The sequence below is a fragment of the Pseudoalteromonas sp. SR41-8 genome (assembly GCF_014163915.1).
GTDB lineage: Bacteria > Pseudomonadota > Gammaproteobacteria > Enterobacterales > Alteromonadaceae > Pseudoalteromonas > Pseudoalteromonas rhizosphaerae.
In genome coordinates this window covers 1-115,343 of record NZ_JACJEE010000002.1, presented here as the reverse complement: position 1 = coordinate 115,343, position 115,343 = coordinate 1, and the positions used below count along the sequence as shown (strand labels likewise).

The 115,343-nt window shown below is 40.6% G+C and carries 96 protein-coding genes and 1 pseudogene (1 of these 97 running past the window's edge); 40 read left to right on the top strand and 57 right to left on the bottom strand.

Annotated elements, in window-relative coordinates; genetic code table 11:
- Together H5162_RS02095 and H5162_RS02090 are read left to right on the top strand one after the other, a co-directional pair.
- A protein-coding gene (locus H5162_RS02095) for an ATP-binding protein (protein WP_182777518.1) crosses the window boundary here: on the top strand, positions 1-961 show its 3' portion. 377 nt of this gene lie to the left of the window's left edge; 961 of the gene's 1,338 nt are visible here — the last part of the coding sequence; the start codon falls outside the window, past its left edge; its stop codon occupies positions 959-961.
- Positions 948-1,358, top strand: coding sequence for a hypothetical protein (locus H5162_RS02090; RefSeq protein ID WP_145233626.1), 411 nt, complete (start codon positions 948-950; stop codon positions 1,356-1,358). The genes H5162_RS02095 and H5162_RS02090 overlap by 14 nt, the downstream gene beginning before the upstream one ends.
- 12 nt (positions 1,359-1,370) lie before the next feature.
- Here the strand turns inward: H5162_RS02090 and H5162_RS02085 are convergent, their stop codons facing one another.
- Positions 1,371-2,411: an AI-2E family transporter gene (locus H5162_RS02085; RefSeq protein WP_182757681.1), complete on the bottom strand. Its 1,041-nt coding sequence runs from the start codon at positions 2,409-2,411 to the stop codon at positions 1,371-1,373.
- Between the two features lie 132 nt (positions 2,412-2,543).
- Here H5162_RS02085 and H5162_RS02080 point away from each other — a divergent pair, with 132 nt between their 5' ends.
- Entirely contained in the window at positions 2,544-3,437 is an 894-nt protein-coding gene (locus H5162_RS02080; protein WP_145233619.1) for a TIGR01777 family oxidoreductase, read from the top strand.
- 219 nt (positions 3,438-3,656) lie between these two features.
- Here H5162_RS02080 and H5162_RS02075 read toward each other — a convergent pair whose 3' ends face one another.
- Together H5162_RS02075 and H5162_RS02070 are read right to left on the bottom strand one after the other, a co-directional pair.
- On the bottom strand, positions 3,657-4,508 hold the full coding sequence (locus tag H5162_RS02075) for a universal stress protein (protein WP_182777516.1): 852 nt from the start codon (positions 4,506-4,508) through the stop codon (positions 3,657-3,659).
- Between the two features lie 10 nt (positions 4,509-4,518).
- The gene (locus tag H5162_RS02070) at positions 4,519-6,006 is read right to left on the bottom strand and encodes a SulP family inorganic anion transporter (protein ID WP_182777514.1); all 1,488 of its coding nucleotides are present in this window, start codon (positions 6,004-6,006) and stop codon (positions 4,519-4,521) included.
- Positions 6,007-6,550: 544 nt separating this feature from the next.
- On the opposite strand from H5162_RS02070, the gene H5162_RS02065 reads away from it, so the two are divergent.
- Positions 6,551-7,387, top strand: a complete 837-nt coding sequence (locus tag H5162_RS02065; RefSeq protein ID WP_259398171.1) for an ABC transporter substrate-binding protein — start codon at positions 6,551-6,553, stop codon at positions 7,385-7,387.
- A gap of 43 nt (positions 7,388-7,430) precedes the next feature.
- Here the strand turns inward: H5162_RS02065 and H5162_RS02060 are convergent, their stop codons facing one another.
- From H5162_RS02060 to H5162_RS02025, 8 genes are all read right to left on the bottom strand, one after another.
- Positions 7,431-9,308 (bottom strand): hypothetical protein, encoded by a 1,878-nt coding sequence (locus H5162_RS02060; RefSeq protein ID WP_182777512.1) that lies wholly within the window; start codon positions 9,306-9,308, stop codon positions 7,431-7,433.
- A gap of 9 nt (positions 9,309-9,317) precedes the next feature.
- Positions 9,318-10,409, bottom strand: coding sequence for a hypothetical protein (locus tag H5162_RS02055; RefSeq protein ID WP_145233608.1), 1,092 nt, complete (start codon positions 10,407-10,409; stop codon positions 9,318-9,320).
- Positions 10,410-10,466: 57 nt separating this feature from the next.
- Entirely contained in the window at positions 10,467-13,532 is a 3,066-nt protein-coding gene (locus H5162_RS02050; protein WP_182777510.1) for a hypothetical protein, read from the bottom strand.
- Positions 13,533-13,965: 433 nt separating this feature from the next.
- Entirely contained in the window at positions 13,966-15,141 is a 1,176-nt protein-coding gene (gene prpF / locus H5162_RS02045) for a 2-methylaconitate cis-trans isomerase PrpF (protein WP_145233606.1), read from the bottom strand.
- Positions 15,142-15,152: 11 nt separating this feature from the next.
- Positions 15,153-17,759: a Fe/S-dependent 2-methylisocitrate dehydratase AcnD gene (gene acnD, locus H5162_RS02040; RefSeq protein WP_182734856.1), complete on the bottom strand. Its 2,607-nt coding sequence runs from the start codon at positions 17,757-17,759 to the stop codon at positions 15,153-15,155.
- A 146-nt stretch (positions 17,760-17,905) separates the two neighbouring features.
- Positions 17,906-19,030, bottom strand: coding sequence for a 2-methylcitrate synthase (prpC, locus tag H5162_RS02035; RefSeq protein ID WP_145233600.1), 1,125 nt, complete (start codon positions 19,028-19,030; stop codon positions 17,906-17,908).
- 25 nt (positions 19,031-19,055) lie between these two features.
- Positions 19,056-19,934, bottom strand: a complete 879-nt coding sequence (gene prpB, locus H5162_RS02030) for a methylisocitrate lyase (RefSeq protein WP_145233598.1) — start codon at positions 19,932-19,934, stop codon at positions 19,056-19,058.
- A gap of 71 nt (positions 19,935-20,005) precedes the next feature.
- Positions 20,006-20,710, bottom strand: a complete 705-nt coding sequence (locus H5162_RS02025; protein ID WP_182734859.1) for a GntR family transcriptional regulator — start codon at positions 20,708-20,710, stop codon at positions 20,006-20,008.
- Between the two features lie 264 nt (positions 20,711-20,974).
- On the opposite strand from H5162_RS02025, the gene rsmF reads away from it, so the two are divergent.
- Together rsmF and H5162_RS02015 are read left to right on the top strand one after the other, a co-directional pair.
- Positions 20,975-22,411, top strand: coding sequence for a 16S rRNA (cytosine(1407)-C(5))-methyltransferase RsmF (rsmF, locus tag H5162_RS02020; protein ID WP_145234083.1), 1,437 nt, complete (start codon positions 20,975-20,977; stop codon positions 22,409-22,411).
- Between the two features lie 369 nt (positions 22,412-22,780).
- Positions 22,781-23,605: a polysaccharide deacetylase family protein gene (locus tag H5162_RS02015; RefSeq protein ID WP_182731435.1), complete on the top strand. Its 825-nt coding sequence runs from the start codon at positions 22,781-22,783 to the stop codon at positions 23,603-23,605.
- Here the strand turns inward: H5162_RS02015 and H5162_RS02010 are convergent.
- The 14 genes from H5162_RS02010 to yceD form a co-directional block, all read right to left on the bottom strand.
- Positions 23,602-25,455: a metallophosphatase gene (locus H5162_RS02010; RefSeq protein ID WP_182777508.1), complete on the bottom strand. Its 1,854-nt coding sequence runs from the start codon at positions 25,453-25,455 to the stop codon at positions 23,602-23,604. The two genes, H5162_RS02015 and H5162_RS02010, sit on opposite strands and share 4 nt — an antisense overlap.
- Before the next feature lie 7 nt (positions 25,456-25,462).
- Complete coding sequence (locus H5162_RS02005; protein WP_182739752.1) at positions 25,463-26,242, bottom strand: TatD family hydrolase; 780 nt, start codon at positions 26,240-26,242, stop codon at positions 25,463-25,465.
- 11 nt (positions 26,243-26,253) lie between these two features.
- Entirely contained in the window at positions 26,254-26,580 is a 327-nt protein-coding gene (locus H5162_RS02000; protein ID WP_145233592.1) for a PilZ domain-containing protein, read from the bottom strand.
- A gap of 7 nt (positions 26,581-26,587) precedes the next feature.
- On the bottom strand, positions 26,588-27,484 hold the full coding sequence (gene holB / locus H5162_RS01995; RefSeq protein ID WP_182777506.1) for a DNA polymerase III subunit delta': 897 nt from the start codon (positions 27,482-27,484) through the stop codon (positions 26,588-26,590).
- 1 nt (position 27,485) lies between these two features.
- A complete protein-coding gene (tmk, locus tag H5162_RS01990; RefSeq protein WP_149982364.1) occupies positions 27,486-28,115 on the bottom strand; it encodes a dTMP kinase in 630 nt (209 codons plus the stop codon).
- 54 nt (positions 28,116-28,169) lie between these two features.
- On the bottom strand, positions 28,170-29,171 hold the full coding sequence (gene mltG / locus H5162_RS01985) for an endolytic transglycosylase MltG (RefSeq protein ID WP_149982365.1): 1,002 nt from the start codon (positions 29,169-29,171) through the stop codon (positions 28,170-28,172).
- Positions 29,165-30,007 carry an aminodeoxychorismate lyase gene (gene pabC / locus H5162_RS01980; RefSeq protein WP_259398170.1) on the bottom strand — a complete coding sequence of 281 codons (843 nt, stop codon included), beginning with the start codon at positions 30,005-30,007 and terminating at the stop codon, positions 29,165-29,167. Before pabC ends, mltG begins: the two co-directional genes overlap by 7 nt.
- 54 nt (positions 30,008-30,061) lie before the next feature.
- Positions 30,062-31,300: a beta-ketoacyl-ACP synthase II gene (gene fabF / locus H5162_RS01975; protein WP_149982366.1), complete on the bottom strand. Its 1,239-nt coding sequence runs from the start codon at positions 31,298-31,300 to the stop codon at positions 30,062-30,064.
- Between the two features lie 118 nt (positions 31,301-31,418).
- Positions 31,419-31,655: an acyl carrier protein gene (gene acpP / locus H5162_RS01970; RefSeq protein ID WP_016707440.1), complete on the bottom strand. Its 237-nt coding sequence runs from the start codon at positions 31,653-31,655 to the stop codon at positions 31,419-31,421.
- Between the two features lie 240 nt (positions 31,656-31,895).
- On the bottom strand, positions 31,896-32,642 hold the full coding sequence (gene fabG / locus H5162_RS01965; RefSeq protein ID WP_145233587.1) for a 3-oxoacyl-ACP reductase FabG: 747 nt from the start codon (positions 32,640-32,642) through the stop codon (positions 31,896-31,898).
- A 12-nt stretch (positions 32,643-32,654) separates the two neighbouring features.
- On the bottom strand, positions 32,655-33,581 hold the full coding sequence (fabD, locus tag H5162_RS01960) for an ACP S-malonyltransferase (protein ID WP_145233586.1): 927 nt from the start codon (positions 33,579-33,581) through the stop codon (positions 32,655-32,657).
- A 59-nt stretch (positions 33,582-33,640) separates the two neighbouring features.
- Positions 33,641-34,684, bottom strand: a complete 1,044-nt coding sequence (gene plsX / locus H5162_RS01955; RefSeq protein ID WP_145233585.1) for a phosphate acyltransferase PlsX — start codon at positions 34,682-34,684, stop codon at positions 33,641-33,643.
- A 12-nt stretch (positions 34,685-34,696) separates the two neighbouring features.
- Positions 34,697-34,867 (bottom strand): 50S ribosomal protein L32, encoded by a 171-nt coding sequence (rpmF, locus tag H5162_RS01950; RefSeq protein ID WP_002962381.1) that lies wholly within the window; start codon positions 34,865-34,867, stop codon positions 34,697-34,699.
- Positions 34,868-34,876: 9 nt separating this feature from the next.
- Positions 34,877-35,401, bottom strand: coding sequence for a 23S rRNA accumulation protein YceD (gene yceD, locus H5162_RS01945; RefSeq protein ID WP_145233584.1), 525 nt, complete (start codon positions 35,399-35,401; stop codon positions 34,877-34,879).
- A gap of 142 nt (positions 35,402-35,543) precedes the next feature.
- Here yceD and H5162_RS01940 point away from each other — a divergent pair, with 142 nt between their 5' ends.
- Complete coding sequence (locus H5162_RS01940; RefSeq protein ID WP_182735232.1) at positions 35,544-36,137, top strand: nucleoside triphosphate pyrophosphatase; 594 nt, start codon at positions 35,544-35,546, stop codon at positions 36,135-36,137.
- A gap of 18 nt (positions 36,138-36,155) precedes the next feature.
- Here H5162_RS01940 and H5162_RS01935 read toward each other — a convergent pair whose 3' ends face one another.
- Complete coding sequence (locus tag H5162_RS01935) at positions 36,156-36,800, bottom strand: HAD-IA family hydrolase (protein WP_182777504.1); 645 nt, start codon at positions 36,798-36,800, stop codon at positions 36,156-36,158.
- Entirely contained in the window at positions 36,797-37,756 is a 960-nt protein-coding gene (gene rluC / locus H5162_RS01930) for a 23S rRNA pseudouridine(955/2504/2580) synthase RluC (protein WP_145233581.1), read from the bottom strand. The genes H5162_RS01935 and rluC overlap by 4 nt, the downstream gene beginning before the upstream one ends.
- Positions 37,757-38,381: 625 nt before the next feature.
- On the opposite strand from rluC, the gene rne reads away from it, so the two are divergent.
- On the top strand, positions 38,382-41,849 hold the full coding sequence (rne, locus tag H5162_RS01925) for a ribonuclease E (protein WP_182777501.1): 3,468 nt from the start codon (positions 38,382-38,384) through the stop codon (positions 41,847-41,849).
- A gap of 216 nt (positions 41,850-42,065) precedes the next feature.
- Here the strand turns inward: rne and H5162_RS01920 are convergent, their stop codons facing one another.
- The 5 genes from H5162_RS01920 to yejK all read right to left on the bottom strand — a co-directional run bounded on the left by H5162_RS01920 (position 42,066) and on the right by yejK (position 45,935).
- On the bottom strand, positions 42,066-42,524 hold the full coding sequence (locus H5162_RS01920; RefSeq protein ID WP_182777499.1) for a GFA family protein: 459 nt from the start codon (positions 42,522-42,524) through the stop codon (positions 42,066-42,068).
- On the bottom strand, positions 42,505-43,221 hold the full coding sequence (locus H5162_RS01915; protein WP_182777498.1) for an alpha/beta hydrolase: 717 nt from the start codon (positions 43,219-43,221) through the stop codon (positions 42,505-42,507). Before H5162_RS01915 ends, H5162_RS01920 begins: the two co-directional genes overlap by 20 nt.
- A 213-nt stretch (positions 43,222-43,434) precedes the next feature.
- Complete coding sequence (locus H5162_RS01910) at positions 43,435-43,635, bottom strand: hypothetical protein (RefSeq protein WP_182757732.1); 201 nt, start codon at positions 43,633-43,635, stop codon at positions 43,435-43,437.
- 196 nt (positions 43,636-43,831) lie between these two features.
- Positions 43,832-44,617, bottom strand: a complete 786-nt coding sequence (locus H5162_RS01905) for an alpha/beta fold hydrolase (protein ID WP_220493482.1) — start codon at positions 44,615-44,617, stop codon at positions 43,832-43,834.
- Between the two features lie 304 nt (positions 44,618-44,921).
- Positions 44,922-45,935 (bottom strand): nucleoid-associated protein YejK, encoded by a 1,014-nt coding sequence (gene yejK / locus H5162_RS01900; protein WP_149982371.1) that lies wholly within the window; start codon positions 45,933-45,935, stop codon positions 44,922-44,924.
- Between the two features lie 62 nt (positions 45,936-45,997).
- Here yejK and H5162_RS01895 point away from each other — a divergent pair, with 62 nt between their 5' ends.
- From H5162_RS01895 to H5162_RS01865, 7 genes are all read left to right on the top strand, one after another.
- On the top strand, positions 45,998-46,210 hold the full coding sequence (locus H5162_RS01895; protein WP_016707302.1) for a DUF1414 domain-containing protein: 213 nt from the start codon (positions 45,998-46,000) through the stop codon (positions 46,208-46,210).
- Positions 46,211-46,215: 5 nt separating this feature from the next.
- Positions 46,216-47,712, top strand: coding sequence for a DUF3413 domain-containing protein (locus tag H5162_RS01890; protein ID WP_182777496.1), 1,497 nt, complete (start codon positions 46,216-46,218; stop codon positions 47,710-47,712).
- Positions 47,713-47,788: 76 nt separating this feature from the next.
- Positions 47,789-48,265, top strand: coding sequence for a DUF4124 domain-containing protein (locus H5162_RS01885; protein WP_145233567.1), 477 nt, complete (start codon positions 47,789-47,791; stop codon positions 48,263-48,265).
- An 82-nt stretch (positions 48,266-48,347) separates the two neighbouring features.
- A complete protein-coding gene (aceK, locus tag H5162_RS01880) occupies positions 48,348-50,066 on the top strand; it encodes a bifunctional isocitrate dehydrogenase kinase/phosphatase (RefSeq protein WP_145233564.1) in 1,719 nt (572 codons plus the stop codon).
- Positions 50,067-50,081: 15 nt separating this feature from the next.
- Complete coding sequence (locus H5162_RS01875; protein ID WP_145233562.1) at positions 50,082-51,020, top strand: LysR family transcriptional regulator; 939 nt, start codon at positions 50,082-50,084, stop codon at positions 51,018-51,020.
- Positions 51,021-51,187: 167 nt separating this feature from the next.
- Positions 51,188-51,631, top strand: a complete 444-nt coding sequence (locus tag H5162_RS01870; RefSeq protein WP_145233559.1) for a PA2169 family four-helix-bundle protein — start codon at positions 51,188-51,190, stop codon at positions 51,629-51,631.
- A gap of 215 nt (positions 51,632-51,846) precedes the next feature.
- Complete coding sequence (locus H5162_RS01865; RefSeq protein WP_145233557.1) at positions 51,847-52,242, top strand: biopolymer transporter ExbD; 396 nt, start codon at positions 51,847-51,849, stop codon at positions 52,240-52,242.
- A 56-nt stretch (positions 52,243-52,298) separates the two neighbouring features.
- On the opposite strand, the gene H5162_RS01860 is transcribed toward H5162_RS01865, so the two are convergent.
- The 3 genes from H5162_RS01860 to H5162_RS01850 are packed head-to-tail and all read right to left on the bottom strand — an operon-like array spanning position 52,299 to position 56,970.
- Positions 52,299-55,298, bottom strand: coding sequence for a TonB-dependent receptor plug domain-containing protein (locus H5162_RS01860; RefSeq protein ID WP_404936216.1), 3,000 nt, complete (start codon positions 55,296-55,298; stop codon positions 52,299-52,301).
- 41 nt (positions 55,299-55,339) lie between these two features.
- Positions 55,340-56,416 (bottom strand): FecR family protein, encoded by a 1,077-nt coding sequence (locus tag H5162_RS01855; protein ID WP_145233555.1) that lies wholly within the window; start codon positions 56,414-56,416, stop codon positions 55,340-55,342.
- Positions 56,413-56,970 carry an RNA polymerase sigma factor gene (locus tag H5162_RS01850; protein WP_145233553.1) on the bottom strand — a complete coding sequence of 186 codons (558 nt, stop codon included), beginning with the start codon at positions 56,968-56,970 and terminating at the stop codon, positions 56,413-56,415. The genes H5162_RS01855 and H5162_RS01850 overlap by 4 nt, the downstream gene beginning before the upstream one ends.
- 384 nt (positions 56,971-57,354) lie before the next feature.
- On the opposite strand from H5162_RS01850, the gene H5162_RS01845 reads away from it, so the two are divergent.
- The 8 genes from H5162_RS01845 to H5162_RS01810 all read left to right on the top strand — a co-directional run bounded on the left by H5162_RS01845 (position 57,355) and on the right by H5162_RS01810 (position 69,152).
- Positions 57,355-58,551, top strand: a complete 1,197-nt coding sequence (locus tag H5162_RS01845) for an efflux RND transporter periplasmic adaptor subunit (RefSeq protein WP_182777494.1) — start codon at positions 57,355-57,357, stop codon at positions 58,549-58,551.
- Positions 58,552-58,565: 14 nt separating this feature from the next.
- Positions 58,566-61,739 (top strand): efflux RND transporter permease subunit, encoded by a 3,174-nt coding sequence (locus tag H5162_RS01840; protein ID WP_182757663.1) that lies wholly within the window; start codon positions 58,566-58,568, stop codon positions 61,737-61,739.
- Positions 61,740-61,862: 123 nt separating this feature from the next.
- Entirely contained in the window at positions 61,863-62,495 is a 633-nt protein-coding gene (locus H5162_RS01835; RefSeq protein ID WP_145234077.1) for a PilZ domain-containing protein, read from the top strand.
- Positions 62,496-62,582: 87 nt separating this feature from the next.
- Positions 62,583-63,638 (top strand): agmatine/peptidylarginine deiminase, encoded by a 1,056-nt coding sequence (locus H5162_RS01830; protein ID WP_182760027.1) that lies wholly within the window; start codon positions 62,583-62,585, stop codon positions 63,636-63,638.
- Entirely contained in the window at positions 63,635-64,528 is an 894-nt protein-coding gene (locus tag H5162_RS01825) for a carbon-nitrogen hydrolase (RefSeq protein ID WP_145233544.1), read from the top strand. Before H5162_RS01830 ends, H5162_RS01825 begins: the two co-directional genes overlap by 4 nt.
- A gap of 44 nt (positions 64,529-64,572) precedes the next feature.
- Entirely contained in the window at positions 64,573-68,046 is a 3,474-nt protein-coding gene (gene mfd, locus H5162_RS01820) for a transcription-repair coupling factor (RefSeq protein ID WP_182777492.1), read from the top strand.
- Positions 68,046-68,882 (top strand): peptidoglycan binding protein CsiV, encoded by an 837-nt coding sequence (locus tag H5162_RS01815; RefSeq protein ID WP_145233539.1) that lies wholly within the window; start codon positions 68,046-68,048, stop codon positions 68,880-68,882. The genes mfd and H5162_RS01815 overlap by 1 nt, the downstream gene beginning before the upstream one ends.
- Before the next feature lie 18 nt (positions 68,883-68,900).
- Positions 68,901-69,152, top strand: a complete 252-nt coding sequence (locus H5162_RS01810; RefSeq protein ID WP_182777490.1) for a DUF3862 domain-containing protein — start codon at positions 68,901-68,903, stop codon at positions 69,150-69,152.
- Positions 69,153-69,197: 45 nt separating this feature from the next.
- On the opposite strand, the gene H5162_RS01805 is transcribed toward H5162_RS01810, so the two are convergent.
- The 4 genes from H5162_RS01805 to H5162_RS01790 form a co-directional block, all read right to left on the bottom strand.
- Entirely contained in the window at positions 69,198-69,746 is a 549-nt protein-coding gene (locus H5162_RS01805) for an HPP family protein (RefSeq protein ID WP_145233523.1), read from the bottom strand.
- A 70-nt stretch (positions 69,747-69,816) separates the two neighbouring features.
- Positions 69,817-71,172 carry a hypothetical protein gene (locus H5162_RS01800; protein ID WP_182735217.1) on the bottom strand — a complete coding sequence of 452 codons (1,356 nt, stop codon included), beginning with the start codon at positions 71,170-71,172 and terminating at the stop codon, positions 69,817-69,819.
- Between the two features lie 113 nt (positions 71,173-71,285).
- Positions 71,286-74,003 carry a TonB-dependent siderophore receptor gene (locus H5162_RS01795; protein ID WP_145233519.1) on the bottom strand — a complete coding sequence of 906 codons (2,718 nt, stop codon included), beginning with the start codon at positions 74,001-74,003 and terminating at the stop codon, positions 71,286-71,288.
- Positions 74,004-74,825: 822 nt separating this feature from the next.
- On the bottom strand, positions 74,826-75,248 hold the full coding sequence (locus H5162_RS01790; RefSeq protein WP_145233516.1) for a hypothetical protein: 423 nt from the start codon (positions 75,246-75,248) through the stop codon (positions 74,826-74,828).
- A 338-nt stretch (positions 75,249-75,586) separates the two neighbouring features.
- Between H5162_RS01790 and ccoN the strand changes: the two genes are divergently transcribed.
- From ccoN to ttcA, 11 genes are all read left to right on the top strand, one after another.
- Positions 75,587-77,020 (top strand): cytochrome-c oxidase, cbb3-type subunit I, encoded by a 1,434-nt coding sequence (ccoN, locus tag H5162_RS01785; RefSeq protein ID WP_145233514.1) that lies wholly within the window; start codon positions 75,587-75,589, stop codon positions 77,018-77,020.
- A gap of 12 nt (positions 77,021-77,032) precedes the next feature.
- Complete coding sequence (gene ccoO, locus H5162_RS01780) at positions 77,033-77,707, top strand: cytochrome-c oxidase, cbb3-type subunit II (RefSeq protein ID WP_145234075.1); 675 nt, start codon at positions 77,033-77,035, stop codon at positions 77,705-77,707.
- Between the two features lie 6 nt (positions 77,708-77,713).
- On the top strand, positions 77,714-77,899 hold the full coding sequence (locus tag H5162_RS01775; protein ID WP_064667100.1) for a cbb3-type cytochrome c oxidase subunit 3: 186 nt from the start codon (positions 77,714-77,716) through the stop codon (positions 77,897-77,899).
- The gene (ccoP, locus tag H5162_RS01770) at positions 77,896-78,861 is read left to right on the top strand and encodes a cytochrome-c oxidase, cbb3-type subunit III (RefSeq protein ID WP_145233511.1); all 966 of its coding nucleotides are present in this window, start codon (positions 77,896-77,898) and stop codon (positions 78,859-78,861) included. Before H5162_RS01775 ends, ccoP begins: the two co-directional genes overlap by 4 nt.
- Before the next feature lie 149 nt (positions 78,862-79,010).
- Entirely contained in the window at positions 79,011-79,502 is a 492-nt protein-coding gene (locus H5162_RS01765; RefSeq protein WP_145233509.1) for a FixH family protein, read from the top strand.
- Positions 79,503-79,512: 10 nt separating this feature from the next.
- Positions 79,513-81,888, top strand: coding sequence for a heavy metal translocating P-type ATPase (locus tag H5162_RS01760; RefSeq protein WP_182731416.1), 2,376 nt, complete (start codon positions 79,513-79,515; stop codon positions 81,886-81,888).
- Positions 81,885-82,052 carry a cbb3-type cytochrome oxidase assembly protein CcoS gene (ccoS, locus tag H5162_RS01755; RefSeq protein WP_145233504.1) on the top strand — a complete coding sequence of 56 codons (168 nt, stop codon included), beginning with the start codon at positions 81,885-81,887 and terminating at the stop codon, positions 82,050-82,052. Before H5162_RS01760 ends, ccoS begins: the two co-directional genes overlap by 4 nt.
- Positions 82,045-82,716, top strand: a complete 672-nt coding sequence (locus H5162_RS01750) for a sulfite exporter TauE/SafE family protein (RefSeq protein ID WP_182777487.1) — start codon at positions 82,045-82,047, stop codon at positions 82,714-82,716. The genes ccoS and H5162_RS01750 overlap by 8 nt, the downstream gene beginning before the upstream one ends.
- Before the next feature lie 41 nt (positions 82,717-82,757).
- A complete protein-coding gene (locus H5162_RS01745; RefSeq protein WP_145233499.1) occupies positions 82,758-83,492 on the top strand; it encodes an FNR family transcription factor in 735 nt (244 codons plus the stop codon).
- A 92-nt stretch (positions 83,493-83,584) separates the two neighbouring features.
- Positions 83,585-84,511 carry a universal stress protein UspE gene (uspE, locus tag H5162_RS01740; RefSeq protein WP_182731414.1) on the top strand — a complete coding sequence of 309 codons (927 nt, stop codon included), beginning with the start codon at positions 83,585-83,587 and terminating at the stop codon, positions 84,509-84,511.
- 74 nt (positions 84,512-84,585) lie between these two features.
- Positions 84,586-85,491 (top strand): tRNA 2-thiocytidine(32) synthetase TtcA, encoded by a 906-nt coding sequence (gene ttcA / locus H5162_RS01735; RefSeq protein WP_145233494.1) that lies wholly within the window; start codon positions 84,586-84,588, stop codon positions 85,489-85,491.
- A gap of 68 nt (positions 85,492-85,559) precedes the next feature.
- On the opposite strand, the gene secF is transcribed toward ttcA, so the two are convergent.
- The 4 genes from secF to H5162_RS01715 all read right to left on the bottom strand — a co-directional run bounded on the left by secF (position 85,560) and on the right by H5162_RS01715 (position 90,118).
- Complete coding sequence (gene secF, locus H5162_RS01730) at positions 85,560-86,486, bottom strand: protein translocase subunit SecF (protein WP_145233492.1); 927 nt, start codon at positions 86,484-86,486, stop codon at positions 85,560-85,562.
- Positions 86,483-88,336, bottom strand: coding sequence for a protein translocase subunit SecD (secD, locus tag H5162_RS01725; RefSeq protein WP_182777486.1), 1,854 nt, complete (start codon positions 88,334-88,336; stop codon positions 86,483-86,485). The genes secF and secD overlap by 4 nt, the downstream gene beginning before the upstream one ends.
- A gap of 107 nt (positions 88,337-88,443) precedes the next feature.
- Positions 88,444-88,941 (bottom strand): hypothetical protein, encoded by a 498-nt coding sequence (locus H5162_RS01720; RefSeq protein ID WP_182777484.1) that lies wholly within the window; start codon positions 88,939-88,941, stop codon positions 88,444-88,446.
- Positions 88,942-89,068: 127 nt separating this feature from the next.
- Positions 89,069-90,118, bottom strand: coding sequence for an NAD(P)-dependent alcohol dehydrogenase (locus H5162_RS01715; protein WP_145233486.1), 1,050 nt, complete (start codon positions 90,116-90,118; stop codon positions 89,069-89,071).
- 222 nt (positions 90,119-90,340) lie between these two features.
- Between H5162_RS01715 and H5162_RS01710 the strand changes: the two genes are divergently transcribed.
- From H5162_RS01710 to H5162_RS01695, 4 genes are all read left to right on the top strand, one after another.
- Positions 90,341-92,083 carry an ABC transporter ATP-binding protein/permease gene (locus H5162_RS01710; RefSeq protein WP_145234073.1) on the top strand — a complete coding sequence of 581 codons (1,743 nt, stop codon included), beginning with the start codon at positions 90,341-90,343 and terminating at the stop codon, positions 92,081-92,083.
- 173 nt (positions 92,084-92,256) lie between these two features.
- The gene (locus H5162_RS01705; RefSeq protein ID WP_182777482.1) at positions 92,257-94,323 is read left to right on the top strand and encodes a M13 family metallopeptidase; all 2,067 of its coding nucleotides are present in this window, start codon (positions 92,257-92,259) and stop codon (positions 94,321-94,323) included.
- A gap of 179 nt (positions 94,324-94,502) precedes the next feature.
- A complete protein-coding gene (locus H5162_RS01700; RefSeq protein WP_145233481.1) occupies positions 94,503-95,216 on the top strand; it encodes a YebC/PmpR family DNA-binding transcriptional regulator in 714 nt (237 codons plus the stop codon).
- Positions 95,217-95,304: 88 nt separating this feature from the next.
- A complete protein-coding gene (locus H5162_RS01695; RefSeq protein WP_182777480.1) occupies positions 95,305-96,579 on the top strand; it encodes a leucine-rich repeat-containing protein kinase family protein in 1,275 nt (424 codons plus the stop codon).
- Between the two features lie 198 nt (positions 96,580-96,777).
- On the opposite strand, the gene H5162_RS01690 is transcribed toward H5162_RS01695, so the two are convergent.
- The 7 genes from H5162_RS01690 to glk all read right to left on the bottom strand — a co-directional run bounded on the left by H5162_RS01690 (position 96,778) and on the right by glk (position 106,178).
- The gene (locus H5162_RS01690) at positions 96,778-98,532 is read right to left on the bottom strand and encodes a hypothetical protein (protein ID WP_182777478.1); all 1,755 of its coding nucleotides are present in this window, start codon (positions 98,530-98,532) and stop codon (positions 96,778-96,780) included.
- A 187-nt stretch (positions 98,533-98,719) separates the two neighbouring features.
- On the bottom strand, positions 98,720-99,844 hold the full coding sequence (locus H5162_RS01685; RefSeq protein ID WP_182760035.1) for a sterol desaturase family protein: 1,125 nt from the start codon (positions 99,842-99,844) through the stop codon (positions 98,720-98,722).
- A gap of 279 nt (positions 99,845-100,123) precedes the next feature.
- A complete protein-coding gene (gap, locus tag H5162_RS01680) occupies positions 100,124-101,128 on the bottom strand; it encodes a type I glyceraldehyde-3-phosphate dehydrogenase (RefSeq protein ID WP_145233472.1) in 1,005 nt (334 codons plus the stop codon).
- Between the two features lie 18 nt (positions 101,129-101,146).
- The gene (gene eda, locus H5162_RS01675; protein ID WP_145233470.1) at positions 101,147-101,767 is read right to left on the bottom strand and encodes a bifunctional 4-hydroxy-2-oxoglutarate aldolase/2-dehydro-3-deoxy-phosphogluconate aldolase; all 621 of its coding nucleotides are present in this window, start codon (positions 101,765-101,767) and stop codon (positions 101,147-101,149) included.
- Between the two features lie 32 nt (positions 101,768-101,799).
- A complete protein-coding gene (edd, locus tag H5162_RS01670; protein ID WP_145233468.1) occupies positions 101,800-103,650 on the bottom strand; it encodes a phosphogluconate dehydratase in 1,851 nt (616 codons plus the stop codon).
- A gap of 480 nt (positions 103,651-104,130) precedes the next feature.
- On the bottom strand, positions 104,131-105,144 hold the full coding sequence (locus tag H5162_RS01665) for a LacI family DNA-binding transcriptional regulator (protein WP_145233466.1): 1,014 nt from the start codon (positions 105,142-105,144) through the stop codon (positions 104,131-104,133).
- Positions 105,145-105,179: 35 nt separating this feature from the next.
- Positions 105,180-106,178, bottom strand: coding sequence for a glucokinase (gene glk, locus H5162_RS01660; RefSeq protein WP_145233464.1), 999 nt, complete (start codon positions 106,176-106,178; stop codon positions 105,180-105,182).
- A gap of 339 nt (positions 106,179-106,517) precedes the next feature.
- On the opposite strand from glk, the gene H5162_RS01655 reads away from it, so the two are divergent.
- Both H5162_RS01655 and H5162_RS01650 read left to right on the top strand, forming a co-directional pair.
- The gene (locus H5162_RS01655) at positions 106,518-107,534 is read left to right on the top strand and encodes a LacI family DNA-binding transcriptional regulator (protein WP_182777475.1); all 1,017 of its coding nucleotides are present in this window, start codon (positions 106,518-106,520) and stop codon (positions 107,532-107,534) included.
- A gap of 224 nt (positions 107,535-107,758) precedes the next feature.
- The gene (locus tag H5162_RS01650; RefSeq protein WP_145233460.1) at positions 107,759-108,391 is read left to right on the top strand and encodes a trimeric intracellular cation channel family protein; all 633 of its coding nucleotides are present in this window, start codon (positions 107,759-107,761) and stop codon (positions 108,389-108,391) included.
- A gap of 100 nt (positions 108,392-108,491) precedes the next feature.
- Here the strand turns inward: H5162_RS01650 and H5162_RS01645 are convergent, their stop codons facing one another.
- The 7 genes and pseudogenes from H5162_RS01645 to H5162_RS01610 form a co-directional block, all read right to left on the bottom strand.
- Positions 108,492-109,142, bottom strand: a complete 651-nt coding sequence (locus tag H5162_RS01645) for a membrane protein insertase YidC (protein ID WP_145233458.1) — start codon at positions 109,140-109,142, stop codon at positions 108,492-108,494.
- Positions 109,143-109,726: 584 nt separating this feature from the next.
- Positions 109,727-110,518 carry a CPBP family intramembrane glutamic endopeptidase gene (locus H5162_RS01640; protein WP_259398169.1) on the bottom strand — a complete coding sequence of 264 codons (792 nt, stop codon included), beginning with the start codon at positions 110,516-110,518 and terminating at the stop codon, positions 109,727-109,729.
- Between the two features lie 318 nt (positions 110,519-110,836).
- Complete coding sequence (locus H5162_RS01635) at positions 110,837-111,157, bottom strand: DUF2834 domain-containing protein (protein WP_145233452.1); 321 nt, start codon at positions 111,155-111,157, stop codon at positions 110,837-110,839.
- Positions 111,158-111,992: 835 nt separating this feature from the next.
- Positions 111,993-112,568, bottom strand: a complete 576-nt coding sequence (locus tag H5162_RS01630; RefSeq protein ID WP_182735207.1) for a hypothetical protein — start codon at positions 112,566-112,568, stop codon at positions 111,993-111,995.
- A gap of 580 nt (positions 112,569-113,148) precedes the next feature.
- Positions 113,149-113,898 (bottom strand): annotated as a pseudogene (locus H5162_RS01620) (hypothetical protein); the annotation flags it as partial.
- Between the two features lie 136 nt (positions 113,899-114,034).
- Positions 114,035-114,760, bottom strand: a complete 726-nt coding sequence (locus H5162_RS01615; RefSeq protein WP_182777469.1) for a hypothetical protein — start codon at positions 114,758-114,760, stop codon at positions 114,035-114,037.
- 114 nt (positions 114,761-114,874) lie between these two features.
- Positions 114,875-115,204, bottom strand: coding sequence for an SMI1/KNR4 family protein (locus H5162_RS01610; RefSeq protein ID WP_182777467.1), 330 nt, complete (start codon positions 115,202-115,204; stop codon positions 114,875-114,877).
- Between the last annotated feature and the right edge of the window lie 139 nt (positions 115,205-115,343).

The window sequence follows — 115,343 nt, the reverse complement described above, 5'->3', positions numbered from 1 at the left end:
TACCGTGTATTGGCAACTTAGCCTAACCGTTATTTTAAATAACATTGACCAGTCAGAGCATGCTCGCTTTATTTTATTAAAACGCAACGATGCTCTACTGCGCTTAATGGATGGTTTTAAGCAAACCCTTGTAAACTGGATGTACGTCATGGGTGTAGCCATTGCAGCATTAATGGCTGTGGGCTTTGTGTGGAGCGCGCGGCCGTTGCAACGACTGGATAAAGAAATAAAAGCCATTGAGTCAGGTGATATTCAAGAAATTAAAGGACTTTATCCTGTTGAGCTGCAAACTATAAAAGCCGATTTAAATTTACTACTCGAAACTCAGCAACGCCAAAAAGAGCGCTATCGTGCGTCTTTAAGCGACTTAGCTCACGCACTTAAAACGCCACTGGCAGTATTAAAATCGAGCCCGCTTGCCAACGATGCCGATGCCCAAGAGCAGCTTGACCGTATAAATGTGATGATCGAACACCAATTAAAACGCGCTGCAACGGGTGCAGCTGATACATGGAAAAAACAAACAGCCATTAAGCCGGTGCTAGATTCAATCCTCAATGCAATGAGTAAAGTTTACCGCGATAAAGATATTATTTTTACCCATGCGGTTAAAGACAAAGATTACTTTTTAGGTGACAAAACTGATTTACTCGAACTACTCGGTAACTTAATTGATAACGCCTGTAAAGCTTGTCGCTCACAAGTCGATATCCAAGTCATTCAAAAACGCAACCTCACTATCGCTATTAGTGATGATGGACCCGGTGTGCCGGTTGATAAACGCGAATCCCTGCTTACTCGTGGTACCCGCTTGGACACCTACGAAAGCGGACACGGTGTCGGTATGGCGATTGTGTCAGATTTAGTAAAGTCGTATCACGGTAACCTGACTATTTTAGATGCTGATACCTTAGGCGGCGCGAAATTTATTTTAGAGTTTAATTATAATGATAAAAAATAACTGGTTAATAGCTGTATCTGGGCTGCTTTTAGCACTAAGTACAACAACGTTTGCAGCAGAAGAGCAATGTACAGTCGTTGAGCAAGCAACACCTGATGAAGCTAAAAAATATATTCAATGTTTAGATAAACAGATAGAGACCTTAACCCGTATTCAACAAACCTGGATAAATAAAATCACTTTAGATTTAAATAAAATCCAAGAAGATACCGGTAACTCTCAGTTGCTACCAATTTTTAAACGTAGCATTATCAATTACCAAAAATACCTGGAAGACAGCTGTAAATGGCGTTATTTACACAAAGTACCCAACGCCACCCAGGCTGCAATTGTATATAAGCGCTGTGAATTGCGTATATTAGAGCAGCACATTACTGTATTAAAACAACCTATCTGACCACCACGGTGGTTATTTAGAAGGTGACTCGATTTCTTCACCATTACCTAACAGAGTCGCTAACCAGCGCCCTTCGTCGCTGGCTTCTAAGGCTATTTTAACAATCATCGTCAATGGCACCGATAACAACATACCTACCGTGCCAATCAGCCAACCCCAAAAGATGAGTGATAAAAATACCACTAAGGTCGACAGTCCTAAACCTTTACCCATGTACTTTGGTTCAACTATATTACCCATCACGGTATTAATAGTTAAATACCCTACTGCTACAATCCCTGCGACCAATGGTCCTTGCGTGATCAAAGCTAATAAAACTGCTGGGATAGCAGCAATAATAGAGCCAATATTAGGAATGTAATTAAACATAAATGCCATTACCCCCCATAACACGAAGTAGTCAACATTTAAGATCCACAGTAGTAGCCCAGCTAATATGCCTGTACCAACGCTTACCACTGTTTTGATCGCTAAATAAGAGTTAATAGAATTTAAAAAACGGTCTATTTGCTGCATTTTCATATCAGGATCGTCTAATGCCATATGAATTTTATGACTAAGCATAGGCCCTTCAAAAAGCATAAATACCACAGTTAAAATAATTAAGAACAAATTTGCCATCACGCCACCTAAGCCAGTCAGCATACCGGTGGCAACATCAATCATTTTTCCCGGGTCGAACATTGATATAACTTGCTCTTTATTGAGCAAAATATTGTACTTGGCAGCAACATCAACCAGCCAAATAAACTCATCCTGTAACTTACTTTTATATTCAGGTAAATGCTGTGAAAAGTCAGTCAATGATTGCCCGACTAAGCTGGCAAGGCTAACCCCTAAGCCAACCACCATCAACATCACTAGCATGATCGCGATGCCTTTAGGTATTTTGTAACGACCAAAAAAACTTAATAAAGGACTACAAATAATGGCAATAAATGCTGCAAGTACAAACGGAATGACAATTATACTTGCCGCTTTAATACCAGCTAAAGCAATCACCAACGCTGCAAAGATAACTAAACTTTTGTTTACCCCAGTTAAACTAGCCAAACTACAATCCTTTAAAATATAAACTGCAGCTAGTGTATGTGAAAAGTCTGTAAAATGAAATATTTGCAAAGTGATCAAAGCAGCCTACTCTACGTATAACGATTACATAATTACTAAAAGAGTTTTATTGCTATGCATATCTTAATAACCGGCGCAACAGGCCTGATCGGTCGTCATTTGTGCCCTGAGCTAAACAAAGAACATCAATTGACAGTGCTCACCCGCAATCCTGCAAATGCGACAAAACTGTTAGGTGAGAACATTAATGCGACTGACTCCCTTGAAGAGGTTGATTTTAACAATCTCGATTGCGTTATCAATTTAGCCGGTGAACCCATAGTAAATAAACGCTGGAGTGAAAAACAAAAACAAATACTGCGAGACAGCCGTATTACGATCACTCAACAAATTAGCGCTGCAATTAACCAATGCGATACACCGCCGCATACTTTTATATCAGGCAGTGCGGTCGGATTTTACGGTCGCCAATCAACCACCGTAATTGACGAAAGCTTTGTTGATGTGACCCCTGAATTTAGTCATCAGCTATGCCATGATTGGGAACAAGCCGCCCTGCAAGCAGAATCAATCAATACTCGAGTATGTTTATTACGTACAGGTATCGTTTTAGCTAACAATGGTGGTGCATTAGCCAAAATGTTACCGCCATTTAAATTAGCACTAGGTGGTCCTATTGCTGATGGCCAGCAAGGCATGTCATGGATACATATCGAGGATATGATTAATTTAATTATACACATTATCAATAATGTGCAACTCAGTGGCGCAATTAATATGACCGCCCCAACACCTGTATCAAATAGCGAATTTAGTCAAAGCTTAGGTAAAGTATTAAATCGACCAGCAAAAATAACTATGCCTGCATGGGTTCTAAAATTAGTAATGGGTGAAATGGCAGATTTGCTGCTTTACGGACAATATGTACAACCAACTAAAGCTCTTGAAAGCAGCTATTGCTTTCGTTATAAGACATTAGATACTGCACTTACGAATTTATTAAAGTGAACGCAGTATTTATGCTAGATTACTATATGGCAATAGAACTAGTCAAAATGGGCTAGTTGGCCGGTATTTCTCATAATGTTTTCATTACTTAATGTTAAGGTCCACATTATGAGATACGATATTAAGCGAATTTACAGCATCTATCTAGAGCTCTATCGGAAGCTTCTAAAACGTTTATTTAGCTATAAGTATCTTTTTACATCTCGATTAGATGGTAGTTTAGCGTAAAATAACTAACGGCAATAGCGTGTTTTCTATCATTTTTAGGGTGTTACTGCCCAAAAAAGCATGTGCTATTTTTGAATGCGAAAAGGCCCCCATTACCAGCATTGCTATTTTATTTTTAGTTTTATATGCCATTAAAGAACTAAAAATATTACCCTCTAAAATACTTGATTTGACTTCAAAACCACTTTCAATAAGCAACGCTTCGGTGCGTTTAAATTTTTCCAACAAATCATGTTTGCCATTTTCTACAGTCACCAAATGACACGTTAAATGATGCAACAAACCACCAGCAATAATCTGTTTAACCATTTTATCTGCTGTTTCTCGTCCATCATAAGCAAGCATAAAGTTGTTCGGCTCACTAAAGTGACGATTGGCAATTAAAATAGGTGTATGAACATGGCGAATAACCTGCTCAATATGCGACCCAATAGCTTTAAAATTCTGTTCGTGAGTTTTACCGCTTCGGCCAATAACAATCAGTCGCGCTGCATCTTCAAGGTCGCAAATTGCCTCAACAATACCGCTATGGCGCTGCTTACTTTCAATTGACTTACACCCTTGTTGGCTAGCAAATACACTCGCGTGATCTAACATTTCTTTGCCTATTTGCAATGCTAATTTACTGCGTTGCTCATCCAGTGTCGCCATCTCTGATAATAATGATGTAGTTGCACCAAAACCAATTATGCCACTTAAGTCGTCAATCACAGCAGCGTTTTGTTTTTCTATGGCATGCAAAAATAGCATCGATTTATTAAGTTTCTTGGCCGCCCAAATCCCCGCCTTACACACATCATCTGTGTAAACTGAGCCATCTATACAAGTAATAATTTTATTCATTGTGCTCTCCTTAATGGCCTGTCATGAGTTTTTCAACTTCTTCAGGGTCATTGTGAACGCCAAATTTGTCAACAATCGTTGCTGTCGCGTCGCTCATACCAATAATCTCGACCTCTGCACCTTCGCGTCTAAATTTAATCACAACTTTATCAAGCGACGACACTGCCGTAATATCCCAAAAATGCGAATGAGTTAAGTCAATCACTACTTTAGCAACGACCTCTTTAAAGTCAAACGACTCAATAAACTGCTCTGAGGATGCAAAAAACACCTGTCCAACAACCTGGTATACTCGTTCATCAGCCGATGATTGCGCTGGCTTTACAACCATAAAACGACCAATTTTATTGGCGAAGAATAGTGTCGCCAATAGCACACCGACCAATACTCCCATGGCCAAATTATGCGTTGCGACAACAACAACGACCGTAGCAACCATTACGATGCTACTTGATAATGGGTTTTTCTTTAAATCTCGCAGTGAATTCCAAGAAAAGGTGCCAATCGACACCATTATCATCACGGCAACCAGTGCCGCCATTGGAATTTGCTTTAGCCATTCATCTAAAAACACTACCATAAGTAGCAGAAAAGTACCCGCGGTAAAACTTGATAAGCGGCCACGTCCCCCTGATTTTACATTAATGATCGACTGGCCAATCATCGCGCAGCCGGCCATTCCTCCCATTAAACCTGAACCTATGTTCGCGATCCCTTGACCTTTACATTCACGATTTTTATCACTAGCGGTATCGGTTAAGTCGTCAACAATTGTCGCTGTCATCATCGACTCCAATAAACCAACGACAGCAAGGCCAAATGAATAAGGAAGAATTATTAGCAGTGTGTCGAGGTTAAAAGGCACATCAGGCCATAAAAATATTGGTAAGGTATCTGGTAACTGGCCCATATCGCCAACAGTTCGAATCTCAAGTCCTACCAACATTGCAACCAAAGTTAAAACCACGATACACACTAGTGGTGATGGAATTGTTCTGCCTATCACCGGTAAGTAAGGGAATAAATAAATGATCCCAAGACCCGCAGCCGTCATCGCATATACATGCCATGTTACATTCGTCAGCTCCGGCAGCTGTGCCATAAAAATAAGAATTGCCAACGCATTTACAAAGCCTGTAACCACGGAGCGAGACACAAAGCGCATTAAACTCCCCAGTTTTAAATAGCCTGCAATAATTTGTATCACACCGGTGAGTAATGTCGCCGCCAAAAGGTATTCTAAACCATGCTCTTTAACTAAGGTAACCATCAGTAAAGCCATAGCGCCAGTAGCGGCAGAAATCATCCCTGGTCGTCCACCCACTATCGAAATAACCACGGCAATACAAAATGAAGCATACAAACCGACTTTAGGATCCACGCCCGCTATAATAGAAAAAGCAATCGCTTCTGGTATGAGCGCAAGCGCCACCACAGTACCTGCTAGTAAGTCCCCTCGGATGTTAAAAAGCCAATCTAGTTTTATTTTTTCTAACATAAAAAACCTTGTCATGTAGTTAACATTAACGCCCATACAGCAGTCAATAAAACACCGACAATGCTTTTACTAAACGATGACAACCGCATTTTCATTAATGTTTTTTTATTTATTAAAACGGCACATAAGCGCCTACCAATGTTTGGTATATAGGTATCACGCAGCGGTGATTTAGAGGAGGAATAACTTAGGGCGGCGTTAAACGCAAAACATTGTTCCTTATGTAGAATGAATAAATTATCGTCTTTATTCTTGCATCTAACGTATTTTTAAGCAAGCCAAGTAACTTTTGTGTAGGCGCTGACAGCTGCTGTCACTCCTTACCTTGCCAATAAAAACACATAAAAAAACATGCCATCATTTACCCGTTCCTTCTCAAACGGCTGCAACGATAAACATTGTAAATACATTTTAGTTATCGTCTTTTTAAGTTGTTAAATACATATATGCGACTAAACTTTAAGAATAATTACAAAAACTTATCAAATAAATGAAAAAGTACTTAGTCTTTCTATTGTTGTTTAGTGGATTCGCGAAAGCGACTATGACCCCTGTTTCTTACCAAGTCGGTGATCAAACAATCGTTGCTCCAGCAGTACGATATGAATATGGCTATGCTTACAATATTGAAGCAAAGAAACTTTTAAAACTAGTCACTTTAAATTGGCCCCCTTATATTGATGAATCACTTTGTAACAACGGTTGGCTATTTCAACTAACCGTTAAACTACTACTACAAAAAGGTTATGGAGTGCATATAGAGTTTCTCCCATGGGCCCGAGCACTAAGAGCGGCCGAATTAGGTCATGCAGATATTTTATTTCCTGAGTATTTTATTGATAATAATGTTATGTCAGAGAATAAGCCAAATAAAACGCGCAATGATTTAATGGCTTTATCCTCGGCTATTCCAGGTGGAAACTTGTCACTAGTCGCACTAAATGGCAGCCACTCAAACTATGACGGCAGTGTAGAGTCTATAAAAGATCAAATTATTGGTGTTGTCCGAGCATATAAAAACACCCCAGAACTCGATAAACTAATTGACTCAAAACAAATTAATACCATTGTTGCCAATAATGAGTTTCAGCAAATTCATTTACTTATGAGCCTACGGGTAGACCTAATTGTAGCTGATTTTGACGTGTTGATTGCCAGCATTGAAAAGTCTGCTGCCTCCGAAAAAGAAAAACAACAAATGAAAACTGCTCTAATGGTATTGTCCCCACCTCTAGGTTACAAACCCCTCTATTACACAGTAAGTAAAGCAAACCCATATTGGCAGGAAATTTTAGCCGATCTCAATAACGAGATAAAAAAAATGAAAGAGCAAGGAGCACTTTCAAGCTATATTGAAGAAAAAAAACAATGTAGCAGCTAAAAATAAGGCGCTTAAATGTTAGCAAATAAGCGCCTATATATTATTAAAACAACGACTCAAATGTCCCATCAGGAAATAATATACCAGGAACCCCTCTTACCGCTGTTACATCTGCGATTTGTGTATCGCCAAAATATAATCCACCACTGTAGTTTCGACCTTTTTGCTTAACATCTAACCAGCGACCTTGAGCACCGTGGATCACGGCATTAATATTATTGCCAACAGTACGTAAGTTAATTTCAAGTGCTCTATCCTTTAGCCGTAAGGCAATCTCTGCATTGCTAATATCAGCTAAACGATTCAAACGACCAACATAAGCAAACTGAAAATCCGGTGCGCCATTTAATGGCGTTATCAATTGCACAGCAAATGCAAGATTCTGTGTAGCTTCATTTATAAATGGCGTTGCTTCTATTGCTTGTAGGTTAAACTGTGTCGTTTGATTTTCACTAACAAGCTGACCTTTAAAGTCAAAGCCAGATACCACTGTCACAAGCTCTTCAAAAGGAGTAACGAAGCGATCAGCGTTTAGCTTTATATCACCGGTTAAGACGCCGCTATTGGCACTTTCTAATGAAACCTTTGTCTCTATATTCAGCTGCCCGGTTGTTTCACTTTGATCATTTGAAAATGGATCGTCAGTTCCATCAAATGACAACACTAAATCACTCACATCGGCGTTTAGTTGAGCATCTTTGCCTATCACTTTCGCACTAATAATACCGGATACTTTATTACCCAGCAGTCCACTTACTTGCCATTGTGGAATATTTAAATCTAGCTGTACGTCATGCTCATCATACTGGCCACTAATAGCCCAAGAATAAGGGGATTGTTGGTAGTTTATTGTCAGTCCCTGTAAATTATAAACTCCTGCGTCGGTATTATTTAATGGCGAAAAGTTATAGAGCACGTCATAAAGCACATTCGCTAAAACGATAATAGTTTGTTGCGAGTCTTCGCCTAATATTGTTTCAAATTCAGTTAGCTTTTGTTTGAGCTCATCACTGTACGTTTGCTCTTGTAAGCGTGCCACACCTATTATATTACGCACATCTTCGAGTAACTCACGAGAGTGTAATTGCTCTTCATCTCGTTCTAGTGGCGAAATATTGCTAGCATTCCCAATCATAACTAGCTTTTGTTTGACCTCTCCAACGACGGATTGCAATAATTGATTACCATCTTCATTAAGTAAATTCTCTGACACATAGCGATCTGCAAAAGTACGATAAAGTGGCAAACTTGCTAACTGGGCCTGTTGTTCTACCACCGTATTATTGGCTGTATTTAAACTCGCCTCGATATCCGCAGCTCTTTTTAAGATCACACCAAAAGTCAGTGCATTAGTAAGCAACTCAGCTTCAAGGCTGTCATTCAACTGACTATGAGTGAGGTGATAAAAAGGTGTCGCACTCAAGCTTTGTGTGGTTATGCTTATGTCTAAGTTATTGTCGCTAATCACTGAGCTGATCGGCGATAAATAAACCTTATTTTCGCCCGGGGCTGCAAAAAAATCAGCACGGTAACTTAATGTCACATCCATCACTTCTTGATAATCAATGCGACGATTAGAATTCTGATCATTCGGGTTGTTTCTCACTGTGCGACCACAACCTGCAAAACTTGGACATGTTAACGTCGTTGCATTTGAGGTAAATTCAACATGATGAAAATTTAAAGTTGTGGTTGGTAAAGTCACATCATTAATATTTGCAACGTCAATATTTTCTATAGAGCCCGTGTTATCATTAATGAGTGTTAACGTACCCGCAGTGGATTGCCAAGGCGCAATATAAAAGCTTACCGAGGAGGACGTCAGCATGACAGGCAAAGTGTTTGTTGTGCCATTATCTGATGAGTCACCACAACCAACTAATGACATAAGTAAACTAACTGATATAAGTTTTTTAAACATCACAAGTCCTTAAAACGCTAACTTCAGGTACCAATTTACATTGGCATAATACGCTTTATCAATATCGAGATTATCGGTCTGTATATTAAAACCAAAATAATCGTTCTCAATACCCAGCAAAAATGCTTCACTTTTTATTTCATAACCACCAATAACTGCCCAATGATCCCAAAAGTGCATGCGTGCTTTTAATTGAGAAAACGTATCTTGATCAAATTGTTTAACCATCAGCTCTGAAGAAAACAAATCATTAATACGATAATCCGCATAAACCTTAACGCGCACCGGCATATCAAATTTATGTGTAACTTCATTACCATACTCTGACGTTGCTAAGCGTATTGTAGGCTCAGTAGCAATATCGCCATCATCGTTTTCAGTAAATGGGAGCTCTGTTGTATAACCATTTGCAAAACCACTTTTTTTATACTCGGTTTCATACAGTAAGTCTTGTGCGAGAAGGCCGATGGTTAAGTCTTGATTTATTTTCCAATTAACTGCTAAATCAACGCTGTACCCTAAGCCGGATGGGTTCTCATCAGGAGTAAATCGCTTAAATAAAATATCTTTCGAAAAATAAGAGTCAACTGTTAATGCGCCTTGGATCTCATCACTATAAACTGTACCTTCTACATTTATATCTTGAAAATGCGTACTAGCAAAAACCGTTAATTTAGGCGTTATTGTTAATGCGTCAGAGTCTAAAAATTTGAAATCATATGAAACAAACAATCCATTGGTGGTTGATTGCTTACCGTCTAGGTAATAAACATAATTTCTATCTTCAAAAGGAAGGTCATTTTTTTCGGTATGAAAGTAAACAGCAGTATCCGGATCAAAACTTAAAACATAATCAAAACGACTTTGATAACCGACTTTAAAATTTCCATAACCAACGCCAAACTCAAACACATTATAAGTAAATGCGCTATCACCTGATGTAAGTGGAGCATCAAAGTCGTCAATAAAGGCAGTGACAGGTTGTGCTTCTGTATACACTTCTGAATCGAATGTGGTAAAGACTTGAAACTGCTCTGCAGCGTAACTAATAGGGGTAATTAAAAAAGCGGAAAATCCTAACGTGAGAATTTTTTTTTTCATACTTATTTCACTTGTTATTATTTAAGAGGGAGAACGACTCTCCCTCTTATTTTTACGTTACTTCGATGAATCTAAAAAACTAATATCAGTGTAATCGATAACTTCACCATCAATATACTCTACAGAAATACCATTTGTGATCTCTGTTACTGTACCAAACTTCATCATCGCACCTGCGAAGTTAGCATTTACGCTACCCATAAAGTCCTCACCCTCTTCTGCCATCAAAGATAGTGTATAGCCAATACTATTATGTAACTCGATATCAACGGCATAATTATCATTTTCATTTGCCCAATCAACAGATAACATCGCAGTGAAATCAATATCACCTGTAACACCTGTTGCGCTGATCATGCCAAGCTCTGTTACATCTGCGCCAGATATGCTTAATGTACCAATAAATCCTGAATCACCGTCAACTATTTCAACACGACTCCAGCCATCTACTGATAACACATTTCCATCAACAGCCGTATCGCTTGAAACTTCCTCTTCAAAGTTAATTACTAAACAAGAATCTGATAGATCTTTAGGAATAGTCCCACTGTTAGCGTCGATACAATTCTGTAAAGCCTCACCCATATCATCAAGTGTTTCAATACTAACTTTTGCACCATCAACTGTTTCAATCATACCGCCAAACGCAAATACAATTGCTTTATTATTGATAGAACCATTAACGTTGATCTTATCGCCATTTTCACTATTAACAAGATTTAGCTCTAATGCATCTTTATCAAAGCTATACGTCCAATTAGGATATCGTGTAGAAACAACACCAGTGGCTTCATCTCCTAAGTCCCAAGCTTCTGTTAGCACATCATAAATAACTTCGGCAGTATCAAATAATGCCCGACCGCCTGTTTTCGTTACCAAAGTTGCATTTCGAATACTCTCAGTGCCTGCTTTAACATCAACTAATACTGTAAATGTTGCAATTGCTGCTTGGGCATCAGATTCAAGTGAGGTTGCACTGCTCAAAGCAGTATCTGCTTCGTTGCTAACGCTTGTGGCTAATGTAGCACTGAGTTTAGCTTCTGCAGATAAATTTGTAGCAATCTCTTTATCACTCGCTTCAGCGGCAATATCCATTAATGCAGCAGCAGCAACCTCAGCTTGTACTGCCGCATTAGCGAGTTCGGCTGCTTTTGCACTAGTCGCTGTAGCCACGGTAATTGCAGCTTGAGCGGATGACAAAGCAAGTTCTGCATTAGCTTTGTTGTCAATCGCTGCAGCGGCAACTGCAATCATAGCTGTTGCTAAATCACTTTGCGCAATCATTGCCGCAGAATCAGCAGCATCTAGGTTATTGCTTGCGATAGTCACATTGCTTTTTGCAACGTCGATATCGATGCCTAATGCAGTCACAGCCTCATTAGAGCGAACCACCTCAGCATCAATCCCCGTAATTAAAGTTGAAACCGCTGCGAGTTGGGTTGCAACAGCGCTACTTAACGAGTTTGCTTTATCAACTAATTGTTGATATTGCTCACCTAAACTTGCGGCGGTTGTTGCAATCCCTTGTGTTGAAGCAAGTGCAGCAGAAAGCTCTACTTGTAACTGGCTATATTCCGCCTTGCTCCCTGATAACGTAAACACATCAGCACTGTAAGCCAAAACCTGCTCGGTTGTTTCTAAACCAGCATCACCCAACGTTTTCACTTTTGTCAATTCAGCAGTACCAACAGCGATTGAGTCGGTAGACGTAGTTAATGCAGCAGTTGTTGCAGTAACTTGTAATTCTAACTCAGCCGCTACTTTAGCTGTTAGATCATCACCAGCATCACAGTTATCTTCACAGCCAATTTTCTCTAATGCTTTTTTAACTTCTTTTGCGGTTTCTTTTAAATCTTTATCAAGCCCTTTATCTTTTGCTTTTGCTTGCACATCTTCAACAGCTTTGGTGGCTTTATTTTTGAGTTTTGCAATTTCATCAGGATCGGTAATACCTAAGTTTTCAGCAACTTTAGCAAATGCTTCATCAATACCTTCACCTGTAACTACTGCGGCAAAAATAAGGCTGGTATTCTCAACTGCTTTTTGTAACTCAGCTGCAATCTTCTGGACAATTTCATTGTCACTGTTGCTTACTTTGCCTTCTTTAACAGCTGCAGATAGACTTGCAATCAGGTCTTTTAATGAGCCATTGGCACCCGCCCCCGCGACAGACTGCAATGAAACGGCAGTTTGAACTAATGCCAAAGTACCTGCATCCAGTGAATCACCTTCGCCAATATCACTGAAATCAACCGCACCACCAAGAGAAATATCACCAAGTAAAGAAGCGGCTTTAATTGCTGTATCAGGCCCTAATACTTGAATTAATGTTTTTAAACTTGCCGCTGCAACTGCTTCATCTGAGACTGCTGAACCATCTTTAGCACCGTCTAACAACATTTTTGCTGCGATACTCGTATATAAAGTCACATTAGCAAAGTACTGCTGCACACCAGTACCATCACCCTCCGCGAAATTAATACCACGAGCACTTGCTGGTGCTGGTGAAGCTTTAATAAACTTAACAACTTGTAATTCAAGATCATCTTTGTACCATTCGCCAAAATCAATCGCGGCATCGCCATTATTGATCATCCCAGCGACTTCAGATGCTGCTGGGGTTTCATCATAGCTGCCACAACCGGTAAATGAATCACACTTGACCATGCTGTCATCTTCTTTCGACGTACTCACCGTAATATAAAGCGGACCCGAAAAGCCGTCTTCTAGATAAATATTATAGGCACCACTGGTTGACGTCATTGTCTCTGTTGGATTAGCTGCCGCAACCAATGCCAATGCTTTGGCATCAGCGTCTGCTTGTGAAGTTGTCGATTCTGCAGTATAGCTTGCATCAGATGCAGCCTCTAAACGATAAGCTACTGGGACAGATTCCCCCGCATCATCAACAGTAGATACTGTCACTTTGGCATTTTTTAACGCGCCTTTTACAGCTTTCCCCGATATTTGGGTATTAAAATTAGTGCTGACTTCGCCTTTGTATACTGTAACTGGTTCAGGCTTGTTATAGTTATTATCATTTTCTGAGCCACAACCGGTCAGGCCGAGAGTCAATGCAACCGAGGCTGCAATTGGGGTAAATTTAATTATTCTTTTCGCCATGAAAATCTCCTAGGGTGCTTGTTAGCAAATAGCATTACTGAAATCGTAGCCTATATTAATATCAACAGTCATTTAAGTTAAAATTATGTATAAAACCGTATCAAATTAACGCAATTAACCACATTATTATTACATGTTATCAACTTACCACCAATATATGACAATTTATAAAAAAATGTAATTTTAATTACACCTGTAAATATGCATCTAACTAGCACTGCCATTTTTAACACAAGTTAAAAGAAATAAAATAAAAAACATTTAAAAACAAAGAATTAAAAAAACACTGTTTTTTTTTGAAACTCATTGAGGGACTAACTTTAGGGGAAATATCAACCAAAGAATACAATTTGACGCAATGCTGTTTACATTTTTTCACATAAATATGGATGTAAAAGTGGCCTGACTGCCACTTTTAGTTTTATTTCACTAATTAATTGACCTCAGGTACTCGGACAACGCCTTCCATTAGCACACGAGCACTGCGACTCATACTGGCCTTGGTAACCTGCCACTTACCGTTTTGAAGTATCGCTTGCGCGCCTACAGTTAATGTACCTGACGGATGACCAAAGTTAACTTCGCTCAACTGACCGCCACCAGCTGCAAGATTAACGAGCGATCCTGCTATCGCAGCTGCGGTGCCGATTGCAACAGCGGCAGTACCCATCATGGCATGATGAAGTTTCCCCATCGACATGGCACGTACCAGTAGGTTGATATTATCACTGTGAATTTCTTTACCGCTTGAAGCTAGATATGTCATCGGTTTATTAATAAATGCCACTTTTGGTGTATGTTGACGCGCTGCCGCCTCACTAATATGAGCGATCAAGCCCATTTTAACTGCCCCATGCGCTCTAATAGACTCAAGCTTAGCTAATGCTTGTTCGTCATTATTTATATCATCTTGAAGTTCAGTGCCGGTATAGCCGATATCTGCTGCATTAACAAAAATAGTAGGGATACCCGCGTTGATCATAGTGGCTCTAAGTACACCAAACTCAGGGACTGCTAGTTCATCTACCACATTGCCTGTTGGAAATAGCGCACCATCGCCATCCGCTGGATCAATGAACTCTAATTTCACCTCAGCGGCGGGAAATGTCACCCCGTCGAGTTCAAAGTCACCCGTTTCTTGTACTTCACCGTTGGTCATTGGCACATGCACTAAAATGCTTTTTTTAATATTAGCTTGCCAAACTCGCACTATAGCCATACCGTTTTCTGGAATACGGCTAGCATCAACAAGACCATTACTAATTGCAAATGCGCCAACTGCAGAGGTTAAATTGCCGCAGTTCCCGCTCCAATCAACAAACGCTTTATCAATAGCAACTTGGCCAAATAAGTAATCAACATCGTGATCAGCTTGCTCACTTTTACTTAAAATAACGGTTTTACTGGTACTAGAAGTAGCCCCCCCCATACCATCGGTTTGTTTGCCATATGGATCTGGGCTACCAATCACTCGCAGCAATAAATTATCTCGCCCAGAACCTGCCACTTGTGCAGCCTCTGGTAAATCGCTGAGATTAAAGAATACCCCTTTACTAGTGCCACCGCGCATGTAGGTGGCAGGTACTTTAATTTGTGGTTTAAATGTCATGACTGTTTTCCTTATACACTTTGCGTGGCTTCTAAAAAGTCTTGAGCAAAGCGTTGTAATACGCCACCTGCAGCATAAATGGATAGTTCTTCTTGAGTATCAATACGGCACTTTGTTGGCACATTTAATACTTCACCATCAGTGCGGGTAATCGTTAAATTAACGCTCGCACCTGGTGTTAATTCACCAGTTACATCGTAACTTTCACTACCATCTAGCTTAAGCGTTTTACGGGTAGTGCCCGCTTTAAATTCCAGCGGTAATACACCCATACCAATTAAGTTAGTACGGTGTATGCGCTCAAAACCTTCTGCAGCAATAACTTCAACGCCTGCTAAACGCACGCCTTTGGCTGCCCAATCACGAGAAGAACCTTGGCCATAGTCAGCTCCTGCAACAATAATTAATGGTTGTTTGCGCTGCATATAGGTTTCGATTGCTTCCCACATCCGAGTAACTGTGCCCTCAGGCTCAATACGGGCATATGAGCCTTGTTTCACTTCGCCATTTTCAATCACCATTTCATTAAGTAATTTAGGATTAGCAAAGGTTGCACGTTGCGCAGTTAAATGGTCGCCGCGGTGCGTTGCGTACGAGTTAAAGTCTTCTTCTGGCACACCCATATGCGTTAAGTACTCACCTGCTGCACTACTGGCCATAATTGCATTTGACGGTGATAAATGATCAGTTGTGATGTTATCGCCAAGTACCGCTAATGCGCGCATACCTTTCATGGTACGCTCACCAGCGAGTGCGCCTTCCCAATATGGCGGGCGGCGAATATAAGTACTTTGTGGGCGCCAATCGTAAAGTGGGTCGTTATCTTCACCGTAATCAACGGTTAAATTAAACATCGGCTCGTAAACCTTCTTATACTGCTCAGGTTTTACGCTTTGTTTAATCACTGCGTCAATCTCTTCATCTGATGGCCAAATATCTTTTAAGGTTACGTCATTGCCCTGCTGGTCTTGTCCGAGTACGTCTTTTTCAATATCAAAACGAATAGTTCCTGCAATGGCATAGGCAACTACTAATGGCGGAGACGCTAAAAATGCTTGCTTAGCGTATGGGTGAATACGGCCATCAAAATTACGATTACCAGAGAGCACAGCCGTGGCGTATAGGTCGCGATCAATCACTTCTTGTTGAATAACGGGATCAAGCGCACCACTCATACCGTTGCACGTAGTGCACGCAAAGCCAACAATACCAAAACCAAGTTGCTCTAATTCTGACAGTAATTTTGCATCTTCAAGATACGATTGCACTGTTTTTGAACCCGGTGCTAATGAGGTTTTAACCCATGGCTTGCGAGTTAAGCCCTTCGCATTTGCATTACGCGCAATAAGACCAGCTGCTATGACGTTACGTGGATTACTGGTATTCGTACAACTAGTGATAGCAGCAATAATACAGGCACCGTCCGGCATTAAACCGTCTTCATTTTCAACAACCCCAGAGATCCCCTGCGCTGCCAAATCACTGGTTGAAACACGGCGATGCGGATTTGACGGTCCAGCAATATTGCGGCCAACGCTTGATAGATCAAATTTTAATACCCGATCGTACTGCGCTGTTTTTAGGCTGTCGCTCCACAGACCGGTAGTTTTTGCGTAATTTTCAACTAAGGCAATTTGCTCTTCTTCACGTCCTGTTAGGCGTAAGTAATCAATGGTCATCTGGTCGATATAAAACATCGCTGCGGTGGCACCAAATTCTGGTGTCATATTTGAGATAGTAGCGCGATCGCCTAATGTCAATGCATCTGCGCCTTCACCATAAAACTCTAAATAGCTTGATACGACACGCTGGCCACGTAAAAACTCAGTGATCGCAAGCACGATATCCGTTGCTGTAATACCCGGTTGACGTTTGCCACTGAGTTCAACACCAATAATATCAGGCAAACGCATATAAGAGGCGCGGCCAAGCATCACGCTTTCGGCTTCAAGGCCGCCAACACCTACTGCAATGACACCTAACGCATCAACATGCGGTGTGTGGCTATCAGTACCGACTAAGGTATCAGGAAAAGCAATCCCATCGCGGCTTTGGATCACCGGCGACATTTTCTCAAGGTTGATTTGATGCATAATGCCGTTACCCGGAGGGATCACATCAATATTTTTAAACGCAGTTTTAGTCCAATTAATAAAGTGGAAACGGTCATCGTTACGTCTATCTTCAATAGCGCGGTTTTTTTCAAAAGCATCAGGATCAAACCCTGCGTATTCAACGGCTAATGAGTGATCAACAATCAGCTGTGTTGGTACTACTGGGTTAACTTTAGCTGGATCGCCGCCTTTGGCTGCAATGGCATCACGCAAGCCAGCTAAATCAACCAGCGCTGTTTGTCCCAAAATATCGTGACAGACTACGCGCGCGGGATACCAAGGGAAATCTAAATCTTGTTTGCGTTCGATAAGCTGCGACAGTGCTGCGGTTAGCATTTGCGGCTCACAGCGGCGTACTAAATTCTCTGCTAAAACACGTGATGTATAGGGTAAGGCTGCGTACGCACCAGCCTTAATTTCATCAATTGCAGCTTGGGTGTCAAAATAATCGACATTAGAGTTAGGTAAGGGTTTTCTGTATTTAGTATTGTTTATGATAGTCATTACAAGACTCGCTAATTTGGTGACGGTGGTCGCACACGTATAGCGTGTTTAAGGGATGTATGAAAAAAGAGGCCTTAAAAACTATGCGCTAGTGGCAATGTGCAAAAAATAAAAGGTGAGCGTATTTTCGCCCACCTTTAATAGTCTTAACGTGATTCGATTGGCGTATAACTACGCGCTTCTGGCCCAGTGTAATCTGCACTTGGGCGAATAATACGGTTATTAGCGCGTTGCTCTTTTACGTGTGCGGTCCAGCCTGTTACACGGCTCATAACAAAAATAGGGGTGAATAACTTAGTTGGAATGCCCATAAAGTGATACGCCGATGCATGGAAAAAGTCTGCGTTACAAAATAACTTCTTCTCACGCCACATAATTTCTTCACAGCGCACTGATACTGGATAAAGTACCTCGTCGCCTAGCTCTGCAGCGAGTTTTTCAGACCACTTTTTAATGATCACATTACGTGGATCTGATTCGCGATAGATTGCGTGACCAAAGCCCATAATTTTATCTTTACGCTCCAGCATGCCCATGATTTCTTGCTCTGCATGGTCTGCATCTTTAAAGCCTTCAATCATATCCATTGCCGCTTCATTCGCGCCGCCATGTAATGGGCCACGTAACGTGCCAATGGCACCTGTTACACAAGAGTGAATGTCAGATAATGTCGATGCACAAACGCGACCAGTAAAGGTTGAGGCATTAAATTCATGCTCTGCATATAAAATCAGCGATACATTCATCACTTGAGCAAATAACTCTGATGGCGCTTTATCATGTAGTAGCGTTAAAAAATGCGCGCCAACTGAGTCATCATCAGTTTGTGTTTCAATACGCACACCGTCGTGAGTAAAACGATACCAGTAACAAATAATGCTTGGGAATACCGCAACCATACGGTCAATGGCATCATTAGCCTGACTAAAGTCATGCTCCATTTCAAGGTTACCTAACATAGAACACCCTGTGCGCATAACATCCATTGGATGCGCGTCTTTTGGAATGTTTTCAAGTACAGTTTTCAGTGCCGGTGGTAAACCACGTAAACTTTTTAGTTTAGCTTTGTATTCGCTAAGCTCTGCAGAGGTCGGTAATTCACCGCGCGAAAGTAGGAAAGATACTTCTTCAAACTGCGCTTTTTCAGCAAGCTCTGCAATGTCGTAACCACAATACGTTAAGCCTGAACCGGTTTGCCCTACTGTACAAAGTGCTGTTTGGCCTGCTACTTGTCCGCGAAGTCCTGCGCCGCCTAATGCTTTATCTACCATGATGTGTCTCCTGTTGAATTTATTATTATTTATCAGATTTTGCTGAAAAAAGGTTATCGAGTGTATTTTCATACGAGTGATAATCTAAAAAGTCATAAAGCTCAGCACGTGTTTGCATATTTTCAATTTGGCTCTGTTGAGAGCCTTCATTTAAAATTGCTGAATAGACGTTAAGTGCCGCTTTATTCATTGCTCTGAACGCGCTGAGTGGGTAAAGCACCATTTCTACGCCTACATCACTTAGTTGCTCTTTAGTATAAATTGGCGTTTGGCCAAACTCAGTAATGTTAGCCAAAATAGGCACATTAATCGCTTTGGTAAAGGCTTGATAGTCGGCAAGATCGTGTACGGCTTCTGCAAAAATCGCATCGGCGCCGGCTTCAACACAGGCTGCTGCACGTTCAATCGCGGCATTTAAGCCTTCTTTTTGAAACGCATCAGTACGCGCCATAATGTAAAAGTCACTGTCAGTTTTAGCATCAACAGCTGCTTTAATACGGTCAACCATCTCGCTTTGCGAGACAATTTCTTTATTCGGGCGATGGCCGCACCGCTTTTGCGCTACTTGGTCTTCAATATGAAACCCCGCCGCGCCGGCTTTGGTCATCTCTTTGACTGTGCGAGCAATATTAAACGCCCCGCCCCAACCTGTATCGGCATCAACTAATAATGGTAAATCGCTAGCACCAGTAATACGGCGAATATCCTCAAGTACGTTATCAAGACTGGTCATCCCCAAATCAGGCATACCAAATGAAGCATTCGCGACACCTGCACCTGAAAGGTAAATTGCTTGATGACCCATTTTTTCAGCCATCATCGCCGTGTAAGCGTTGATTGTGCCGACGACTTGTAATGGATGATTATTGGCAATCGCCTGTTTAAATTTTAATCCTGCTGACATTACATTCTCCTAACTTTGAACGGGGTTGCTTTATGACAACTTATATTTTTTAATGGTTTAATATGACGTTTTTACTGCTCCACGCGCTCATTTTGCGCGGCATGTAAATTAAACTTCGTTTGTATATTGGCTTGCGATGCACTGATATGGCGCTTCATCAATAACTCAGCTAATTCCCCATCATGGTTTTCAATCGCATTAATAATGGCTAAGTGCTCATCAAACGCTTTTGATACGCGAGGCCCAACCATGCCCATTTGCACACGATACATACGAATTAACTGATAAAGTCCGTTACTCAATAAGTGAATAAGGTGGTCGTTTTTACTGCCTTTAATAATGCGATAATGAAAATCCAGATCGCCGGCTTCTTGATAGTAAGACTCACCCTCTTTTACACGTTGTGTTTTCAGATGCTGATTAAGTAATTGCTTTAAACTTTGTACTTCATCCGGTGCCATATTGTCGGCAGCTAAACGACACGCTAAACCTTCAAGCGCACTGCGAACTTGATATACTTCTATTAAACGTTCAGCTGTAAGTGCCACAACACGACAACCCACATTCGCTTTACGCTCAACTAAATAACAACTTTCAAGGCGGTTAAGCGCTTCACGAAGCGTTGCACGGCTTACACCATAACGCTTTGCCAGTTCTGGCTCGGATATCTTGCTACCTTGAACAATACTGCCTTCGACAATTTCTCGACGCATATCCACAAATACCTGATCTGAGGCGGTAGTAATAGGTGTTTCACTAAAAGCATCTTGCGTCATTGTTCACCTTCTAAGATTGTCGACAATTTACGGATACACTATGGTCTTTAGCTGTAAATGTGTCAACCCTAAATCAGTAAAAACTGCGTTTAAAAACGGCTATTGTCGACATAAGTATAATAAATAATGTTTAAAAACACTTAAAACACACATTTATGCACCAAGTGTCGACAGGCTTGTATACTTTAAAAGATTATTTAAGGCACTGCTCTGAGCCACTAATAATGCTAGAATACAACTTTAAAATTCTCTGTGAGCACTGCCTTGGACGCCAATACCTATATTCCCCAGCATTTTATAGATGACGTAAAGACCTATTTACCAGCACACCTAACATTGGATGACTTTCTCAATGCCTGTCGCAGACCGCTTCGTAAATCTGTACGTGTCAATACGCTTAAAATGTCGGTTGAGGATTTTCAGCAGTATGCCCTTGATAGAGGCTGGACATTAAGCCCAATCCCATGGTGTAGCGAAGGTTTTTGGTTAGAGCGCAGTGAACATGAAGAGCAAGCTCTGGCACTGGGTAACACGGATCTACATTTAAGTGGCGCTATGTATGTACAAGAAGCCAGTTCGATGCTGCCACCAATAGCACTTAAAGACGCATTAACTGATGCAACTCATGTGCTCGACATGGCATCCGCTCCTGGCTCTAAAACTTCTCAATTAGCAGCATTAATGAATAATCACGGGGTATTGGTTGCCAATGAACTGTCGTCATCTCGTTTAAAAGTACTCAGCGCAACCTTAAAGCGTATGGGAGTTGGCAATTGTGCATTGTCGCATTTTGATGGGGCTATTTTTGGCGATTATATGTATGAATGCTTTGACAGTATTTTACTCGATGCCCCATGCTCTGGCGAAGGTACGGTTCGAAAAGATGCTGATGCCTTAAAGAATTGGTCAATTGAGTCAAACATTGATATTGCCAAAGTGCAAAAAAACTTAATAAAAAGCGCTTTCTATGCATTAAAACCAGGCGGTACATTAGTCTATTCAACCTGTACTTTAACCCCGCTCGAAAATCAGCAAGTGTGCGAATATCTTCTCACTGAGTTTGCAGAGCATCTTGAAATACAACCATTAGATCATTTGTTTGCAGGTGCAGAGCGAGCCACAACCAGCGAAGGCTATTTGCATGTCTGGCCGCAAACATTCGACAGCGAAGGCTTTTTTATTGCTAAGTTTAAAAAGCTTGCTAGCTGCGATAATCCAAATCAAAAAGTAAAAAAAGGTGCATTCCCTTTTCAGCCGTTTGACAAAAAATCCAGCCAAGCATTTTACACTGAGCTAAAAAAACAATTTGACCTGACATCACTCAGCGGCTCACTAATGCAGCGCGATAAAGAACTGTGGCTATTCCCTGAGCAGTTTGCCGCCATTGAAAACAAAATAAAATACGCGCGACTTGGTATCCACCTCGGCATGATCCACAAAAATGGGGTGCGTCTTAACCACGAATTTGCCACCGTATTTGGTGGCCAATGTAAGGCTAATGTAATTGCGCTAAGTAACGAGCAGGCCAATGACTACTTTCAAGGTAAAGATATTCGTTTAAGCGAACCTAGCAACGCACTTGGCGAAGTGGTTTTAACCCTTTGTGGCTGTCCGATAGGGCTTGGAAAATGGCAAAAAAATAAAATTAAAAACTCCTTACCTCGAGATTTAGTACAAAACACTCAACTGATCAGCTGGTGATAATAATAAGGTGTGGATAAGTTGGCAACAACCAATGTATAAAATTTAAGCTTTGCGCTTCGTTTTAAGACAAACAGTTGTTTTATAAGCAGTATAAAAAATCATCATTTATTGGGTTTTTTTACATATGTTAACTACACTTAATATTACTTTCTACTTCTCCCTTAATGAACTTAGAAGGTGTTTTTAAAGTTAGCGCAGGCTCATTAGAGCCATCCCCTAAGCCCAGAACAATGCGGATTCGTTCTGGGCGTTTTTTTGTCTATAAATAAGCTATCGTCTTGAAATTTATTCAGTCACTTAGGTAATCATTGCTTTATTACACATAACTTGTTTCTATATATAGACTAGGAAAGTGTAAGGACTACCATGTTAAAAATATCTTCATTGATCATGACTATTTCAGTACTGTCATTCTCTGTTATTGCCAATCCTGAGTCGCAAAAATACCTTGGTTTTAATTACCCGCATAAAGCGCAAAATGCTGTGAGTATCACGTTTGATGATGCCCGTCACAGCCAAGTCGATGTTGGCGCTGCGATTTTGAACAGGCACCAAGTCAAAGCAACTTTTTATGTTTCCCCTTTTAACGTCAAGCAGCGCCTAACTCAGTGGCAAGACGCGGTAAAATCGGGCCATGAAATTGCAAATCATACCAGCAGCCACGTATGTACAGGGAATTTTGAATGGTTAAGAGCACAAGACTTATCACTTGAACACACTACACTCAAGTGGCTTGAAAATGATATTTTATCAGCGCAGCAATACCTAAAAGATCATTTAGGAGTGACCCCTCGCGCCTTTGCTTATCCGTGCGGCAATACATTTGTTGGCCGGGGCATTGATACTAAGAGCTACGTGCCTTTAATCGCTAAACATTTTGACAGCGGCCGAACTTGGTTAGATGAGTCAGCTAATAATCCTAATTTTACTGATTTTGCACAGCTAACAGGACTTAGGATCGACGGAATGAGTTTTGATGAAATCATTACCATGCTGGATCAATTACGGGAAAATAATGCTTGGTTGATTTTAGCGGGCCATGAAATTGGTAACGGAGATCAATATACCACTGACGCAAAAGTACTCGAGCAATTGCTTGTTTATCTGAAAGATCCTGCTAACGGTTATTGGTTAGATACAGTAAGTAACGTTAGCGACTATGTAAGACAACAGCGCAAACCATTAAATTAATCATTGCTTAAATCAAACTCTGTGGTGCGATTATCGGGATGGAGTAACTGATAACGCGCCAGCTTTCCTTGTTGTAATTCAATCAAACTAATCGCTGAATCACTCACCAAGTATTTTTGCCCCTCCCCGATGGTTTGATGTTTATCGACTTCCATCTGCCAACGCTTTGTAAAAAAGTTTAACGGGCTTTTCGGCGCGTATAAAATCGAGTCTAACTTATCCAGCACGTTAATTAATTTACGCGGAAACTCATTTTTAATACCACTGGCAGTAAGTTGCCAAATTCTATTGGGGTGCTTACCAAAGCGTTTCTGTACGGAAAAACAGAATGAGTAATGTACATCACCCGATAAAATAAGCGTTTCTTTTGGGGTATCGTCACGGCGAAAGGTATCCAGTAACTTTTTAGCTGAGCCTTCGTGGGCCATCCAGTTTTCAACATCAACTAATAATGGCTGTCCGCAAATATTAAACAATGACTGAATAGCTTCAATTGATTTAACGCCAAACACCGGTGCGGGTGAGACAATGATCACTTGTTCATGAGTCACTAAACTGCCTTCTAGCTCAGTGAGACGCTCCCAATCAAGTAGACCAGAGGGCTCATTAAAGTTTTGCTCATTACGCCAACGATGAGTGCGGGTATCCAGCACGACCACTTTAGGCACAGTATTCAGCTCATAATGCCAATGATTAAACTCGAGAATGGTTTTATCAAACGCTTTAAATTGCCATTGTTTTTGCTCAGAAAAACTCGTCTTAAACGCATCAAGTAAAGCGGCTGTTTTATGACCTGCATCATTGCCAAAGCCTTGCATCAGCCAATAACTGATCAAGCCATTATTAACAATACGGCGGCTAACTGGATGTTGGTAAATAACCTGCTCCCAACCAGCCGTCAAGTTCCAATCATCGGTAACATCATGATCGTCAAACATCATTAACGTTGAAATATTTGCCAGTAGCACCTGAACGTGTACTAAGCCATTTTTAAAATCCGTTAAAGCTGCTTTTTCATTATCAAAAACTTGCTGGCATTTGGGCGAGCTTGCTTGATAGCTAATACTATCAAAGTCAATTAAGTCCCACAGTAACGGGCTAAAATTGAGTAAATAAAGGGCTATAAACTCTTCAAAAAAGATCAAGTGATTTGCAGCTTTTAAGCTTGAAAAATGTGGCTCATCTTTTTTTAGCCAATAGCCAACCCCTATTTTATTGCGTTTTTGCCAAGGGACCGTCGGTAAATATAAGTGGCGCTGATACAGTTGTTCACTTAACTGTGCAGGTAAATCAATTGCCAGTGGTTGCTCTTTGTATATTCCTAATACGCTGATCAGTCGTTCAATTGCTAATAACATCGCACCAGCAACATCATCGGCATACACTTGATCACCAGAGAGCAGTAAAACATCCGCCCCGGTTTTATTTACACTGCGATTTTGCTGTTGAAAATCATTCGCAGCCACTAAGCTATCTTTTGCAGGATGATGTGGGTTACGGCATGAGCCATGTAAAATCTGCTCAAGTTTTTGCGGGATTACAAATTCAGGGGTGGCTTTTCCTTGATAACAAAAATCACTTAAATCAACGTCTAAGTTGCTGTTTAATAGGCGGTAGCTGATCAGCTGATTAACAGGCAATGTTGCGGAAATCGGTTTTACGATCACAAAGTGCAAGTAAAGATGAGTACCTAAAGCAATGCTCTGTTGCTCACTAAAAACGTCTATATCATCAAATTCAATACTAAATTGTGATGCTACAGACGTTGCAAACTGTATGCAAACCTCTGCAGCATCAGCTCGGCGCACCATCGGCCCCATTATTAATAGAGGAAGTGATGCTGTGCTCATATGCTAATTAACCTTTGTTCACTAAGTTGAACAATGAGTAGAAGTTTTCCGTAGTCGCGTTGGCAAGCTCTTTGTAGCTAATACCTTTTAAATCAGCAATGTAATAAGCAACATCTTGCACATAAGCGGGCTGATTAGTTTTCCCACGATACGGTACTGGCGCTAGATAAGGCGAGTCTGTTTCGATTAATAATCTATCAAGAGGGATTTGTTTAACAACATCTTTAAGCTCTACGGCATTTTTAAAGGTCACAATGCCAGAGATAGAAATATAAAAGCCTAAGTCGATGGCTTTTTTAGCCATATCCCAATCTTCAGTAAAGCAATGCAATACACCACCACACTTTTGTGCGTTATGTTCACGCATTAAGTTTATGGTGTCGTCGCGCGCATCGCGAGTATGAATTATAAGTGGTTTTTGTAACTCGTTCGCCACTTCAATATGACCCACAAAACTTGCTTGTTGCACGGCATGGGTGTCTTTCGAATAATAGTAATCAAGCCCTGTTTCGCCAATTGCTACTACTTTATCGTGGCTTGCTAAATCAATTAAGCGTTGTTTATCAAGTGCGTCTTTTTGATCAAGCGGGTGAACACCACACGAGGCAGAGACATCACTATAGCCTTGAATTTTTTCTAGCATACTAGGGAATTGATCAAGTGTGACACTCACACATAAAAAGTGTTCAACTTGTTTAGCCCGTGCACTATCAAGTACTTGGTCTAAGTTTAAATCGAGTTTATCAAAATCGAGTCGGTCTAAATGGCAATGAGAATCTACAATCATGTTACTGCTTACTACATGGTATAAGTTGGATTACCAGAGTTTAACATAGTCCCTAGTAGTTTTTCGATCTTCACATTTAGGTTAGTTTTATCATCGATAAAACTAATACCAATGCCCGGTGGATTAGAACTTTGCGCGCCTTGTGGCGTGATCCATGTAACTTTTCCGGTTATTACATCATCTTCAAGCGCATCCGGTAATGTCACTTTTAATGCCAATGAATGACCCATCTCATAACGCATATTAGTGCGCACAAATAGTCCACCATTTTTTAAATACGGCATATAGCAGCGGTATAATTCATCTAGATCATCTAAATCGACTAATAATTCTTGCACAATAATCCTACTTATAGCTTTTACGTAAACGATACGCTAAACGAGACACTGCCAACGGCAAGTTCAATCCTAATATCTGTGTACTGTTTTGCACAAATTCGGCCAATGCATTTTGCGCACTCTGATATGAATCAAAATCCATTCCAGCAATGAGTTGTTGTTTTAATTGTTCGCTTAAAAATAAACAAAAGACGCGAACACGATCTGTATCTTTACTGATAATATCAACTAACGCACTGAAATTATGGCCTTGTTTTAGCTCAGTTGCAAACTTATACAATTCATCGATTACTTCCAGCTGCTCATCTTGTTGCCAACGGGCAATCAATAATGGCTGCTGGGTAAACATTTTTAACCATGGATATGCAGGAACGTGCAGTTGGGAAATCCAATTCATAGCAACATTGGCGTCATTCACTTTTACTTGTGTAAGCGCGCAGCGACTTAAAATAGTGGCCGGTAATTGCGTTGTCGCACTCGTTGTTAGTAACAAAAATCGCTGCGGGCTGGGCTCTTCTAACGTTTTAAGTAAGGCATTGGCCGCCGCTGTGGTCATTTTATGGCAATCATTGATCACCACCACTTTATTGGCATTTTGCGCCGCTGATTGATGCATGAAATCGCTGACACTGCGAATATCATCCACACCAATGCTTTGTCCATCAGCTTGCACTACATATTTGTCAGGATGAGTAACCGCTTGATTTAAATGGCAGCTCTTACAATGCCCACAAGGGACTAAGTTAGTTGCAGACAAGCACAATAATGCATTAGCCAGCTGCTCCACTAAGGCGCGCTTACCAACACCTTGTTGACCATTAAATAATTGTCCATGGTGAAAACGCCCAGCATTAAAACTGGCTGCTAATTGCTGCTCAACATTGCTAAGCCAAGGATAAATCATGTTAATTGTTACTTTTCATAAATTGTTCAAGCACGGTAATAATATCTTGATGTACTAATTGCATACTTTGACCTGCATTAACTGTTTTAATAGTGTCATCACTATTTGCGAGTTCTAAATAGCGTGCGCGGGTTCGTTCAAAAAAACTCAATGCTTGTTGTTCTATACGATCCAGTTCACCGCGTCCTTTCGCACGGGCAAGGCCCACCGCAGGTTCAATGTCCAAATAAATGGTCAGATCTGGTTTTAAACCTTTTAATACAATATTGGCGAGAGAATCTAACGTAGTAGCGGCAATTTCACGTCCGCCGCCTTGGTAAGCCTGCGATGATAGATCGTGACGATCGCCTAATACCCATTGTCCTTTAGCAAGTGCTGGACGAATAACATTATGTAGCAGTTGCGAACGGGCTGCATACATCAGCAGTAATTCTGTTTCGCTGGCAATCTGTTCGACATGGTTATCTTTTACAATAGTGCGCAGTGCTTCAGCGATGGGTGTCCCGCCGGGCTCGCGTACATTAATAAAATCAACTTTGTGCTGCTCTAAAAACTGTTGGCAAATTGCTATAGCTGTCGATTTACCGGCCCCTTCTAAGCCTTCAATCACAATAAATTTTGCTGCTGTCATGATCTCTCTTTTTAGTTTGAAAAAGCATTAATCGGCTTTCTCGTTTTATATTTTTTACTCTGATTTGCTTAACTGTTTTTGATAACGTAAGTAATCTTGTACTGCTTTGTTATGTTCTTTTAAGGTTTTAGAAAATTGATGGCTACCATCGCCTTTGGCAACAAAATAAAGGTACTCAGACTCAGGTGGATTGACTGCTGCAAGTATTGCCGCTTTTGACGGCATAGCAATCGGCGTAGGCGGTAAGCCATTAATTTTATATGTATTATACGGAGTATGATTAGTTAAATCTTTACGTTTTATATCACCATCAAAGTCAGCACCAATGCCATAAATCACGGTTGGATCAGTTTGCAAGCGCATTTTTGTATTTAGTCTATTAGTAAATACAGAGGCTATTAATGGCCGTTCGCTGGCAAGACCTGTTTCTTTTTCAATAATTGAGGCCATAATCAATGCTTCGTAGGCCGTTTTAAACGGTAAATCAGCAGCCCTGTTTTGCCAAGCCTCATCAAGTACATTTTGCATTATTTTATGCGCTCGTTTGAGCACTGAGCTTGTCGTATCATTAGCATGATAATAATAGGTATCAGGAAATAACCACCCTTCTAAATGCTGCTCAGAGCCGACTATTTGCTGAGATAACTCACCAAGACTTAAATCTTGACGAAGGTACTGGGCTTTACTTATTGCCGCTAACACGTCACGAAGTGACTGACCTTCAATAATTGTAAAACTAAAGCTTACTTGTTTACCTTGATTGATTTGCCGAATGTTATCAAGCACCGTGGCGTTATTAAGTTGATATAAACCAGCTTTTAAATCCGTCAGTGTCGGATCGAGTTTCGCGAGTATCTGATAACGTAAGCACCCATCTAACCATTTTTTTGCTTGCCACTGTTGGCAGAGTTGATTAAACCCCGTGCCTTTTTTAACTTCAAACAACGTATTTGCTGGCGCTTTTAAACTACTGTTAATAGTAGCTTGCAACTGTTGATAACCAACTCCAGTTACCAATAATGCTAGCAACACAATCGATATAATCACTCTTAACACGCAGACTCCTTGGTAAATAAACCATGCAATAATACTAAACTATTTGCTAACTCAAATTGCATACCATCAATCGCTGTAACAGGCACAATTCCCATTAAGCTATTACAACTAAATACTGCCTCCATTTGCAGCAATTGTTCTAGCTTAATATCAGTAAATTCAATGGTTAACTTATCACACAGTGATTGCAGATAAACCCCTTGAATACCACAGTTTTGCAAACTTGGACTAAAAACTCGACCATTTTTAATAGCAAAAATATTTGCCGCAGAGGTTTCAATCACATTATTGTGATAATCACACACCAGTACATCATCACAATCTTGCCCTTGCATGGCGCGTTTGATCATTACTTGCTCTAAACGATTTAACGTTTTCAAACCAGCAAGCAATGGTTGCGATGCAAGTTGCACAGGACTAATAGCGAGTTTAATACCTTGTTGTGCTAATTGAGCGTAGTGTGAAGGAAACGGTAATAGCGACAGTACAATCAATAAATTGCTTTGTTCAGGAAGGCCATAACCACGCCCTCCTTCACCACGTGTAACCACTATTTTTAACACGCCCAGCGAAACCGTCTTAATATACTCAGCGATTGCTTGCTGCAGTGCCGATAAATCCAGCTCACCAAAACTAAGTCGCTGCGCGCATTCAACTAATCGTGCACTGTGAAGTGGCCAATGCTCTACTTGAGCATCAACTATTTTTGCAGTTGTAAAAAAGCCATCGCCATAATTAAAGCCGCGATCATTGCTACTTATGCTAACGCCTTGCTGTGGCGTGACTAATTTTATTGTTTGCGCTATGTGAGTTTTTTGTTTTGGCATATTTTGCATATAAAAAAGCCCAGTAACAACTGGGCTCTTATTTTGTCTCGTTGTTAAAAAAGATTATACCTTTTTAAATACCAACGAGCCATTAGTACCACCAAAACCAAATGAGTTACATAATGCGTAATCAAGTTTCGCATCACGAGCCGTGTGTGGAACGTAGTCCAGATCACAGCCTTCATCAGGGTTATCAAGATTAATTGTTGGTGTTACTTTTTGATCTTGTAACGACAAAATAGTGATAATTGATTCAACAGAGCCTGCTGCACCGAGTAAATGACCCATCATCGATTTTGATGAACTCACCATCACATCTTTGGCAGCATTACCAAAAATTGACTTAACTGCAGAAGTTTCTGCTTTATCGCCAGCGTTAGTCGATGTACCGTGAGCATTAATATAACCCACTTGATCTGCATTGATTTGCGCATCGTTTAAAGCATTTTCCATTGCCAAGGCTGCACCGGCACCATCTTCTGGTGGCGACGTCATGTGATAAGCGTCGCCGCTCATACCAAAACCAACCAACTCAGAGTAGATTTTTGCACCTCGGGCTTTCGCATGCTCGTATTCTTCAAGTACGATAACACCTGCACCATCAGCAAGTACAAAGCCATCACGGTCTTTGTCCCATGGACGTGATGCAGCTTGCGGATCGTCGTTTCGGGTTGATAACGCACGTGCAGCGTTAAAACCACCCATACCAATTGGCGTTGAGGCTTTCTCTGCACCACCGGCAACCATCGCATCAGCATCGCCATAAGCAATCATGCGCGCAGCGTGACCAATGTTGTGTAAACCTGTTGTACAGGCTGTCACGATAGAGATATTTGGACCACGTAGACCGTGCATAATCGATAAATGACCAGAGATCATATTGATAATGGTCGACGGCACGTAAAAAGGAGAAAGCTTACGTGGGCCACTGTTTAATAACTTTATGTGGTTTTCTTCAATAAGTGTTAAACCACCAATGCCCGAACCCACAGCAACACCAACGCGGGCTGCGTTTTGCTCTGTGATCTCAAGGCCAGAATCTTGTAGTGCTTGTACACCTGCTGCAATGCCATACTGGATGAACAAATCCATTTTTTTAGCATCTTTTGCCGGCATATAGGCTGACGCATCAAAATCATTCAGCAAACCAGCGAACTTGGTGCCAAAACTAGATGTATCAAAATGAGTGATAGTTTGGATACCACTTTTGCCATTTAACAAGCCTTGCCAGGTTGATTCAACATCATTACCTAGCGGCGTCAACATTCCTAAGCCAGTTACGACGACTCGACGTTTAGCCACGGTTTGCCTCCAATAAGGGAATTATTATTTTTCTGGTGGGTATTAATACCCAAATGCGTGGAAATACAGGGTATAGATAGATTAAGGGCAGCGAACGCTGCCCTTAATATGCGATTGATTACTCAGCGTGAGCCGTTACGTAATCGATTGCAGCTTGTACTGTAGTGATCTTTTCAGCTTCTTCATCTGGGATCTCAGTATCGAACTCTTCTTCAAGAGCCATTACTAATTCAACAGTATCAAGTGAATCTGCGCCTAAGTCATCAACGAAAGAAGCTTCATGCTTTACTTCTTCTTCTTTAACACCTAGTTGCTCAATGATGATTTTCTTTACGCGTTCTTGGATGTCGCTCATTCTTCTTTCCTTTATTAAAAACGCCAATGCGTTATTTTCAGATTGCGGCGTAGTTTACGGCGCATAATTCTGTGATTCAAGGATTTGCTGATAATTTTTTATCTGGTCAAACCTCTTGACGGTTATTTGTGTCTTTTATCGCTTATTTTCAGCACGAATTCAAGTATGTTTAAAGCAAGTTAACAAAAAATTCAACATTTTTCGACAAGCCGCCTCAAAACAAAATAGGAACAAAGTTCCTTACACCATGTACATCGCACCATTTACGTGCAAAGTTTCGCCTGAAACATACGCTGCTGCATCAGATGCTAAGTAACATACTGCGGCGGCAATTTCATCCGGTTGGCCTAAACGCCCAGCAGGAACATTAGCAAGCGTAGCTGCTTTTTGCTCGTCAGTTAAGCTGTCGGTCATATCTGTTTGAATAAAACCAGGAGCAACTACGTTGACTGTAATACCACGAGAAGCAACTTCACGCGCTAACGACTTAGAAAAACCAATTACACCCGCTTTAGCTGCCGCGTAGTTAGCTTGCCCTGCATTACCCATTGTACCAACAACTGAACCTATATTGATAATTCGACCGTTTTTCTTTTTCATCATCGGGCGTAACACTGCTTTAGATAAACGAAAAACTGAGCTCAAGTTAGTATCAATGATATCGTCCCACTCTGCATCTTTCATACGCATAAGTAAGTTATCGCGAGTAATACCGGCATTATTTACTAATACGTCGATATCGCCTAAATCTGCTTTTATCGCAGCAAGTGTCGCCTCGATCGACGCAGGATCAGTTACGTTTAACGCATAACCTTTACCATTCTCGCCTAAGTATTCGCTGATATTTGCAGCACCGGACTCGCTGGTTGCAGTACCAGCAACTTTAGCACCTTGTGCTACTAATGTAGTGGCGATTGCTTTACCAATACCACGACTAGCGCCTGTGATTAGGACAACTTTGCCCTCTAACGAAAATAAATTTGCCATTTTTTCCTACTCTTATTTTGCTTCGTCAATGGCAGTTTGGCTATTCACCGAACCACATACCATTGCTTTATCAATGCGTTTAGCAAGACCCGTTAACACCTTCCCAGGGCCAAACTCGTAGCTTTGGGTAATGCCCTGCGCTACCAATGCTTGTACTGTTTCTGTCCATCGTACTGGACTGTATAGTTGACGCACTAATGCATCTTTAATAGCGTCCGCTGAACTTGCAGCTGTTACATCAACATTATTAATTACATCACACTTAGGTGTATTAAATGTTAAAGCAGCTAAATCTTTTGCTAATTTTTCTGCCGCTGGTTTCATTAGTTCACAATGTGAAGGTACGCTTACCGATAAAGGCAATGCACGTTTTGCACCGGCTTCTTTACACGCTTCTGATGCTCTGTCTACTGCGGCTTTATGACCTGCAATCACAACTTGACCCGGTGAGTTATAGTTTACTGGTGCAACCACTTCACCTTGTGCTGATGCCAAGCACGCGGCTTTAATTTCGTCATCACCTAAACCAATGATCGCAGCCATTGAACCCACGCCTGCTGGCACAGCTTCTTGCATATATAAACCACGGTTTTCAACCAATTTTACAGCTTCGCCTAAGCTCAACACATCAGCACATACCAGCGCTGAGTATTCACCTAAACTGTGACCTGCCATCGTTACGTCTGCATCTGGATTTGCAGCAAGCCATTGGCGGTAAATTGCCACCGATGCTGTTAATAATGCCGGTTGCGTACGATGGGTTTGATTTAATTCTTGTTCTGGACCATTAAGTACTAATGCAGCCAAATCATAACCAAGTGCCGCTGATGCTTGCGCGAACGTCGCTTTAACAATATCAGATTGCTCTAATAGTTCACTTAACATACCCACAGATTGTGAGCCTTGACCCGGAAAAACAAGTGCAATTTTTTGTGCCATACTTTGCTCTTTTAATTAAACAAATAAATAAATTTTTAAGTACGCACCTGACATAGTAATTAATCGTCAGTTGCGACTTTTTTAGTTGAATGTGTTTGCTCGAAGATAGCTGCAATTTTTTCAGGAAGTTGACGTTCCACCTCTCTAGCAGCTTCGTCGATAGCAGCATGAAATGCTTTAGCTGAAGCATTTCCATGGCTTTTTACGACAATACCGCGCAATCCTACCAGAGAAGCGCCGTTATACTGGTCGGGGTTCACCCGTTTATAGAGTTTTTTTATTACTGGCTGTAACATAAATGCTAAACATTTATAGAAAAAGTGCTTTTGCAGTGCTTTGGTAAGCTTAAACATAATCAGCTTGGCAATCCCTTCACAGGTTTTCAAAGCCACATTGCCCACAAAACCTTCACAGACGATCACATCTGACTTACCAGTAAAAATATCACTACCTTCGCTGTAACCAGTATAATTAAGGTAGCTACATTGTTGCATCAGTTGTGCAGCTTGTTTGATATCTTCATGGCCCTTAATGTCTTCGGAGCCAATATTTAATAAACTCACTTTTGGACTATCACAGCCCAGTGCTTGCCCTGCGACAACCGAACCCATAATGCCAAATTGATATAAGGTTTGTGCATCACAATGCACGTTCGCACCTAAATCAAGTAAGTAAACCGGATTTTTTCGCTCAGTTGGCACAGCCGAGATCAATGCAGGACGTTTTACGCCTGGCAACATTTTCAGCACATAGTGAGCCATAAATAATAATGCACCGGTATTTCCGGCACTAACGCACGCTTGTGCCTCACCTGATTTAACTAAATCAAGGGCAACGCGCATTGAGGAATCTTTTTTAGATCGCACAGCAGAAGACGGTTCACAGCTATTGGTGACTACTTGACTACAATGACGAATTATTAAACGAGGATGAGATAGAGAATCGAGAGACTCGAGTTCTTTAGATATTACTTGTTCGTTGCCACATAAGATCAATCTTAGGTTGGCATTTGCATTTACCGCGTTAACGGCTGCGGGGATAGATGAACGGGGGCCATAATCGCCCCCCATCATATCTAACGCAATTGTTAGATTGGTCAGCATAAAAGCAATCTCTTATTTAGAAATTACTTGAACGCCTTTGTAGTAACCATCTGCAGTCACATGGTGACGACGATGAGTCTCACCAGATGTTTGGTCTACAGTTAAAGTTGGACCACTGATCGCATCGTGTGAACGGCGCATGCCGCGTCTTGCACGAGACTTTTTGCTTTTTTGTACAGCCATAGTCTTCTCCTAAGAATCTTTCTTAAGTTGTTTCAAAATATCAAATGGATTTGGTTTATCATCTTCCGCTTTTAAAACACCAAAGCTGGCAGGCTTTGCTGAATAACTGCATGAAGCTTCGTTGTGGGTAGCAACTAATGGCACGGCTAAAATTAGTTCGTCTTCGATTAAATCAAAAACGTTAACTTCACCATTTTCATCAAGCGCTACTTCATCGTAGTCTTCTGGAAAAATCTCTAACTCTGTATCCTCACCGACTGGTGAATAAACAAAGTCTTGAACCAAATCCAACCCTAAATCACCATTACAACGTTGACAAGTGACAGTAACATGTGTGGACAAATTGCCTCTAATCACAGCGAAACCTTGATCATCGTTTTTGCAATGAATTTTTACCGCTATTTCACCTACTTCTTCCTGCACAACTTCCCGTAAACGGGTAAGTTTTTCAAGCGGTACAATGCCGTCATACTTTAAACGGTGTTGCGCTGCCTTGCCTGGATGAAGAGTGATGGGAATTTTCACCTTTTGCATAGGGGCTGCATCATATAGATAGTTACTTGGTTAGTCAAAGTAAAAAACCAATTTTAGCTGGTTTTTCGCGATTCATTTCTTTGTTTTGCCAACGGATCTGATTTATCCTAACTCAATCTAATTTTCATTAGGAAAACAATCCATGCAGCACCCGCTTATTTTAGCCTCAAGTTCACCCTTTCGTCAGTCTTTATTGCAAAAATTTAATCTGCCGTTCGACAGTTTTTCACCTGATATTGACGAATCAGCACTACCCAATGAAGCCCCTGTTGAACTTGTAAAACGCTTAAGTGAACTCAAAGCACGCGCAGCCACTGCCCTTTTTAAACAAGGCTTAGTAATTGGCTCTGATCAAGTTGCCGTATTTGAGCAACAAATCTTAGGTAAACCACACAACAAAGAAAATGCCATTAAACAACTGAGTTTATTTAGCGGTAATACAGTCACATTTCTAACGGGCTTATGTGTTTATGATATTCAAAGCAATAAAACAAAAACCCTAGTTGAACCCTTTAATGTTACATTTAGAACACTGACACAAGCACAAATATCTGCTTACTGCGACGCAGAGCAACCCTACAATTGTGCAGGCAGCTTTAAAAGCGAAGGCTTAGGTATTTGTTTATTTGAAAAGCTTAGCGGTGATGACCCTAATAGCTTGATTGGTTTACCACTTATCAAACTCAGCCAATTATTGACTGAGTTTGGTATGGATGTGTTAAGTAATCAAGACTAACTATTTATTCACTACGACTTAAACTAAACGCGCAGCTAGTTGCTGATACGAATCAACTGTCGCAATCGATGTAAACTCGTTTAGCTGCTGGGCGTTATGCACCCCCATAGTTACACCTAAACGGTCAATATTGGCCGCTTTTGCCATCGCCATATCTATTTTAGTGTCGCCAATCATCAGCGCATCATCATGGCTAATATTGAGTTCATCCAGCAGTTGCAACAACATATCAGGAGCTGGTTTTGACAATGCATCATCACTGGTGCGGGTCGCTACAAAGTAATCCCGTAACTGTGTTTCATCCAGCAAGCGTTCAAGGCCGACTCGGCTTTTGCCGGTAGCAACAGCTAACAATACGCCACGGTTTTTTAATGCCGCTAAAGTCTGTTCTACATCAGCAAATAAGGGTGTAGGCGTATTATCAAGATGTTTATACTGATGCTTATAACCGGCGATTAAATCAGCGTGTAAATGGCTCTGCTGAGGAAATAACACCGTCACGGCCTGCTCAAGTGATAAACCAATGATATTTTTAACCGCCTCGTCAGTGGGGCAAACTACACCACAGACTCTCGCTGATTGATGCATACAGTTAACTATTTTAGCCACTGAATCCATCACCGTGCCATCCCAATCAAATATAACTAATTTATAGGGTTTCACGGTTTTGCGGCACGTAACGTTTTAATACAATTAGCCAGCGCTTTATCAAGCGGCGCTTCTACTCGCATAGTAGTTTCATTTTTTGGATGATAAAAACTCAAATCGTGCGCATGTAAAAATAATCGCCCTAATCCCACTTTACGCATCGCCGCATCAAATGCTTGGTTGCCATATTTATCATCACAAGCAATTGCATGACCTTTACATTGTGTATGCACACGAATTTGGTGAGTACGACCTGTTACTGGTGATGCCTGCACTAACGAACATTCAGCAAAGCGCTCCAGTACTTTAAAACGAGTATGTGAAGGTTTACCTTCAACGTTATCCACACGTACTACTCGTTCACCTGATTGTAGGGTGTTTTTACGCAGCCCTTCGGTGACATTTTTAGTTTTAGAATCCCATTGCCCATCAACCAATGCCCAGTAATTCTTTTCCATGGTTTTTTCACGTAACTGTTCATGCAAGCTGGTCAACACTGAACGACGTTTCGAGATTAACAAACAGCCTGATGTATCACGGTCTAAACGATGTACAAGCTCTAAACTGCGCTCATCTGGGCGCAATACGCGCAATGCTTCAATTAAACCATAACTGAGCCCACTGCCGCCATGCACAGCCATGCCTGATGGTTTGTTAATGACGATAAGGTATTTATCTTCAAATAAAATAGCCTCTTCAAGTTTGGTCACTACATCAAGATTTTTAGGCACAAACTCTTCACGTTCAGCTATTTGTATTGGTGGAATACGAACGATGTCATCGAGTTGTAATTTATACACAGGTTTGATGCGTTTTTTATTAACCCGCACTTCCCCTTTGCGAAGAATTCGATACACAGCGCTTTTAGGCACCCCTTTTAAATGAGTAATAAGAAAGTTATCAATCCGTTGACCTAAATGGTCTTCGGTAATCGTGACGAAAGATACTTGTAAGCCGGTTTTTTCTGACATTGCCTAATCACTGATTTAAGTAAAATAATTTTAGTTGCTAACACAGTTATAATAATGGGATAATCACCGTCGCAAATATATATTTGCAAATAACAACGGTGCTTTTTAACACATTAAAACATTCGTGATGCACATTCTGGGTAATTGATCATACAGATCCGAGATAAGTTTTCCAAAGCTTTTATACATACCCAGTTTACACGTGCCTTCAATTAACTCCGATGCGTGTAATATATCGCCAGTTAAGTTTGAGCATGAAGTGTTATTTAATGTTGATGAAAAAAGCAATTTGAACAGATAATTTGTCTGATCGTGACGGCGTACAATACGCCGTTCAGCAGATGTGTTGTAACCGTACAAGTTAATTTAATTAATGGTCGACTCTGGACAGAACTCGAATACGTCACTGTAAAAAAACAGCCGATAGTTTTGGCACCATAATAGAATTTAATAACGTGACAACACGTTATTGTCAGCCAGCACCATAAAGATACTTAGAGTACGGATACAGTACCAAGCTCCCCCACAGACCCAGTCGTGAGATTGTACAAAAAGAAGCGATGGGAGCAACTGAACAGGCGAAAAGTTTCGTCATGTCAGAGACATAACACAGTAGAGTAACAATATGAAACGTATGCTAATCAATGCGACGCAGCAAGAAGAAATGCGCGTAGCACTGGTTGATGGCCAGCGCCTGTATGATTTAGATATCGAAAGCCCGGGTCACGAACAAAAAAAAGCCAATATTTATAAAGGCAAAATCACTCGTATAGAACCGTCATTAGAAGCCGCCTTTGTTGATTACGGCGCTGATCGTCACGGATTCCTTCCTTTAAAAGAAATAGCCCGTACTTACTTCCCACAAGGTTATACTTTCCATGGTCGTCCGAATATTCGTGACGTGATCAAAGAAGGTCAAGAAGTTATTGTCCAAGTAGACAAAGAAGAACGCGGCCAAAAAGGCGCAGCCCTCACCACTTTTATTAGTGTTGCAGGTAGCTACTTAGTCTTAATGCCTAATAATCCTCGTGCTGGCGGTATTTCTCGTCGCATCGAAGGTGATGAACGCACTGAACTTAAAGAAGCTTTAAGTCGTTTAGAACTGCCTAAAGGCATGGGTTTAATCGTGCGTACTGCCGGTGTTGGTAAATCGTTTGAAGAACTAAACTACGATTTAAAAGCGCTGCTTGTTCATTGGGATGCGATTCAGCAAGCCTCTGATGGCGGTAAAGCACCGTTCTTAATTCATCAAGAAAGCAACGTAATTTTCCGTGCGATTCGCGATTATTTACGCCGTGACATAGGTGAGATCCTAATTGATAAAGCCCGTGTATTTGAAGAAGCTAAAGCGCACATTGAGCGTTTTCGCCCTGACTTCATGAGCCGTGTAAAACTTTATCAAGGTGAAGTGCCTCTTTTTACTCATTATCAAATCGAAAGCCAAATTGAGTCTGCGTTTCAACGTGAAGTACGCTTACCTTCTGGTGGTTCAATTGTTATTGACCCAACTGAAGCACTTACTTCTATCGATATCAACTCATCTAAAGCCACTAAAGGCGGCGATATCGAAGAAACTGCGCTTAATACCAACTTAGAAGCTGCAGACGAAATTGCTCGCCAATTACGTTTACGCGACTTAGGTGGCTTAATCGTTATCGACTTCATTGATATGACACCACCGCGCCATCAACGTGAAGTAGAAAATCGCTTAAAAGATGCTGTTCGTCCAGATCGTGCCCGTGTACAAATTGGTAAAATTTCGCGTTTTGGCTTACTTGAAATGTCGCGTCAGCGCCTACGCCCTTCATTAGGTGAAGCGAGCCAAGGCCCATGCCCACGTTGTAGTGGTCAAGGTACTATTCGTTCAAACGAGTCGATTGCATTGTCAATCCTACGTTTAATCGAAGAAGAAGCGATTAAAGACAATACCTCACAAGTTAATGCCCAAGTACCTGTAGCGGTTGCCTCATATCTGTTAAATGAGCAACGCCGTAGCGTGCATCGCATCGAAAAACGTCATAACTGTGATGTGGTGATCATTCCAAATCAACATATGGATACACCACATTATGAAGTAATGCGTTTGCGTAAAGATGAAACAATTGAAGCAGCAAGCTACGAGCAAATCACATTACCTGAACAAGAAGTGTATGAAACATCAAAAACACCAACGGTCGCGGTACGTGAAGAGCCGGTGTTAAAAGGCGTAGTTATGCCATCAACACCAGCACCACAAGCTCAGGCTCAAGCAGCCCCAGCAGCGGCACCACAAAGTGTTGCAGCCCAGCCGCAGGTAAGTTTATTTACTACTATCAGCAATTGGTTTAAGGCTTTATTTGCAACGCCTGCTGAGCAAACAGAAAGTAAAGAGCAACAGCAGCAAAAAACAGCGAGTGAATCTCGTAATAATCCACGTCGTAACAATGACGGTGATACACGTCGTCGTAATAACCAACGTCGTCGTAACAATAATTCACGCACTAAACCGCAAAGCGAGCGTACAGAAAGCGTAGCTGAAGAAACGCCAGCAGTTGAAAACACGCAAAACAACGAGCAACAGGAAAGAAACGATAACCGTAACAAACGTCGTCGCAATCCTAACTCACGTAAGCGTAACGATAACCGTAACGATGACAGCAAAGTAGTAGCAGAAAAAACCGAAGCAAAAGCTGACGTAAAAGACGTTGCACCAAGCCAAGATGTCGTTGTTGAAGCAACGGAGCAAAAACCTAAGGTTCGTCGTCAGCGCCGTAACTTACGTAAAAAAGTTCGCCTACAAGATGAAAATGCACAACCGGCTACAACCAATAATGACGCAGAGCTACAAGCTACGCCTGTTGTTGATGACAAGCCAGCTAAGCCAGTTGTAACTCAAACTGAAGAAGTTAAAGCACCGGTTGAGACTACTGCTGTTGAAACAACGGCTGTTGAAGCGCCTGAGCAAAAAGCTGAACAGACGGCACCAAACGAGCAAGAGACAGTAACATCGACTGATGAAGAGCAAGGCCAAACGCGTACGCGTTCACGCCGTTCTCCACGTCATTTACGTGCTGCTGGGCAACGCCGTCGTCGTCCTGAGGGTGAAGAAGCTACGCCAACGCAAGGTACACAACCACCAGCATTTATTCCAGTTGCAGATCAAGCCGCTGCTGAATATGAAGCTGAGTTAAAAGCCAAGCAAAATAAGCAAGCTGCAGAAGTAGTTGAAGAAAAACCTGCCGTTGCTGAATCAGCTCCGGAAGTGGTTGAACAAGCACCTGTTGCTGCTGAACCGACTCCAGAAGCGGTTGAACAAGCACCTGTTGCTGCTGAACCTACTGAAGAAGTGGTTGAACAAGCGCCTGTTGCTGCTGAACCTACTCCAGAAGTAGTTGAACAAGCACCTGTTGCTGCTGAAGCAACTGAAGAAGTGGTTGAACAAGCGCCTGTTGCTGCTGAAGCAACTGAAGAAGTGGTTGAACAAGCGCCAGTTGCTGCTGAAGCAACTGAAGAAGTGGTTGAACAAGCTCCTGTTGCTGCTGAAGCAACTGAAGAAGTGGTTGAACAAGCACCAGTTGCTGCTGAACCTACTGAAGAAGTGGTTGAACAAGCGCCAGTTGCTGCTGAACCTACTGAAGAAGTGGTTGAACAAGCGCCTGTTGCTGTAGAACCTACTGAAGAAGTGGTTGAACAAGTGCCTGTTGCTGTAGAACCAACTCCAGAAGTGGTTGAACAAGCGCCTGTTGCTGTAGAACCTACTCCAGAAGTGGTTGAACAACCGCCTGTTGCTGCTGAACCAACTGAAGAAGTGGTTGAACAAGCGCCAGTTGCTGCGGAACCTGCTTCAGAAGTAGTTGTTGAGGAAGCACCAATGGCAGAGACTAAGCCTACTGCAAAACCTGTAGCACACACTAAAACAGTGATCACTTCAGGTAAAGCAAGTGCGCCAATGGCACAACCTACTGCTGTTGCAGATAGCGAAGTCGCCCATACGCCAAAAGCGATGGCACACGACAAACGTGACGCTATTCCAGATAGCGGCTTACGTGCCGGTTCTATCAAACCAGCTGGTCGCGCGAATGCTGCAATGACTAAAACCATGAGTGTTGACTAACACTTTTGGTTTAGCTTAAAAGCACACTAAAAAGCCGCGTAAATGAAAATTAACGCGGCTTTTTTAATAGCAGTTTTAAGGTTAAAGAGAACGATTTACTAGGCTCTAGCTAAAGCAAACTAGCCTAAGCAGAGATATTAGATAAATAGTGATGGAAAAACAAACAGCACATTGCACTTGTTATTTATAAAAAGCGCATGAAGGGTAATGCTATATTTATCCTTGTTTTAGCATATACTCATGCAGCAATTCAGGAAACTTTTCTTGCGGTGGAAACTTACAAAAACTGTGCTCTGCCCCCGTACTCGCCCACTCAAGTTTTTCATCAGTGTAAGTTTCAATGAATGGTTTGTAGGTGCGAGAGTCATCTAGCATTGTTGAGCGAACATTTACAAAATCATCCAAACCTTCTAGGTGGGTAAATAACCAGCTCATACAATGTCCACAAAAAAAGTGCTGCGTACTACTGTCATGCAGCCCGCCAATAACAGGCGCTCCAGATGTAATAGAAAAGGCAGCTCGTTGAAATAATGAGCTTAAGCTAAATGCGCTAGACGTCATTTTCTGACAACCAGTGCAATGACAAGCCATAGTGATCATTGGCTTTGCGCTAACTTCAAACTTTACCTGTCCACAACGACAATGGCCTTTTGTTTTATGAGATGTACTGTCCATTATAATCTTCCTTTAAGTTCAATTTTATCAACGCCGATGCTACGTTGAATGTATCACAAATAACCTTAGCACATGCTACAGGGTTTGATTGCGCTATAAAATGTCCGCCTTCAATCTCAACTTGGCTGAAGCTGGAACACATTGACGCTAAGTACTTCACCGCACTCGCGCTTACCAGTAAATCTCTACTAGGGCGAATATAAGTCACTAGGCAATCTAACTCGCACTGTTGTTTTGAAAGGCCAGCTATGTTGCCTAATCTTAATTTAAGTTTACGTTTATTCGCTGTTTGCAGCGAAACAAATACGGGATAAACCAACGTTTGGCCACCCGTTAAACTAAAACCAAACAGATAAAGTAGCTTGTTACTTAAATAATTTGCTGACAGTAAGCTAACGGGTAAAAAGCCTGCCAACTTAGATAACAAAGAAGGCGCTGAGATAAAGCTGGCCAAAAATACGATGCCTTTCACACGACTGCCAAGTAGCTTATAAAGCTGATAAGCCACCGGCCCAGAATAAGACTCCGCGACAATATAAATATCAGTATCTTTAAAACGCTTTGCTATTTCTGCCGCTTGTTTCGCATAAGTTACGCCTTCAAGTGATTCATATGAGATCACTTCAGTATTTATATTTTCAGGCAAGTTTTTTGTCAATTTAGCAAACAGACGGCCAGGAAGCAGTATAATTTTCATATTTAAATTCAGCACCCAACGTTAGCATTCAAATACTTGAACTTTGATTTTGGCCAAGTGCTTTTGTGCACAAAAATCATGAGCAAAAAATATGAAAAGTGTAAAAACAATTTAGCTTTGCTCATAAACACCTAGACTCGTTAAATTATACAGTAACTAATTGATTATCTAAAACGATGGCAAGTCGAAGGCTCATATTATTAGGGATGTTTGTTATTTTTTCTTTTCTTGTATTGCGGTGCCAACTGAAAGACCAATGCCAGCGCCAACAGCAATGCCAATAGCTAAACTAAAATGTAATATGTTAAATATTACACCAATAACCACACCGATAGCAGAGCCAACTCCACACCCTATTGCCATATATACACCTAAGGTTTTATTTGCTGATTTACCTTCCTTTTTATTACTCATATCAGTCCTTAAATCATCACAGCTATGTCGGCTTATCTACAAGTCTAAAAAATGACTCGATTTGATTTATTTTCATTTGTAAACTAAACACAGCCTAGTTACTATTTTGGTTAAATTATTTGTAAGCACATAGCTAACTATACCGTCTCATCGCTTACTGCAGCGGCAAATCATGTAAATCAATTCCCTGCATTTATTAGTCTTTAATTCTTTTCAATAATTCAATTACTTCTTGCACCACCCTATCTGGTTCATCATTTTGAGGATAATGATAGCTCTTATCTGTTAATACAGCTTTACCTTGTGGAAAAGACTCAGCCGAAGTTGAATGCAATTCGCCCCACATTTTTCGGCCTTCATCGGTAAAAAAGAGTAATGGCGGATTTTTATACTTTTTCACGGATGCAATAACGGTTACTGGAATATCTGGGATCTGTGGATAATCTGGCAATGGTCTTTTCGCCCAAAAGTCCAGATACTGGTTGGACATACCATTAGCCATATCGTCTAATTTCACTTGTGCTATTTCTTTCTCAGCTTTTGCAAGATCAATTTGGCGCATGATATCAACATCATGCTCCGAAGCAGGCTCAATCAGCATGAGGGCTGAAACCCACTCAGGGTAAGTTGCAGCGAATCGTCTTGCGGTATAAGCACCATATGAATGAGCAATATAGACGATTGGTTTTTCAACGTGTAACGCTTCAAGTAACATGAGAGCTTCGTTTGCATACTCTTCCGAGCTGTAGTTTTTTCTCAATTGCGTAGAACCGCCGTTACCAATTTTTAAATAACGAATGATGCGGGCTTCCTTTGCAAGCTTTTCAAAAACCGGCTCCCAATCAAATAACCCCGCAGAGCCACCAGCCTCTAAAAATACAGTATGCTTGCCACTCCCCGCGATTTCGTACTCAATATCATAGCCATTAACCTTAATAAAATTAGGCTTGGCAAACACACTTGCCGTGACAAAAAACAGCAAAACATTAATCCAAATTTCACTTTTCCTCCTTAACGACTAAACCTGTAGATAAACTCATTTTATAATTCACTTTTATTAATAAACCATAGCCAAGTTACTATTTTGGTTAAATTATTTTTTGTATTAAAAGCTAGAGTAATAATCTTATTCGCGGTGGTTTTTTCATACAACTTAATTAATTTAGTATCGACTGTAACTATGCTTCGGCACACAGCAAAAACAAGAAAGCGCGGTGTAAACACCACGCTTTCAACTAATTCAAATCTGCTTAAAACTTACTGCTTATGGCTTATGGCTTATGGCTCTAATCTTCACTTTCCATAAACCGTTGCAATTGGTCTTTAAGGTTCGGCGGTATGCCTTTAATAACTAACGTATCAGTGGCCTCGTTGTACATTACCCGTTCGCCTAAGTGTTTGCGCTCAAAGCTGATGCTCACGCCGCCGCCAAGGCCAGAGAATTTAACCATACTGGTAACGGTTTTTTTATCGACCGGGAATGACTCTTCTAGGTCATAGCTTTGCTCTTTGCAAAAGCTTTCAAATGGGTTGTCGTCACCTTTGGTGAGCGTTGCTGATAACTCGCTGACGTTAGCATCTTCACCAGTAGTAACGCAGTCATTACAGTAATCAAATACTTGTTTACGCAGATCGTCTTTTTCAGATTTATCAAATTGTTGCTCTGATAAATAATCTTCAACTGCATTGAGCATTACTTGGCTTTGCTGTTTTGGATCGATGCCTTCTTCGCAACCTAAAAAGTCTAAGAAGAAGTCGGCGACTTTGCGCCCTGCTCGGCCTTTAATAAATGAGATATAACGATTGTCTTCTGCTTGGGTGTCCCACGCAGTTAAATCGATGCGTGCAGCTAGTTGCATGCGGGAAATATCTAAATGGCGTGACGAGGCTAAATCAAGCTCAGAGGTAATAGAGTAATGCTCTTTGATGTTGATCATTGCAATCAGCATATAATCGGTTGCTACGTATTGATAATGACAAAATACTAAATAGCCAGTTTCGTTAAACGCGTACTTATCAAGTTCCTCTTTAAGTACAGCTGAAGCTTGCTCTGTCATGTGCCAAAAGCCAAGCTCGCTATTGCGGTAACTTTGCATGGCTGATGCAACTACAGAGTTTTTATCACCACTAAAAGCACAGTACCCTTTACCTGGTTTGCCGTTGTATGCGTGATGAAGTTGCTCGATGAATACAGCGACTTTATCATTCACTGCCATTTCGTCATTGCGCAAATGAATTTGCGTATCGTCGTCTTTTTTGTCTACATAATGAACGACTAACTTTTTAACATCTATTGCCATCTTTGTTTTTCACGCCTCTGGTGTTAAAATGTGAGAATATAACTCTTTTATTGAACCAACTGATGCCAATCTTATCAAAATATTCTAATGATGAAGTAGAACAAATCGTCGATCAGCTCATTGATGTGTTAACTAAGCACAATGCGCCGGTTGATTTAAGTCTTATGTGTTTAGGAAATTCTATCACGCATATCTTAAAAGAGCATGTACCAACAGGGAAAAGACAAGCGGTTGCAGACAATTTTGCCAAAGCACTTGCGCAATCGGTTAAATAGACTTTATGAATTTATCGCAGCACAATCAGTTTTCGTCTAAAGCGAGTCAATTATTAAGTTGGGGGCATTTGTTTACTTTTGCCAATATCGGCTTAGTGTTGCTCATAAGTTTAAGTTACTTATTTGCTGACTCTCCACCTACCAGCTTTATGGGTATTCTTTATATGCTAGTGACATGGCTTAGTCACACTAGTTTTATTACCTTTATTGCCTTTGTACTGACGATATTTCCGCTAAGTTTAATATTTCCTTATCCACGTCATATCCGCGGTATGGCTGCAATACTTGCCACTTGTGGTGCATCACTACTGACGCTTGATGCCTATGTGTATTTTAACTTAGGCTACCATTTAAGTAGCTCTGCGTTACCTGAGATTATTACCTTATTGTGGCATCGTTTAACTAGCTCTCCAGCGCTGACAACCCTGCTCGCTGGGGGAATTGTAATGCTTATTTTTGCATTTCAGTTATTAGCAAGTAACTATACATGGCACCATTTAGCTCGCTTAAAACAATATAAATTTGCTCGCTACGCCGGCTCATTGTTATTGGTATGTTTTGCGATGAGCCACAGTATTCATATTTGGGCTGATGCAAATTTGAAGTTTGACATTACTAAGCAAGATAATGTTTTACCCTTGTCCTACCCAACGACAGCAAAAAGTTTATTGGCAAAAAATGATTTACTTGATATTGAAAGTTACGAGCAAGCACATAACGTAAAGGTTAATACACAAAATGTAGATTACACGGCTCCAACACCAATTGCTCGCTGTGAAGACTTTACTGCTGCGACAGTCGATATTTTAGTGTTTAGCTCTGCACCTGCGTTAACTAATTTTGCTAAACAGTACAAAAATTTAAATAAAACAGAGCAGTTTTTACAACCCGTTCACCATCAAGATGTACTATTTAGCTTGATTTACGGTTTACCTGCATACTACAAGCCAGCCTTAATGACAGAGCAAACATTGCCGGTGTGGCAAAGTAATCGTCGTAGTATTAGTGTCAGTGGCTTTGATGATTTTAACTATATCAATAATACAACAGCGGGTGATGCAGCAATTCGTATCATTAAAGCCGATGAAAACACTGCGCTTCGAGAGGGAGTCAATCAAGTATTTGCATTTAGTTTAGCCGATGTTGATCACGGTATTGTGAGTGCTTCATCTTTATACAGCACGGATAGAAAAGTAACCCGCACTGAAGGCTTGATCCAGCCAAGCGATTTAATTGCCACAAGCGTTGGCCAATATTTAAATTGCGCTGATATCGCAAAGCAAAGCATGCTAGGCGTTAATCTGTATAACAAAAAAGGCGATATGGGCGTTAATTATTCGCAAGGCGTATTTATTGCCTATAAGAAAGACCGTATTACATTAATTGATTCTGATGGTAATTATAAAAATATCTCTGCTGCTCAAGGCTTTTCAATAGAGCAAGGTTTAGATATTCCGTTTTTAGCACAAAGCATTAAAAAGCTAAAAACCTTTACCGAATAACTGCCACTGGCAATTTACCCAAGTTAGGTTATAGTTTTTGTATATGATTATGCCCTAACTAGGGAAGGCTAGCGTAATGAAACTGTGTACTCTTTTCGTTATTTTTATTAGTTTGCTATTTGTTGCTGATCAGGCGGCTTCCGCAGATCAATATTACAAGTGCGTAACCGACAGAGGTACTACTTTTAGCCAATTTCCCTGTGGCGGGCAGGCAACGCAACATAAAATAGCAGTGTCGCCCAACGTCACTCCGGCCAATGTAAATCATGTCAAAGCGCTTAATTCTCTTGAGCGTGAACAAATTATTCGTAATCTCAACGCTGAGATACGCAGCGTTAAATATAAACTCGCCATTTTGAGTCGTGACCGTGATCGCGCTGAATACGAGCAACTGCAACGGCTTAATCGTTTAATGAGTGATGATGATAAAAAAAAGCTTAGTAAAGAGATAAAAAAGCAGCTAAAAGTGATCAATAAAACGTTTGCCAAAAACACCAAAACGACCAACAAACAGCTCTCTGCACTCGAAAAAAAACTGAAACGTTATGAATAAACTATTGGGTTTTACCAATATTTAGCATACTCTTAACATGTGTAGAGCATATACTCTACAGGTCATTTTGGAGTACCCGTTCATGCAACCACAAAACATTGCCGAGCTAATTTTAAATGGCTTTAAAAAGCATTATAAATTATTTCAGCAGATCACCGCACAAGCACCTCTGGCATTTGCAAATAAAAACTGGACAAAAATGCACGACATTAGTCGCTTGCGGATCACTTATTACGATGATCGGGTTAACGAAACCACCCAGCAACTACAAAATCAGCAATTAGCCAATCAACTGGATGAATCACTCTGGCTGCAAACAAAACAAATCTACCAGCACTTTTTAACGTTTCATCCACAAGCAGAATTAGCCGAAACATTTTATAACTCTGTGTTTTGCCGCTTATTTCATCGACGTTATTTTAATAATGATTTTATTTTTGTAAAAGCCACCTTAGCAGATGCCCCTGCGCTTCCTGTAGAAGCAGAATACCGCAGCTACTTTCCTGTTGTAGACGGCTTAAAGCCCACTATCCGTAAAATAATTAATCAATTTGATTTTAAAGCCGATTTTGTTAATTTAGAGCGCGATATACGACTTTTAGTAAAGGCGTTTTATAAACAAGCACCCGACACCCATCACCGTGCGTGGCAAATGCGCTTTGACATATTACAAACGCCGTTTTATCGCAACAAAGCAGCCTATATTGTCGGCCGTGTGGTATCACAAAGTGGTGTGCAGCCATTTATTATTGCGGTGTTACATCATCAAGAGCAAGGTCTGTATCTCGATGCTTTACTGACTAACTCATCGCAAATGCGGGTTATTTTTGGCTTTGCTCGCGCTTATTTTATGGTTGAAACCCACGCTCCTTCCGCATTAGTTCGGTTTTTAAACCAACTAATGCCCAATAAAACCTTAGCAGAGCTTTACAATGCCATTGGCTTTCATAAACAAGGTAAAACCGAGTTCTATCGCGAGTTTTTAACCCATTTACAGCGCTCCAGTGATGATTTTGTGATTGCCCCTGGCACACCGGGTATGGTGATGATGGTATTTACCCTACCTTCATTTGATTATGTATTTAAAATAATTAAAGACAAATTTGGTGAAAGTAAACCATTTGGCCGCGATACCGTTCTCAAACGCTACCAATTAGTTAAAAGCCATGACCGAGTTGGTCGTATGGCAGATACCATAGAGTATTCTAACGTCGTATTCCCTGTTGCGCGTTTTAACGCTACATTGCTTGCACAGCTTAAACAAACTATTGGTTCATCAATGATCATCGAAGGCGACTTACTGATCATCAAACATATGTATATTGAGCGACGCATGACGCCACTGAATTTATATTTAGAAAAAGCTAATACTGAAGATGCCGCTGTTGCCATTGCAGAATATGGCCAAGCACTCAAGGAAATGATCGCCGTTAATATTTTCCCAGGCGATATGTTACTTAAAAACTTTGGTGTCAGTAAACACAAACGCATTATTTTTTATGATTATGATGAAGTGCAATATTTAACAGACATGAACTTTAGGGCATTGCCTAAAGCAAAAAGTTATGATGACTACTTAACCAATGAGCAAAGTTACTCTGTGGCACCACAAGATGTATTTCCAGAGCAGTTATGCACTTTTGTAATGCCAAACCCGCAATACAAAGCAGTTTTCAGCCAAACACATCCAGAACTATTAGACGTCGCATTTTGGCAGCAAGCGCAACGAAATATAAAAGCAGGGGTCGTTAGCCATATCTACCCTTATCCAGCAGCGCAGCGTTTTATCCATCAATGGTAGACGAAAGGACACACAATGAATATCAGTAAAATAGATTTAAACTTACTCGTTTATCTCGACACCTTATTACGCGAATGTAATGTTACTCGCGCCGCGAACCAGCTTAGCATTACACAGCCGGCAATGAGTAATGGTTTAAAACGTTTACGTAACCTGTTTAACGATCCGATCTTAGTACGCACCAGTGATGGTATGGTGCCCACTGAACGAGCTATTGAATTGCAGCCGGTGATCCGTGGCATCTTAATGACATTAGAAGAAACGCTTGCACCAAACCGTGAATTTGAGGCCAGCCAAAGCAAACGGGTATTTAGGATTATGGCCAGTGACTATGCTGCCAGCACCTTAGCACCTAAGCTACTGAGTAAATTACACGATGAAGCGCCGGATACCACACTCGATATTCTCACTCCAAGTGATGTTACTTTTCATGATGTAGAAAACGGTAAAGTTGATATGGCAATAAATCGTTTCGAAAACCTACCGCAGTCGTTTCATCACAAACGTATTTGGAAAGATAGCTTTTGTTGTTTAGTAAAAGCTGACAACCCGATCATTGAAAATTTTAGCCTCGATAGTTATTTAAAAGCTCGGCATATTTGGGTAAGTAAAACAGGTTTTGGTGTCGGGGTTGGTATGGATCCTAAAGACGTACAAAAACTTGGCTGGGTTGATGAAGCTCTCGCCCACTTTGGTAAACACCGAAATATTGCCACATTCACCCGTAATTACCACGTTGCAATACATCTAGCGAAAGAGAAGAACCTGATTGCGACACTCCCTTCAAAAGCCGCTAATATTTATTTAGATGATCCCGGTTTGCAAATTCTGGAGCCTCCCTTCCCTATACCACCATTTGAGTTAGATATGATTTGGAGCCCATTACTTCACAGGGATGCCAGTCATATTTGGTTACGCCAAAAAGTAGCCGAAGTTGCAGATGAATTAAAGTAACGCTCTTACAAAAGCCCTGTAAAATTTGCTTACTGGTATTTTCAAGTAAGCAAACATAAATTTAAAAGTATTAATTATCATGATGTTAAAATAATTTAAAAATGGAATGGCAATTGCTTTAAGTTACTTGAACTTTAATATTCATTTAACTTAAAGAGGTCAATATTATGAATGCCCAGCAAGGAAACGAAGTAAATCATATCACTGACATTATCCAAGTAATGAACAGCGGCATCGACTTTTATGAAAAGGCGCAGGAAAAAGTACAAGATCCAGCCATTGGTGCGCTATTTCAGCGTATGATAGACGCACGTAAAGTCAGCGTTGAAAACCTACAGCCTTACGCTATTAATCAGCAAGGTGAACGAGAAGATGGTTCGTCTTTTGCTGTTGAAGCTCGCCGAGCATATACCGCACTGATCACAAAATTTAGTGCCAACAACGACCAAATTTATGTCAAAGAGCTTGAAGAAGTGGAAGATAAAACACTTGAAGAAATTAAAGCTGCCATGAAAAAACCACAACCGCACGATTGTGAAGCCGCCCTCGCTAAAGTATTACTGACCATGCAAAGCTGTCATACGGAGATGAGCCGTATGCAGAAGCATTAACCACAATGCTTAAATGAAAGCCCAGCCACGCGCTGGGCTTTTTTATGCTCATAATAATAGTTAAATGATTTTTATAACAAAATAATGCAAATAATTAATAAAAATAGCATATTTATTTAACCACAGCATGATTTTAATCGTCTAGGCTTATTAATAGGTACCTACTATCCCGCTGTGGCGCCGCAGCATTTTATAAAAAATAACAAGGTTCCATTATGAGAAATAAACAACATGTAAACCCACAAAACGCTGACGTTGATATGACGCCGATGCTTGATATTGTATTTATACTTTTAATATTTTTTATTGTTACAACTTCATTTGTAAAACCTGTGGCAATAGAGCTGCAACGGCCTGTAGATAAACCCAGTATTGATAAACAAACTAAAAGTGCTCATTTTAGTATTGACCAAAGCAATGCGGTGTATTTTGCGGGGCGATTAATTGACTTAAACCAAGTTGCCACTAACCTTGCGATGTTTGCTGCGAAGTATAATATCGCCACAGTACAAATAGCCGCTGACGAGAACAGTACGCATCAAACTTTAATGACAGTAATGAATAATATCAAAGAGTATGATAACTACCCCATCGCACTCACATCACACTAAAAGCAAAAAAAGGGCCAGACGGCCCTTCAAAACTAAATAACGTAGGAGAAGTTATTTTAGAATCGGTATTCAGCACCTACATAGTAGTAAGCACCGTTAAAACCAAATGGTGCTGAACGTCGTGAGTACTCAAATACACCGGTTGAACTGATAATAGTATTACCAGAAGCATCAACAATTGTGCCTGAGCGAGAATTACCTATGGTATTTTTATCAGGGTAAACGTCAAATAAATTGTTTGCACCAATATTTAGTGACAAGTTATCTGTGACAAAATAATTTACTTTTATATCGGTAAGAATTTCAGCGCCGTAAGTCTGGCGACCGCCATCTTCAACCGTGTATTCGCCATAACGATTGAGCGATAAGTTTACCGTCCAATCTTCAAGGCGATATAATGCACTTAAGTTTACTCTGTCTTGTGGTTGCCATTCTTCGATGATTGAGGTTTCTTGCGAAGAAAATACATCTTCGACAGGGATCGTTTCCAAACCACTGCCCGCAGGAGTAAATAAATCAACCACATCGGTTTCAGTAAAGTTAGCCGCTAATGTAAAATCTAGGGTACCGCCTAAGCCTTCCGTGTTCCATGTCGCAACAAAATCCACACCTTGCGTTTCGGTATCTGCACCATTTAAGAAAAACTGCCCTGCACCTGCGCCAGAACTAACCAATGCAGCATCTAGCGTTGATGACAACCCTTTACCTAAACGGTTACTGATCACAATACGGTCGTCAATATCAATTGAATAATAATCAACGGTAACATTAATATTATCCGTCACGTTATACACAATACCTAAGCTCATGTTTTGTGACTTTTCTTCTTTAAGTTTTGGAATACCAATACTCTGTGCAAGCGTGCTGTCGTTTCTAAAAGTACCAACTTCTTCTGCAATTAGATCGCCATTAGGACCAACTACAAACTGGGTACTGATATTATTGAAATACAATTGCTGCATTGATGGTGCTCTAAAACCAGTACTCACCGCACCGCGCAGTGAAACGTCATCAGTCACCGACCAGTTACCCGCTAACTTAAAGTTAACCGTATCACCAAAGCCTTTGTAGTTATCGTAACGCAGTGCGCCAGAGATAATTACATCATCAATAATGTAAGTTTCAGCATCAAGGTAAAACGAAATCACATCACGTGATTCATCCACAGAAGATTCCGGCGATGAACCACCAAAACCTTGTGTACCACCTGCTGCATTTTCGCTGCCAATACCACCGCTCATACCATCGTAAATATTAACACCATTATTAGTATCATAATCACGGTAAGCGTATTCACTGCCTTCTAAAATACGATATTCATCGGTGCGAAGCTCGGCACCCATTGCCAGTGAAAAATTATCATAGTCTTGTGTAAAATCAAGATTGATTGTTTGCAGTGATAACTCCATGCCATACGCATACGCTTGGCGAGGAATAGTGGCACGAATATCATCAGCACTTAAACCTTGATCATAACGTAACAAATTAGCGTATGAACCATTGATAGTGTCACTAGTGGTATAATCGATGCTGTTTTCACCATAGGTGTATGACAGGTCAAGACTAGAGCTATTATCAAACTCTTTTTTAAAGCCAAAGTTATACGAGATATCATCAATGGTGGTGTTGATCATTGGCAAAAAGCCCATCGGGATCACCGCATCACCATCTTGTAAAACTGGGTTGCCATCAGCATTGGCATTATGACGGAAGAACGCCGCTGATTCATTATCACGAGTTGAGTAAGTAATAAAACCATATAACTCGCCACCTGCTAGTTCATATCCAGAATTCACAGTTAAAGCAAATTGTTGCGAGTCTGCATCGCCAATTCTAAATGTATCACGTGGTGCAGTCAGCTCACGAGGATCGCCCGCTAACAGCGTGCCATCATCAAGCTCTGTGCAACCATAAAACTGGCAAGAGCCATGTAAACCGGCACGATTTGTAGGTGCACGGTCGCGGTAGTTGATAGTGGTATTTAAATAACCATCATCGCCTAAGGCAAAGCCTTTATTAAAATCAACCGTAACGGTTTCGCCATCACCTTCAGAATACTGGCCATAATTAACCGCGGCTTTACCGCCTTCATCAGCATCTTTTAATACGATGTTGATAACACCCGCAATCGCATCTGAACCATATTGCGCAGCCGCACCATCACGTAATACTTCGATACGTTTAATTGCAGCAGCTGGGATCGCATTCATATCTGTACCTGCGGTACCACGACCTACAGATGTATTAATATGGATAATGCTGGCCTGGTGACGACGTTTACCATTGATAAGTACTAATGTTTGATCTGGCCCTAAGCCACGTAAAGTAGCAGGTCGTAGTGCATCAGTACCGTCACTGATCGATGAACTTGAAAAGTTAAAAGACGGTGCGATAGCTTGTAACATACGGCCGACTTCTGTTTGTCCGGTATTTTCTAGCGCTTCAGCACTTAAAATATCAACAGGTACGGGTAAGTCTTCGACCGAACGCCCTGCTACACGGCTACCAACGATGGCGATTTTTTCAATATTTTCTTGAGCGGCTTGTTCTTGTGCATTAGCAACTTGGCTATTGGTTGCCATTAAAAGTGGTATTACAGCAGCACTGACCCCTGAAAGCTTTCTCATGTTGTTATCATTCCTATTGATTTGTTTGAGTTTTATACTCAGTAAACCATTTTGATCAACAACCGCATCGAGTTCAGTATTTTTCAGCATTGTACTAAGCGCTTCTAACTGAGTGTAATAACCATACACTGATTGAGCTTGGTATTGTTTTGCTAAATCAAACGAAAAAACCACGGTTTGTTCTGTTTGTTTTGCAAACTCTATCAATGCTTGATCTGCTCGCTGCGCTTTTATATCAAATTGTACCATCTGTGGATTTGCAGCCTCAGCCTGAACTTTTAGGCTAAATACTAAAGGTGCTAATACAATTAACCCACAAATTGGATACGTTTGGTTACTGCGCAACTTATACAAACAGTTGAGAAAGAATAATCCGCTATGCAATCCTATTTTTTTATTAATTATTTTTTTACTTTTTATATTTACCATTGTAACTTCTGACACTTTAAATCAAAGAGCAAGCATAAAGCTTAGCTGTGATCACCGTGTTTTAGGCTTACGATATGTTCACCTAAACGTTCATGCTCAATGGCTAAATTGATGCGCAGGCTATCAAGTAAACCGATAATATCACCGGCTTTAAACACCCCAGCCACTTTTAAAGAAGCTAATGCAGGATCAGCAAGTTCAAAACGCGTTGCGGTATAGCGACTCACTTCTTGCAGTGCTTCGCTTAACGACTCGCCATTAAAAATTAGCATACCTTGTTGCCATGCTAGATCCCGTTGTACATCATCTTGTGTTAACCGTTTGATTGGCTTGGTAATACTTTCTTTAATTAATGCTTTTTCGCCAGAGATAACAATACTAGCATTAATTTTTTTCACACTGTCTGTATCATTACTAGCACTTTGTAATTGTACAAAATCATCAGCATTTACGGCAACCGAAGGATCCGTGATCATCACTTTACCCTCAGTAACAACCAGCTCAAGATCCGATGCTGCATTACGTTGCACATTAAAAACAGTCCCCAGTGCGGTAAATGACTTATCGCCTGCCATCACCGTAAATGGACGTGCGGCATCTTTAGCAACATTAAAACGTCCTTCGCCTCGACTTAAAATCAGTTGTCGGCGGTTTTTTGTATACGCAACTTCTAATAAGCTATTGGTATTTAATTGCACAATCGTACTATCTGGTAGCACAAACGTTGCTTGCTCACCGACTTTAGTACGGTAAATTTTACTGTACTTGGCTTGTTCTTGTGGTGTTGTTGGCCACTGCTCAATACCAACAAATATAAAGCTGGCAACTAGCAATGCGGCAAAGACACTTGCCGCAATCGAAAAATTAATTTCTCTGCGGGCAGGCTTATTGATGCTGTTTTTATTGGGAAATAAGCTACTCAACTCATTTAATACGCTCAGTTCATCCCATAACTGGGCTAACTCAAATACCGCATCTTGATGGGCTTTATTTTGTTGCACCCAGTGCTGAAATTGCATACGTTCTTGCTTTGATAAGCCCCTATCCATAGCACTTATCCAACGACTGGCATCTGCTTGAATAGCATCTTTAGACGAAAATTGATGGATATTACTCATTTTCCCACCCTCCTGGCAGGTTCAATAGTGGCACTGCTGTGCTCACCTAACTGCTCATGTTGCTGCATGTAGCGCATAGATTGTAACAAACCTTTGGCAATATGTTTTTCAACCGTACTTTCACTTAACTTCATTTGCGCTGCGATTTCTTTTTGGCTCATGCCATATACTTTCTTTAAAATAAAACATTTTCGCACTGGCTGGCTTAGTTGCTCAGTAGCACGGCAAAACAATAAAAAGCGCTCTTTTGAGGTCACTTCATCCTCAAGCTGCATAGATCTCAACGACTGCTGATAATCATCAGAGGTATCTAATGAATCGCAATGCTGATTATCCCATTTAGCAATGTGGTTAAGCGCCAAATGCTTAGCAGTCTTTAGCATATAACTGCGTGTATATTTAATATCTTGTTTTAAATCAGCTTGATAGCTCTTAACAAAGGTTTCTTGTACTATATCTTCCACGTCATCTGGTTGTACAATGCGCGAAACAAAACGTCGCAACTGTGAAGACAGATCAATAAATGTTGTAGATAATGTCGGCTTGCGCGTCATTATTAACTTTACCCTTGCTATTATTATTACGCCTAGGGTACGAGTTTTAGCGCCAATTACAAGGCAATTTGTTAATTTTGTGGTTATTAAAGCTGTTTCGCTAACAAAGCACTTACAGCACTTCATAATTAAGCTATTGTCATACAAAGTAATGACTTCATTACTTTATAAACAGCTTTACAGAATATCTAAATTCTAAGGTATCAAACTACTTTGAGCTTTAAAAAATACTGAAAAATAAACACGAGCCTGTACCTGTAAAAATTTAGGGTATACACTCGTATTTAACTAAGCTATACGGATTAAGCACCACGTAAGCCATGTTTTTAGCTTATAAAACATTATAAATTATTCATACTTAACAATTGGAACTGTGGAGTAACCATGCGTCTGTCTTTCGCACCATCAAAATTTTCTTTATTCTTATTTACTTCGGCTTCGTTGTTTCTACAAGGTTGTAGTGAAGCACCTAAAACTGAGCAAGCAGCAATGCATCCAGCAGCTGTGGCAACAACCATAGCAACCTATGAAGATGCCCCATTCACTATTGAACTACCGGCAACCTTATCAGGTTCTAAAGAAGTTCAAGTACGTGCCAGAGTAACGGGGATCCTAGAATCTCGTAACTTTGATGAAGGCCAGACAGTTAAGCAAGGGCAGTCACTTTTCACTATAGATTTAGCCCCTTACCAATTGGCGGTTGAAAGCGCGCAAGCTGCTCTTAATGGTGCAAAAGCATCTTTAGTGCAAGCCGAACGTGAAGTGAAACGATTAGCCAAACTACGTGCTGAGAAATCAGTCTCACAACGAGATTACGATAACGCCAGCTCCACCCAAGATATTGCTAACACGACGTTAGAGGCCGCGAAAGTTGCATTAAAAGAAGCCCAACTGAATTTAGAATATGCGCAAGTAAAAGCGCCTGTCGCTGGAGTAATGGGCCGTGAATTTGTGTCGGTAGGCACTTTTGTATCAGGTCCCGATCTATTATTAACGCAAATTACCCAGTTTGACCCTATTCGTTTACGATTTGGTATTTCTGAGCGTGAACAATTACAAATGCGTCAAGATGTTGCAAATGGCTCATTAACGCTGCCAGAAAAAGGTCAGTGGCACACGAGCATTAAATTGCAAGACGGTTCACTCTCCAATAAAAGTGGCAAAGTTAACTTCTCCGATGTACGTATTAACCCAAATACCGGCACCAGCGAACTACAAGCAATTATCCCCAACACTGATTTCGAACTTCGCCCAGGTCAATTTGTGCGAGTGATGTTAAGTGGTGCGGTACGCAAAAATGCATTTGTAATACCGCAACGTGCGGTACTTGATAATGGCACTGGTAAATTTGTTTATGTAGTTGCTAAAAATGAACAAGGCAGCACGATTGCGCGCCCAGCTCCCGTTGAAGTAGGTGAGTGGATCCAAAAGCCAGATAATCAAGGTGATAAAAACTTTTGGTTGATTAAATCAGGCATACAGCAAGGCGATGAAGTGATCATCGATGGTATGGCAAAGATTTTCTTCCCGGGCATGCCAGTGGCCGTTAACAATGCAACAAACAACGTAAGCGCAGAATAGGCGCAGGGAGTTTTATGTTTTCTCGTTATTTTATCGACAGACCTATTTTTGCGTTTGTGATCTCAATTGTTATTGTGCTGGCGGGCCTGGCTGCCATGCGCAGCTTGCCGATCGCACAATACCCTGAAATTGCCCCACCCGTTGTGCAAGTGACAGCAGCCTATCCGGGTGCGTCGGCTGAAGTACTCGAACAAACCGTAGCCGCGCCGATTGAAAATGCGATTACCGGTGTTGAAGGCATGATGTATATGTCTTCAACCTCGACAAGCTCTGGTGCAACAACCATTGAAATAACGTTTGAAATTGGCACCGATATTGACCAAGCAGCAGTTAACGTCAATAACCGTGTAAAGCAAGTTGAAGCTCGTTTACCTGAAGAAACACGGCGCCAAGGCGTGGTGGTGCAAAAAGGTTCATCGAGTTTTTTGCAAGTTCATGCGTTTTATTCACCGGACGGCACTCGTGATAGTCTATGGACTTCAAACTATGTCACCCTGAATATTTTAGACCGTATTAAACGTGTTCCTGGTACAACGAGCGTACAAATTTTTGGCGCGAAAGATTACGCCATGCGTATTTGGCTGCGCCCTGATGTAATGAGTCAGCTCGGTGTTACTGTTGAAGAAGTCGCAGGGGCAGTTCGCAGCCAAAACTCTCAATATGCAGCAGGTTCGATTGGTGCAACCCCCACTTCACAATCAGCGCAAGAGCTGGTTTACAGTGTTACCGCTCAAGGGCGTTTATCAGAGCCTGAACAATTTGAAGAAATCATTATTCGTTCAAACCTTGATGGCAGTAGCTTACGTTTAAAAGACATTGCCCGTGTTGAACTTGGTGCAAAAGATTATAACTTCAGAGGCACTATCAACGGCAAAGAAGCAGTACTATTAGGTATTTTCCTACAACCTGGTGCCAATGCACTTGATGTAGCAGCAGAAGTTAATGGCGTATTAGCAGAGTTAACTCAGCAATTTCCCACTGGACTTGCTCACTTAAATTCGTACGATACCACCCGTTTTGTTGAAGTCTCGATCCGCGAAGTAGTGAAAACACTACTTGAAGCAATGGTGCTGGTTTTCTTAGTGGTGTTCTTATTTTTACAAAATTGGCGCGCCACACTGATCCCAACTCTTGCCGTACCGGTGTCATTACTTGGTACGTTTGCTGGCATGTATATGCTTGGTTATTCTATTAACTCATTGACTTTATTTGGTATGGTACTGTCTATTGGTATCGTAGTGGATGACGCCATAGTGGTACTTGAAAACGTAGAGCGTATCATGCACGAAGAGCATGTGAGCGCCCATGAAGCCGCAATAAAAGCAATGAAAGAAGTATCAGGACCTGTTGTTGCTATTGTTCTAGTACTTTGCTCAGTGTTTGTGCCAATTGCATTTCTAGGTGGCTTAACTGGCGAACTATTCCGTCAGTTTGCGATCACCATTTCAATTGCTGTGAGCTTATCTGGCATAGTTGCACTAACAATGACCCCTGCTTTATGTGTGCTTATTTTAAAACAAGAGCATAAACAAACCGCAAGCTTCTTTTTATGGTTCAACCGTGTATTTACTAAAATAACCAGTAAGTATGTGGGTGCTGTTGGTTTTATGGTGCGCCGTGGCGCATTAGGTTTATTGCTGATGATTGGTATGGTGTCAATTACCATTGGCCTTTGGAAAAGCACTCCAGGTTCATTAGTGCCTGATGAGGACCAAGGCTACTATATTTCAGCTATTTTCTTACCTGATGGCTCATCCCTTGAGCGTACAGAAAAAGTAGTGGCTGAAGTTATTAGCGCCGTACAATCTAATCCTGCCAATGAAAATGTGGTGGCATTTACAGGCTTTGATTTTATTGGCGGCGGTTATAAAAACAGTGCAGCCACCTTATTCGTCACCCAAAAACATTGGGATGAACGAGAGATTGATACTAAAAGTTTGGTTAATGAGCTGTTTATGAAAACTGCGCATATCAACGAAGCACTTGTTTTAGCGTTTAACCCCCCTGCTATTTTTGGTTTAGGGAGCACTGGCGGATTTGAATTTTATATTCAAAACAAAGGCGCAGGTGGCCCAGAAAAACTGCAACAAGCCATGGGCTTAATGATGGCTGAAGCACAAAAAAGCCCTATTTTAAGTGGCCTACAAACGTTGTGGCGACCAAATGCACCGCAACTTAAAGTTGATGTAGATCGTGAACAAGCCCGCGCGATGGGCATTGAAATTGACGATGCCTTTACAGCCCTTGCCGGCACACTGGGTACATATTATGTGAACGACTTCAATAAGTTTGGCCGAGCTTGGCAAGTACTTATGTCAGCAGAAGCTGAATTTAGAATGAAGCCTGATGACATTGGACGAATTTATGTAAAAAATAGTCAAGGTACTATGGTTCCTATGTCTGCGTTTACTAATATTGAATATAGTCGCGGACCAGAAAGTCTAAATCGTTATAATAACTTGCCTGCGGTAAAACTGCTCGGTAATGCTGCACCCGGTTACAGCTCTGGCCAAGCAATTGCTGAAGTTGAACGTATTGCAAAAGCAGTATTACCACCTGATATGACCTACGACTGGACCGGCTCTGCGTATCAAGAAAAACGCAGCTCAGGTACCACAGGAATTGCTTTAGGCCTTGCGGTGATCATGGTTTTCTTAATCCTTGCAGCACTGTATGAGCGTTGGTCATTGCCACTCTCGGTGATGCTAGCATTGCCATTTGGAACCTTTGGCGCATTGGTATCAATCTGGTTAGTAGGCATGACTAACGATGTGTACTTCCAAATCGGCTTAGTGACCTTACTTGGTTTAGCCAGTAAAAATGCCATTTTGATTGTTGAATATGCATTGATGAAACATCAACAAGGTTGGAGCGCAAGCGCTGCAGCACTTGAAGCTGCCCGTCTTCGATTTAGACCCATCATCATGACTTCGATGGCCTTTATTTTAGGTGTAGTGCCATTAGTATTGAGCTCAGGCGCCGGTGCAGGTGCACGTCATAGCGTTGGTACTGGCGTTATGGGCGGCATGATGGCAGCAACCTTCCTTGCCGTGTTCTTTGTACCACTGTTCTTTTATTGGTTAACTGAGCGCAAACTTACTGAAAAACGCTCGCGAGCAGATTTATCCGATGAAATTGCAAGCCACCACAAGCGTGAACATGTCGACACCCAAGAGGGTAATTTATGATTTAAGCTCAGCTACAAAAATATAAGGGCAAACAGTGGTTTGCCCTTTTTTATGGTAATTTGATAACTAGCAATTTTATACTGTCGGCGCTACTATTAAACTATTGCGTCGAGGAGCCTTATGATGAATAGTGAAAAATTAACCGAGTTTGAGCAGTACTTTCAGATTGATGAAAGTAATCGAGTAAATTTATTTGCTGTTGACGATAGCAAAGTGCCTACTACCTTAGCGCAACTAGAAGCAGATATCCCACCGTTATTTAAATTGGCCAATGAGGTTAGTGAATTAGAGCAAAGCTCGTTAAGACCATTGCGTAGCCTTGGTGATTTGGCACAAGAGCTTGCCGTATTTTTACAAGCACAATCGCGTAAAATCGACTTGATCATGAGCCATATATTGGCCTCAGAGCAGCCCGAAGATAACGCCATTTATTGTGATAGCTACGGCGGTGGCGGTGTCAAACTAACCGATACAAAAGTCTACTCTATTGGCCAAGCATTTCGCACTAAATTATTTTTACAGCATGAAGCCTCTGCTATTTATTGTTACACCGAGGTAGTTGCAGTTAATAAGATTGACGATGAATACTACCAATACACCCTACTTTTTAAAGCCATCCGCGATACTGATCAAGAACTTGTGGTACGTGCTAGTTTACATGCACAAACCAGACAACTGAAAAAGCGTCAGCTGCTGCAACATGAAAGCGACAACTTTGATACCCAAGACACAACAGAGCCAACAAAACCAGAATAATATAGCTACTAGCAACCCTCATTTTGAAGTGGCTTGGCTATAGTTGAAATGCTAAACTAATAGCACCTTTGTTTGTTTATTAAATTCATGAACTTTAGACTTTTACCCGAATGGGCTGAGCAAGACGCCGTTATGCTCACTTGGCCACACCAAGCCACTGATTGGTGCGACAATTTAACCGCTGTAGAGCCTGTATACGTGCAATTATGTCAGCATATTTGTAATGCAGAGCAATTAGTGATCATCGCTCATGATGAAGCCTTAAAAACACACATTAGCCAATTATTGCGCAACAACGCTGTTGATTTGAGCCGCGTGCATTTTGTTGTTACTCCCTGTAACGATACGTGGGCACGTGATCATGGCCCATTAACCTGCGCCGCAGTTGCTGATAATAGCCAACTAAAAATTGTTGATTTTATCTTTAATGGCTGGGGTAATAAATTTACCAGTGAATTAGATAATAAAATTAATGCGGTACTAGTTAAACAACTTGCCGATACGCGCAATCAATACCAAGCGCTTGATTTGGTTCTTGAAGGTGGCGGTGTAGAGATTGATCAACACGGTGTACTATTGACCACCAGTGAATGTTTGCTTAATCCAAATCGTAATCCAGATCTAACCCAACAAGACATTGAACAGTGCTTGCGTGAACAACTTGGCGCCACCGACTTTTTATGGGTTGATCATGGCTATTTAGCTGGTGACGATACCGACAGTCATATCGACACTTTAGTGCGTTTTGCGCCCAATGATACCTTAGTGTATGTAAAGTGTGATGATAAAAATGACCAACACTTCAGCGCTCTTGATGCCATGGAAAAGCAGTTACAAGGTTTTAAAACAACAACAGGTAAACCTTATACCTTAATTGATTTACCATGGCCAAAAGCCGTATTTAATGATGATGGCGACAGGTTACCTGCCACCTACGCAAATTATTTAATCATTAATGGTGCTATACTTGTGCCTATTTATGCTGATGCCAATGACGAATTAGCCTTAGCACAAATTCAAACGGCCTACCCTGAGCATCAAATAATAGGCGTAAACTGCTTACCAATTATTCATCAATTTGGTAGTTTACACTGCATTACTATGCAATTACCCCGTGGATTTTTAGCTGGAGCATCATTATGAGCAGCCCTGCAAATTTAACCGTTGCCTTAGTGCAGCAAAGTAACAGTGATAATGCCGCACAAAACATGGCAAAATCAATTGCCGGTATTCGCGATGCCGCAAGCCAAGGCGCACAACTGGTGGTGTTACAAGAATTACATCGCAGTCTGTACTTTTGTCAAACCGAAGATGTTGATGTATTTGATTTGGCAGAGACTATTCCTGGCCCAAGTAGCGACACTTTAGCTGAGCTTGCAAAAGAATTAAGCATTGTTATTGTTGCCTCTTTATTTGAAAAACGTGCCACAGGGCTTTATCACAATACTGCGGTAGTGCTTGAAAAAGACGGCACAATTGCGGGTAAATACCGTAAAATGCATATCCCTGACGATCCAGGCTTTTACGAAAAGTTTTATTTCACTCCGGGTGATTTAGGTTTTGAACCAATTCAAACTTCTGTCGGCAAACTTGGTGTCTTAGTGTGTTGGGATCAATGGTTTCCAGAGGCTGCGCGTTTAATGGCAATGGCCGGTGCTGAACTATTAATTTACCCAACCGCAATTGGCTGGGATCCACGTGATGACGAAGGCGAGAAAACACGTCAAAAAGATGCGTGGGTAATATCGCAACGCGCACATGCGGTTGCCAATGGCGTACCCGTGATTAGTTGTAATCGTGTCGGTCATGAAAGTGATCCAAGTGGTCAAAGTGAAGGTATTCAATTTTGGGGTAACTCTTTTATAGCGGGTCCTCAAGGTGAACTGCTAGCAGAAGCCAACAACACTGATGAGCAACTGTTACTTGTTGAACTTGATCAAAAGCGTTCTGAAAATGTAAGACGCATTTGGCCGTACCTACGCGACCGTCGTATAGATCATTACCACGATTTAACCAAAATATATCGCGATTAAGAATAAATTAGCGCCTCAGTAGAGGCGCATTAAAGGAGTAGTAAATGGCGTTTGCGCAATGGGCAGCCTTGCCTTGGGTAAAATCTCAAAAAGATAAAATTCAATGGGGGCAACTCACTGGCAGTGGTTTAAGTATTGCCATTGCACAAGGGGTTAAACAACAAGATGGCTTAGTGCTTATTGTTACCCCTGATACACCCAGTGCACTGCGCCTTGAAACAGAGTTGGAGTGCTTGCTACCCGAGCATCCAGTAATGATATTCCCTGATTGGGAAACGTTGCCTTACGATCATTTCTCACCCCATCAAGATATAATTTCATCGCGCTTAGCCACCTTAAATACTTTAAAGAAAGAACAACAAAGTGTATTAATTGTGCCTGTGTCTACCTTGATGCTACGTACCGCCCCTGCTTCGTTTATTTATGGTTCAACGATTAATTTTAAAGTCGGTGATATTCTCGATACCCACAAACTTCGCAGTAACTTAGAGCAAGCAGGCTATTTGCATGTGCAACAAGTCATGGAGCATGGTGAATACGCCATTCGTGGCTCGATTGTTGATTTATATCCAATGGGCAGTCCGCATCCATTTAGACTCGATTTTCTTGATGACGAACTTGATACCATTCGTTTATTTGATGTTGAAAGCCAACGCTCGGATGAAAAAGTCGATAAAATTGAATTACTACCTGCTCATGAGTTCCCTACCAACGAAGCCGATATTGAACGATTTAGAATAAACTACCGTGAAAAATTTGGTGCCAGCTCATCGCAAGATTCCGTGTATATGCAAGTGACCAAAGGCAATTGGCCTGCTGGTATCGAATATTATATGCCGCTGTTTTTTGAGCAATTAGCCACTATCTTTGATTACCTGCCAGATACTGCAACAGTGATGCAACTAGGAGATTTAGAAGATGCTGCGGAGCATTTTTGGCATGATATTAATGTGCGTTATGAAAACCGTCGAGTCGATCCACTGCGCCCGTTACTTGAGCCAGTTGCACTTTATCAACCCATTAATGAACTGTTTGAAAATTTAGGCAACTTTGCTCGCATTCGGTTATCGCAAGCAAAACTCGCGACAAAAGCAGGCAATAAAAATCTAGTCACCAGCGAGTTACCCGCAATACGCATTGATCATAAACTACATGAACCCTATCAAGCATTTATAAATTATGTAGCAGCGCAAAAGAAACAAAAAGGCCGTATCTTACTGTCAGTAGAATCCGATGGTCGCCGTGAATCTCTGCTCGCTATACTTAAACCCAGCGGCTTAAAGTTTAAAGAGTTTTCATCATTCGATGAATTTGTAAATAGCAGTAGCGATGTTGGCTTAATTGTCAGCCCACTAGAACAAAGTGTAGTACTTGGTACAAAGCCCGCATTATCCATAGTTACTGAACAAGAATTACTTGGCATTAAAGTATCCCAGCGTCGCCGTCGTAAACATAAATACGAAGCTAGCCAAGATGCGCTCATCCGTAACTTAGCTGAACTTAAAGTTGGCCAACCGATTGTACACTTGGACCACGGTGTAGGCCGCTACCAAGGTCTGCAAACGATTGATGCGGCGGGACTGATCACTGAGTTTGTAACCATTACCTATGCCAATGAAGCAAAGTTGTATGTGCCAGTGTCAGCCCTGCATATGCTCAGTCGTTATTCTGGTGGCGAAGAAGCCAGTGCACCGCTGCATAAACTGGGATCTGATGCTTGGGAGAAAGCGAAAAAACGCGCGGCTGAAAAGGTACGTGATGTGGCCGCTGAATTACTCGATATTTACGCCCAGCGTCAAGCTAAAGCTGGTAATGCATTTGCCCTTGATGGTGCTGCTTATCGCGTATTTAGTGATGGGTTTCCATTTGAAGAAACTGACGATCAGCGTAACGCTATCGAAGCTGTGCTAGGTGATATGCAAAGTAAACAAGCAATGGATAGGTTAGTCTGTGGTGATGTAGGTTTTGGCAAAACTGAAGTTGCGATGCGCGCCGCCTTTGTTGCTGTAAACGACAATAAACAAGTAGCGGTTTTAGTACCAACTACCTTGCTTGCACAACAACACTTTGAAAACTTTAAAGATCGATTTGCCGACTTACCCATTGAAGTCGGTGTGCTGTCTCGCTTTAATTCGCCTAAAGAACAAAAAGACACCCTAGAAAAAATGGCTAAAGGTACCTTGGACATCGTCATTGGTACTCACAAATTGATCCAAGCCGATATTATATTTAAAGATCTTGGCTTGCTCATTGTCGATGAAGAACACCGGTTTGGGGTACGTCAAAAAGAGAAGATAAAATCACTGCGTGCCGATGTTGACATTTTAACACTCACTGCAACACCAATCCCACGTACATTAAATATGGCCATGAGTGGTATGCGTGATCTTTCAATCATCGCGACCCCTCCTGCAAAACGCTTAGCGGTTAAAACATTTGTTCGTCAACGCGATACAGATTTGATCAGAGAGGCGGTATTGCGGGAAATAAAGCGCGGTGGCCAAGTATACTTTTTACATAATAACGTTGAAACTATTGACCGCGTGGCAGAAGAAATTAGTGAGTGGGTACCTGAGGCAAGCGTCGCTTCTGCCCATGGCCAAATGCGCGAACGTGATTTAGAACAACTGATGAGCGAATTTTACCACCAGAAATACAACGTACTTGTATGTACTACCATCATTGAAACGGGAATTGATATCCCCACAGCCAATACAATTATTATGGATAGAGCCGATAAACTAGGCTTAGCGCAGTTACATCAGTTACGGGGTCGAGTTGGTCGCAGCCATCATCAAGCTTATGCTTACTTATTAACGGGTAATCCTAAAGGGCTGTCGAAAGATGCTGTAAAACGCCTTGAAGCCATCGAGTCACTGGAAGATTTAGGTGCCGGTTTTGCACTCGCAACCCACGATTTAGAGATCCGTGGTGCTGGTGAGTTGCTTGGTGATGATCAATCAGGACAAATGCAAACCATCGGCTTTAGCTTATATATGGAAATGCTTGAGCAAGCTGTGAAATCTCTTCGTGAAGGCAAAGAGCCTACCCTTGATAACTTGCTACAACAACAAAGTGAAGTGGACTTAAAATTAGCCGCTTTACTCCCTGAAGATTATATTCACGATGTAAATGCGCGACTAGGTATTTACAAACGGGTTGCCAGCTGCGCTAACCTAGATGATATGGACGAATTACAAGTTGAGCTGATTGATCGCTTCGGTCTGCTGCCTGATGCAACTAAAAACCTATTTAGTTTGCAGCAACTGAAACTCAAAGCCAGCGAATTAGGCATCAAAAAAATTGAAGCAAATCCAAAAGGTGGCTATTTTGAGTTTAGTCAACATACTAAGGTTAACCCTAGCTTCATTATAGGTTTGATACAAAGTGCACCTAAGGTGTATAAAATGGATGGTGCAAATAAGTTGCGCTTTGCGATCAATGAAGCGAATGCCCGCGAACGCTTAAAAATGGTCACTGCAATGATTGCGGATTTCGAAAAAAAGGTTAGCCATTAATGTTGCTTAAAAAATCTCTTATCCTACTATGCTGTGTATTTAGTAGCACAGCATTTGCAGAACGTTGGTTTGAAGTAGAAATACTGATATTCAAACAGCGCCCAGCCCCTTATTTGCAAGAAGACTTTAGCTTAGCTAAAGAACCAATTAACGCTAAACGTAGCATTGATTTACTGACACCACTTTATATTGAACAAGCTAAGCAGGAATGTATCAACGGCGACACTCGCTTTAATTCACAGTCGTTAACCGATTCTGTGATTGGTGTAAACCGCTCTAATTTGTGCGATAACAACATCGATTACCTGCGCAGTTATTCAGTGTTACCACTGAGCCCATTAGCGCCTGTTAAAGATGATATGGAGCAAACCTACTTACTTGCTCCCGAACAGCTACAATTTACATCACAGCAACAAGAACTACTGCGTAAAGGCCTCAAACCTATACTTCACACCGGGTGGCGTTTTGAAGGGGCGAGCCAATCTCGTTCTGAAAGTATTAAACTGTTTGGTGGTAAATTATTGCACGCACCTGTGATTGCGCAAACGCCACAGTATACAAATAATGACTTTATTAGTTTAGTCAGTCCTAATCAGTTCATAGCCCCTGCAATTGAGCAAAATGCAGATAAGTGGGAATTAGATGGCACTTTTAATATTTATTTGCGCCATTATTTATTTATTAATGCCAGCTTTGACGTAAATGAAATCCAAGTAACTGGTGAAATCCAACACGCTCGGTTCTCACAATTCAAACGTGTGATAAGTGGCGACATTCATTATTTTGATCATCCAAAAATGGGCATGATTGTACAAATTAGAAAATTTAACCACTAAATAAAGGAAGATGACCGAATGAAAAAAATTTTAATTATTGCTGCAACATTAAGCCTAGCAGCTTGCTCAAAAGTAAACTTAGATAATTACGAGAAAATCGAAATTGGCATGGACAAAACTGCAGTAGAAGCAATTTTAGGAAGCGCTGATAATTGTGTAGAAAAAACCCTACACACAAATTGCACATGGGGCGATGACAGTAAAAACATTGAAATAACCTTGGTATCAAACAAAGTATCTTTGTATAGTAAAACTGGTTTAGAAAAATAAACCATTGCAGTAGGTAGTAACGATGTTGCCACCTACTGACAGTTATTACCACCAATAGACAGGATAATGACGCTTAGGGTTACGTGATAAATTATTAACTAGCAACCCAACTAACAGCATAATTGTCGTACCAAACAATACAGGGCTTACGACATAGTAATAACCTAGCTGTTGTATACCGCTACCACCAATAACCGCAATCAAAGCAGTAGCGCCACCCGGTGGATGCAAAGTACGCGTTAAGTGCATAACCGCAACTGATAGTGAAACAGCCAAAGCACTTGCCAACATTAAATCGGCAGTTAGCAGTTTTGCCACAGTAACACCCACCAACGCACTGAGAACATGACCGCCAATAAGATTACGCGGTTGAGAAAACTCTGCCAATGGCGCACCGTAAACAAGCACAGCAGTTGCACCTAAAGAACCAATTAAAAATAAATTAGTTAACGGATCAAACTGTAAGCTTTTGCCAATTATTGCAACTAAATAAATGCCTAAAAATGACCCAATTAAAGACCAGATGATTTTACTCATCGGTTTACGTGGTGGACATTGACTGGTTGCGGCCATCCTGGAAATCAGAAAGCGCATATCACTCCCCCTCAAGCTGTGTAAAAAGAGGGAGATAATACCTGATAGATAAGAAAATCGACGACAACATTTATTCCATTTCGCTATAAATCAGTTCAATGCTAACTATTTTACTTCTATTTAAGGTGATTTTATAACGCTGGTACTTTATCTCTTCGTCATTTTGATATGAAAGCACTACATTTAGTTGATAGCGCCGCTCCACACTTTGTTTAGATATTTTATTATTATCAAGATGATACAGTTTACCTTCGCCTTTTTTTAAGTTCCGCGCAAACGCCGCTAAACTAAACTGCAAGGTCTGTTGCAAGCTATCATAACCAGGTAAGAACTCTTTTGCATTAACCCGTATTTCACTGGCAAAGTGCAGCCATTGCGCTGCTTGTTTATTTTGTTGACGTCGTTTTGAAAATATTTTTCGTACATCCTCTGGAATATGTTTAAAGCGTGTATATTCAAGCCAGATGTATTGTGTAGCTATTTTATCTTTGGTAACACTATTTCGAAATTGAAATCGCCATTTTGGGCGCCCTTTCACAATAGCTCGCCAAATAACTCGTGTTATGTCTTCTTTAAAAATTTCTCGCATCCCGTAAATAGCGCCCAAAATGATCACTAATGTTGCAGTCACTTCGGTAAATGAGATCCGCGCATTCAGAACCACAACCATAACAAGCGCCATTATAATCGCTGTAACGGTTCCTTTAACCAATCGTTTTAAATAACTATTAAGGTAACGAGTATTACGATTTAACACCACACCATGCTCAATCAAACGCTGTAAAAGACGCATCTTATTGGTGATCCGGTTTGCATCCTGAAGGGTTGATTCCGAGTTATATTGCAGCTCATGTCGATAATCTTGCTCGGCTTTACAAAAATTCATCAGATCATTACGCTCTTTCGCGTAATCACTGCTACGTGGCCCTTCGTCAAGTAATTTTAAAAACGACTGCTCAATATGCCAACTCAGATAGTTATCTGCATTGGTATAAAACGAGATCAGTTTTTCATCATCAGGTGTGTAACGCCTTAGCTTTTTAAGTAAGCTTTGACTTTGTTCACATAATTCAATAGCGCGCTGATAAAACTCATCAACTTCTTCAATCTTTAATGTATCTTTGATATCAGTATCAATCGCTAGGCGGACTTGATAACAATACAAATTGAGGTTTTGCCGATAGTCTTGTTGTTCACCTTTATTTTTACTAACAAAGCGACTGCGCACTAAAGGTAAATGGATATTATTGGCGTTATACGCTAAATACGATTTGAAGTGGTTATTAAAATACGATTCTTCTGTTAACGTTTGCGGATTGATGCCCATTTCATTCGGAATAGAAAAGTACATATCAATGCGCTGTTCAGAGCGCGGGCTCAATTCAGGTTCAATTATAAAGGATAAGTTTTCATCCTGTTTTAGCAATCAGCTCTCCTAATAAGTAAAAAGATGCATCTAGTTTACTGCCACACTTTCATTTGTTCAATAAAAAAGGCCTAGTAAACTAGGCCTTCATAAGAATCCAATATTCTTACTAATTAGAATTTAACATTCACACCAGCGAAGAAACGACGACCCAGTACATCGTATGTGTACGGGTCAGTGTTTGAATCATTATTACCTGTGTAGTAAGGAGGTTGCTTATCAAATAAGTTGTTTACACCTGCAGATAATGCAACAGTTTCATTGATCATGTATGAACCACTGATGTCATGGTAGATAACAGTTGGTGTAGACGGCGCATAACACGTGTCTTTACCGATACATGAGTAACTATCCATACCAGAGATGTAACGAGCTTGATACTGTGCATCCCAGTTATCGCCAGCTGCATTTAGTGTAAAGTTAGACTTAAGATCTGCATAGCCACCAATGTTTGAAGTTATCAAACCAGCGTAATCAACAGTATCATCAAGAACAGTTACAACATACTCGTCTAGGTAAGTAGTGTCTAAACCTGCTTTCCAGTTAAGGCCTGCAGCTTCAAAGCTATATGATAAGTTTAAATCTACGCCAGACGTTTCCTCAGCACCAACATTTTGCAGCTGATTGTTGAAGCTAATTCGACCTGTGCTATCCATGCCGATATTAGCTGACTGACATAATACAGAATCAGCATTTGCAGTTGTTGCTAAACATTGATCGACAATATATTGCTCGTTAACTGATGCAATCGCATTATCAATCTCAATTTTGTAATAATCAATTGTCATGCTGAAGCCGTCAAACCACTCTGGCTCGTATACGATACCTGCTGTGAAAGTATCCGCTTCTTCAGGAGTAAGTAATGAGTTACCACCTACTGTTACTTCAGCTTGATCTTGTGCACCAGGGAAAGTTACACGTTCAAAAGAAGGTGAATTACCTGAATAAAGCTCAGAAACGGTTGGTGCTCGGAATGCTGTAGATACTACACTACGGAACATTAGTTCGTCATTTGCTTTCCATGTTAAACCTAGCTTCCATGTTTCGTCAGAACCAAATGTGCTGTAATCAAACGCACGGATTGCAGCGCTAAGCTCTACGTTTTGAGCAAATGGTGCATCAGCAAGTAATGGGATTGCAAATTCAACATACGCTTCATTTACGTCAAAGCCGCCAGCGGTTGGTTCAACCATAGGGTCATTTGCAAGGCCTTGCGCTGTTAGTGAATCTGGTGTGTACCATGCTTTCTCTTGACGGTGCTCAACGCCCGCAGCAAAAGCAGCATAACCTGCTGGTAATTCAAACATTTCACCTGATACAGATGCTGAAACTATAAATAACTGACTACCACCATTGTTTACTTCAGTGTAAACATTTTTACGGAAATCTTCAGATGTCCATGCAGCTTGATCAAGCGGGTTAAATGTACCTTCAGTGATTTGTTCTTGGATAGCACCCATATTGTGAAGGTTGGCTGTCTTATCAACAGAATCGTTACGACCGAAGTTAGCTGACACATCCCATGAGTAATCACCTACAAAACCTTCTGCACCAATTACCGCACGAACAGTGTCTACTGACTGTTCGAAATAACGAGGGCCAGTGTCTGACATACGACGCCCATAAGAGATATCATCACCATATGCGTAATTTAATGTGTCAGTAATATATTTACCGTCTGCATCACGATCTGCAAGACCATCGCCATTGCGGTCAACTTTACCTACATAAGTTTGACCAAGTAATGAATCGCCCATATTTTCATTGTACTTGAAATCAAACCATACTGGCTGTGCAGCCATTTGCTGTTGCGACCAACGTTTTGTGTAGGTAAATTCCGTAAATACACGTGTATCGTTTGAAATTTCATAACTTGCAAGGCCAGTTAAGTTCAAACGCTCCATTGGCGTGTATAAGTAGCTATCTGGCGCAAAGTTATAAAGGTCTGAATCTGTATACGGATGGAGTCCACCAAGGCCGCCTAAACCATCATCGGTTGGGGCAAGACCTGAAGTAACAGGGTTACCATCAGCATCAACTGTTGAACCATCTTCATTTACATCACCAATTACACCACCTTGCCAAATATGGCCACCTGGGCTGTATGGAGAACCACCGTTACAATTTAGACCGTTAGCACCTTCTGCAATAGGACAACTTGAGAAATCACGATCTGATTGCTTTGCTTTACCACGGTCAGTGTACTGCATACCGATAACAATGTTACCTTTATCGAATGAAGAACCAACTGTAAAATCGAATGAACTTTCAGTTGCATCGCCTTCGCCTGTGATTGCCGAGTTGACGTTCATATCAAGGCCTTCGAAATCATCTTTTAGGATGATATTCACAACACCTGCAACCGCATCCGTACCATATACAGCAGATGCACCATCTTTAAGTACTTCTACAGATTTGATCATTGAAACAGGGATCGTGTTTAGGTCAACAGTTGATGCAGCGCCAGTACCTGAGGCAATCATACGACGACCGTTTACAAGTACTAATGTTCTACTAGAACCTAGTCCACGTAAATCAATACGTGCATTACCACCAGAACCATTGTTAACGCCAGGGTTTGTCATTGCACCGCCTGTGGCGGTCATTTTTTGTAATACGCTATCGATGCTTGTGGCACCCATTGCTTTAATATCATCTGCGCCAATTAATGTAACTGGGCTAGCGTTTTCCATATCTGAACGCTTAATGCGAGAGCCCGTAACTTGGATTTTTTCAATTGATTGGGCGCCATCTTCCGCAGCCACTGCTTGCATTGTTGAAAACATAGGGATAGCTGTAACTACAGCTAAACCGATAATAGATTTTTTCATGTGAAACCCTACTTGTTGGAGAAATACCTTGCTCAGGTAGCGCTCGTTTTATTTGAGAATATCGAGTCAGCGAGGGCAACTTAGGCGGACTTAACTGAATGAAATCTGAATGAGCGGTTAATAATTACCTTCGCAATTATTGATAAACCCGCAATAGGTACATTGGTTAATGAATGTTTCATTGTTAACTAGTTAATACACCTTATATTCAAACACTTAAGTGCGAAGAAAAACATTTTAAACATGTATGAAATCAAACTAATGGACTTTGTAATTATATGTAATTAACGTATAAAAATACCTAAATCAGAAAATTTCACAAGTTAATCACATCATTTTATTAAAACTGCAAAACTGACCAACAACTGCTAACCATAGTTATGCAATAATTTTGCGTATTTAAGCTCTATGCAACTTTTTTGATAGCAATATAGTGGGGTTTAGCTTTGTTCATTGCAGCTTAATGTCAAAATAAGGTGGTTTTATGCGCACTCTATAAATTTAACTGAAAATATAAAAATTCAAGGCGAGACTTAAACTAGAAACCCTGATTTACAAATAGATACTCAACTTAATATTCAGCGTATTATTTCAGTAAATATTGCTTTGAAGTGTTTTGAACCGTTAAAGGATCAATTAAGAAATGGGTCCAGTGCATTGTTAATGCATTAAGTCAGCTAATACTTAGCAAATGAAGGTAACAAAAATAGCGTGTTTGGATAGGCAGAATAAGTGATAACGGACATTTGCAACTCTATGCCCTAAGCTTCGGATAGCAACTTTCTTAACCAACACTCCGATTTAATATGGATTAAACTGATATCAATAAGTCGCATCAAAGTAATAAAATACATGCTTAAGTTGACCCTGTGGATTTTTAACTTCGAGTGTCAATTTCCAGGTCATATTGCGCTCGGAACAAATACCAACCATACTTTGTGCGACTAAAATATCGTCAAGCGGCTCAAACAACACCGGAATATATCCCATATACATAGTGATGCCTTCAAGTTTTGCACTGTGAACTAACAATGAGCTTGGTAACGATAAATTTATCTCAAAAGGCGTTTCTGGCGTTATTTGTTGCTCACTCAACCAAATTTTCACCTGATTATCATACTCGCATAACTGATTTGGCTGACAGCTTGCACCTTGGCGTTGCTCTTCTATACTTAGCGATTGTGGGCCACATGCAATTAACAGGTTCAATACGCTTAAAAACACAACTAAAAGCTTAATTGGCATAATATTCCCTAGATAAAGTAAAGGCTGATACTAATCAGCGCAGTGTTAAAATACAACCACAGAACTAAATTCTTACACAAATGTACAAAAGTGCATCAAAAAATAACCAACTGCATGTGAAAAATTGATTGATGTCATAATTTTATGCAATTGACCTATCTTTTTTAGGCCAAAAATTTTATCATTTCCCCGCAAAAATAAGGGTTTCTCGAGTTTGTTTTCTGAAGCAGTCAAAGCTTTGAGGGTTTTTGATAACATACTTAAGAATAATAGTAGGCCCCACTTTATATAGTGGGTAATTCATTTCTAAACGCATTTATTGCAGCGGAAGCCAGAAAATGAGCCAAACAGTAGCATCACAAACTGAGTACAACTATAAGGTTGTACGCCAATTCGCTATTATGACAGTGATTTGGGGCATCGTTGGCATGAGTATTGGGGTTCTGATTGCTGCCCAATTAGCTTGGCCAGCACTTAACTTTGATACACCATGGTTAACATACTCTCGACTACGTCCGTTACACACGAACGCAGTTATTTTCGCATTTGGTACAAGTGCACTATTCGCGACATCATATTATGTCGTGCAACGTACTTGCCAGACGCGCCTTCTCTCAGACAAATTAGCCGCCTTTACCTTCTGGGGTTGGCAGTTAGTTATCGTACTTGCGGTTATCACTCTACCTCTAGGTATAACAAGTTCAAAAGAATATGCTGAGCTTGAGTGGCCAATCGATATCTTAATTGCTGTAGTGTGGGTTACCTATGCGGTTGTGTTTATGGGCACCATAGCTAAGCGTAAAGTATCGCACATTTATGTCGCTAACTGGTTTTATGCTGGCTTTATCATTACTGTTGCAGTGCTTCACATTGTAAATAGTATGGCTGTGCCTGTATCGTTAACTAAATCATACTCAATCTACGCAGGTGCAGTAGATGCGATGGTTCAGTGGTGGTACGGTCATAACGCTGTAGGTTTCTTATTAACGGCTGGTTTCTTAGGTATGATGTATTACTTTGTACCAAAACAAGCAGGTCGTCCAGTTTATTCTTACCGTTTATCTGTTGTTCACTTTTGGGCTTTAGTATCACTTTATATTTGGGCAGGCCCTCACCACTTACACTACACTGCACTTCCTGATTGGACACAGAGTTTAGGTATGGTTATGTCAATCATCTTATTCGTTCCTTCTTGGGGTGGTATGATCAACGGTATCATGACGCTATCTGGCGCATGGCATAAACTACGTACTGATCCAGTACTACGCTTCTTAGTTGTTTCATTGTCTTTCTATGGTATGTCTACCTTTGAAGGCCCGATGATGGCGATCAAGTCTGTAAATGCCCTTTCTCATTACACTGATTGGACTGTTGGTCATGTTCATTCTGGTGCACTTGGTTGGGTTGCGATGATTTCTATCGGTGCTATTTACCACCTTATCCCAGCATTATTTTCTCAAGGTCGTATGTATAGTATTAAACTGGTTAACACACACTTTTGGTTACATACTGTAGGTGTTGTTTTATACATTGTAGCAATGTGGATTTCAGGGGTTATGCAAGGTCTAATGTGGCGCGCAGTAAATGCTGACGGTACATTAATGTACAGCTTTGTGCAGTCACTTCAAGCATCACATCCATTCTATGTTATGCGCTTCCTAGGCGGTGTGTTCATCGTGGTAGGCATGCTGGTTATGGCTTATAACGTTTACCGTACTATTTCTGCGAAGAATGATTCGTTGAAATTAGATGCGCAAGCACAGTTAGCATAACGGAGTGAGATGATGAGCAATAATAATTCACAAAACAAACATGAAATAGTCGAAAAAAATATCGGCCTTATGGCTATCTTGACTGTTTTTGCTATCAGCTTCGGCGCACTAGTAGAGATAACTCCACTGATGTTCCAAGATGATACAACAAAGCCAGTCGATGGTTTACGCCCACTAAACGCGCTTGAAATGGAAGGCCGTGATATCTATGTACGTGAAGGTTGTTATAACTGTCACTCACAAATGATCCGCCCTTTCCGTGACGAAGTTGAACGTTATGGTCACTACTCGGTTGCTGGTGAGTCGGTTTGGGATCACCCATTTCAATGGGGTTCTAAACGAACTGGTCCAGACCTAGCACGTGTGGGCAAACGTTACTCGGATGACTGGCATTATGCTCACTTAGTGAATCCACGTGCTGTGGTTCCTGAGTCAAACATGCCAGGTTTTCCTTGGTTAGCAGAGGATCGCGTTGATACTAGCCTTACTCTGAAAAAGCTTAAAATTTTCCGTGATACATTTGCTATTAATCCACAAAATCCAGCTCACCCTGGTTTAGGATATGGTAGTGATGAAGAACTAATCGCTGACGTTGCTAAAGTTGATGCTATGAATGACGGTAAGGGTGCAACAGAAATGCAAGCCCTCATTGCTTACTTGCAACAACTTGGCACGCACTTGAAGTAATTAATTATGGATTACGGAACATACAGAGGCATTTTAACTCTGGTAATTTTAGTACTATTTATTGTCATTGTTGTGTGGGCATATAGTAAGCGTAGTAAAACACGTTTTAAAGACGCCGCTAATGTCATCTTTGAAGATGAGAAAAAACATAATGATACAATCTCTAACGAGGAAAAGGGGTCTGAGAAATGACTAGCTTTTGGAGTATATGGGTTATTGTATTAACCCTTGCATGCTTATTTATCATTTTTGGATTACTAGTGTGGAATTTAACAAACTACACTGGTGTTAAAGAAGGTGAAAGCTGCGGGCACGAATTTGATGGTATTGAAGAACTAAATAATCCACTACCTAAGTGGTGGACTTACATGTTCTTTGCAACATTTGTATGGTCAGTTTATTACTTAGCAGCATATCCTGGCCTAGGTAACTGGGAAGGTATTGCTAAGTGGAGCAGTTCTAACCAGGGTATAACCTCTTTAGCTGAATCTAAAAAAGCAGTTGAAGAAGCTAAAGCGAATGGCGAATTTGTAAAGCTTGATGCGGAATATCGCGCTGCAGATGAGCGTTTTGGTCCTATTTTTGCGGCTTATGCTCAGCAAGATATTGAAACACTTGTTACTGATGAAAAAGCACTGGAAATTGGTCAGCGTTTATTTGCTCAAAACTGTTCACAGTGTCATGGTTCTGATGCTCGTGGCGGTCAAGGCTTCCCTAACCTAACTGATAAAGATTGGTTATATGGCGGCACGCCAGATAAAATCAAAGAAACACTTTTATATGGTCGTATTGCTGCAATGCCACCTTGGGGTGCTGCATTGGGTGAGCAAGGCGTTAAAGAAATGACTGCTCATGTACTAAGCTTATCAGGTCGTACCGTTAACCAGAAAGATGCAGCAGCAGGCGCAGCTAAGTTTGCAATGTGTGCCGCGTGTCATGGTGCTGATGGTAAAGGTTCAGTTGCACATAACTTACCGTTTGGTGCACCTAACTTAACTGATAACATCTGGCTGTATGGTGGTTCTCAACGTGCTGTTGAAGAAACACTTAATAACGGCCGTGCCGGTGTTATGCCTGCATGGAAAGATATTTTAGGTGAAGAAAAAATCCACCTATTAACTGCATACGTTTATAGTTTATCGCAAGATAAATAATTAAAATGTTAATGGGTTGTTTATATTTTAATGTTTTAATTCAATAGATTAATTAAGATCAAAAAAGCCTCCATCTGGAGGCTTTTTTTTAGTCTTTTCAATTTAAATCCTATAAAATGCCCTTATCGCAAAACAAATTAAGTGTATTTATGACCTCTACTCCTTGGTATAAAAATTTCTGGCCGTGGTTTTTAATCTTTTTTCCGCTAGTTGCCATCATTGGCTGTATTTCCCTCTTTATAACTGCGATCGGCAATGGCCCTGATATGGTGGTTGATGATTACTATAAAAAAGGCAAAGCAATTAATTTAGAATTGAGCAAATTTGATAAAGCCAAAGCGTTATATTTACATGGGGAATTAAACGTCGAAACAGACAAAGTAAGCTTTAAATTCAATAAAGGGGATACCAGTAATATCCATTCTTTAAAGCTATCGTTTTACCACCGTACAATCCAGGCCCATGATTTTAGTACTCATTTAACCCCTAATGCAAATGGTGAATTTACAGCAATTATTGATCCATATAGTGATGGTACTTATACTGTATTTATTGAGCCAATAGACGGTAGTTGGAAGTTAAAAGAAAACATCACTTTGCCAAGTAAGCAAAGTATTACCATAAGTCCTGAATATAAGTAGTAAAGCTATCATGTCTAATAACTGCTTTCATTGCCTTGAAAGTGTACCATCTGGTTTTAGCGCGACTGTTGTTATAGACGCAAGCGCGCAACCGATGTGTTGCATTGGCTGTCAAACCGTTGCCGAGACAATTGTTGCTCAAGGTATGACAGATTATTATAAATTCAGAACCGTACGCGCTGGTAAAGTAGAACAGCTAGTACCAGAGCAATTAGCATTTATTAGCAGTTACGATAATCCAGATATTCAAGACGAGTTTATTTCTCAAACCAACGACATCAGTGAAGTGTTATTGACCGTTGAAGGGATCACTTGTGCCGCCTGTGCATGGTTGATTGAAAGGCAGCTGTTAAATATACCCGCAATCAAACGCGTTGACGTAAATACATCAACAAACCGTGCGATGATCCAATGGCATAAAGATCAGACACCACTAAGCGACATTATCAAATCGTTATTAGAAATTGGCTACAAGGCCTACCCGTTTCAAGTCGATATTGAAGCAAGTCAAAAGCAGCTAGTTGCCAAATCGTACATTCGCAGGCTCGGCGTAGCAGGCTTAATGACAATGCAAGTGATGATGTTTGCTTTCGCCATGTACTTTGGCATGTTTTCTGGCATGGAAGAAAGCTTTGAACAGTATTTTCGATGGATCAGCTTAATACTCGCTTCACCGGTTATTTTATACAGTGCTATGCCCTTTTTAACCAATGCAATTAATGGCTTAAAAGCCAAGCAGTTAAACATGGATCTTCCTGTATCCCTGGCTATTTTTGGCGCATATGGCGCAAGTAGTTACGCCACAGTGATGGCCGTGGGCGAAGTGTATTTTGAATCAATTTGTATGTTCACCTTCTTATTATTGCTAGGTAAATATTTAGAGTTTAGGGCTCGACTGAAAGCCAGTGAGTTTACTGCTAACTTACAAAAGTTATTACCACTTACAGCCCGTACTTTGGATGAAAACGGCCACGAACATATTATTGCAGCTAAAAAATTAAAACTCGGTGACCGAGTCTTAATTAAAGCCGGAGAAACAATTCCTGCAGATGGTGTTATTTGCTCTGGCAGCACCACCGTTGATGAAGCAATGATGACAGGTGAGCATTTACCAGTTAGTAAGTACATTGATCATCAAGTTTTTGCCGGTACCGTGAATCATGATGGTGTAATTGAAATTCTTATCAATAAAATTGGTCAAAATACTCTTTTAAACCAAATAATTAAATTGCAGCACAGTGCGCTTGCCACCCGTCCTAAACTGGTGGAAATCACCGACAAAGTGGCACAGTGGTTTGTTGCCTGCTTGCTGGTATTTGCCTCACTTACCGCCATCGGCTGGTATCAAGTTGACCCTGAACATGCCTTTTGGATCACCATTGCGGTCCTTGTTGCAACTTGCCCATGTGCGCTAAGTTTAGCAATTCCAACCGCCTTAACCTGCGCGGTGGCTACCTTAACCCGCAAAGGAATACTCATTAAGCAGTCTCATGTGCTAGAAACACTACCACAATTAACGCGCGTTGCTTTTGATAAAACAGGCACGTTAACACAGGGGCGTTTTAGCCTAGATGCTGTGGACTTATTAGCAAATTCTTTATCTAAAAAACAGATTTTGGCTCTTGCAGCACAACTTGAAAGTTACTCCGAACACCCTATTGCGACTGCATTTAATGAGTTCACACCCACACAGCGCGACTTAACGAATATTAAAATTCATCCTGGCTGTGGCATCACCGGTGAAGATGACAATCATAACTATGCAATTGGTAAAAGTGGTTGGTTCAACAGTAAAAAAAGTAATGCTCAAGCAACGTTCTACATTGATCAACAACCGGTTGCTAATTTTTACTTTGTAGATGAAGTAAAAAGTAATGCTGCAAACTTAATTACCTCTTTACAACAGCAAGGCTTAACCTGCCACATGCTAACTGGGGACGCCTCAAATGCAGGGCAACAAATTGCTAAGAAGCTCAAACTTGATAGCTTTAAAGTAGGCTGTCTACCAGAGGATAAACAAAGCGAAGTGAAGCTGTGGTCAAGCCAAGGTGAAATTGTTGCTATGGTAGGAGATGGTGTCAACGACAGTCCAGTGTTTAATAGCGCGCATTTATCTATCGCAATGGAAACCGGCGCTGATATTTCCAAAAACACCGCCGATGTGGTATTACTCAATAGTGATTTAGCCGCTATAGAGCATTTATTGACGGTATCGAAAAAAACACGCCGAATAATAAAGCAAAATTTAGCGCTTTCATTGCTCTATAATGGTTCAATCTTACCGCTTGCGGCATTAGGCCTAGTTGCACCTTGGATGGCTGTGATTGGGATGTCTGCCAGTTCCATCATTGTGATCAGTAACTCACTAAGGTTATTAAAATTATGAGTATAATTTATATTCTAGTTCCAATTGCTATTTTATTTGTACTGATCGCGATTGGAGTGTTTTTTTGGGCCGTTCGCGGTGAACAATTTTCAGATTTAAACAAACAAGGTCATAGCATTTTGTTTGAAGATGATAAAGAGCAGCACAAAAAAAGTAATGATTGACCCCTTATTTGTCAGCGCTTTTATCATGGGCCTTATTGGCAGCGGACATTGCATAGCAATGTGTGGTGGTATTGCCAGCTCCTTACAATTAGCCACAGATAAAACCCGACCATTGCAGTACTCCATTGCGTATAACATCGGTCGTGCCGGCAGTTATATACTCGCAGGGGCGCTCGTTGCTGGGATCAGCAGCCATTTTGCCACCCAAAGTCATTGGTTCGCGTTAATTTTAGCGTTTTTAAGTGGCCTGTTTATGATTTTGGTTGGCTTGTATATCATGCGGTTAGGCGCAAGCTTACAATGGCTGGAATCGCTAGGGAAAACCTTGGTGTGGCAGCACTTGGTAAAACTAAATCGTTTTATAATGCCAATCAACTCATTACCTAAAGCAATGGCTTATGGCGCATTATGGGGTTGGTTACCCTGTGGTTTAGTTTATTCAGCGCTAACCTGGGCGATGACCAGCAACACAGCCCTTGATGGCGCTCTAGTCATGCTATTTTTCGCGCTTGGTACGTTTCCCGCGATGTTAAGTATCGGCATGGGCGCACAAGTATTACATAAAGTATTAAATCACCCATGGGCACGAATAGCACTGGGCAGTGTACTTATTTGGTACGGGATTTATTTACTTATCATTGCAACTGACAAGCTGCTGCATTAATCTTAACAAATTAATGTGACAACATTTAATGGACTGAACTAATGGATTTATATCAAAACAAAGCCAAAAATAATTGCACAATCAGCTGCAATGACTGCAGCATAAGTCAACTGTGCTTACCTTTTACCCTCAATGGGCAAGAAATGGATAAACTTGATGAAATCATTGAGCGTAAAAAACCATTACACAAAGGGGATTTCCTTTTTGAATCAGGAGCGCCACTGAACGCTATTTTTGCTGTTCGTTCTGGTTCATTTAAGTCCTACACCCTTTCAGAGCAAGGTGACGAGCAAATTACTGGCTTTCACCTCGCAGGAGATTTAATCGGCTTTGATGCAATAAATAAAATGGCACACCAAAGCTTTTCTCAAGCGCTCGAAACCTCAATGGTATGCGAAATTCCATTTGAAACACTTGATGATCTAGCGGGTAAATTACCAAAACTACGCCAGCAGATTATGCGCCTGATGAGCAGTGAAATTAACTACGACCAAGAAATGTTTTTGTCACTGAATAAAAAATCAGCCGAAGAGCGCTTAGCTAGTTTTATCTACAACTTGTCAAATCGCTTTGGCGAACGCGGGTTTTCTCGTAAAGAGTTTCGCTTTACCATGACCCGTGGTGAAATTGGTAATTACCTTGGTTTAACCGTTGAAACGATTAGTCGTTTACTGAGTCGTTTTCAAAAAGCTGCTTTAATAAAAGTGGAAGGTAAGTTTATCACTATTCTAGATAGTGATGGGTTATCCGCAGCTGCAGCAATCCACCCAAAATAAACTTGATCTAGCGCAACTAGTTGTTAGCTGTTACTTTAACTACTCACGTTATACGTTACACTCTAGCTATAAAGTAGTTAAAGGAGCAGCTTATGAACACCATCAAACAAATACTCGCCATTATTGATCCAACCGCTGAGTCTCAGCATGGTTTATCTCGCTCTATCGAATTAGCCAAAAAGTCCGGTGCCAGTATCACCGCTTTTATGAGCATTTATGATTTTTCCTATGAGATGACGACCATGCTCTCTGGCGATGAGCGCGAGGCAATGCGCAATGCCGTCGTTAAAGACCGTCAGTTATGGCTGGATGAAATTTTGCAACACTACCCAGACGTCGATATTAACAGCCAAGTGGTTTGGCATAATCGCACTTATGAAGCGATCATCGATACGGTAATAGACCAACAGTTTGATTTGGTTGTAAAAGGAACTCACCAGCACGATACACTTAAGTCAGTAATTTTTACTCCAACCGATTGGCATTTAATTCGTAAATGCCCAGCCCCGGTATTATTGGTAAAAGAGCACGCTTGGCCTTCGCAGGGTAATATTTTAGCTGCTGTTAACGCTGTAAGTGAAAACCAACAGCACCTTGATTTAAACCATCGTATTATTCAAGATGCGCAGTTTTTATGTGAACTGGCTAACGCAAGCCTTAGTATCGTTAACGCCTATCCTGCGACACCGGTAAACATTGCAATTGAAATCCCTGAGTTTAACCCCAGTATTTATAACGAATCGGTAAAAAAACACCATATAGAATCGACCCATGAGTTAGCAGCTAGTCATCAAATCGCCCAGCAAAACTGTGTCATAGAAGAAGGTTTACCAGAGGACGTGATCCCTGATGTAGCAAAGCGCCTTAATAGTGAATTAGTGGTGATTGGTACGGTTGGCCGCACTGGATTAAGTGCAGCCTTAGTAGGTAACACCGCAGAGCATGTCATTGACAGCCTTGATTGTGACGTATTAGCCTTAAAACCCGACGGCTATGTGAGCCCGCTGGCAAAAGATTAAATAAATTTTGTTGATTGAAACTTTAGGCATATAATACGCCCCTTTATTTTACCCATAGTTCTAAAGGGGGCGTAATGTCGCATTCTGTTCAAGCCAAAGCTCAACATAGCTTATCTAAGTTACAAAAACGCTTACGTCGTCAAACCGGTCAAGCGGTGATGGACTTCAACATGATTGAAGAAGGCGACCGTATCATGGTGTGCCTCTCTGGTGGAAAAGACAGTTATACTCTACTTGACATGCTGCAGCATTTACAGCGTGTTGCACCTATTAAATTTGATTTGTTTGTTGTTAATCTTGACCAAAAGCAACCAGGCTTTCCTGAACATGTATTGCCAGCATATTTAGACACTCAGAATATTGAATACAAAATTGTTGAAGAAGACACCTACAGTATAGTGACTGATATTATTCCTGAAGGTAAAACAACCTGTTCGCTATGCTCACGCTTACGTCGCGGCATTTTATATCGTACCGCAAATGAAATGGGGGCCACTAAAATCGCCTTAGGTCATCATCGCGACGATATGATCGAAACCCTATTCTTAAATATGTTTTATGGTGGCAAACTGAAAAGCATGCCAGCTAAATTAATGAGCGATAACGGCGAGCACATGGTAATTCGTCCATTAGCCTACTGTAAAGAAACAGATATTGAACAATATGCTATCAGCCAAGCATACCCTATCATTCCATGTAATCTGTGTGGCTCACAAGAAAATCTGCAACGCAAACATACCAAAGCAATGCTTGCACAGTGGGATATTGAGCACCCTGGTCGTATTGAGAGTATTTTTACTGCAATGCAAAATGTTGTGCCTTCGCATCTAGCAGATAATGAGTTATTTGATTTCACCAACTTAAAAACCGGTGAAGTAATTGATGGCGGCGATATTGCGCTTGATAAACCAGACATACCAAAACAACCTGTACTTAACGATGATGAAACAGCTGATGTTGTGACAATTAATTTAAGTTAACAAATTAACTTAAAGAATAACAATGCCGCGTATATCGCGGCATTTTTGTTTTTCGTTGATAAAGTTAGTTACGGCATATCCATCAACGCTTGGCTTTGCTCATCGACCTTAACTTGATAGTTTTCATGTCTTAAACCAAGTAACTGCGGTAACGTTGCAGCAATACAAATTGACGATAATGTTCCCACAACAATTCCTACAAATAGTGCGATAGAAAACCCCTGTAACGGCGCACCAGCCAATAACCACACACTCGCCACTGTAGCAAGAGTAGTGCCTGAGGTGATCAAAGTACGGGTCAAAGTGCTCTTAATTGATTCATTGATCACCGTATTCACGCTAGCTTGTTGTGTTGTGGAATCTAAGCGCAGTAGCTCGCGTACCCTGTCCCCGACAATAATTGAATCATTTAATGAATAACCAATGATTGCCAGTAAACTCGCTAACACGGTTAAGTTAAAATCAAGCTGTAACCATGCAAATAAACCAACTACCACCACCACGTCATGCATTAAAGCCACAACCGATCCCAACGCTAAACGCCACTCAAAGCGTAGCGCTAAATAAACCATCACGGCAACCATTGCCGCAAATAATGCCAAACAGCCTTGTTCAAATAATTCATCGCCAACTTGAGAGCCTAAGTAAGAAGATGACAACACTTCAGCACCCAATGTCTCATCTTGCGTAAGCGTTGCTAACCAAGGCGATGTACTGGCTTGCTCTGCCTCTCTTAACTGAAAGTGCTGGCTAGATTGAGCGCTTAAGGTAAAGTCATCATGGTGATAATAACTAATTTTTTTCGCCAGCTCAGCCTCACTAATTGGCACTGCAGTGGTAAACTCCGTTAAATAGCCACCAGTAAAATCAAGGCCGAAATTCAATCCTTTTGTAGCAACCCCTATTACAGAGAGCAGCACTAGTAGGATAGATAAAACCAACCCCGATAAACGTAAGCGGGTTGTGGTGCTCATTTTTTCATTTGAATTGCTCATGCGCGAGCTCCTCGCTTATTTGCCAATTTTAAATACAAAGTCTGACTCAATGCCTTAGAAACATACACCCCGGTAAATACGCTAGTTATTAGCCCTAACGCCAGCGTAATTGCAAAGCCTTTGATTGGCCCATAGCCAATACCATATAAAATAATTGCCGTGATCATAGTGGTAATATTAGCATCAAAAATTGTCGCAAATGCTTGTTGGTAGCCCTGCTCTATCGCTTGATATGGTGCTCGGCCTTTACGGCGCTCTTCTTTGATCCGCTCAAAAATAATAACATTAGTATCAACAGCCATACCGATTGTCAGTACCAGCCCGGCTATGCCCGGTAAAGTTAGCACCACGCCAGGCAGCAGTGACATTAATCCTACTAAAGCTGTTAAATTCAATAATAAGGCAATATTTGCCACCAGCCCTAAACGGCGATACCACAGCGCCATAAAGGCTAATGTAATACCCATTCCCAACATTAAGGCCGCGAGCCCATTATGTATGTTATCTGCGCCCAAGCTTGGCCCAATGGTTTGTTCTTGTACGATTGTCACCGGCGCAGTTAATGAACCTGCACGTAATAGCAATGCTAAATCCTGCGCCGCTTGTGGGCTTTGCATATTAGTAATACTAAATTGGCTACTCAAATGTTGAGCTATATTGGCAACATTAATCACTTCACTTTTTTTAACTACTTCACCTTTGGTATTTTTATAATATTCAGAATACACCGTTGCCATTGGTTTACCGATATTACGTTTTGAAAATGCCGACATCGCCTCGCCACCTTGGCTATCAAGGCTAAGTTGCACTAGCGGCTTGCCCCATTCATCGCGTCCTGCATGGGCATTATTGATGTGTTGTCCCGAAAAAATAGCAATTGGGTCTAAATTGATCGAGCCACCATTTTGCAGGTTAAAGGTTTTTCCGCCGATTTCTTTAAGCTGATAAAAATCAAGCGACGCTGTTGCACCTATAATACGTTTTGCTTCACTTGGATCTTGTACACCGGGTAACTCAATACGAATACGTTGTTTACCTTGGCGCTGGGTAACTGCTTCAGTAATGCCTAATTCTTCAATACGGCCTCTTAAAGTGGTTAAGGTTTGACTCATTACTTCTTTATCAAACGCATTACTACCTTGTTCACTAAAACTAAATGCCACCGTTGTTAAATTACCCTGTGAATGCGCAGTTGCCATTAAACGCTCAAAACGCTTTAGTACATTCGCCTGTACTGCGGCTAAGTCACTTTTAGCAGCAGGCAACGCGTGTAATTCAAAACCATGGGCATTTTTTTGTACACGAACACCTCTGGCTTTTTCATCACGAATAATTGTTTTAGTTTGTTCATACGCACTATCAAGTTGCTCTTGTTGCGCTTTCACTAAATCAACATCTAATACAAATAACACACCACCATTAAGATCAAGACCTAATTTTATAGGTGCTAATCCTAAGCTTTGTAACCAATCGGGACTTGTTTGATGCGTGACTATTTTTGCATTCAACTGCGTAAATTCACTTTTTAACGCTTGTTGCGCTGCGGCACTTTTGGTTGGCTCTTGTAGTAACACATTTAATGAAAGGCTGTTTTGCGCCACTTGAATTGATTGCTCAACCAGAAACCCATGTTGATTTAAAAAATCAATAACAGATTTTTGCGAAGGAGTATTCGCTAGTAACTGCTGTGAATGTTGCTGGCTCTGCGTTGTACTCAGATGCAGCCACGATTTTGCTGGATATAAATTTGGTAAGGCACTGATAGCTAATAATACCAGCGCCAAAAACATCGCCATATAGCTTATTTTAAAACGCTGTAGCTGCGGTTTTTTTGATGAATTTTTTAACATATTGCTTCCTTTAAACCAATGCAAGCATCGGTTTCTCGCCTCATAGGCGCAGTAATTTATTTGCTTTAGTTGAATGACTAAAACATCGAAAAAATTAGTAGGAAGAGTTAACTGTAGTAAGTAAGTACTGCACGGTATTGTAAGTTGGCGTCTTTCCAACCACTAATCCGTGATTTTTTACCTTCGTAGGCTACAAACCAAGGTAATGTTATTGGCGGTTCAAGGGGTTGTAAGTAAAGTTGGCGCGCAAGGCTAGGTACAAAAAACTCAAATATTGCCACATAACTTGGCTCAACTTGGCTTTGATACAGAAATAGCGATGAATTACTCGCTGAAAAGCGTGGCTGTAAAGACTCAAACCCCGCGCCTTCTGTTTGTTGATCAGCCGCCGCAATTGGTACCTTCTTGGTAAAAGGGGTGATATCTGATACTGAAGTATCAAATACCTTCACCTCTAAAGCACTCAAATCAGATAACATCGCCGACTGAAAAAAAGCGGTAGGCTGGCTCACATTAGCCTCAGCGTTGCTCACAGCATTAGCCAGCACACTAAAAAGTGCAGTAAACAGCAGTAATACAGTAAGGACTAAGCGGAAACGGATCATTTTATTATCTAAATAGTAAGCTGGTATTATTAATGGGGAGTAATTGCCCTATTTCAATAGCTAATTTGCAATTGAACAAAAAAAACCGCAAGTAAAACTACTTACGGCCAAAAATCACAGTCGATAATTAAGCGACTTCAAGTGAGGACATGTCAATGACATAACGATGAGACAAGTCACCTTCTTTTAAGCGTTCAAAAGCCTGATTAATGTCTGCCATATTGATCATCTCTACTTCCGGTAAAATATTATGCAGCGCACAGAAATTAAGAATTTCTTGAGTTTGTGCAATACCACCAATCAAAGAGCCAGCCACGCGGCGACGCCCCAATAATAATGGCACCGAGTTTGATTCAGCCATCTCACCCACTTGTCCGACTAATACTTGAGTACCATCAATATCTAATAGGGGCATATAAGGGGTAAAGTCATGCTTAACTGGAATAGTATTAATGATCACATCAAACTGATTAGCGTATGCTTTCATGGCTTGTTCGTCTTTAGATACCAGTAAACCTTCAGCGCCATATTCCAACGCTTGCTGTTTTTTATCATCTGATCGACTAATAGCTGTCACATGGGCACCCATTGCCGCAGCGATTTTAATTGCCATATGGCCTAACCCACCTAAGCCAATAACGCCAACTCGGCTACCAGGCCCGACATTAAAAGTACGTAGCGGCGAATAAGTGGTAATACCCGCGCATAAAATTGGCGCACACTTAGCAAGATCAAGTGATTCTGGAACGTTTAAAACAAACTCTTCGCGCACTACAATGTGTTTAGCGTAACCACCTTTGGTTGATTCACCAGTGATACGATCTTTTCCTGAATAAGTTCCGACCATGCCTTCGCGACAAAATTGCTCTTCGCCTTTGTGGCATTGGTCACACTCAAGGCAGCTATCAACCATACAACCAACTGCCACATTATCGCCAACTTTGTATTTAGTCACTTTGCTGCCAACCTCAGTGACACGACCTACAATCTCATGTCCTGGTAAAATTGGGTAACTGGTGCCACCCCAATCATTATTTACGGTATGAAGATCTGAATGGCACACCCCGCAATATAAGATTTCAATCGCAACATCTTCATCGCGCAAATCGCGTCTTTCAAAATGAAATGGCTCTAATGGCGTATTAGCTTGATGTGCTGCGTATCCGATAGTTTTCATCTGCTTTCCCTTCTTTGTTAAAAACTGAGTTTAATTAACCACTCTAAAACATTGTCTTAAGCTGCCTAAACTGTACTATGTGCTGTTAGTAGTATAGCCCTAGATACAAACTGTTAAAGTTTATACCCTAGGCTACTAGAAAAAGTTTAATGCAGACTTAATAGAGTTAGAGAAAATATGCGCGGAATGGGTAAACAAGAAGCAATAAAACATCATGATGCGATGAATTTAAAGCAAAGCATTGTCACCTTGTGGCCTTACTTAGTTGCTTTTAAAGGCCGTGTAACACTTGCAACACTGGCATTGATCGCCGCAAAGGGTGCCACTTTATTGATGCCATGGGCGCTGAAAGAAATAATCGACAGTGTTGATCCAAGTTTACAAAATATAGTCATCGTACCCATAGCTTTACTGTTACTGTATGGCGGACTACGTTTTGCGAGTGTGTTTTTTGGTGAAGTACGTGATGCGTTGTTTGGTCGTGTAACTGAACATGCTATGCGCCATATTGGCCTAAAAGTATTTAATCACCTACACAGCCTTGAGTTGTCGTTTCATCTTGATAGGCAAACTGGCGGCATTAGCCGTGATATAGAGCGTGGCACCAGTGGCTTAAGCTTCTTAATGCGCTTTTTAATGTTCAATATTGTGCCAACTTTATTTGAAATAGCCGTAGTTGCGATTATTTTTGCAACTTTATTTTCGCCGTGGTTTGCCGTAGTTACCCTGCTTGCAGTGGCTTTATATATTACCTTCACGGTTGTTGTAACACAGTGGCGCAACCGCTTTATTCGCGAAGCAAACCAAGCCGACAATAATAGTAACAGCCGTGCTATTGACAGCTTACTTAATTATGAAACCGTTAAATATTTTAATAATGAAAAGCATGAAGCACAAACATATGATGGCTTTTTAGCTAGTTGGGAGCAAGCCCGGCTTAAAAACCGCTTATCGTTGCTTGCCCTTAATTCAGGTCAAGCCTTGATCATAGCAGCAGCGATCACCGCTTTAATGTGGCTTGCTAGTATTGAAGTGGTTAAAGGCACACTCTCTATTGGTGAGTTGGTAATGATCAACGCCTATATGATCCAATTATTTTTACCGCTCAATTTTTTAGGCTTTGTTTATCGAGAAATTCGCCGCGCCTTAACCGACCTTGAAAATATGCTCGGACTATTAACCCGTAAACCACTCATTTCAGATAAAGCAAATGCACAACAGCTCAATATACAACACGCTGATATAGAATTTAAAAACGTTAACTTTGGCTACCATCCATCAAGACCTATCATTAAGCAGCTTAGTTTTTCTATTAAAGCAGGCAGCAAAGTCGCGGTGGTGGGCGCCAGCGGTGCAGGAAAAAGCACCCTAGCCCGTTTACTGTATCGCTTTTATGATATTGACAGCGGTGAAATACATATTGATGGTCAACAACTTACTAGCGTCACACTCAACAGCTTGCGACAAGCGATTGCCATTGTGCCACAAGATACTGTGTTATTTAATACCAGCATTCGCGACAACATTGCTTATGGCCGTCCAGATGCTACAGCACAAGACATTGATAATGCTATTAATATGGCGCATTTACGCAGCTTTATTGATAGTTTAGATAAAGGTGATCAAACCCTCGTTGGTGAACGAGGTTTAAAAGTTTCAGGCGGTGAAAAACAACGCATTGCCATAGCCCGAGCCATTTTAAAACGCTCCCCTATTATCATTTTTGACGAAGCAACCTCAGCGCTAGACTCTCATTCCGAGCAAGCAATATTAAAAGCCATGTCTGCACTAGCCTCTAATCATACCAGTTTAGTTATTGCCCATCGCTTATCAACAATAACAGATGCAGATACGATTATTGTGCTCAAAGAGGGCCAGTTGATCGAGCAAGGCAAACATGATGAGTTACTTAAATTCAATGGTGAATATGCGCGCATGTGGGAACTTCAACAAAAAACAGCATAAACATGGAGACTCATCTTCGGCGCGGGATACACACTGTATGCCGCGTAGTTTGTTGTTTCACCTAACTGAGAAGTAATTCACCTCAAAAGTTTGTCTGTTTTTAGGTTATCAATAACAATCTGAGTTAGAAAACGTGCAATAAAAATAATTAAATTACATTCAGGGGAAGTCCAATGAAAAAAACACTTATTGCAGCAACACTTGCTGCCACATTTCTGACCGGCTGTTCAGAGCCTAAAACAACACAAGCGCAACAGCCTAGTACCGAAACCCAGACAGCAAAAGCTGAATTAGGTAGCTTTGGGGTAGATTTAACAGCCCGCAATGAAGCCATAAAACCAGGTGATGACTTTTTCATGTACGCCAGTGGCACATGGTATGACAACTACGTTATGCCTGCCGATAAAACTCGCTACGGTGCATTTGCAGGATTGGCAGAACGTAGCGAAGAGCGTGTTAAGGCAATTATTGAAGAGATCGCAGCCCGTAAAGATTTAAATACTGAAGAAAAGTTAGTTGCCGATTTCTATAACGCATATATGGATACCGATACCCTTAATAAGCTTGGTGTGTCACCAATTAAACCACTACTAACGGAAATTAGTAACGTTTCATCAATCGATGATCTAACCAAATTATTTGGCCAATCGTGGTTAACGGGCGTTAACTCGCCTATTGGTGGTGGCATGTGGTTTAACCGCTTAGACCCAAATAAATATGAAATGTCATTAGGCGCTGGCGGCTTAGGTTTACCAGATCGTTCTTACTACCTTGAAGATTCTGAACGTTTTGTTAAAACTCGTACTGCTTATGTAGCCCATATCGCCGACATGCTTAAATTTGCAGGTGTTGACAATACAACTGAACGTGCTGAGGCAATTTTAGCCCTTGAAACCAAAATAGCACAAGGCCACTGGCCACGAGAAAAACGTCGTAACCGCGACCTTACCCTAAATCAAATCGAACGCAGCGAGCTGAGCTCTAGCTACCCTGATTTTAATTGGGATCTGTATTTTGAACAAACAGGATACCAAGTACCACAGTTAAATGTATCGCAACCAGAGCCGGTCAAAGCAATGATTGCATTGATCAATCAAGAAGATGTTACTGTATGGAAAGATTACTTAACCTATCACGCACTAAGCTCTAATGCAGAACTACTGTCTGAAGATGTATTCAATACTAACTTCGCATTTTACGGAAAAGAGCTAAATGGCCAGCAAGAGCCACGCCCACGCTGGAAACGCGCTATCAGCCAAATGTCGAGCACTGATTCATTAGGTTTTGCCATTGGTAAAGTGTATGTAGCACGCTACTTCCCTGAATCATCAAAACAACAAATGTCAGCATTGGTAGAAAACCTGCGAACGGCTCTGGGCGAACGTATTGACAACCTAGACTGGATGGGCGCAGAAACGAAAGTAAATGCCCGCGCTAAACTCGCTGCGTTTGTGCCTAAAATTGGCTATCCCGATGTATGGCAATCATTTGATGGTTTAAGCATAAGTAGCAATGATTTGATGGGCAACATCAAAAATACCCGCGAGTTTTTCCGAGCTGAAAGCGCTGCAAAAGAATTGCAAAAAACCGACCGTAACCGCTGGGGCATGACACCACAACGTGTTAACGCTTACTACAACAGTTCGTTTAACGAAATTGTATTCCCTGCAGCAATTCTACAACCACCATTTTTCGATCCTAATGCCGATCCGGCAGTAAACTATGGTGGCATTGGTGCCGTGATTGGTCATGAAATGGGCCATGGTTTTGACGATCAAGGCTCTAAATCAGATGCTAACGGCGTACAACGTAACTGGTGGACGGATGCCGATCGTGCTGCATTTGATGCCAAAGCCGACCAACTTGCTGCACAATACAGTCAATACGAGCCAATCCCTGGTAACTTCGTTAATGGTCGTAATAGCTTAGGTGAAAACATCGGTGACGTGGGTGGGTTAGCAATGGCTTATCACGCTTACAAACTCAGCCTAAACGGTAAAGAAGCGCCTATTATTGACGGCCTTACGGGCGATCAACGGTTCTTCCTAGCCTGGGCACAAGTATGGAAAGAAAAACGCACTGAGCAAAGCATGTTAAACCAGCTTCGTGGTGGCACACATGCACCCGGTCGCTTTAGAGCACAAGCACCACGTAACCACGATGCATGGTACAAAGCATTCAATGTACAACCGGGTGATGCCTTGTATTTACCAGAAAATCAACGCGTACGTATTTGGTAATAACCCGATACATTTCGATTGAAAATATAACCCGCAACTGCGGGTTATATTTTTTGTGCTGCTTGCTCACTCAAAGCAACTTTAATTCCCACTGAATTCTGTATTTCCAAGCGAGTTGGGTATAGAATACGGCACTACAAAATTTATACTTTTAAAAACATATTTAAGGCGAAACGCAGATGGGAAGAGCTTACCAAAACAAAAAAGATTCAATGGCTAAGACTGCGGGTGCTAAAACTAAAGTTTACTCAAAGTACGGTAAAGAAATTTATATTTGCGCAAAAAATGGTGGTATTGATCCCGATGGCAACCTATCGCTACGTCGTTTAATTGAACGCGCTAAAAAAGACCAAGTGCCAGCACACGTAATTGACCGCGCAATTGATAAAGCCAAAGGCGGCGGCGGTGAAGACTACTCAGCAACTCGTTACGAAGGCTATGGCCCTGGTAACTGCATGATCATTGTTGATTGCTTAACTGACAACAACAAACGTACCTTTGCTGATGTACGTGTATGTTTTACTAAAGCAAACGCTAAAATTGGTGCACAAAACTCGGTATCTCACCTATTTGATCATTTGGCTATTTTTGTATTTGATGGCGATGATGACGAAGCCGTGCTTGAAGCACTAATGATGGCTGACGTTGATGTTACTGACGTAGAAGTTGAAGCCGGCAAAGTCACTGTTTTTGCTCCGCATACTGAGTACAACAACACCCGTACCGCACTTGAAGAAATGGGCGTTACTGAGTTTGATGAAGATTTGATCTCTTTTGTGCCGCAAGTTGAAGCACCAATTGCAGGCGAAGACGTAGAAGTAATGGAACGCTTTTTAGCGATGCTTGAAGATTGTGACGACGTACAAAACGTGTATCACAACGCACAATTTTAATTTTATTGACTAAAATTATGACTAAGGCCAACTTGATTGGCCTTTTTATTTTCTTATTGTTAAACCCCTAAATAAATGGATTTGTATTTTGAATACCGTTGAACAGCTTCGTAGTGGTAAATTAGCTGGCACTAAACGTTTACAGCTAGTTGAAGAGCTAACCACATTCCCAGACGAAATTTTTACCCTTGCAGATACCCTCGAAGTACTCGATTTATCAAATAATAACTTATCTGATTTGCCCGACGAATTTGCTAGTTTAACTAAATTAAAGCGGGTGTTTTTATCATTCAATCAGTTCCAGCATATTCCTGCTGTATTGGCAAAATGCCCTTCCCTTATTATGATTGCATTTAAAGGCAATAAAATCAGTGAATTTGCCGAGCATAGTTTGCCGCTTTCGACACAATGGTTAATTTTAACTGACAACCATATTGAACAATTGCCAGACTCTTTTGGTGAACTTACGCAACTGCGTAAACTTGCCCTTGCTGGTAATCGACTAACGACTTTGCCACACAGCATGCAGCAGTGCCAAGCGCTTGAACTCGTGCGTTTATCTGCGAATAACTTAACTGATGTTAATGACTGGCTGTTTGAATTACCAAAACTCAGTTGGCTGGCTTTTGCAGGCAATGACTTTAATAAAGCACAAACTTTACAACAAGTTCAATTAGCAGCCATACAACTAAACGAGTTTTCACTTGTTGAAAAAATTGGTGAAGGTGCGTCTGGGATTATTCACTTAGCACAGTGGCAGCACAATAATGTGGCGTTAAAACTGTTTAAAGGCGCGATCACCAGTGATGGCTATCCACTTGATGAAGTAAACTGTTGCTTGCAAGCGGGCGAACATAAAAACCTAATAAACGTTCTCGCCTATATCGATAACCCAGAGCAACTTGGTCTGGTTATGGAGCTTATCAGCAAGGACTATCAAAACCTCGGCTTACCGCCGTCACTTGATACTTGCACCCGCGATACCTTTTTTGAGCATACACAGTTTACTGCTCACGCCATTAAACACATAGCTAAGCAAATGGTCAGCACCCTTGCCCACTTACATATCAACAACGTAAGTCATGGCGATGTATATGCGCACAACACCATGATAAACGATGAATACACAGTATTGTTTGGTGACTTTGGCGCAGCAACTAACTTAGACTCTCTGACCGACTATCAGCGCCAACAAATGCAGCGTATTGAAGTCAGAGCGATTGGCTGCTTAATTGATGATTTACTGAGCGTGTGTTCTGAAGTTACGAGCGATGCAACACAGCTAAGAAAACTTGCTCAACAATGTATGAATGCAGATATGAGCCAACGACCAACTCTTAAAGCACTAATAGAAAAACTATAACTTTTATGCGCGACTCTACCTCTGAGTCGTGCTTTACCGCCTTGCTTTGCTACATAGCTATAAAATAAAACTGAATATAAATAAGCCTTGGTCTACTTATATGGCTTTCGTGTCTGGTATGCTTTTATAATATCAGTAACTTTACTGAGCTTTGGTCAAACTAATTCACCCAAAGCTCAGTTGGTTAATAAAATAGCGTTAATCAAGCGTTATTGTAATGACTTCGTTGGCAAATTCGCTATACACCACAAGGTGTTTTTCAGAAATAGTCTCAAAATGAAAGTCTTTCATTGAATAACTTTCCCATGACACATCAGCTTTGATCAAATACTCTTTATCCGCTGATAGGGCCCACAGTTGCCCCGTAGATTGATTAGATGACGCATCACCTACATAAACCAATAAATAGCCTTGTTCACTCACAATAGGAGTTATTTTTTTAGTATTACTTCGTGCATAACTCGCAATTGTGCGCCATGTTTCATTATAAACTCTGATCGGTTGAGTGGTATTTAACCGTGATTGCAACTGCAATTCTGACTGCTCTGTACCAGCCTTACGTAAATATTTAAGCACGGCATATTTTATCGATGCTGTCTCAACAAAATCACCCGCTAGTAAAGTATCTAAGTCGCCGCCAATCCAATCAGGAGTTATTTGTCTTAACGCGGTTAAATCGAATGCAGTACTTGTCTCTACTTGTTCTCGTGTGAATTTAAACTGTTCAATGCCACTGTCTTGGTTTGTAAATAAGAACTGGTTATTACCATTTTGCCAAATAGTAGCATTGCGTACATTATTCAATGAAAACACAGCGTCATCGCGCGCACTTGGTATAACGTCCATTACATTTATAAGCAACTGCTCATCAGTACCAAAACCTAGACCAAATGTGATGTCATCATATTCAAAAAATGGTGTATGACTAAATGTACTGATCTGCTTACTCAATACAGTTCTCCCTCGGATCTGAGCATTTATGATCTGTATATACGATTTTGATGAAACCTCATTATTATCTTCAAGCGCTAGATAAAGGTCTTGATTATTTGCAATAAATTCACTTTTCAAAACCCCATCGTTGATTAGGTTAGATACTGCTTTCCATTTACCACTTTGCCAACTATAAACACCATCAGGAAAAGACGTTAACGCAAATAGTTTACCGCCTGAAATAGCTAGACTTGAAGCGTTAATATCATGGATTTTATAATTACCTAATTGGCCATTATCAAAAGAAGCAGAGTGTAATTTGTATTGCGTAGAGGCGCCTTCAGTAATAAACCAAACTTGCTCATCAAACCATAAATATTCAGATTCAATTAACCGCTCTTTGTCGGGGTTATCAAACAATAATTGCTTTTCTTGTTCACTAAACACCAAATACAATTTACGTTTTTCATACACCACAGTATAAGGACGGCAAGCTACTTTAAACTTAAGATTAGAGGAGTCATCAACTTCACAAATCTGTGGCCCGCCAAGCGCTGTAATTTCAGGCTCAATCATTGTAAGTGGTGGAACCGAGACTGGAGAGTCTTTTAACTGAATACTTTGCTCGCCATAACGAATAGTTACAGGGTATGAATAAGGGGTTGTTTGTGCAAAACTCGCCTGAGAAGATACACATTTAACAGCAAGGCTATAATTCAACGTTGTTGTATTGCTCAGCTGTGTGTCGCACGTGATACTTTCTGGTATAGCTAATAAGGTTGGTTGTACAAATGTTTTTGACGTTGCGCTCAGTTCAATAACCTTGTCTGCAGTAAGCTTAGCTTTGTTATCCATCCATGACACTTCAAGTCCTGCGGCAACACCATTGGCTGTTATTTTGAGCGAAAACGTTTGCTCTGAAATAGCAGGTGGCTTTGTGTCTTGACTGTCTCCAGAAGAGCCACCGCATCCACTTGCGGCTAAAATAGATAAGCTCACTAAAAATGATTTAAATTGCAAAATAGAATCCTTGTGTTTAATTAGTTTCAAAAAAGTCGCTAGTAATACATATTCCTTCAGTTATCAATTATTACTACCAGTACCTTTTTTAGCAATATATTTTTTGGTTATTATCTGTCCATACCAATACTCGATAAAATATGACTACTATCGAAAACACTAAATTGAAAGGATTCCCATATCGCGACTATTTTTGCTTTTTAAACGGAAACAGCTGCTGTTTTAACATCCCAGTTGGTACATAGTCCCCGACTACGCCATAAGCTTCTGGCCATTCTTGTTGGCCTTTTACGGCTGTGCCAAAAACATAATCTAACAATGAAAAGTGCGCAGCATAATTACGGTCAATGGCCGCTTTATCTGAAGAGTGATGCCAATGATGAAACTGTGGCGTAACCAATAAATATTTCAACCAACCAAATTTCACCCGTACATTGGCATGGTTAAATACCGCCTGAAAACCCACGATTATCACATATAAGCTAATCACTTGTTGCGAAAAACCCAGCACGAAAATAGGCGTAAGTACTAAACTGCGCGTCACTAAAATCTCTAAAATGTGCTGGCGAGAGCCTGCAAGCCAGTCCATTTCTTTTGCACTGTGATGAATACCATGAAAACGCCATAAATAAGGCACTTCATGATAAGCGCGGTGTACAAAGTACTGCATCAAATCAGCGACTAAAATAATTAACAGCACTTGCAATATAAAAGGTAATTGACTGATGTAGCCCTGCACAGTGCTTGACACTGCCCAACCAAAACCATAGTGCACAAAGTGATTAGTCACTAATAACACAAACCCAATAATCAAATGGTTAACAAAAAAGTGGTTTAGATCACCGCGCCATTCACTACGTAATATCTTTTGTTCTTTGCGGTGCGGTAACAGCTTTTCAATGAGAATAAATATTAAGGTTGAACCCAATAAATCTAATATAAACCAGTCTAGGCCTATATAGGGTGTGTTATCAGCAAAATCATTCACCTCAACATTAGGGCCGCCAAACGCAATGGCCAGCACAATAAAAAACCACGCAGTTGCACCTAAACGTTTATTTTTGTTACGTACAAAGTTAAGTAATCCCAAACTACCGGCCACGATAAGCGCACCAAACATCAGTTGACGTAAAAATTCTACACTGTAGCTCTTTCTCAGTTCCGGTGTGGTTAAATATTCTGGAAAATGAAAGGCGAGCACGCCTAAACAAGACAGCATCGCTAAAAAGCAGCCGATATAACCGCTAATATTACCTTCACCTATTTGTAGGTGGTTAGTACGGAACAGGTGAGTTTTTAGAGTATTTTTCATTAGTAATTCCTTTTATACCAATCGTGTTAAGTTACTGACCATTTATAGCGACAGATAAATACAGTGATAACAAGGCGTAAATTTTGACATGTAGTTGTTCTACATGAAAATCATAACGCAGTTAGCGCTTTATTTAGCTCGCTAGAATGGTTAAATATTTAAGTCGATTGGTATTAAAACAGCTCGCAGAATACCATATCTACAGCCCAGCGCTAGACACAAAAAAGCCGCGATAGTCGCGGCTTGGTTGGATAAAGCTAAATTTTTACGTAGTACTTATTACAAGTACTGACCTAACGCTTTAACTTGGTCTAACATACGGTTTGAGAAACCCCATTCGTTATCGTACCAAGCCATCACTTTAACTAGTTTGCCATCAGCTTTCGTTTGCGTAGAATCAAAAATTGACGACGCAGGGTTGTGATTAAAGTCGATAGAAACAAGCGGTAGCTCGTTGTATTGTAAAATATCTTTCATCGACCCAACAGATGCTGCTTTCATAATTTCATTGATTTCTGTAGCAGTTGTTTCACGCTTAGTAATAAACGTAAAATCAACCAGTGATACATTAATTGTAGGTACACGTACTGACATACCATCAAGTTTACCAGCAAGCTCAGGTAACACTAAACCAACTGCTTTAGCAGCACCGGTTTTAGTTGGGATCATTGACTGTGTTGCACTACGTGCACGATACAGATCAGGATGATAAACATCTGACAAGTTTTGGTCATTAGTGTAAGCATGGATTGTCGTCATGCTACCTTGCTCAATACCGACTGTATCGTTAATTGCTTTGGCAATTGGTGCTAAACAGTTAGTTGTACATGAAGCATTAGAAATAATGTTGCTATCTGCAGTGATCACATCACTGTTTACACCGTGAACAACAGTTGCATCTAAATCAGTACCAGGGGCTGAAACGATTACTTTTTTCGCGCCCGCTGTAATATGTTTTGCAGCATCTTCACGCTTAGTGAAAAAACCCGTACATTCTAAAACGATATCAACGTTTAATGCTTTCCATGGTAGGTTAGCTGGATCGCGTTCTTGGGTAAGAGTAATAACGTCGTCGCCAATCAGCATGGTGTTATCAGCAAGCGTTACTTTATGAGAAAATTGCCCATGCACTGAATCATATTGTGTTAAATGTGCATTAACATTAGCGGGTGCTAAGTCGTTAATTGCGACAATTTTAATTTCATTATTTTGTGCAGACTCATAAAGCGCGCGTAGAACATTGCGACCGATACGGCCATAGCCATTAATTGCTACATTAATCATTTCAAAACTCCACTTAAATTATTTAACTTCACTTGCTTGGCGAGCAAGCGCTTCAATGGCTTGCCAGTCTTTATTTTCAATTAGTTGTTTATCTAGCATCCAGGTACCACCAACACAAATAACATTGCTAAGTGCTAAGTAACTTGGTGCTGTTGCTAGGCTAATGCCACCGGTTGGACAAAATGTTACTTGTGGTAATGGCCCACCAATCGATTTAAGCATTGCTGTTCCACCTGCAGCTTCTGCTGGAAAGAACTTTAAAAACTTAAATCCGTGACTGGCTAATTTCATCACTTCACTTGGCGTTGCGGCGCCCGGTAGAAATGGAATATCAGTGCCTTTTGCCAGTGCTAAAAGTTCATCATTTACGCCTGGGCTCACCATAAAATCAGCACCTGCGGCAACTGATGCATCAAAGCTTGCTTTATCTACCACAGTCCCGGTGCCAACATAGGCTTCTGGTACTTCGGCTTTCATTAGCTTTACAGCTTCTGCAGCAATCGGTGTACGCAGTGTAATTTCAAGTGCTTTTAGACCGCCGTTATATAGCGCTCTTGCTAGTGGCGCTGCATCTTCTAAATTATCAATTACCACCACTGGCACTACCGGTGCCGATGATAATATTTTTTCTATGCTCATAGTGTGTTCCTCATACCCAGTTTGGCGAATTATTATTCTATTCCAAAGGCGCTAGCGCCCATGTCTGCGCTACTTACGATATTTCTAAATCCGGTGAACAACTCTCGGCCCGTACCAAACGTTAAGCTAGGTACGCTAAGTTGTAATTCACGTTGTGCTAATTCTTCATCACTTACATGTACTTTTAAGATACCTGCTGGTGCATCAAGAGTAATTAAATCACCTTCCTGAATCTTAGCAATAATGCCGCCTTCAACAGCCTCTGGTGCTAAGTGGATTGCCGCTGGCACTTTACCTGATGCGCCTGACATACGACCATCAGTTACGATCGCTACTTTGTAACCTTCATCTTGCAAGGTTGCCATTACTGGCGTGAGCTTATGCAGCTCTGGCATGCCTTTGGCTTTTGGACCTTGCTCTTTCAGTACAGCAATAAAGTCTTGGTTTAGCTCACCGCGTGTATAGGCTTCTTGTAATGCACTTTGTGAAGCAAAAACTTTTGCTGGTGCTGTAACAACTTGATGTTCAACTGCAACCGCAGACACTTTGATCACGGCTTTACCTAAGTTACCAGTTAGTAACTGTAAGCCACCTTGTTTACTGAATGGGTTGTCAATTGGACGAAGTACATCTTCGTCTAATGAATTCTCTGGACACGGTACCCATTTAACTTTGCTTGGGCCTGTTGCGCTCGTCATGATCAGGTTACTGTCAGTATCTAAACGTGGTTCTTGGGTATACGCCTCGAGACCTTCGCCAACAATGGTTTTAACGTCATTGTGCAAGAACCCTGCACCAACGAGTTCTCTCATAAGGAAACCCATGCCGCCGGCTGCTTGGAAATGATTTACATCAGCAGAACCATTTGGATAAATACGTGTTAGCAGTGGCACCACTTCTGATAAATCCGACATATCTTTCCATGTCAGCTCAACGCCTGCCGCTTTGGCAATTGCCACTAAGTGAATTGCATGATTCGTAGAGCCACCCGTTGCTAACAAACCAACTAAACCATTAATAATGGTTTTTTCAGTTACAACATCCGCTAAGCAATTAGCATCTTTACTTTGAATCAATTGTTTAAGCATGGTTTCTACCGCATTACCGGTTAAACCATCACGCAACTCTGTATATGGATTGATGAACGAGCTACCAGGAAGGTGCAAGCCCATAATTTCCATCAACATTTGGTTACTGTTTGCAGTACCGTAAAACGTACAAGTACCCGCGCTGTGATAAGACGCACTCTCCGCTTCTAAAAGCTCATCACGGCTTACTAAGCCTTGAGCAAACTTTTGACGAATACGGGCTTTTTCTTTATTTGGAATGCCTGACTGCATCGGGCCTGCTGGCAAAAAGTACACCGGTAGATGACCAAATGATAAAGCACCAATTAATAGACCAGGGACAATTTTGTCACACACACCTAAGCAAAATACGCCATCAAACACATCGTGTGATAATGAAATAGCTGTCGACATCGCAATTACATCACGAGAAAAAAGTGATAACTCCATGCCATCACGGCCCTGAGTTACGCCATCACACATGGCTGGCACGCCGCCTGCAACTTGAGCTGTGGCATCGTACTTTGTAGCAATGTCTTTAATTAAATCTGGATAATCTTTGTATGGCACGTGCGCAGATAGCATATCGTTATATGAATTGATAATCGCTAAGTTTGGTTGCTCATCAGCTTTTAAACGTGCTTTATCATCACTGCTACACGCAGCCATAACATGGGCGATATTGCCACAACCTAAACCAGAACGAACTCTTGTTTGTTTTTTTGCATGATTGATGCGTTCTAAATAGGCTTGGCGAGTAGCTTTACTGCGTTCAATGACGCGTTCGGTGACTTCTTGAATACGAGGATGTAACATAAAATTCGACTCATCTCTAAGGTTAGAGGATAAAGGCTCAGTGGCAAGTGCATACTCCACGAATGAACTTGCACTGAGCATCTTTGATTTACCCGTTCAAAGGTATACGTTGGCAGGTTGTCTCTCACAATCAACCTGACACCGGTGTCACTGTATTAACGCATGACTGTGACACCGGTGTCAACCCTATCCTATAAATTTAGTTTAAATATTTTAAATGACCAAATAATGAACGAAAATAATTTTTCATAAGGGGATCTAGCTTGGTCGCTAAATTGTGTTGCTGGAGTGCTAGAAAATGTGAGGAGTTTTTACTTTAATTTATTGATTATAATATCTTTTTATAATCGAAATGATATCAATCGTAAGTACCTATGAGCGGATAATAAAACCCAGATATCAACAACATGCAGACTACTTTGTTAAGCAAAAAAATGCCCGAGTAAGCGTCACTCAAACTCGGGCAACTGTGAAAAGCCTTTATCTAACTTGTGCGGTAGACTCGCGTGTGATTAATCGCGCTTCAAGCGTAACCTGATACGGTTGCTCTTGCGGATCACCAATATGCTCAATCAATTTAGTAACCGCTTGTTTAGTCATTTCTTCAACCGGTTGCGCTATGGTAGTAAGACCAGGCCAAATATGACGAGCGATTGGCGCATTATCAAACCCCGCGATAGAAATATCATCGGGTACTTTAAATTGACGTTGTGTTGCCAATTTTAATACCGCCGCAGCCATGTAATCATTTGATGCAAATACGGCGGTTGGACGTGGGGTTAAGTCTAAAATGCTGCGCGCACTATCGACCCCAGAATGATAACTAAAGTTACCCTCTTCAACCAAACGTTCATTAAATTCAATGCCGTGCGTACTAAGTGCTCTGCGATAACCTTTGAAACGCTGCTCAGTGGCACTGTGATCTGGGTGGCCTTTAATAAACGCGATCGCTTTATGACCAAGCTTAATTAAGTGCTCAGTGATCTCAAATGCGCCCTGCTCATCATTACTGCGTACTGAAATTGAATCGTCTTCAAGCACTGCTGATGCAACTCGTGCATACGGAATTTTTTTACTTTTGAGAAAATCGACTAATACCTTAAAATCTGAAAATGGCGGCGTCAATACCAAGCCATCAAGACGAGAAGATTGTAGTAAATGCTCAATATTACTGATCAACGCATCACCACGTAAATCACACGGGTGGATCAACAAGTTATAGTTGTTTTCTTGACACGCAGCAAGCGCACCGGTTTGCACCCGGGTGATATAACTTTTACTCGGGTTATCGTAAATGCAACCAATAATAAAACTACGATTTTGCGCCAAACCGCGGGCGATCGGGTTAGGAGTGTAATCTAGCTCTTTAAAAACCTTAAGAACTTTTTCACGGGTTGCATCACTAACATTAGGTTCATTATTTAAAACCCGAGACACGGTTTTTTTAGAGACCCCAGCATAACTTGCAACACTATTTATTGTAACTTTCTTCATCCAACCTTCCCAATAACACCCCTATGAGCGATGTATTATGACTGCTCATTGACGTGCAAACATGCAGCAGCACCAATAAGTGGAATATTATCTTGTGTGACTAACGTCACTGGTATTTGGCTCACATACTGCGACATGATCCCTTTAGCACCAAAACGCTCAACAAAACGACTAGCAAGTAAACGAGCTTGCATACGCGGTAAAATACCGCCACCAATATACACACCACCTAACGCACCAAATGCCAGTGCTAAATCGCCTGCGACACTGCCAATCCAATCACAAAATTGATTTAACGTAGCATCGCAAATGGCACATTCACCACTATTTGCTAATTCGCTAATTTGTGCAGCGGTTAAATTCTTAGCATCGACACCTTTTACAGCTGCCATGGCTTGATACAAATGAGCAATACCCGGCCCTGAAAATACTGTTTCGACCGATACATGTGGCAATAGCTTACGTAACTCGATGATCAGCTGAGTATCTAATTCACTCACTGACGCCAACGTTATATGCCCACCTTCACAACTCAAAACAGCACGTGATTGGCTAGTACGTACTAAACACGCCGCACCAAAACCAGTGCCCGGACCCATGACTGCAATATTTGCATCAGTATCGGCTTGTCCTGCTTTAACTGCAATGTTTTGTTGTGGATCTAAATAAGGTGCTGCATAGGCAAACGCAGCAAAATCGTTGATCACTTCCAGTTGAGCTAAATTAAACTCAGCTTTTACTTGTTCGACACTAAAGTGCCAACCTAAATTAGTTAAATGTACTTGGCCTGCTTTTATCGGTCCAGCCACGGCTAGACACGCGCGTCGAGGTTGAATATGACTAACTTGAGATAAATAATGCGTTATTGCCGCTTCCAATGAACCAAAATTGGCACTGGGGAAAATGATATTATGCTCAATAACGAATTGTTTTTCTTGTAGGTTAAAAGCAGTAATTAAAGCAAAACGGGCATTAGTGCCGCCGATGTCGGCCACTAAGATAGGATCGAATTCTGAATTTGGCTTGGAGTTCATCGTGTTTTCTCTTTTGTCTAAGCGGTTTATATACTTAGCTATAACCGTGCTTATTATTTTAATTTCAATGGTCTTGCTATCGCTATGAGATAAACTTTGAGCTATCACCTCAAAGTAGTTACTCTAGTATAAAAAATGCTGCCCAACTAAATGGGCAGCCAATACGTTTTGACAACAAAATGATAAAACACCCGCATTATGACACCGGTGTCAGGGTTGAATCAATAAAAATTTTAAATTACTGATAAATTACTGATAAATAGCTTGTAAAAATCAGCAAATAAACGAGAATGACACGAGTTATTTGCACTTTAGTTAATTGAAATAGTTAGGTTGTGTATGAAAGGTAAAGCTACATCGTTTGACATTGCACACTACGCAGGGGTATCACAATCCACTGTCTCGCGCGCCTTGCGCAACAGTCCATTGGTTAACGAAGAAACCCGCAAACGTGTTTTTGAGGTAGCCAAACAGCTTAACTACAAAGTAGATAAAAATGCGAGTAACCTTCGAACTCAACAAAGTAGTACATTGGCTTTGTTACTGTTTGAAGATCCCACAGCAGATGAATCACAAATCAATCCGTTCTTTTTAGCGATGCTGGGCAGCATAACGCGTGCTTGCGCAAAAGAAGGGTATGACTTATTGGTATCGTTTCAATCTGCAAGCTCAGATTGGCAAGCGGACTACGAAGACAGTCACCGTGCTGATGGTATTATTTTATTAGGTTATGGCGATTACATTGATTTTCAGCCTAAGTTTAATACCTTGCTTGAACAAAACACCAAATTTGTATGCTGGGGAGCAACGGTAGATAATCGTGCCGATTTAACAATTAGCTGTGATAACTATGGCGGCGGCCAACTTGCTGCTACGCATTTAATTGCCCAAAACCGCACAGACTGCGCTTTTATTGGTGATGCATCTGATCATAGCCCTGAATTTTTTGCCCGTTTTAATGGCTTTAAAGACAAGTTAAAACAACATGCTATTACCTTAAGCGAGCGAAAAATAGCGAATGCGATTTCGACCGAAGAGTCTGGTTATCATGCCACACGTTCGCTTATTGCCAACAATACTACCTTTAATGCCCTTTTCGCAGCTAGCGATCTGATTGCTATAGGTGCAATACGCGCTTTAAAAGAAGCCAATATTAACGTGCCAAAAGATGTAGCCGTGATAGGTTTTGATAATATTTCGATTGCCAGCTATGTAAACCCACCACTCACAACTATAGAGCAAAACACCACAATTGCAGGACAAATGCTAGTTGAAAACTTACTAAAACTAATTCGTGGTGAACAAGTGAAAAGCACCCTACTAACGCCACGATTAATTGCACGAGGTTCCAGCTAACTACATATATTTTATTACATTATTTACGGTCTTTTGTCCTTACTTTTTTATAATTACACGCTAGGTAAACGTGCTATTAACAGCCAATTCACACGTTAATTTCACATTAGTTTTTTTTATCTGAAACTGAGCATTTTTAGTGTAATTTCTCACTCGTCTTTTTATTAGTTTCTCTCTACAATCGCTCTTTTATTTTTGCTCTTAAAAATTCAAGTGAATATCTTATGCTATTAACTATTGTTTATATTATTGGTATTACAGCCGAAGCCATGACCGGTGCGCTGAGTGCTGGGCGCAGAAACATGGATTGGTTTGGGGTTATGTTAGTAGCCAGTGCCACAGCAATTGGTGGTGGCAGCGTACGCGATATTTTACTTGGCAATTACCCTTTAACTTGGGTAAAACATCCAGAATATTTATTGATCACCTGCGTTGCCGGTATTATTACAACTTGGCTTGCAAAATGGGTGGTTAAATTTAAAGGCATTTTTATGCGTTTAGATGCCCTTGGGCTTGCCGCATTTAGTATTATTGGCTGCCAAGTGGGGCTTAATATGGGTTTGCACTATGGTATTTGTGTAGTCGCTGCTATTGTTACCGGCGTATTTGGTGGATTATTACGTGATTTAATTTGTCGCCAAGCGCCGCTAGTATTACATCATGAGCTTTACGCCAGCGTAGCGCTGATTGTAGCTTGTTTATATCTAGCACTACACCACTACAACATTGATGACAACATCAGCGTTATTACAAGTCTAGTTGTAGGGTATTTAATACGCATGGCATCGGTACGCTTCAAATGGCGCTTACCTACGTTTAGTTTATTAGAACCAGCTAATTTGAAAAATGAACAGTAAAGGCAGTCGTTTATTAACCCCTGCTCATAAGCTTTTCAATAGTCCAATTACTTTTTAGGCTATTGAAACAGCCAAAAAATATTATTTTCATACGTTAAAACTAAATAGTTTTAACGGCTGTTTTATTTTGAAAGTAATTATTGAGTAATAAAGATTGCAATAAACTTGTACCACTTGATGTTGCCCAATATAAACCAATAGCAGAGGGGAAGTTTATTAAGGTAATAACACAAATAACAGCAGGAATAATAAATAATAAAGTACTGGTTTGCTCAGCAGTTCCTGGCATCATCGCCATAGAAAAATAAGTGATCACACCTACCAACAATGAAAGTGCAATATCGGGTTTTGCTATGCTCGCAATCCACGCAAACTTACTATTAAACACGATTTGTTGAAGAGCTTGAAACGTACCAAGGCCAAATAAACCCTGACCTGCCATATTTAACACACTCTTTTTATCAATAAATTTAATGTTGTGCTTTTTATAGAGCGCCATTGTAGATTTAGCTATTGCACTGGGTTGATCTTTATATTTATTTTTTATTTCATCAAGCTCAGGCTTTAATACAGCTATCGCCTTTTTGTTACTAACGGTTTTGGCCATCGCTAACAAGTTAATCGGCATTAAAACTAAGCGACCAATTAATGTAAATAAAATAATAGCTAAAGCTTGGCTTAGCCCGACTTCTTGAGTAAAAAAGGCGATAGACTGTACGATAAAGCTCGTAAAAAAATTCCAAAGTTCCATTTACACTTCCCTTTCAGTTTGATGTATTAAAAGTAAACACCTCGACATATTATGTCAAGCAGTTTATTAATGTCCATTATCACGCTGATGGATCGTTTTTAATGATATTTACCAAATAAGGCTATTTTTTATCATGATAAAGACATTTAAACGTTTCTTACTTATGAGCTATATCGAGTTTCTAAAGCTGAGCAAATAACCTCAAGTAAGCGAAGATTCGGAGCTAGTTTAACTCTCGATCACTTATTGATAACTAATATTTGCACAATAAATTCAAGTAAATTATTCACTGCAGGGAAGATTAACGAATTTTGTATTAAGATCGTTTTCTACCTCAACCCAGTACTTAACTTCTATATTTAACACAGCCTTTGAAAATAATTTCTCCTTAAAAATCATGGGCATGTTGTGAATCTGCTTTTAAGTAGATGACATTTCCTTTTGTAAGCCCAGAGACGGATAAGCAGTAGTCGTAGCAATAAATAGCAATGTTGTCTGTGATGCTCAGAACAACATTTTTTAGTTATTTCATATCAAATCATGAACTTAAATGACACCATCAGTACTTGATAGCATATAGTTATTTAATAAGAGGGTGTTGCAAGCATAGGGTAAGTAAATAAGAAAAAGTGAAACACATTAACGAACCAATGGCATAAAATAGCCCACTCTAAACGCTGAGTTTTATAAAAAATGTATCCATAGCCCAAACCTGCAACAGCTGCCACTAGCATGTAACTAGCTCCAGCTGAAAAGTGTGCGAGTGAAAATAAACCAGTAGTGATCACAGGCGCTAGTAATGCAAACCGAGCCGAGATTATCACTTTCGAAAGCTTAGTTTGTATTATCCCTCTAAATAACGCCTCTTCTGCAACGCAGGTAAAAAATAGATTAATTGCTATAAATAAAAACCAAAATTCGGGTACTTTAGGCGCAAACTCCATAAGGCCCAATATTAAAGCAGTGATGAGTGCAGCTAAAATCGTGATAGCAATAATCAAAAGTGGATGCCCTACCATTATTGGTTTTAGCGTTTTATTTTTTGTAAAATAATAAGCGCTCAGCATCAAACCCGCTAATGCTTTATCGAAATTAGCATACAGGGTAAATGTAATCGCATTGCTAGTAAGCTGTTCATTAACAACAATAGGCTGGTTATTAAAACCGGGGAACCAATGTAAGGCTAAACCAAGTGAGGCTATTACAAACAAAGGCGTTGAGATGCTGCGTATTAACGCAGAGGTTGCAGATACCGAAAAGTGTAATAAGCCTAAATAAAACACAATAAAAACAACTGCGTATAAGTTTATATATTCCTGATAATGGGCAGTTATAACACTTAGCAGCAGTAAGTATTGCCAAATTGGTTGGCGCAAAATTACTATCTTACAAAATGGAAAAACGCATAAAATCGATAGCGCTAGGAAACAAAAAGCCATGAATGTGTAATCTTATGTTTTAGATTTTAAAAAGGCTTTTTACTTTAATTAACGCCTTTTACAGATCCGACCAGCAGCATGGCATTTATAAAAGTAAAAAAGTTCTATCCGCTTTTTGCATTTAATATCAATGATACAAAGCACTATAAATGGCATTAGTATCGAAATAAATAACACCATTGAAGTGCCAATAAGTAATAAAATGCGGAAAGCGCCAGATACTTGAAGATAGCTATTGACGCCATAACTTATTTGTTAGGGCTGTGATTCAAGGGACTGCTTTTCTTTGAGGTAAAGATAAAGTGGAAGCCCAAACGACACACCCACAAACAACGTGCCCAGCACAGCAAAATATCGATATGTCACTTTATTTCTGCGACCATCGACAATGATAAAAACCAACAAAACAACGGCAGACACTACAACATCAAGCCAAGCAAATACGCTGATAGAATTTGTCACCGCATCATTAAACAAGAGACCAAGATCTAAGCCATTTGTAACTACCCAAGGAACAAATGCGCCATAGGGCAATAAAATGCCTAATAAAGTAAGTACCAGATAAAACCTAACCATTTCACCATCCTTGCAACTATTTTTAGTAAGCCATAATCAATCTGTAGAATAACTCGTATTTAATTTATTTTTATTGATAGTTTAACCATAGGCGAGTTCCTATTTTGATTCAATCGGTTACTTCGATTTACGTAAAATATAAAAGGTTGTCATTGCCTCATTGACAGTCTATTTTGACCATGATTTTATCTAACAAGTTAACCGTAGGTTTAGAATAATATTTATTACGGAAGATGAACCATCCACTGCACTTTCTGTTAATTAAAAGCGCATCATAGATGTTGTTGGGCTAGGGATTAGAAAGCTCAGGCTAACCGATTATCTGCTCTTTTCTGGAGCGGAGGTAAAGACTATATTTATCACTACTTTTTTGTCTGCTTTACTTATATTTGAAATATCAAACGGTTCCTATACTTAAATAGCTTTTAACGCTTCTTTTTCTAGCTCTTTTTAGCCTGTAGAACACAACTTAGAAAAATTTAGATAACCATTATCTTCAAGGTTTATATGTACCTGCACTTTTTGACCAAAACAAGTTTCGCAAACAAATAAATGTGATTCAATTATACTCTTATTCTTACTAGCCCACTTTGGAACATCAGATTTCTCGTTAAAATCCACAATTTTTCTAGTTGAGAACTTCCTCCAGGTAGTTAATGCTTCATGGTTGAAGCACAGCCTATCATGAGCAAAACAAGATATAGTTTGATTAGATGTTTCATAATTCGCTAGAGCATATATCAAGCCAATTACTTGATTTAAATTTGACCGTCACGGTATGAGGACGGCCAAAAAAACTCTAATGTCTAATGACAGTAGTTAAGATCAATATATGCTATATTTTTGTGACTAGCTCTGTTTTTACAGGAGCAATTAACTCTTTAAATTTAGGGTGTGTAATTAAATCGCGAATCAAAAGCTGAACAGCAGGTGAAAATTCTTGAGCAACTTGTTGACAGGCTTTATCTGCGACCCAATTGGTTGAAAACTCATGTCTGGTCGATATTTTCACAGCGTTATCATTGTTTGATGATGCCGTAAGTTCAAACATCCATTTCCCATTGCCTATATTGGAGTTGAAGTCTATTTCAGTAAAATGTCCATTTAAAATAATCTCCGATTGCTCTTCGTATACACCTGCAACTTTCAACTCTGAAACAAATGCACTGTGAATGTAACTTTCAAAAGACTCTTTATTAGGAGTCTCAACTGAGCCAGCTCCTCTACATGATATGCCACTTTGTCCTGGCTTTACTGATGTAAATGGCTTAACAGCAACTTGTACACCCTTATAATTTTTAAGTGTCTCTATATTTTCAAACGATGCGCCATATTTTGAGGCATGGAAAGAACAACCTGAAATATATATAGCAGTAATCCCTATAATCATTATTTTTATTGTTTTATGCATTCTACTTTCCCTTTTTGTATTTAAAAAATTCAGTTTACGACCAAATTAAATAAAAAATATAACGAGCCTATAGAATTACTCGTTTTAAATTTATTTTTATTGATGTACCGACCATAGCTGAGTTCCTATTTTGATTCAATCAGTTACTGCTATTTCACGTAAAATAAAGAGGACTTAGCTATGTTTTAATTGTTTTTTGCAAGGTGTTAGAGTGACGTCTTTGAGTGGATAAGCACTTCCCTTTCTTAATGTATCGTGTTTTGCAGTGTTTCTAGAATAAAAAGTTGAATAAAAAGGACAGACACATATTTTGTAGAATAAAAAGGACAGACACATATTTTGTGTCAGAAAATTTAGCACCTCTTCCGTTGTGGGTAACCGTATCATTATTTTTTTGCACACTGTTAGTTACAGAACTGAGAATTCAGTGGCTTGGAAGGAGTTTTAGGCAAATAAAGGCAAATAAAGGCAAAGCTAGGTCATCACTTTATTTAACATCGTGTTTTTTAAACAAACCAATAAAGATGCAACTGTTCAACCTGCGCCTTTGTACCATTTTACATCATTTCTAGCGGCTTGCTGCTTTAACCGTGTCTGTGGTAAAGGCTTTAAAGTGCGCTTTACGTTCTTGAATTGAGGTTAAATCACTGTCTTCAAGCGTATCGGCTGTGTTTGCTCTGATAGGGTTCAAATCAACGTAGGCCATGCAACTGAGCACTGCGGTTTCATCTAATAATGCTTGCGACTATTCTTTATAAGTAATGCGCCCTTCCCACAAATTTATAAGGAATAAATTTGAATGCCGTCAGGCAGCCCGAAGGGTGAGCGCCAAGGATGGCAGCGAATAAAATTTACCCGTGCAGTTATCTTCTTTATTGGCTTCGCGAGCAATGTATTCATTAAGGTTTTTCATATACCAGCTGATGTCATAAAGCCTTGCGCGCCATTTAGCGATGATCTCATCAAAAAAGAGCACACTCGCCTTATCTAGCTGCTCACCATTTAAGTAACGATCAACTAAAACATGGCCGTTATAAAGTTGATACCAGCGTTCAATTACTTCATCATCAGACCAATCAAGTGCTTGTCGCCTATTGACGTTCACAACACGATGGTAGTAATTGCTCATAATCGCGTAGGCTGCTATTTCTATGGCAAATACACTACTTAAAAACCTTATTCGCTCTACTAAGCACTCCCTACGGTGATCAAAGTTTTTACCTGTGTATTTATCATCACCACACAAGAATGCACGTCTCACGCATCGTGAGATTAAGTGATAATAAGATGTCGATGCTAAATCAATAAGCTTTTTTCTTGCCCGGGTCATACATATCAACTTCATTAGTACTGTATATAATAACAGTAGTTGATACTATGATTTTTGCAAAAAAAATGTGCCTGTCCTTTTTTACGTCAGCTTTATTAGTCCATGCGTTGACGCGCTTGTTATACGTAACTTGCACTTACTGAAGTTCTTGCTGCCAGTTAACCTTTTGGTAAACTGATTTTTGATTAAAATTAGTATTACCTGTAGTTGGCCCTACATAGTAATACATTCCGCCTGAGAAGCCTGCGCCTCCAACTGAAGTAAGTTGTGAAGGCAGCGCTGCCACTGCATTTTTAGCGTTTAAAAATACATGGTTTTCGGGATAAGCGTTTGTAAGAGAAGGGTCTGATAACGATTGTATAGCCTGATTTATGATACGACTTGAGATAGCTTTGTGAGTTTGGCCTTTTGCCCAGCCTAATGTTTTACCAGTAAATATATTTAGTTCATCACTGTGACCAGCATAAAATACCTCATCTCGAATAATTTCACCGTTTACTTCCAAACACCAGTCAACGATTACAAAACTTGCGTAACTGGCATTTGTAATTACTTGTGAGTAACGGTGAATTTTAGCGTGTACTTTAGCTTTTTTAGATACGTTTGATGTATTTTTGTTTAGAGTATTCAAGATTGATTGCTGAATAGTTTTTTTGTCTGCTGTATCAAAGCCACCCCAGTTAAAAGCTCCATATGACTCGTTATCCGCTGTGTTTTCATCAGTAATTATCGAAACAGAATTTACATTAGCGCTAAATACAGGAGCGTTAGTTAACAATGGAAACTCATTCTTACTGGCAGTACCAGTAACTCCACAACCAGCCAAGATTAGTGATAAAGATAAAAATAGTATAAATTTCACACGTACTCCTTATTTACGTATAACTTTTAAATATGGGGCGCAGACATGTGGGCTAAAATCCGAACGAAGTGAGTCAGCCTACATGTTTGCGTCCCAACCCGCGCAGCGGGTGACTTAATTTGTTTGTTCGATGCTAACCACATAGTCTAAAAAATGCTCCCATGAATCTGCAACTTTTATCGCAACATCTTTGGCCATTCCGATAAGAGGAAGAATAAAGATTTCGCCCGAAGAATTGAATACAAATATTTCGCCACCTCCATTAGAGGCAAAAGCAACATATCCGGGGGCATACTCAGCAATTTGAATATCCGTATTAAATTTTTCTATTGAATCTAGTGGTTCAAGATCAAAGTAATCTGCGTCTGGCAATGTTGTTTCAACATACAAGACTTTGCTTGATTCCAAGTACTCTTTGTATTCAATCGGAAGAAGCTCAACCATGGCACCTAACGAGCCTGTAGAATTACTCGTTTTTAATTTATTTTTATTGATGCATTAACCATAGCTGAGTTCCTATTTTGATTCAATCGGTTACTTCGATTTTACGTAAAATATAAAAAGAGGATTTACTGTTGCTTTA

Bases quoted from the DNA above. Each gene is read 5' to 3' on its own strand.
- H5162_RS02090 (WP_145233626.1), top strand. From the start codon at position 948: ATGATAAAAAATAACTGGTTAATAGCTGTATCTGGGCTGCTTTTAGCA.
- H5162_RS02080 (WP_145233619.1), top strand. From the start codon at position 2,544: ATGCATATCTTAATAACCGGCGCAACAGGCCTGATCGGTCGTCATTTG.
- H5162_RS02075 (WP_182777516.1), bottom strand. From the start codon at position 4,508: ATGAATAAAATTATTACTTGTATAGATGGCTCAGTTTACACAGATGAT.
- H5162_RS02070 (WP_182777514.1), bottom strand. From the start codon at position 6,006: ATGTTAGAAAAAATAAAACTAGATTGGCTTTTTAACATCCGAGGGGAC.
- H5162_RS02065 (WP_259398171.1), top strand. From the start codon at position 6,551: ATGACCCCTGTTTCTTACCAAGTCGGTGATCAAACAATCGTTGCTCCA.
- H5162_RS02060 (WP_182777512.1), bottom strand. From the start codon at position 9,308: ATGTTTAAAAAACTTATATCAGTTAGTTTACTTATGTCATTAGTTGGT.
- H5162_RS02055 (WP_145233608.1), bottom strand. From the start codon at position 10,409: ATGAAAAAAAAAATTCTCACGTTAGGATTTTCCGCTTTTTTAATTACC.
- H5162_RS02050 (WP_182777510.1), bottom strand. From the start codon at position 13,532: ATGGCGAAAAGAATAATTAAATTTACCCCAATTGCAGCCTCGGTTGCA.
- prpF (WP_145233606.1), bottom strand. From the start codon at position 15,141: ATGACATTTAAACCACAAATTAAAGTACCTGCCACCTACATGCGCGGT.
- acnD (WP_182734856.1), bottom strand. From the start codon at position 17,759: ATGACTATCATAAACAATACTAAATACAGAAAACCCTTACCTAACTCT.
- prpC (WP_145233600.1), bottom strand. From the start codon at position 19,030: ATGGTAGATAAAGCATTAGGCGGCGCAGGACTTCGCGGACAAGTAGCA.
- prpB (WP_145233598.1), bottom strand. From the start codon at position 19,934: ATGTCAGCAGGATTAAAATTTAAACAGGCGATTGCCAATAATCATCCA.
- H5162_RS02025 (WP_182734859.1), bottom strand. From the start codon at position 20,710: ATGACGCAAGATGCTTTTAGTGAAACACCTATTACTACCGCCTCAGAT.
- H5162_RS02015 (WP_182731435.1), top strand. From the start codon at position 22,781: ATGTTAAAAATATCTTCATTGATCATGACTATTTCAGTACTGTCATTC.
- H5162_RS02010 (WP_182777508.1), bottom strand. From the start codon at position 25,455: ATGAGCACAGCATCACTTCCTCTATTAATAATGGGGCCGATGGTGCGC.
- H5162_RS02005 (WP_182739752.1), bottom strand. From the start codon at position 26,242: ATGATTGTAGATTCTCATTGCCATTTAGACCGACTCGATTTTGATAAA.
- holB (WP_182777506.1), bottom strand. From the start codon at position 27,484: ATGATTTATCCTTGGCTTAGCAATGTTGAGCAGCAATTAGCAGCCAGT.
- tmk (WP_149982364.1), bottom strand. From the start codon at position 28,115: ATGACAGCAGCAAAATTTATTGTGATTGAAGGCTTAGAAGGGGCCGGT.
- pabC (WP_259398170.1), bottom strand. From the start codon at position 30,007: ATGCAAAATATGCCAAAACAAAAAACTCACATAGCGCAAACAATAAAA.
- acpP (WP_016707440.1), bottom strand. From the start codon at position 31,655: ATGAGCGACATCCAAGAACGCGTAAAGAAAATCATCATTGAGCAACTA.
- fabG (WP_145233587.1), bottom strand. From the start codon at position 32,642: ATGGCAAATTTATTTTCGTTAGAGGGCAAAGTTGTCCTAATCACAGGC.
- fabD (WP_145233586.1), bottom strand. From the start codon at position 33,581: ATGGCACAAAAAATTGCACTTGTTTTTCCGGGTCAAGGCTCACAATCT.
- plsX (WP_145233585.1), bottom strand. From the start codon at position 34,684: ATGCTGACCAATCTAACAATTGCGTTAGATATGATGGGGGGCGATTAT.
- rpmF (WP_002962381.1), bottom strand. From the start codon at position 34,867: ATGGCTGTACAAAAAAGCAAAAAGTCTCGTGCAAGACGCGGCATGCGC.
- yceD (WP_145233584.1), bottom strand. From the start codon at position 35,401: ATGCAAAAGGTGAAAATTCCCATCACTCTTCATCCAGGCAAGGCAGCG.
- H5162_RS01940 (WP_182735232.1), top strand. From the start codon at position 35,544: ATGCAGCACCCGCTTATTTTAGCCTCAAGTTCACCCTTTCGTCAGTCT.
- rluC (WP_145233581.1), bottom strand. From the start codon at position 37,756: ATGTCAGAAAAAACCGGCTTACAAGTATCTTTCGTCACGATTACCGAA.
- rne (WP_182777501.1), top strand. From the start codon at position 38,382: ATGAAACGTATGCTAATCAATGCGACGCAGCAAGAAGAAATGCGCGTA.
- H5162_RS01920 (WP_182777499.1), bottom strand. From the start codon at position 42,524: ATGGACAGTACATCTCATAAAACAAAAGGCCATTGTCGTTGTGGACAG.
- H5162_RS01915 (WP_182777498.1), bottom strand. From the start codon at position 43,221: ATGAAAATTATACTGCTTCCTGGCCGTCTGTTTGCTAAATTGACAAAA.
- H5162_RS01910 (WP_182757732.1), bottom strand. From the start codon at position 43,635: ATGAGTAATAAAAAGGAAGGTAAATCAGCAAATAAAACCTTAGGTGTA.
- yejK (WP_149982371.1), bottom strand. From the start codon at position 45,935: ATGGCAATAGATGTTAAAAAGTTAGTCGTTCATTATGTAGACAAAAAA.
- H5162_RS01895 (WP_016707302.1), top strand. From the start codon at position 45,998: ATGCCAATCTTATCAAAATATTCTAATGATGAAGTAGAACAAATCGTC.
- H5162_RS01890 (WP_182777496.1), top strand. From the start codon at position 46,216: ATGAATTTATCGCAGCACAATCAGTTTTCGTCTAAAGCGAGTCAATTA.
- H5162_RS01885 (WP_145233567.1), top strand. From the start codon at position 47,789: ATGAAACTGTGTACTCTTTTCGTTATTTTTATTAGTTTGCTATTTGTT.
- aceK (WP_145233564.1), top strand. From the start codon at position 48,348: ATGCAACCACAAAACATTGCCGAGCTAATTTTAAATGGCTTTAAAAAG.
- H5162_RS01875 (WP_145233562.1), top strand. From the start codon at position 50,082: ATGAATATCAGTAAAATAGATTTAAACTTACTCGTTTATCTCGACACC.
- H5162_RS01870 (WP_145233559.1), top strand. From the start codon at position 51,188: ATGAATGCCCAGCAAGGAAACGAAGTAAATCATATCACTGACATTATC.
- H5162_RS01865 (WP_145233557.1), top strand. From the start codon at position 51,847: ATGAGAAATAAACAACATGTAAACCCACAAAACGCTGACGTTGATATG.
- H5162_RS01860 (WP_404936216.1), bottom strand. From the start codon at position 55,298: ATGGTAAATATAAAAAGTAAAAAAATAATTAATAAAAAAATAGGATTG.
- H5162_RS01855 (WP_145233555.1), bottom strand. From the start codon at position 56,416: ATGAGTAATATCCATCAATTTTCGTCTAAAGATGCTATTCAAGCAGAT.
- H5162_RS01850 (WP_145233553.1), bottom strand. From the start codon at position 56,970: ATGACGCGCAAGCCGACATTATCTACAACATTTATTGATCTGTCTTCA.
- H5162_RS01845 (WP_182777494.1), top strand. From the start codon at position 57,355: ATGCGTCTGTCTTTCGCACCATCAAAATTTTCTTTATTCTTATTTACT.
- H5162_RS01840 (WP_182757663.1), top strand. From the start codon at position 58,566: ATGTTTTCTCGTTATTTTATCGACAGACCTATTTTTGCGTTTGTGATC.
- H5162_RS01835 (WP_145234077.1), top strand. From the start codon at position 61,863: ATGAATAGTGAAAAATTAACCGAGTTTGAGCAGTACTTTCAGATTGAT.
- H5162_RS01830 (WP_182760027.1), top strand. From the start codon at position 62,583: ATGAACTTTAGACTTTTACCCGAATGGGCTGAGCAAGACGCCGTTATG.
- H5162_RS01825 (WP_145233544.1), top strand. From the start codon at position 63,635: ATGAGCAGCCCTGCAAATTTAACCGTTGCCTTAGTGCAGCAAAGTAAC.
- mfd (WP_182777492.1), top strand. From the start codon at position 64,573: ATGGCGTTTGCGCAATGGGCAGCCTTGCCTTGGGTAAAATCTCAAAAA.
- H5162_RS01815 (WP_145233539.1), top strand. From the start codon at position 68,046: ATGTTGCTTAAAAAATCTCTTATCCTACTATGCTGTGTATTTAGTAGC.
- H5162_RS01810 (WP_182777490.1), top strand. From the start codon at position 68,901: ATGAAAAAAATTTTAATTATTGCTGCAACATTAAGCCTAGCAGCTTGC.
- H5162_RS01805 (WP_145233523.1), bottom strand. From the start codon at position 69,746: ATGCGCTTTCTGATTTCCAGGATGGCCGCAACCAGTCAATGTCCACCA.
- H5162_RS01795 (WP_145233519.1), bottom strand. From the start codon at position 74,003: ATGAAAAAATCTATTATCGGTTTAGCTGTAGTTACAGCTATCCCTATG.
- H5162_RS01790 (WP_145233516.1), bottom strand. From the start codon at position 75,248: ATGCCAATTAAGCTTTTAGTTGTGTTTTTAAGCGTATTGAACCTGTTA.
- ccoN (WP_145233514.1), top strand. From the start codon at position 75,587: ATGAGCCAAACAGTAGCATCACAAACTGAGTACAACTATAAGGTTGTA.
- ccoO (WP_145234075.1), top strand. From the start codon at position 77,033: ATGAGCAATAATAATTCACAAAACAAACATGAAATAGTCGAAAAAAAT.
- H5162_RS01775 (WP_064667100.1), top strand. From the start codon at position 77,714: ATGGATTACGGAACATACAGAGGCATTTTAACTCTGGTAATTTTAGTA.
- ccoP (WP_145233511.1), top strand. From the start codon at position 77,896: ATGACTAGCTTTTGGAGTATATGGGTTATTGTATTAACCCTTGCATGC.
- H5162_RS01765 (WP_145233509.1), top strand. From the start codon at position 79,011: ATGACCTCTACTCCTTGGTATAAAAATTTCTGGCCGTGGTTTTTAATC.
- H5162_RS01760 (WP_182731416.1), top strand. From the start codon at position 79,513: ATGTCTAATAACTGCTTTCATTGCCTTGAAAGTGTACCATCTGGTTTT.
- ccoS (WP_145233504.1), top strand. From the start codon at position 81,885: ATGAGTATAATTTATATTCTAGTTCCAATTGCTATTTTATTTGTACTG.
- H5162_RS01750 (WP_182777487.1), top strand. From the start codon at position 82,045: ATGATTGACCCCTTATTTGTCAGCGCTTTTATCATGGGCCTTATTGGC.
- H5162_RS01745 (WP_145233499.1), top strand. From the start codon at position 82,758: ATGGATTTATATCAAAACAAAGCCAAAAATAATTGCACAATCAGCTGC.
- uspE (WP_182731414.1), top strand. From the start codon at position 83,585: ATGAACACCATCAAACAAATACTCGCCATTATTGATCCAACCGCTGAG.
- ttcA (WP_145233494.1), top strand. From the start codon at position 84,586: ATGTCGCATTCTGTTCAAGCCAAAGCTCAACATAGCTTATCTAAGTTA.
- secF (WP_145233492.1), bottom strand. From the start codon at position 86,486: ATGAGCAATTCAAATGAAAAAATGAGCACCACAACCCGCTTACGTTTA.
- secD (WP_182777486.1), bottom strand. From the start codon at position 88,336: ATGTTAAAAAATTCATCAAAAAAACCGCAGCTACAGCGTTTTAAAATA.
- H5162_RS01720 (WP_182777484.1), bottom strand. From the start codon at position 88,941: ATGATCCGTTTCCGCTTAGTCCTTACTGTATTACTGCTGTTTACTGCA.
- H5162_RS01715 (WP_145233486.1), bottom strand. From the start codon at position 90,118: ATGAAAACTATCGGATACGCAGCACATCAAGCTAATACGCCATTAGAG.
- H5162_RS01710 (WP_145234073.1), top strand. From the start codon at position 90,341: ATGAATTTAAAGCAAAGCATTGTCACCTTGTGGCCTTACTTAGTTGCT.
- H5162_RS01705 (WP_182777482.1), top strand. From the start codon at position 92,257: ATGAAAAAAACACTTATTGCAGCAACACTTGCTGCCACATTTCTGACC.
- H5162_RS01700 (WP_145233481.1), top strand. From the start codon at position 94,503: ATGGGAAGAGCTTACCAAAACAAAAAAGATTCAATGGCTAAGACTGCG.
- H5162_RS01685 (WP_182760035.1), bottom strand. From the start codon at position 99,844: ATGAAAAATACTCTAAAAACTCACCTGTTCCGTACTAACCACCTACAA.
- gap (WP_145233472.1), bottom strand. From the start codon at position 101,128: ATGATTAATGTAGCAATTAATGGCTATGGCCGTATCGGTCGCAATGTT.
- eda (WP_145233470.1), bottom strand. From the start codon at position 101,767: ATGAGCATAGAAAAAATATTATCATCGGCACCGGTAGTGCCAGTGGTG.
- edd (WP_145233468.1), bottom strand. From the start codon at position 103,650: ATGTTACATCCTCGTATTCAAGAAGTCACCGAACGCGTCATTGAACGC.
- H5162_RS01665 (WP_145233466.1), bottom strand. From the start codon at position 105,144: ATGAAGAAAGTTACAATAAATAGTGTTGCAAGTTATGCTGGGGTCTCT.
- glk (WP_145233464.1), bottom strand. From the start codon at position 106,178: ATGAACTCCAAGCCAAATTCAGAATTCGATCCTATCTTAGTGGCCGAC.
- H5162_RS01655 (WP_182777475.1), top strand. From the start codon at position 106,518: ATGAAAGGTAAAGCTACATCGTTTGACATTGCACACTACGCAGGGGTA.
- H5162_RS01650 (WP_145233460.1), top strand. From the start codon at position 107,759: ATGCTATTAACTATTGTTTATATTATTGGTATTACAGCCGAAGCCATG.
- H5162_RS01645 (WP_145233458.1), bottom strand. From the start codon at position 109,142: ATGGAACTTTGGAATTTTTTTACGAGCTTTATCGTACAGTCTATCGCC.
- H5162_RS01635 (WP_145233452.1), bottom strand. From the start codon at position 111,157: ATGGTTAGGTTTTATCTGGTACTTACTTTATTAGGCATTTTATTGCCC.
- H5162_RS01630 (WP_182735207.1), bottom strand. From the start codon at position 112,568: ATGCATAAAACAATAAAAATAATGATTATAGGGATTACTGCTATATAT.
- H5162_RS01610 (WP_182777467.1), bottom strand. From the start codon at position 115,204: ATGGTTGAGCTTCTTCCGATTGAATACAAAGAGTACTTGGAATCAAGC.